General features: G+C 70.7%; 94 protein-coding genes and 4 tRNA genes (2 of these 98 running past the window's edge). 37 read left to right on the forward strand and 61 right to left on the reverse strand.

The genetic code is table 11. From position 1 onward, the window contains the following. Window positions 1–486: the 3' portion of a DUF3097 domain-containing protein gene (locus ABZX85_RS10740; RefSeq protein ID WP_355864803.1), read on the forward strand. The gene continues 333 nt to the left of window position 1, outside the view; the window shows 486 of its 819 coding nt (coding positions 334–819); the start codon falls outside the window, past its left edge; its stop codon occupies window positions 484–486. 6 nt (window positions 487–492) lie between these two features. Here the strand turns inward: ABZX85_RS10740 and hemW are convergent, their stop codons facing one another. The 4 genes from hemW to lepA form a co-directional block, all read right to left on the reverse strand. Then, window positions 493–1,725, reverse strand: a complete 1,233-nt coding sequence (hemW, locus tag ABZX85_RS10745; RefSeq protein WP_355864806.1) for a radical SAM family heme chaperone HemW — start codon at window positions 1,723–1,725, stop codon at window positions 493–495. A gap of 89 nt (window positions 1,726–1,814) precedes the next feature. Further along, window positions 1,815–3,713 carry a SpoIIE family protein phosphatase gene (locus ABZX85_RS10750; RefSeq protein WP_355864809.1) on the reverse strand — a complete coding sequence of 633 codons (1,899 nt, stop codon included), beginning with the start codon at window positions 3,711–3,713 and terminating at the stop codon, window positions 1,815–1,817. A 270-nt stretch (window positions 3,714–3,983) separates the two neighbouring features. Next, the gene (locus tag ABZX85_RS10755; protein WP_355864812.1) at window positions 3,984–5,861 is read right to left on the reverse strand and encodes an AMP-binding protein; all 1,878 of its coding nucleotides are present in this window, start codon (window positions 5,859–5,861) and stop codon (window positions 3,984–3,986) included. A 221-nt stretch (window positions 5,862–6,082) separates the two neighbouring features. Then, a complete protein-coding gene (lepA, locus tag ABZX85_RS10760) occupies window positions 6,083–7,951 on the reverse strand; it encodes a translation elongation factor 4 (protein WP_355864815.1) in 1,869 nt (622 codons plus the stop codon). 222 nt (window positions 7,952–8,173) lie between these two features. On the opposite strand from lepA, the gene rpsT reads away from it, so the two are divergent. Continuing rightward, entirely contained in the window at window positions 8,174–8,440 is a 267-nt protein-coding gene (gene rpsT / locus ABZX85_RS10765) for a 30S ribosomal protein S20 (RefSeq protein ID WP_010355388.1), read from the forward strand. A 240-nt stretch (window positions 8,441–8,680) separates the two neighbouring features. On the opposite strand, the gene ABZX85_RS10770 is transcribed toward rpsT, so the two are convergent. From ABZX85_RS10770 to ABZX85_RS10785, 4 genes are all read right to left on the reverse strand, one after another. Next, window positions 8,681–9,079 carry a nuclear transport factor 2 family protein gene (locus ABZX85_RS10770; RefSeq protein ID WP_355864819.1) on the reverse strand — a complete coding sequence of 133 codons (399 nt, stop codon included), beginning with the start codon at window positions 9,077–9,079 and terminating at the stop codon, window positions 8,681–8,683. 73 nt (window positions 9,080–9,152) lie between these two features. After that, complete coding sequence (locus ABZX85_RS10775; protein WP_355864822.1) at window positions 9,153–9,767, reverse strand: maleylpyruvate isomerase N-terminal domain-containing protein; 615 nt, start codon at window positions 9,765–9,767, stop codon at window positions 9,153–9,155. Between the two features lie 195 nt (window positions 9,768–9,962). After that, a complete protein-coding gene (gene holA, locus ABZX85_RS10780) occupies window positions 9,963–10,949 on the reverse strand; it encodes a DNA polymerase III subunit delta (RefSeq protein WP_355864825.1) in 987 nt (328 codons plus the stop codon). Window positions 10,950–11,031: 82 nt separating this feature from the next. Next, window positions 11,032–11,277 (reverse strand): hypothetical protein, encoded by a 246-nt coding sequence (locus ABZX85_RS10785; protein ID WP_355864828.1) that lies wholly within the window; start codon window positions 11,275–11,277, stop codon window positions 11,032–11,034. A 70-nt stretch (window positions 11,278–11,347) separates the two neighbouring features. Between ABZX85_RS10785 and ABZX85_RS10790 the strand changes: the two genes are divergently transcribed. After that, window positions 11,348–12,025: a hypothetical protein gene (locus ABZX85_RS10790; protein WP_355864831.1), complete on the forward strand. Its 678-nt coding sequence runs from the start codon at window positions 11,348–11,350 to the stop codon at window positions 12,023–12,025. On the opposite strand, the gene ABZX85_RS10795 is transcribed toward ABZX85_RS10790, so the two are convergent. The 5 genes from ABZX85_RS10795 to leuS form a co-directional block, all read right to left on the reverse strand. After that, the gene (locus ABZX85_RS10795; RefSeq protein WP_355864834.1) at window positions 11,956–14,352 is read right to left on the reverse strand and encodes a ComEC/Rec2 family competence protein; all 2,397 of its coding nucleotides are present in this window, start codon (window positions 14,350–14,352) and stop codon (window positions 11,956–11,958) included. The two genes, ABZX85_RS10790 and ABZX85_RS10795, sit on opposite strands and share 70 nt — an antisense overlap. Continuing rightward, window positions 14,349–15,347, reverse strand: a complete 999-nt coding sequence (locus ABZX85_RS10800) for a ComEA family DNA-binding protein (RefSeq protein WP_355864837.1) — start codon at window positions 15,345–15,347, stop codon at window positions 14,349–14,351. Before ABZX85_RS10800 ends, ABZX85_RS10795 begins: the two co-directional genes overlap by 4 nt. 134 nt (window positions 15,348–15,481) lie before the next feature. After that, window positions 15,482–16,327: a DegV family protein gene (locus tag ABZX85_RS10805; protein WP_355864840.1), complete on the reverse strand. Its 846-nt coding sequence runs from the start codon at window positions 16,325–16,327 to the stop codon at window positions 15,482–15,484. A 131-nt stretch (window positions 16,328–16,458) separates the two neighbouring features. Further along, complete coding sequence (locus ABZX85_RS10810) at window positions 16,459–17,235, reverse strand: hypothetical protein (protein WP_355864843.1); 777 nt, start codon at window positions 17,233–17,235, stop codon at window positions 16,459–16,461. Between the two features lie 239 nt (window positions 17,236–17,474). Beyond that, entirely contained in the window at window positions 17,475–20,426 is a 2,952-nt protein-coding gene (leuS, locus tag ABZX85_RS10815) for a leucine--tRNA ligase (protein WP_355864846.1), read from the reverse strand. Window positions 20,427–20,834: 408 nt separating this feature from the next. Between leuS and ABZX85_RS10820 the strand changes: the two genes are divergently transcribed. From ABZX85_RS10820 to ABZX85_RS10830, 3 genes are all read left to right on the forward strand, one after another. Continuing rightward, the gene (locus tag ABZX85_RS10820; protein WP_355864849.1) at window positions 20,835–21,995 is read left to right on the forward strand and encodes a cytochrome b/b6 domain-containing protein; all 1,161 of its coding nucleotides are present in this window, start codon (window positions 20,835–20,837) and stop codon (window positions 21,993–21,995) included. Beyond that, window positions 21,992–23,620, forward strand: a complete 1,629-nt coding sequence (locus ABZX85_RS10825) for an NADH-ubiquinone oxidoreductase-F iron-sulfur binding region domain-containing protein (RefSeq protein ID WP_355864851.1) — start codon at window positions 21,992–21,994, stop codon at window positions 23,618–23,620. Before ABZX85_RS10820 ends, ABZX85_RS10825 begins: the two co-directional genes overlap by 4 nt. 101 nt (window positions 23,621–23,721) lie before the next feature. Further along, on the forward strand, window positions 23,722–24,525 hold the full coding sequence (locus tag ABZX85_RS10830) for an alpha/beta hydrolase (RefSeq protein WP_355864854.1): 804 nt from the start codon (window positions 23,722–23,724) through the stop codon (window positions 24,523–24,525). Window positions 24,526–24,585: 60 nt separating this feature from the next. Here ABZX85_RS10830 and ABZX85_RS10835 read toward each other — a convergent pair. The 4 genes from ABZX85_RS10835 to ABZX85_RS10850 form a co-directional block, all read right to left on the reverse strand. Then, a tRNA-Ala gene (locus ABZX85_RS10835) sits at window positions 24,586–24,658 on the reverse strand. 72 nt (window positions 24,659–24,730) lie between these two features. Beyond that, window positions 24,731–24,964 carry a hypothetical protein gene (locus ABZX85_RS10840; protein ID WP_007492859.1) on the reverse strand — a complete coding sequence of 78 codons (234 nt, stop codon included), beginning with the start codon at window positions 24,962–24,964 and terminating at the stop codon, window positions 24,731–24,733. Between the two features lie 3 nt (window positions 24,965–24,967). Further along, complete coding sequence (locus tag ABZX85_RS10845) at window positions 24,968–25,141, reverse strand: hypothetical protein (RefSeq protein WP_355864857.1); 174 nt, start codon at window positions 25,139–25,141, stop codon at window positions 24,968–24,970. Between the two features lie 69 nt (window positions 25,142–25,210). Then, the gene (locus tag ABZX85_RS10850; RefSeq protein WP_355865436.1) at window positions 25,211–26,569 is read right to left on the reverse strand and encodes an MFS transporter; all 1,359 of its coding nucleotides are present in this window, start codon (window positions 26,567–26,569) and stop codon (window positions 25,211–25,213) included. A gap of 228 nt (window positions 26,570–26,797) precedes the next feature. On the opposite strand from ABZX85_RS10850, the gene ABZX85_RS10855 reads away from it, so the two are divergent. Beyond that, window positions 26,798–27,625 (forward strand): helix-turn-helix transcriptional regulator, encoded by an 828-nt coding sequence (locus tag ABZX85_RS10855; RefSeq protein WP_355865439.1) that lies wholly within the window; start codon window positions 26,798–26,800, stop codon window positions 27,623–27,625. Window positions 27,626–27,697: 72 nt separating this feature from the next. Here the strand turns inward: ABZX85_RS10855 and ABZX85_RS10860 are convergent, their stop codons facing one another. Continuing rightward, window positions 27,698–28,801, reverse strand: a complete 1,104-nt coding sequence (locus ABZX85_RS10860) for a M48 family metallopeptidase (protein ID WP_355864860.1) — start codon at window positions 28,799–28,801, stop codon at window positions 27,698–27,700. A gap of 153 nt (window positions 28,802–28,954) precedes the next feature. On the opposite strand from ABZX85_RS10860, the gene ABZX85_RS10865 reads away from it, so the two are divergent. The 7 genes from ABZX85_RS10865 to ABZX85_RS10895 all read left to right on the forward strand — a co-directional run bounded on the left by ABZX85_RS10865 (window position 28,955) and on the right by ABZX85_RS10895 (window position 33,182). Next, complete coding sequence (locus ABZX85_RS10865) at window positions 28,955–29,107, forward strand: hypothetical protein (RefSeq protein ID WP_355864863.1); 153 nt, start codon at window positions 28,955–28,957, stop codon at window positions 29,105–29,107. A 164-nt stretch (window positions 29,108–29,271) separates the two neighbouring features. Beyond that, window positions 29,272–29,436, forward strand: a complete 165-nt coding sequence (locus ABZX85_RS10870; RefSeq protein WP_355864866.1) for a hypothetical protein — start codon at window positions 29,272–29,274, stop codon at window positions 29,434–29,436. 46 nt (window positions 29,437–29,482) lie between these two features. Continuing rightward, a complete protein-coding gene (gene nadD, locus ABZX85_RS10875) occupies window positions 29,483–30,109 on the forward strand; it encodes a nicotinate-nucleotide adenylyltransferase (protein ID WP_355864869.1) in 627 nt (208 codons plus the stop codon). A gap of 25 nt (window positions 30,110–30,134) precedes the next feature. Next, window positions 30,135–31,850, forward strand: a complete 1,716-nt coding sequence (locus tag ABZX85_RS10880) for an LCP family protein (protein WP_355864872.1) — start codon at window positions 30,135–30,137, stop codon at window positions 31,848–31,850. A gap of 55 nt (window positions 31,851–31,905) precedes the next feature. Next, window positions 31,906–32,340 carry a ribosome silencing factor gene (gene rsfS, locus ABZX85_RS10885; protein WP_355864875.1) on the forward strand — a complete coding sequence of 145 codons (435 nt, stop codon included), beginning with the start codon at window positions 31,906–31,908 and terminating at the stop codon, window positions 32,338–32,340. Beyond that, complete coding sequence (locus ABZX85_RS10890; RefSeq protein ID WP_355864878.1) at window positions 32,337–33,008, forward strand: histidine phosphatase family protein; 672 nt, start codon at window positions 32,337–32,339, stop codon at window positions 33,006–33,008. The genes rsfS and ABZX85_RS10890 overlap by 4 nt, the downstream gene beginning before the upstream one ends. Before the next feature lie 101 nt (window positions 33,009–33,109). After that, window positions 33,110–33,182, forward strand: a tRNA-Ala gene (locus ABZX85_RS10895). 50 nt (window positions 33,183–33,232) lie between these two features. On the opposite strand, the gene ABZX85_RS10900 is transcribed toward ABZX85_RS10895, so the two are convergent. The 7 genes from ABZX85_RS10900 to rfbA all read right to left on the reverse strand — a co-directional run bounded on the left by ABZX85_RS10900 (window position 33,233) and on the right by rfbA (window position 39,670). Then, a complete protein-coding gene (locus tag ABZX85_RS10900; protein WP_355864881.1) occupies window positions 33,233–34,306 on the reverse strand; it encodes a hypothetical protein in 1,074 nt (357 codons plus the stop codon). Window positions 34,307–34,383: 77 nt separating this feature from the next. After that, entirely contained in the window at window positions 34,384–34,959 is a 576-nt protein-coding gene (locus tag ABZX85_RS10905) for a hypothetical protein (protein ID WP_355864884.1), read from the reverse strand. 86 nt (window positions 34,960–35,045) lie between these two features. Further along, the gene (locus tag ABZX85_RS10910; protein WP_355864887.1) at window positions 35,046–36,332 is read right to left on the reverse strand and encodes a glutamate-5-semialdehyde dehydrogenase; all 1,287 of its coding nucleotides are present in this window, start codon (window positions 36,330–36,332) and stop codon (window positions 35,046–35,048) included. 63 nt (window positions 36,333–36,395) lie between these two features. Then, a complete protein-coding gene (locus tag ABZX85_RS10915) occupies window positions 36,396–36,821 on the reverse strand; it encodes a hypothetical protein (protein WP_355864890.1) in 426 nt (141 codons plus the stop codon). 163 nt (window positions 36,822–36,984) lie between these two features. Then, window positions 36,985–38,115 (reverse strand): glutamate 5-kinase, encoded by a 1,131-nt coding sequence (gene proB / locus ABZX85_RS10920; protein ID WP_355864893.1) that lies wholly within the window; start codon window positions 38,113–38,115, stop codon window positions 36,985–36,987. Between the two features lie 67 nt (window positions 38,116–38,182). Beyond that, a complete protein-coding gene (gene rfbC, locus ABZX85_RS10925) occupies window positions 38,183–38,788 on the reverse strand; it encodes a dTDP-4-dehydrorhamnose 3,5-epimerase (RefSeq protein ID WP_355864896.1) in 606 nt (201 codons plus the stop codon). 12 nt (window positions 38,789–38,800) lie between these two features. Beyond that, complete coding sequence (gene rfbA / locus ABZX85_RS10930; protein WP_355864899.1) at window positions 38,801–39,670, reverse strand: glucose-1-phosphate thymidylyltransferase RfbA; 870 nt, start codon at window positions 39,668–39,670, stop codon at window positions 38,801–38,803. A gap of 135 nt (window positions 39,671–39,805) precedes the next feature. On the opposite strand from rfbA, the gene rfbB reads away from it, so the two are divergent. The 9 genes from rfbB to ABZX85_RS10975 all read left to right on the forward strand — a co-directional run bounded on the left by rfbB (window position 39,806) and on the right by ABZX85_RS10975 (window position 52,564). Continuing rightward, window positions 39,806–40,795: a dTDP-glucose 4,6-dehydratase gene (rfbB, locus tag ABZX85_RS10935; protein ID WP_355864902.1), complete on the forward strand. Its 990-nt coding sequence runs from the start codon at window positions 39,806–39,808 to the stop codon at window positions 40,793–40,795. Next, window positions 40,792–41,643, forward strand: a complete 852-nt coding sequence (rfbD, locus tag ABZX85_RS10940; protein ID WP_355864905.1) for a dTDP-4-dehydrorhamnose reductase — start codon at window positions 40,792–40,794, stop codon at window positions 41,641–41,643. The genes rfbB and rfbD overlap by 4 nt, the downstream gene beginning before the upstream one ends. After that, window positions 41,640–42,905, forward strand: a complete 1,266-nt coding sequence (locus ABZX85_RS10945) for a hypothetical protein (RefSeq protein WP_355864908.1) — start codon at window positions 41,640–41,642, stop codon at window positions 42,903–42,905. Before rfbD ends, ABZX85_RS10945 begins: the two co-directional genes overlap by 4 nt. Before the next feature lie 118 nt (window positions 42,906–43,023). Beyond that, entirely contained in the window at window positions 43,024–43,419 is a 396-nt protein-coding gene (locus ABZX85_RS10950; protein WP_355864911.1) for a DUF2304 domain-containing protein, read from the forward strand. After that, window positions 43,416–44,189, forward strand: coding sequence for a glycosyltransferase family 2 protein (locus ABZX85_RS10955; RefSeq protein ID WP_355864914.1), 774 nt, complete (start codon window positions 43,416–43,418; stop codon window positions 44,187–44,189). The genes ABZX85_RS10950 and ABZX85_RS10955 overlap by 4 nt, the downstream gene beginning before the upstream one ends. Then, window positions 44,186–45,112 (forward strand): glycosyltransferase, encoded by a 927-nt coding sequence (locus ABZX85_RS10960; RefSeq protein WP_355864917.1) that lies wholly within the window; start codon window positions 44,186–44,188, stop codon window positions 45,110–45,112. The genes ABZX85_RS10955 and ABZX85_RS10960 overlap by 4 nt, the downstream gene beginning before the upstream one ends. 116 nt (window positions 45,113–45,228) lie before the next feature. Beyond that, window positions 45,229–47,403: a bifunctional glycosyltransferase family 2 protein/CDP-glycerol:glycerophosphate glycerophosphotransferase gene (locus ABZX85_RS10965; RefSeq protein WP_355864920.1), complete on the forward strand. Its 2,175-nt coding sequence runs from the start codon at window positions 45,229–45,231 to the stop codon at window positions 47,401–47,403. A gap of 74 nt (window positions 47,404–47,477) precedes the next feature. Further along, window positions 47,478–51,020 (forward strand): CDP-glycerol glycerophosphotransferase family protein, encoded by a 3,543-nt coding sequence (locus tag ABZX85_RS10970; protein WP_355864923.1) that lies wholly within the window; start codon window positions 47,478–47,480, stop codon window positions 51,018–51,020. 2 nt (window positions 51,021–51,022) lie between these two features. Then, a complete protein-coding gene (locus tag ABZX85_RS10975; protein ID WP_355864926.1) occupies window positions 51,023–52,564 on the forward strand; it encodes a hypothetical protein in 1,542 nt (513 codons plus the stop codon). Between the two features lie 66 nt (window positions 52,565–52,630). Here the strand turns inward: ABZX85_RS10975 and ABZX85_RS10980 are convergent, their stop codons facing one another. The 18 genes from ABZX85_RS10980 to ABZX85_RS11065 all read right to left on the reverse strand — a co-directional run bounded on the left by ABZX85_RS10980 (window position 52,631) and on the right by ABZX85_RS11065 (window position 76,971). Then, on the reverse strand, window positions 52,631–52,984 hold the full coding sequence (locus tag ABZX85_RS10980) for a hypothetical protein (RefSeq protein WP_355864928.1): 354 nt from the start codon (window positions 52,982–52,984) through the stop codon (window positions 52,631–52,633). A 100-nt stretch (window positions 52,985–53,084) separates the two neighbouring features. Continuing rightward, a complete protein-coding gene (gene obgE, locus ABZX85_RS10985) occupies window positions 53,085–54,521 on the reverse strand; it encodes a GTPase ObgE (protein WP_355864931.1) in 1,437 nt (478 codons plus the stop codon). Between the two features lie 117 nt (window positions 54,522–54,638). Beyond that, window positions 54,639–54,893, reverse strand: coding sequence for a 50S ribosomal protein L27 (gene rpmA / locus ABZX85_RS10990; protein ID WP_040253648.1), 255 nt, complete (start codon window positions 54,891–54,893; stop codon window positions 54,639–54,641). A gap of 14 nt (window positions 54,894–54,907) precedes the next feature. Then, complete coding sequence (rplU, locus tag ABZX85_RS10995) at window positions 54,908–55,228, reverse strand: 50S ribosomal protein L21 (RefSeq protein ID WP_055721489.1); 321 nt, start codon at window positions 55,226–55,228, stop codon at window positions 54,908–54,910. A gap of 296 nt (window positions 55,229–55,524) precedes the next feature. After that, window positions 55,525–59,463, reverse strand: a complete 3,939-nt coding sequence (locus ABZX85_RS11000; protein ID WP_355864934.1) for an Rne/Rng family ribonuclease — start codon at window positions 59,461–59,463, stop codon at window positions 55,525–55,527. A 276-nt stretch (window positions 59,464–59,739) separates the two neighbouring features. Next, entirely contained in the window at window positions 59,740–60,507 is a 768-nt protein-coding gene (locus ABZX85_RS11005) for a TIGR03936 family radical SAM-associated protein (RefSeq protein ID WP_355864937.1), read from the reverse strand. Between the two features lie 136 nt (window positions 60,508–60,643). Further along, window positions 60,644–61,690: a hypothetical protein gene (locus tag ABZX85_RS11010; RefSeq protein WP_355864940.1), complete on the reverse strand. Its 1,047-nt coding sequence runs from the start codon at window positions 61,688–61,690 to the stop codon at window positions 60,644–60,646. A gap of 99 nt (window positions 61,691–61,789) precedes the next feature. Then, window positions 61,790–63,718, reverse strand: a complete 1,929-nt coding sequence (locus ABZX85_RS11015) for a TIGR03960 family B12-binding radical SAM protein (protein ID WP_355864943.1) — start codon at window positions 63,716–63,718, stop codon at window positions 61,790–61,792. Window positions 63,719–63,774: 56 nt separating this feature from the next. Further along, window positions 63,775–65,685, reverse strand: coding sequence for a zinc ribbon domain-containing protein (locus ABZX85_RS11020; protein ID WP_355864946.1), 1,911 nt, complete (start codon window positions 65,683–65,685; stop codon window positions 63,775–63,777). Window positions 65,686–66,138: 453 nt separating this feature from the next. Further along, the gene (locus tag ABZX85_RS11025; protein ID WP_355864949.1) at window positions 66,139–67,734 is read right to left on the reverse strand and encodes a CYTH and CHAD domain-containing protein; all 1,596 of its coding nucleotides are present in this window, start codon (window positions 67,732–67,734) and stop codon (window positions 66,139–66,141) included. A 100-nt stretch (window positions 67,735–67,834) separates the two neighbouring features. Further along, window positions 67,835–69,031, reverse strand: coding sequence for a rod shape-determining protein RodA (rodA, locus tag ABZX85_RS11030; protein WP_355864951.1), 1,197 nt, complete (start codon window positions 69,029–69,031; stop codon window positions 67,835–67,837). Continuing rightward, the gene (gene mrdA / locus ABZX85_RS11035; protein WP_355864954.1) at window positions 69,028–71,394 is read right to left on the reverse strand and encodes a penicillin-binding protein 2; all 2,367 of its coding nucleotides are present in this window, start codon (window positions 71,392–71,394) and stop codon (window positions 69,028–69,030) included. Before mrdA ends, rodA begins: the two co-directional genes overlap by 4 nt. Before the next feature lie 127 nt (window positions 71,395–71,521). Then, window positions 71,522–72,196, reverse strand: coding sequence for a rod shape-determining protein MreD (gene mreD, locus ABZX85_RS11040; RefSeq protein ID WP_355864957.1), 675 nt, complete (start codon window positions 72,194–72,196; stop codon window positions 71,522–71,524). Window positions 72,197–72,211: 15 nt separating this feature from the next. Then, a complete protein-coding gene (gene mreC, locus ABZX85_RS11045; RefSeq protein WP_355864960.1) occupies window positions 72,212–73,168 on the reverse strand; it encodes a rod shape-determining protein MreC in 957 nt (318 codons plus the stop codon). A 127-nt stretch (window positions 73,169–73,295) separates the two neighbouring features. Continuing rightward, window positions 73,296–74,315 carry a rod shape-determining protein gene (locus ABZX85_RS11050; protein ID WP_010355320.1) on the reverse strand — a complete coding sequence of 340 codons (1,020 nt, stop codon included), beginning with the start codon at window positions 74,313–74,315 and terminating at the stop codon, window positions 73,296–73,298. A gap of 332 nt (window positions 74,316–74,647) precedes the next feature. Continuing rightward, entirely contained in the window at window positions 74,648–75,061 is a 414-nt protein-coding gene (gene ndk / locus ABZX85_RS11055; protein WP_355864963.1) for a nucleoside-diphosphate kinase, read from the reverse strand. Window positions 75,062–75,124: 63 nt separating this feature from the next. Continuing rightward, window positions 75,125–75,481: a DUF4233 domain-containing protein gene (locus tag ABZX85_RS11060; RefSeq protein WP_355864966.1), complete on the reverse strand. Its 357-nt coding sequence runs from the start codon at window positions 75,479–75,481 to the stop codon at window positions 75,125–75,127. Window positions 75,482–75,483: 2 nt separating this feature from the next. After that, a complete protein-coding gene (locus ABZX85_RS11065; RefSeq protein ID WP_355864969.1) occupies window positions 75,484–76,971 on the reverse strand; it encodes a folylpolyglutamate synthase/dihydrofolate synthase family protein in 1,488 nt (495 codons plus the stop codon). 155 nt (window positions 76,972–77,126) lie between these two features. Here ABZX85_RS11065 and ABZX85_RS11070 point away from each other — a divergent pair, with 155 nt between their 5' ends. Further along, complete coding sequence (locus ABZX85_RS11070; protein ID WP_355864971.1) at window positions 77,127–77,375, forward strand: hypothetical protein; 249 nt, start codon at window positions 77,127–77,129, stop codon at window positions 77,373–77,375. A 63-nt stretch (window positions 77,376–77,438) separates the two neighbouring features. On the opposite strand, the gene ABZX85_RS11075 is transcribed toward ABZX85_RS11070, so the two are convergent. Beyond that, the gene (locus ABZX85_RS11075; protein WP_355864974.1) at window positions 77,439–80,060 is read right to left on the reverse strand and encodes a valine--tRNA ligase; all 2,622 of its coding nucleotides are present in this window, start codon (window positions 80,058–80,060) and stop codon (window positions 77,439–77,441) included. 135 nt (window positions 80,061–80,195) lie between these two features. On the opposite strand from ABZX85_RS11075, the gene ABZX85_RS11080 reads away from it, so the two are divergent. Further along, on the forward strand, window positions 80,196–81,236 hold the full coding sequence (locus tag ABZX85_RS11080; RefSeq protein ID WP_355864977.1) for a hypothetical protein: 1,041 nt from the start codon (window positions 80,196–80,198) through the stop codon (window positions 81,234–81,236). 71 nt (window positions 81,237–81,307) lie between these two features. On the opposite strand, the gene clpX is transcribed toward ABZX85_RS11080, so the two are convergent. The 5 genes from clpX to ABZX85_RS11105 form a co-directional block, all read right to left on the reverse strand. After that, entirely contained in the window at window positions 81,308–82,597 is a 1,290-nt protein-coding gene (gene clpX / locus ABZX85_RS11085) for an ATP-dependent Clp protease ATP-binding subunit ClpX (protein WP_187749676.1), read from the reverse strand. A 181-nt stretch (window positions 82,598–82,778) separates the two neighbouring features. Then, window positions 82,779–83,474 carry an ATP-dependent Clp protease proteolytic subunit gene (locus ABZX85_RS11090; RefSeq protein WP_355864980.1) on the reverse strand — a complete coding sequence of 232 codons (696 nt, stop codon included), beginning with the start codon at window positions 83,472–83,474 and terminating at the stop codon, window positions 82,779–82,781. Between the two features lie 467 nt (window positions 83,475–83,941). Further along, window positions 83,942–84,562 (reverse strand): ATP-dependent Clp protease proteolytic subunit, encoded by a 621-nt coding sequence (locus ABZX85_RS11095; RefSeq protein WP_355864983.1) that lies wholly within the window; start codon window positions 84,560–84,562, stop codon window positions 83,942–83,944. Between the two features lie 243 nt (window positions 84,563–84,805). After that, window positions 84,806–86,197: a trigger factor gene (gene tig, locus ABZX85_RS11100; RefSeq protein ID WP_355864986.1), complete on the reverse strand. Its 1,392-nt coding sequence runs from the start codon at window positions 86,195–86,197 to the stop codon at window positions 84,806–84,808. A gap of 170 nt (window positions 86,198–86,367) precedes the next feature. Then, window positions 86,368–86,444: transfer RNA gene (locus ABZX85_RS11105), tRNA-Pro, on the reverse strand. A gap of 156 nt (window positions 86,445–86,600) precedes the next feature. On the opposite strand from ABZX85_RS11105, the gene ABZX85_RS11110 reads away from it, so the two are divergent. Next, window positions 86,601–86,671, forward strand: a tRNA-Gly gene (locus ABZX85_RS11110). Between the two features lie 74 nt (window positions 86,672–86,745). On the opposite strand, the gene ABZX85_RS11115 is transcribed toward ABZX85_RS11110, so the two are convergent. Beyond that, window positions 86,746–86,940, reverse strand: a complete 195-nt coding sequence (locus ABZX85_RS11115; protein ID WP_355864989.1) for a hypothetical protein — start codon at window positions 86,938–86,940, stop codon at window positions 86,746–86,748. Between the two features lie 165 nt (window positions 86,941–87,105). Then, the gene (locus ABZX85_RS11120; protein WP_355864991.1) at window positions 87,106–88,287 is read right to left on the reverse strand and encodes a PP2C family protein-serine/threonine phosphatase; all 1,182 of its coding nucleotides are present in this window, start codon (window positions 88,285–88,287) and stop codon (window positions 87,106–87,108) included. A gap of 163 nt (window positions 88,288–88,450) precedes the next feature. Between ABZX85_RS11120 and ABZX85_RS11125 the strand changes: the two genes are divergently transcribed. Continuing rightward, window positions 88,451–89,620, forward strand: a complete 1,170-nt coding sequence (locus tag ABZX85_RS11125; protein ID WP_355864994.1) for a GNAT family N-acetyltransferase — start codon at window positions 88,451–88,453, stop codon at window positions 89,618–89,620. Window positions 89,621–90,014: 394 nt separating this feature from the next. Here the strand turns inward: ABZX85_RS11125 and ABZX85_RS11130 are convergent, their stop codons facing one another. Both ABZX85_RS11130 and ABZX85_RS11135 read right to left on the reverse strand, forming a co-directional pair. Then, complete coding sequence (locus tag ABZX85_RS11130) at window positions 90,015–90,827, reverse strand: DNA-formamidopyrimidine glycosylase family protein (RefSeq protein WP_355864997.1); 813 nt, start codon at window positions 90,825–90,827, stop codon at window positions 90,015–90,017. Window positions 90,828–91,070: 243 nt separating this feature from the next. Beyond that, on the reverse strand, window positions 91,071–91,556 hold the full coding sequence (locus tag ABZX85_RS11135; RefSeq protein ID WP_355865000.1) for a ribose-5-phosphate isomerase: 486 nt from the start codon (window positions 91,554–91,556) through the stop codon (window positions 91,071–91,073). A 192-nt stretch (window positions 91,557–91,748) separates the two neighbouring features. Here ABZX85_RS11135 and ABZX85_RS11140 point away from each other — a divergent pair, with 192 nt between their 5' ends. Then, a complete protein-coding gene (locus ABZX85_RS11140) occupies window positions 91,749–93,194 on the forward strand; it encodes an amino acid permease (protein ID WP_355865003.1) in 1,446 nt (481 codons plus the stop codon). Here the strand turns inward: ABZX85_RS11140 and ABZX85_RS11145 are convergent. Next, window positions 93,181–94,803, reverse strand: coding sequence for a serine/threonine-protein kinase (locus ABZX85_RS11145; RefSeq protein ID WP_355865006.1), 1,623 nt, complete (start codon window positions 94,801–94,803; stop codon window positions 93,181–93,183). The two genes, ABZX85_RS11140 and ABZX85_RS11145, sit on opposite strands and share 14 nt — an antisense overlap. Window positions 94,804–95,013: 210 nt before the next feature. Between ABZX85_RS11145 and ABZX85_RS11150 the strand changes: the two genes are divergently transcribed. After that, window positions 95,014–95,733 carry an LPXTG cell wall anchor domain-containing protein gene (locus tag ABZX85_RS11150; protein ID WP_355865007.1) on the forward strand — a complete coding sequence of 240 codons (720 nt, stop codon included), beginning with the start codon at window positions 95,014–95,016 and terminating at the stop codon, window positions 95,731–95,733. Between the two features lie 120 nt (window positions 95,734–95,853). On the opposite strand, the gene ABZX85_RS11155 is transcribed toward ABZX85_RS11150, so the two are convergent. After that, window positions 95,854–96,435, reverse strand: a complete 582-nt coding sequence (locus ABZX85_RS11155) for a biotin transporter BioY (RefSeq protein ID WP_355865009.1) — start codon at window positions 96,433–96,435, stop codon at window positions 95,854–95,856. 226 nt (window positions 96,436–96,661) lie between these two features. Between ABZX85_RS11155 and ABZX85_RS11160 the strand changes: the two genes are divergently transcribed. Continuing rightward, on the forward strand, window positions 96,662–98,032 hold the full coding sequence (locus ABZX85_RS11160; protein WP_355865012.1) for an amino acid permease: 1,371 nt from the start codon (window positions 96,662–96,664) through the stop codon (window positions 98,030–98,032). A gap of 82 nt (window positions 98,033–98,114) precedes the next feature. Then, entirely contained in the window at window positions 98,115–98,762 is a 648-nt protein-coding gene (locus ABZX85_RS11165; RefSeq protein WP_355865015.1) for a superoxide dismutase, read from the forward strand. Between the two features lie 136 nt (window positions 98,763–98,898). Here ABZX85_RS11165 and ABZX85_RS11170 read toward each other — a convergent pair whose 3' ends face one another. After that, entirely contained in the window at window positions 98,899–99,675 is a 777-nt protein-coding gene (locus ABZX85_RS11170; protein ID WP_355865018.1) for an SAM-dependent methyltransferase, read from the reverse strand. A gap of 378 nt (window positions 99,676–100,053) precedes the next feature. Next, window positions 100,054–100,704, reverse strand: coding sequence for a DsbA family protein (locus ABZX85_RS11175; RefSeq protein ID WP_355865021.1), 651 nt, complete (start codon window positions 100,702–100,704; stop codon window positions 100,054–100,056). A gap of 278 nt (window positions 100,705–100,982) precedes the next feature. Between ABZX85_RS11175 and pepN the strand changes: the two genes are divergently transcribed. Further along, the gene (pepN, locus tag ABZX85_RS11180) at window positions 100,983–103,541 is read left to right on the forward strand and encodes an aminopeptidase N (RefSeq protein WP_355865024.1); all 2,559 of its coding nucleotides are present in this window, start codon (window positions 100,983–100,985) and stop codon (window positions 103,539–103,541) included. A 256-nt stretch (window positions 103,542–103,797) separates the two neighbouring features. Beyond that, a complete protein-coding gene (locus ABZX85_RS11185) occupies window positions 103,798–104,841 on the forward strand; it encodes a hypothetical protein (RefSeq protein ID WP_355865027.1) in 1,044 nt (347 codons plus the stop codon). Between the two features lie 763 nt (window positions 104,842–105,604). Here ABZX85_RS11185 and ABZX85_RS11190 read toward each other — a convergent pair. Then, window positions 105,605–106,030: an ATP-binding protein gene (locus ABZX85_RS11190; RefSeq protein WP_355865029.1), complete on the reverse strand. Its 426-nt coding sequence runs from the start codon at window positions 106,028–106,030 to the stop codon at window positions 105,605–105,607. A gap of 206 nt (window positions 106,031–106,236) precedes the next feature. On the opposite strand from ABZX85_RS11190, the gene ABZX85_RS11195 reads away from it, so the two are divergent. Together ABZX85_RS11195 and ABZX85_RS11200 are read left to right on the forward strand one after the other, a co-directional pair. Continuing rightward, on the forward strand, window positions 106,237–107,118 hold the full coding sequence (locus ABZX85_RS11195; protein ID WP_355865032.1) for a helix-turn-helix transcriptional regulator: 882 nt from the start codon (window positions 106,237–106,239) through the stop codon (window positions 107,116–107,118). Window positions 107,119–107,121: 3 nt separating this feature from the next. Next, window positions 107,122–107,334, forward strand: coding sequence for a DUF397 domain-containing protein (locus tag ABZX85_RS11200; RefSeq protein ID WP_355865035.1), 213 nt, complete (start codon window positions 107,122–107,124; stop codon window positions 107,332–107,334). On the opposite strand, the gene ABZX85_RS11205 is transcribed toward ABZX85_RS11200, so the two are convergent. The 3 genes from ABZX85_RS11205 to ABZX85_RS11215 all read right to left on the reverse strand — a co-directional run bounded on the left by ABZX85_RS11205 (window position 107,306) and on the right by ABZX85_RS11215 (window position 110,566). Then, window positions 107,306–108,463, reverse strand: coding sequence for a glycosyltransferase (locus tag ABZX85_RS11205; RefSeq protein WP_355865442.1), 1,158 nt, complete (start codon window positions 108,461–108,463; stop codon window positions 107,306–107,308). The genes ABZX85_RS11200 and ABZX85_RS11205 overlap by 29 nt on opposite strands. Window positions 108,464–108,574: 111 nt before the next feature. After that, window positions 108,575–109,771 (reverse strand): serine hydrolase domain-containing protein, encoded by a 1,197-nt coding sequence (locus ABZX85_RS11210; protein WP_355865038.1) that lies wholly within the window; start codon window positions 109,769–109,771, stop codon window positions 108,575–108,577. Window positions 109,772–109,864: 93 nt separating this feature from the next. Then, entirely contained in the window at window positions 109,865–110,566 is a 702-nt protein-coding gene (locus tag ABZX85_RS11215) for an NUDIX hydrolase (protein ID WP_355865041.1), read from the reverse strand. A 186-nt stretch (window positions 110,567–110,752) separates the two neighbouring features. On the opposite strand from ABZX85_RS11215, the gene ABZX85_RS11220 reads away from it, so the two are divergent. Together ABZX85_RS11220 and ABZX85_RS11225 are read left to right on the forward strand one after the other, a co-directional pair. Next, the gene (locus ABZX85_RS11220) at window positions 110,753–114,043 is read left to right on the forward strand and encodes a S8 family serine peptidase (RefSeq protein WP_355865044.1); all 3,291 of its coding nucleotides are present in this window, start codon (window positions 110,753–110,755) and stop codon (window positions 114,041–114,043) included. Window positions 114,044–114,397: 354 nt separating this feature from the next. Further along, on the forward strand, window positions 114,398–115,343 hold the 5' portion of the coding sequence (locus ABZX85_RS11225; RefSeq protein WP_355865047.1) for a helix-turn-helix domain-containing protein. 35 nt of this gene lie beyond the right edge of the window; only the first 946 of its 981 coding nucleotides appear in the window; its start codon is at window positions 114,398–114,400; the stop codon falls past the right edge of the window.

The raw sequence follows: 115,343 nt of genomic DNA on the forward strand, positions 1-115,343 counted from the left end.
TACGTCGAGGGCCGGCACGACGCCGAGCTGGTCGAGAAGGTCTGGGGCGACGACCTCCGCATCGAGGGCGTCGTCGTCGAGTACCTGGAGGGCGTGGACGACCTCCCCGCGATCGTCGACGCCTTCGCCCCCGGCCCCGACGCCCGCCTCGGCATCCTCGTCGACCACCTCGTCCCCGGCACGAAGGAGTGGCGGATCGCCCAGTCGGTCACCGGCGACCACGCCCTGGTCGTCGGCCACCCGTACATCGACATCTGGGAGGCGGTGAAGCCGTCGTCCCTCGGTATTACGGGTTGGCCCAGGGTCCCGCACGGCCAGGACTGGAAGACCGGGGTGTGCCGGGCCCTCGGCTGGCCCTCGGAGAACACCGGCGCGGTGTGGCAGGCGATCCTGAAGCGGGTGACGTCCTACAAGGACCTGGAGCCGGAGCTGCTGCGCTGTGTCGAGCACCTCATCGACCATGTGACCGCGCCCCCGGAGGGGTGAGGGCGGTCAGTCGACCAGGTCCCTGACGACCGCGTCCGCGAGCAGCCGCCCGCGCAGCGTCAGCACGGCCCGCCCCTCGTCGTACGGGCCCGCCTCCAGCAGCCCGTCCCCCAGCGCGCGGTGTGCGGCGGCGGCGCCCTCCTCGCGCAGGAGGCTCAGCGGGACCCCTTCCCGGAGCCGGAGTTCGAGCAGGATGCGCTCGACCCGGCGGTCCTCGTCGGAGAGCAGCTCACGCCCCGCGCCCGGTGATCCGCCGCCCGCCAGGGCTCCCGCGTACGCGCCGGGGTGTTTCACGTTCCACCAGCGCACGCCGCCGACGTGGGAGTGGGCGCCGGGACCCGCGCCCCACCAGTCGGCGCCGCGCCAGTACAGCTCGTTGTGGAGGCAGCGGGCCGCGTCGGAGGTGGCCCAGTTGGAGACCTCGTACCAGGAGAACCCGGCGGCGGAGAGGGTCTCCTCGGTGATGAGGTAGCGGTCGGCGTGGACGTCGTCGTCGGTCATGGGCACCTCACCGCGCCGGATGCGGCGGGCGAGCTGGGTGCCCTCCTCGACGATCAGGGCGTACGCGCTGACGTGGTCGGGACCGGCGCCGAGCGCGGCGTCGAGGGAGGCCCGCCAGTCGTCGTCGGACTCGCCGGGCGTGCCGTAGATGAGGTCGAGGTTGACGTGCTCGAACCCGGCGGCGCGGGCCTCGGCGACGCACGCCTCGGGGCGGCCGGGGGTGTGCGTGCGGTCGAGGATCTTCAGGACGTGCGGCCGGGCGCTCTGCATCCCGAAGGAGACCCGGTTGAACCCGCCCGCCCGCAGCGCGGCGAGGTAGGCGGGGTCGACGGTCTCCGGGTTCGCCTCGGTGGTGACCTCCGCGCCGTCCGCCAGCCCGAACTCCTCCCGGATCGCCGCGAGCATGCGTACGAGGTCGTCGGCGGCCAGCAGCGTCGGCGTGCCCCCGCCGACGAACACGGTCCGCACCTCGCGGGGATCGTCTCCGAGGACCTTCCGGGCGAGGCGGATCTCGTCGATCAGGGTGTCGGCGTAGTTGTCCCGGGACGCGAGGACGCCTCCCGTACCCCGCAGCTCGGTCGCGGTGTACGTGTTGAAGTCGCAGTACCCGCAGCGCGTGGCGCAGTACGGGACGTGCAGGTAGAAGCCGAGCGGCCGGTCCCCGGCCCCGGCGAGCGCGGCGGCGGGCAGCGCGCCGTCGGCGGGGACGGGTTCACCGTCGGGAAGTACGGAAGGCATGCCCCCATTGTCCCGCACCCCGTAGTACCCGAGAGCTACCCCGGCCGCCCGCCCTCGGCCGCGCCCCTCACCCCCGTAGTACTCCTGAGCTACTCGGCCTGGAGCACCAGCAGCGCCAGGTCGTCCTCCGGCGGCCGTGACCCGAACCCGTGGACGAGGTCCCGGATCTGCTCGGCGATCTCCTTCGCGCCGTACCCCGCGCACCCCGCCAGCGCGATCGCGAGTCCGTCGTCGTCGTCGAACTGCCGCCCGCCGTCCCGGCGTTCGGTGACGCCGTCGGTGACGCACAGGAGGCTGTCGCCGGGCAGCAGGTGGAGGACCTCGCTGGTGTAGGTGGCGTCCTCGACGACCCCGATGAGCGTCTGGGGCTGCGCGACCGGGCACACGCTGCCGTCGGGCCGCAGGAGCAGCGGCAGCGGGTGCCCGGCGGAGGCGAGGGTGACCCGTACCCCTCCGTCGTAGGGGACCAGTTCGCCGTAGAGGAGGGAGAGGAAGCGGGTCTGGGGGCCCTCGCCGGGGCCCGCGGGGCCGACGTACGCGCGGGCGGCGGCGTCGGCGGCCTCGGTCGCGTCGTCCAGGAGGAGCTGGTTGAGGCGGTCGAGGACGTCCGCCACCCGGTACCCCTCGCGGGCCAGCAGCCGCAGCCACGGCCGGGCGAGGCCGATGACGACGGCGGCTTCCGGCCCCTTGCCCTGGACGTCGCCGACGGCGAAGCACCAGCGGCCGTCCCCGGCGGGGAAGAGGTCGTAGAAGTCGCCGCTGGGCCCGCCCTTCTCCCGGGGTTCGTAGACGAGCGCGCTGTGCACGCCGGGGATCTCGGCGACGGCGCCGGGCAGCAGCCCGCTCTGGAGGACGGCGCTGATGGTGACCTGCCGCGCGTACTGCCGGGCCGCCCCGATCGCGAGGGCGACGCGCCGGCTGAGGTCCTCGACGAGGCCGGTGACCTCGTCGGGGAACCGCTGGAGTCCGCAGCGGCCGATGACGAGCGTGCCGAGATGGCGTCCGCCGGCGACGAGCCGGTAGGCGAGGGCGGTGCCGGGCGAGCCGAGGGCCTGGACGGGCCAGGGGTGGGCGTAGGGCTGGGTGCCGACGGGCCGGCCGGTATCGGGGGGCCGCGGCGGCAACTGCTCCAGCTCCCGCCTGAGCGCCTCCAGGCACCCTTCGCTGCCGTGCCAGACCCGGGCGAGCCGGGTGCCGGCCCCGATCGTCTCGTCCTCCAGCCAGACCGCGCACCAGTCGGCGACCCTCGGCACGAGGAGCTGGCCGGTGAGGGAGGCCACGAGGTCCTCGTCGAGCTGCCCGGCGAGCAGGTCGGACGCCTCGGCGAGGAAGGAGAGCGCGCCGCGCCCCAGCCAGTCCCGCTCGTCGGGCCCGCCCTGCGGTTCGGGGGCGAGCGCGACGGCGAGCCCGAGCGAGGGCAGCGGCGCGAGCACGGAGACGGGCCGCCGGACGCCCTCCTCGGCCCCGCACGCCTCGCAGCGCTCCACCCCGCCGCACTCCCCGCACCCCTCGCCCTCCCCGAGCCGCGCCCACACCGTCTTCCCGTCCCTGCGGTACGTCACCCCCCACTCCATGGCGAGCGCGGTGACGAGCCTCAAGCCCCGCCCGTACTCGGCGGGTTCGTACGACGGCTCCGGGTCGCCGTCCCGCAGGGTCCGCGAGGGGTGCCGGTCGGAGACCTCGACGACGATGTCGTACGGCCCTCCCGGGCCCTCCCTCGGCTCCTCCAGCCGGCAGCTGACCTCGACGTCGGTGCCGGCGTGGACGACGGCGTTGGTGACGAGTTCGCTGAGGACGAGCACCGCCTCGTCCCCAGCGCGGGCGGTGGCCCGGCGGCCCGCAGCGGCCCACTCCTCGATGGCCCGCCCGAGCAACTCCCGTGCCGTGCACGGCGCGAGGGCACTGCCGGGCAGGGTCGCGGCGACCCTCGTCGCCCGGCGCGCGCGAGCGATCGGGGTCGACTCCCGTTGCGTCGGAATGGTCCCCATGAGCGGCTCCCCTCCCCGAGCAGTTGGTTCGCGTACACCTCGGCCGACCCAGACAGGGTGACAGACCGACCACACCCATAAGCGCCGAGTTACCGAACTGGGTCGTCATGAGTGAGAACAGTGCTGTGCGCGTGCTCGAAGAGGGCCCAATTGAGGACGGGATTCGAGCATCTGCCCCATCTCCCCCGCGCACGGCGCACAGAGGAGCCCCCTGCCGGGCGACCGGCAGGGGGCTGCTCAACGCGTGCCGGGAACCCGGCGGGGGGCCGTCTACGCCTCGCGCGTCCCCGCGTACATCTCGTCCAGCAGCTCCTTGTACGACCGCTCCACCACGGGCCGCTTGAGCTTGAGGCTGGGGGTGATCTCGCCGTGCTCGACGTCGAGATCGCGGGGCAGCAGGCGGAACTTCTTGATGGTCTGCCAGCGCTGGAGCCCGGCGTTCAGCTCGTCGACGTACCCCTGGACCAGCGCGACCGTGGCCGGCGCGGCGACGACCTCGGCGTACGACTTGCCGCCGAGCCCGTTCTCCCCGGCCCAGCCGAGGAGGGACGGCTCGTCGAGGGCGATCAGCGCGGTGCAGAAGTTCCGGTCGGCGCCGTGCACGAGGATGTTGGAGACGTACGGGCAGACGGCCTTGAACTGCCCCTCGACCTCGGCGGGCGCGATGTACTTGCCGCCGGACGTCTTGATCAGGTCCTTCTTGCGGTCGGTGATCTTCAGGAAGCCGTCCGGCGAGAGCTCCCCGATGTCCCCGGTGTGGAACCAGCCGTCGGACTCCAGCACCTCGGCGGTCTTGTCGGGCAGCTTGTGGTAGCCCTCCATGATCCCGGGGCTGCGCAGCAGGATCTCCCCGTCGTCCGCGATCCTGACCTCGGTGCCGGGCAGCGGCTTGCCGACCGTCCCGGTCCGGTACGCCTCGCCGGGGTTGACGAAGGACGCGGCGGACGACTCGGTCAGCCCGTACCCCTCAAGGATGTGGATACCGGCGCCGGAGAAGAAGTAGCCGATCTCCGGGGAGAGCGCGGCGGAGCCGGAGACGGCGGCCCGCAGCCGTCCGCCGAACGCCTCGCGGATCTTGGCGAAGACGAGGGTGTCGGCGGCCTTGTGCTTCGCGGTCAGCGCGAAGGGCGCGGTCCGGTTGCCGGTCCGCATGAAGTTGTCCTGCGTGACCTTGGCGTACTCCCGCCCGACGGCGGAGGCCCACTGGAAGATCTTGTACTTGGCCCCGCCGCCCGCACGGGCCTTCGCGGCAACCCCGTTGTAGACCTTCTCGAAGATCCGGGGCACGGCCGCCATGTACGTCGGCTGCACCACGGGGAGGTTCTCGATGATCTTGTCGACGCGGCCGTCGACGGCGGTGACGTGCCCGACCTCGATCTGCCCCGAGGTGAGGACCTTGCCGAAGACGTGGGCCAGCGGCAGCCAGAGATACTGCACGTCCTCCCCGCTGATCAGCCCGGTCGCGGCGATCGCCTTCGCCATGTAGGACCAGTTGTCGTGCGGGAGGCGTACCCCCTTGGGACGACCCGTGGTACCCGAGGTGTAGATCAGGGTGGCCAGCTGGTCCTTGGTGATCGCGGCGACCTTCTCCTCGACCAGACCGGGCTCCTTCGCCAGCCGGTCCGCCCCGCGCTTCTCCAGCTCGTCGAGGGTGAGAATCCAGTCCTCGCCGGTGTCGGCGCCGGCCGGGTCGATGACGACGACGTACGCCAGCTCGGGCAGCTCGGTGCGTTTGGCGACGACCTTGGCGAGCTGCGCGGCGTCCTCCGCGACGAGGACGCGGCTCTCGGAGTCGGCGAGGATGTACGCCGCCTCGTCGTCGTTGGTCTGCGGGTAGACCGTCGTCGTCGCGGCGCCCGCGCACATGATGCCGAGGTCGACGAGAATCCACTCGATCCGGGTGGACGAGGCGAGCGCGACGCGCTGTTCCGGCTCGATGCCGAGCCCGATCAGGCCGGCCGCGATCGCGTGCACCCGCTCGGCGGCCTGCGCCCAGCTCAGCGACTTCCAGTCGTCGGGCCCCTGACCGGACGGCGCCGGTACCGGGTACCGGTACGCCTCCGCGTCGGGCGTGGCCGACACCCGTTCCAGGAAGAGGCCCGCGACGGACGGCGGACGGTTCTCGATCAGGGTCTGTGTGTCGCTCACGACATCCTCCGGGGCCCGCGACGGTGCGGCGGTTGTGCTGCGCGGCTTTTTAACTCACGAGTAACTACCAGGCAGAGATCAGAGTAAAGGGCGTCCGGCCCGGGCGTAAGGGGTGACGGACGGTGACTTCCCCCCGATACGACACCGGTACTACCGCCGGTACGACAACGGGGCCCACCGCGCTCCCACGCGACGGGCCCCGCGCCCCGGGCCGTCCGGCCCTACTTCTTGCCCTTGCCCGACCCCGCGCTGTCGTCGCTGCTCAGGACGGCGATGAAGGCTTCCTGCGGAACCTCCACGGAACCCACCATCTTCATCCGCTTCTTGCCTTCCTTCTGCTTCTCCAGCAGCTTCCGCTTCCGGGAGATGTCACCGCCGTAGCACTTGGCGAGGACGTCCTTGCGGATGGCGCGGATCGTCTCGCGGGCGATGACCCGGGAGCCGATGGCCGCCTGGATCGGCACCTCGAACGCCTGCCGCGGGATCAGCTCGCGCAGCTTCGCGACCAGCCGGACGCCGTACGCGTACGCCGCGTCCTTGTGCGTGATCGCCGAGAACGCGTCGACCTTGTCGCCGTGCAGCAGGATGTCGACCTTGACCAGCGACGACGTCTGCTCGCCGGTGGGCTCGTAGTCCAGCGACGCGTAGCCGCGCGTCTTCGACTTCAGCTGGTCGAAGAAGTCGAACACGATCTCCGCGAGCGGCAGCGTGTAGCGGATCTCGACCCGGTCCTCGGAGAGGTAGTCCATCCCGAGGAGGGTGCCGCGCCGGGTCTGGCACAGCTCCATGATCGCCCCGATGAACTCGGTGGGCGCGAGGATCGTGGCGCGTACGACGGGCTCGTACACCTCCATGATCTTGCCCTCGGGGAACTCGCTCGGGTTGGTGACGACGACCTCGGTGCGGTCCTCCAGGACGACGCGGTACACCACGTTCGGCGCGGTCGCGATCAGGTCGAGGCCGAACTCGCGCTCCAGCCGCTCACGGATCACGTCGAGGTGGAGCAGGCCGAGGAAGCCGACGCGGAAGCCGAAGCCGAGGGCGGCGGAGGTCTCCGGCTCGTAGACGAGGGCGGCGTCGTTCAGCTGGAGCTTGTCGAGGGCCTCGCGCAGCTCCGGGTAGTCCGAGCCGTCGAGGGGGTAGAGGCCGGAGAAGACCATCGGCTTCGGGTCCTTGTACCCGCCGAGCGCCTCCGTGGCCCCCTTCACCTGGCTGGTGACGGTGTCGCCGACCTTCGACTGGCGGACGTCCTTCACACCGGTGATCAGATAGCCGACCTCGCCGACGCCGAGGCCGTCCGCGCTCAGCATCTCCGGGGAGTTGGTGCCGATCTCCAGCAGTTCGTGCGTCGCACCGGTCGACATCATCCGGATGCGCTCACGCTTGTTGAGCTGGCCGTCGATGACCCGGACGTACGTCACGACGCCGCGGTACGAGTCGTACACCGAGTCGAAGATCATCGCGCGGGCGGGCGCGTCCTTGACGCCGACGGGCGCCGGGACGTCGCGGACGACCCGGTCGAGCAGGGCGTCGACGCCGAGACCGGTCTTCGCGGAGACCTTGAGGACGTCGGAGGGGTCGCAGCCGACGAGGTTCGCCAGCTCCTCGGCGAACTTCTCCGGCTGGGCCGCCGGGAGGTCGATCTTGTTCAGCACCGGGATGATCGCGAGGTCGTTCTCCATCGCGAGGTACAGGTTCGCGAGGGTCTGCGCCTCGATGCCCTGCGCCGCGTCGACGAGCAGGACGGTGCCCTCGCAGGCGGCGAGCGAGCGCGAGACCTCGTACGTGAAGTCCACGTGACCCGGGGTGTCGATCATGTTCAGGATGTGCGTGCTGCCCGGGTCCTCGGTCGGGGCCCACGGCAACCGCACCGCCTGGGACTTGATCGTGATGCCGCGCTCGCGCTCGATGTCCATCCGGTCGAGGTACTGGGCGCGCATCTGGCGCTGGTCCACCACCCCGGTCAGCTGGAGCATCCGGTCGGCGAGCGTGGACTTGCCGTGGTCGATGTGCGCGATGATGCAGAAATTGCGGATCAGCGCCGGGTCGGTACGGCTCGGCTCGGGCACATTCTTAGGGGTCGCGGGCACGCAGGGTCCTGTCTCTTGAGGCGCCTTGTGCCTCGGGTCTGGATCGATACGTAGGTTCCATCGTCCCATGCGCGGGGACCTGGGACCGGTTTGGGCCGACCGTGTGGCCGCTGGTAGTGTGGGCGGTTGTGTCTCTTGCCCTCTCAGCGCGAGGCACACCCCAAGAAATCACCTGGTCCGGGGCTTCGCGGTCCCGTGCCTGAACCTGAAAAGGCTCAATCAGTGGCGAACATCAAGTCCCAGATCAAGCGGATCAAGACCAACGAGAAGGCGCGGCTGCGCAACAAGGCCGTCAAGTCCTCCCTGAAGACCGCGATCCGCAAGGCCCGTGAGGCCGCCGCCGCGGGTGACACCGAGAAGGCCACCGAGTACCAGCGCGCTGCCGCGCGTCAGCTCGACAAGGCCGTCTCCAAGGGTGTCATCCACAAGAACCAGGCCGCCAACAAGAAGTCGGCGCTTGCTTCCAAGGTCGAGGCGCTCAAGGGCTGAAACCCCCTGATCTGACGGAACCCGACGCGGGTTCCTCTTCGCCGGAGGGAATCGAGCGGGCCCTCTCTCATCCGCTCCCGTCCGGCACCCCGAGCCAGTACGCGGCCTGCGTTCGCCACGCGGGTACCGGCTCATTGTCGTGAACCGAGGGCCCCGGCCCCCAGCCCTTCCCCAGGGCGGGGGTCCGGGGCTTTCGGCGTACTGGGGCCTTCGGCGCACCGGGGCTTTCGGCGTCGGGGCTCAGGCCCAGAACGCGTTGCCGGCCTCGATGTCCTCGACGCACTCGTCGAGGTCCGTGATCCGGTCCCCGACGATCCGGAACACGATCCCCCCGGTCTCGTCGATCCGCCGGCCGTCCGGCCGCTCACCCGTGAACCGGTGCACGGACACCGCGTGCCCGCGCCCGTCCACCAGCACGTCCCGCACCTCGACCCGCAGGGTCCCGGCGGTCTCCGTGAACAGCCGCCCGTACATCTCGAAGATCGAGTCCAGCCCCTTGAAGTCCCCCGACAGCGGGTGGCTGCCCGGCACATGGTGCGTGCAGTCCGCCGTCATCATCCCCCTCAGCGCGTCCAGGTCCCCCCGCGAGAACGCGTCGTACCCCGCCCGAACCAGCCGAGCATGCGGATGCTCACCCATCGTGATCGCCACCTCTCGTCCACGGCGACACCGACCGACACCCCGAATTCTCCTCCTTTCCCCCTTCCTCCGCTCACTCGGGCCGTGCCGCCTGCCAGCTCCACGAGGTCTGCCGGGGAAGGCCGTCGAGCTCCCCGCGACCGGTGCACCAGAGAAGCACCCGCACGGGGTCCCCGGAGGGGGCTGCGGTGGGCAGGGCGGCGGCGGGCGGGGCGGGGCTGAGCGGGGCGGCGGGAAAAAGCCGGTCCAGCACCGCCGCGCTCAGCGACACCGGCGGCAGCCAGTCCACGGACAGGCCCCGCGTGATGTCGTGGGTGTGCAGCAGAATCTCGGCGACTCCCATCGCGGCGAACCCGCTGGGGTCGCACGGCCCCCAGTGCCAGGCCCTCACCGTCGGGTCGGCCGTGACCAGCGCACTACTGAGCAGCCCGCCGCACGCGGCGACAGCCTGGAGGACTTCGGCGGGCGGGGCGGTGGGGCGGACGTGCAGGTCGATGGGGAGGTACGCGTCGGCGGGCTGTGCCGCGAGCTGTCCCGCGTAGGCCAGGAGGTCGTGGGCGATGTGGGCGGCGGTCTGCCGGCAGGTCCAGTCGAGCGGGCCGGCCGGGACGGTCCAGTCGTCTCCGGTGCGGGGGCCGAGGACCCGCTGCATCTCGGCCAGGGCGGCGTCGAGGTCGTGATGATCCATACGGCTCCTCGCGGTCCGTGCGCCGGGGGTGGCGGGAGGGGGCTGCGCTGGAGGGGGCTGTGCCGAGAGTGGGCTGTGCCGGTCGTCGGTCCTGTGCGCCGCCGGGCAGTCGGTACGTCCGTCCGCGGCCACGCGGTACGTCCGTCCCGGTCGCGCAGTGGTCGGTGGTGGCCGGCGTCCTCGCCCCGGGCGGCCCTACCGCCCCCGGGACCTAGCGGCCTGGGCGATCACGACGACCGCTTTCTCCAGCGCGTACTCGGGGTCGTCCCCGCCGCCCTTGACGCCGGCGTCGGCCTCGGCGACGGCTCTCAGTGCGAGCGCCACCCCGTCCGGCGTCCAGCCCCGCATCTGCTGGCGGACCCGGTCGATCTTCCACGGCGGCATGCCCAGCTCGCGGGCGAGATCGGCGGGCCGGCCCCCGCGCGCGGACGACAACTTGCCGATGGCCCGCACCCCTTGGGCCAGCGCGCTGGTGATCAGGACGGGCGCGACCCCGGTGGACAAGGACCAGCGCAGCGCCTCCAGCGCCTCCGCCGCCCGCCCCTCGACGGCCCGGTCGGCGACGGTGAAGCTGGACGCCTCGGCCCGCCCGGTGTAGTACCGCCCGACGACGGCCTCGTCGATCGTCCCCTCGACGTCCGCGGCCAACTGCGAGACCGCCGAGGCCAGCTCCCGCAGATCGCTCCCGATCGCGTCCACCAGCGCCGAGCACGCCTCGGGCGTGGCCGACCGCCCGGTGGCCCGGAACTCCTGCCGGACGAACGCCAGCCGGTCCGCCGGTTTGGTCATCTTCGGACAGGCGACCTCCCGGGCCCCCGCCTTCCGCGCCGCCTCCAGCAGCGCCTTCCCCTTGACCCCGCCGGCGTGCAGCAGCACCAGCGCGATGTCCTCGACCGGCGCCGCCAGATACGCCTTCACGTCCTTGACGGAGTCCGCCGAGACGTCCTGCGCGTTCCGTACGACCAGCACCTTGCGCTCGGAGAACAGCGAGGGGCTCGTCAACTCGGCCAGCGTCCCCGGCTGCAACTGCTCCGCCGCCAGGTCCCGTACGTCCGTGTCCGCGTCGGCCTCGCGAGCCGCCCGCACGATCTCCTGCACCACCCGGTCGAGCAACAGCTCCTCCTGCCCCACGGCGAGCGTCACCGGGGCGAGGAGATCATCATCAGCACGTTTCTTGGCCATCCCCCCAAGCATGTCACGCACGACCGACACCGCCCCGCCCGCGAAGTCCTCACCGCGAGGCCGACGCCGCGAATCCCCGCGCCTACGGCTCCTCCCGCCACCCCTCCCACTCCCTCACGAACGCGTCCAGCTCCTCGGCGCCCAGCCGCTCCCCCTCGTCCCGCAGCACCACCAGCCACTGCGCGTCCTCAGCGTCGTCCTCCCCCGCCAGCGCGTCCCGCACCACCACGGGCTCCTCCCGCACCCCGAACCGCTCCCGCAGCTCCTCGACCACCTCCTCCGCGGCATCCCGATCCGGCAGCACCAGCACATGTCTCACATCGCTCACCCCCGCATTCTCCGCCACCGTCCGCCGGCAGTCCCACAGCTCCTCCCTCGCCCTCTGCGACCCTGTGTCCATGGCTCTTCCCGGCTCCCGCACGAAGACGACCACCGTGTGGTCGCTGCCCGAGGACGAGCGGCTCATCGGGCAGCGCATCGACGAAGCCCTGCCCAGATCCGGCTGGCTGTGCAGTCACCCCGGCCCCAGGGGGCTTCACCAGGTGCACCTGCATCACTCGCTCGGGGAGGCCCTGAGCTGCGGCGGCCGGCAAGCGTTTCTGCTCCTGCCGGAAGGGGCTCACCCGCCTGAGGACGTGCTGGTGGACAGCGCCGTCGCCCCCAGATCCGACATCGGGCATTCGGCGATCGTGCAGTTCCTCTGCTCACGCCGTGTCCAGGACGGCGAGGACGAACTCTTCGAGGCCGGTCGCCTCGCGGTGCGCTGGTTCGAGCAGCAGGTCGGTCCTGAGCGGCATCAGCTCCTGACCGAGGAGACGCGCCTCGTGTGGAAGGCGCTGCGGGCGGCGACCCGGCCGGCCGACGTCGAGAACACGCAGGGCCGACGGATCTCCGGCACGCGGATCGGCCCGGCCGCCCACGCCCTCGTGACCGCCGCCGGAATGCCGCTGACCCGGGGCGGTGTCCAGCGTCTGCGCCTGGCGACCCCACCCGCGGCCCCACGCCCTCACCCACCCCCCACCACCCGCACCCCCTTCCCCTCGTCCACCCCGCCGACAGCCAACCCTCCGTCCTGATCGGTCCGCATCACCACCGCGCCCGTCCCTCGCAACGCGGCAACCGTGCCAGGTGCCGGATGGCCATAGGAATTCGAGGCGCCGCAGGAGATGAGCGCCACCCGAGCCCCCACCGCCCGCAGCAACGCGAAGTCCTGGTGGGCCGACCCGTGGTGGGCGACCTTGAGTACGTCCACCCCGCCCCGCAGCGCGCCGCCGGCGGACTCCCACATGGCCCGTTGGCCGGCCGGCTCCAGGTCTCCGAGCATCAGCACCTTCAGCCCGCCGACCCGAACGAGCATCGTCACGCTGGAGTCGTTGGCCCCCTCCACCGGCACACTCCCGCCCGGCGGCCACAGCACCTCCCACTCCAGCTCCCCCACCCGCCGCCGCTCCCCGGCAACGGCCCGCACGACCGGCACGCCCTCCTCGCGGGCCACACGCCGGACGAACCCCGCCTGATCGACGGGCTCCTCGAACCCGGTCACCTCGATCGCCCCGACGGCCCGCCCGCGCAGCACCCCGGCCAACCCGGCGACATGGTCGGCGTGGAAGTGGGTGAGGACGACCAACGGCACCCGAGTCACCCCCAGCCTGCGCAGACACCGGTCGACGGCCCGGGGATCGGGCCCGGCGTCGACGACGACCCCGGCCCCGTCCCCCGCGTACAGGACGGACGCGTCCCCCTGCCCCACATCGCAGACGGCGAACCGCCACCCCGGCGGCGGCCACCCGGTGACGACCCGGGCGACGGGCGGCGGCTGGAACACGACCAGCACCAGCAGCACCCCGACCGCCCCGCACCACAACGGCCGCCCCACGACCCGCCGCCCGAGCAGCACCCCCACGACGGTCACGAGGGCGAGGACGACGGCCCCGCCCCACCCCCCGGGCCAGTCCACCCCCGCCCCGGGCAACGCGGCCCCGGTCCGGGCGACGTCCGCGATCCACCCGGCGGGCCAACTCGCGCACCACGCGAGCCCCTTGGCCACCGGCATCGCCACCGGCGCGACCGCGAGCGCGGCGAACCCCAGCACGGTCGCCGGGGCGACGGCGAACTCCACGAGCAGATTGCACGGCACCGCCACCAGACTCACCCGCGCCGACAGCACGGCGACGACGGGCGCGCACAACGCCTGCGCCGCCCCCGCCGCGGCCAACGCCTCCGCCAGCCGCCCCGGCACCCCGCGCCGCCGCAGCCCCTCGCTCCAGCGCGGCGCCAACGTCAGCAGCGCCCCGGTCGCCAGCACCGACAGCAGGAACCCGTAACTCCGGGCGAGCCAGGGGTCGTACAGCACGAGCGCGAGGACGGCCGTCGCCAGCGCCGGGATCATCGTCCGGCGCCGCCCCGTCGCGAGCGCGACCAGCACCACCGCCCCGCACGCCGCCGCCCGCAGCACGCTCGGATCGGGCCGGCACACCACGACGAACGCCAGCGTGAGCCCGCCCCCGAGCAGCGCCGTCCCTCGCAGGGACACCCCGAGGCGGGGCGCGAGCCCCCGGCGTTCCGCCTGCTGGGCCATGCCGGGTGGGCCGAGGAGGAGGACGAGGATGATCGTCAGGTTGCTCCCGGAGACGGCCAGGGTGTGCGCGAGGTCAGTCTCCTTGAACGCCTCGTCCAGTTCGGCGGAGATCCGCGAGGTGTCCCCGACGACGAGCCCCGGCAGCAACGCCCGCGCGTCACCCGGCAGTTCAGCGGTCGCCTCCCTCAGCCCGGCCCGCAGCCGCCCCGCGACCCGCTGCACCCCGGACGCCTCCCCCACCACCTCGGGCCCCGCCTCCGCCCGCACCCGCAGCACCCCCGCCACCTCACCCCCCATCGGCGGCACCAGCTGCCCCGCCACCCGCACCCGCGTCGACGGCAGCAGCCCCAGCCACCCGGCCCCGCCCTTCCCCGACACCACCACCAGCACCGGCGCCCGCGTCACCGCCTCCCGCCCACCGGGCCCCGTCACCCGGCGCACCTCCGCGTCCACCACCACCGCGTCCCGCGACATCCGGTCCCCGGTGACCCTCGGCCGGGTCCGCCGGGCGTCCGACGTGATCCGCACCTCCACCTCCACCTGCGCGAACTCCGCCGCCAGCCCCGGCACCGGCCCCCGCCGCACGTCGGCCCCGTGCACCCCGCCGACCAGCGCGGCGGCAGCCGCGCACAGCAGCACCCCGGCCCCGGTCACCCCCCGCCACCCGGACCGCCGTCCCACGAGCAGCCCCACCGCCACCACCGCGCACCCGGCCGCGACCGCCAGCACCACCCCGGGCGACCGGTCCAGCGCCCACGCCGCCGTCCCCCAGGCCACCAGCGCCGGCGGCACCAGCCGCAGATCCGCCTCCCCCTCGCGCTTCATGGCCGCACGAGCTCCCGCAGCTCCGAGAACCGGCGCTCCCCGATCCCGTTCACCTGCCGCAGCTCCTCCACCGACCGGAACCCGCCGTGCCGCGTCCGGTAGTCCAGGATGTGCTGCGCCAGCACCGGCCCCACCCCCGGCAACCCGTCGAGCTGTTCCAGCGTCGCGGTCCCGAGCGACACCGGCGCCCCCGGCACACCCCCGCCACCACCCGAGCCGACCACACCTCCACCTGGTCCCGCCGCACCCCCGCTCCCGGTGACGACGGCCCCCGGCACCCCCACCGCCACCTGCTCCCCGTCCACAAGAAACCGCGCCTGATTCAACCCGCTGACATCAGCCCCCGGCCGCACCCCACCGGCCGCCCGCAACGCGTCCACCACCCGCGCCCCCGCCCGCAGCCGATGCACCCCGGGATTCCGCACCTTCCCACTGACGTCCACGACGATCTCCGCCGCCGCGGAAGGAACCCCAGCCCCAGCCCCCACACCCACACTCCCACTCGCCCCCGCACCAACAGCCCCCTCAACCCCCTTGCCCACAGCACCACTTCCCCCCGCCTCCTCGACGGCCCCCGACTCCACCACCCCCGCCCGCACCACCTCCGGCGCCCGCACCCCCTGCGTCCGCCCCGCCCAGAAATGCTGCCCGGCGAACACGGCCGCCACCACCAACACCACCGTCAGCGCGACAACACTCCGCCGCTCCATCCCACACCGCGCCTGCACCCACACCGGCATCCGCTCCCACACAGCGGCCCCCACCCGCCCCCGCCGCCCAGCACCCGCACCCGCACCCGCACCGGGCTCCACAACCTCCCCACTCGCCGGTTCCCCGAACAACACCTCCACCCTGCGCCGCGTCTCCGCCGAAGCCTCACGCCGCCGCGCGCCCCCTCGCCGCCGAACCCGGCTGTCGGAGCCGGCAGCCCGCCCAGGGCCAGCCGTCGCGGTCGTCGTGCGGATACGGGTGTCTGTACGTGATCGAGCTTCCATGCCCCGAGCATCGAACAACCCACGCCCCCACGGAGATCCCACCCCAAATCAGTGGACAACCACCCACCTGTGGATAACTCCGCCCCCCACACGAGTGACGCCCCCGCACCCCACCCCGTCCCACCCCACCCCACCTACCGAGGCGAAACCACAACCCCCAACAACCCAGGCCCCGTATGCGCCCCGATCACCGCCCCCACCTCACTCACATGCAACTCCGCCAGCCCCCCCACCCGCTCCCGCAACCGCTCCGCCAACGCCTCCGCCCGCTCAGGCGCCGCCAGGTGATGCACGGCCAGATCCACCGGCGCCGCCCCCGCCCGCTCCACCGCCAGCTCCTCCAGCCGGGCGATCGCCTTCGACGCCGTCCGCACCTTCTCCAGCAGATCGATCCGCCCCTCGTCGAGCTGGAGCAGCGGCTTCACGGCGAGCGCGGAGCCGAGCAGCGCCTGCGCGGCCCCGATCCGGCCGCCCCGGCGGAGATAGTCGAGGGTGTCGACGTAGAAGTAGGCGGAGGTGCCGGACGCCCGTTTCTCCGCCGCCGCGACCGCCTCGTCGACCGTGCCGCCCGCCTGGGCCGTCTCGGCGGCGGCGAGCGCGCAGAAGCCGAGGGCCATCGCGACCATACCGGTGTCCACGACCCGCACCGGGACCGGTGCCTGGCGCGCGGCGACGACCGCCGCGTCGTACGTGCCGGAGAGTTCGGCGGAGAGGTGGAGGGAGACGATGCCGGTGGCGCCCGACTCGACGACCCTGCGGTAGGTCTCGGCGAAGACCTCGGTGCCGGGGCGCGAGGTCGTCACCGGGCGGCGCTTCTGGAGGGCCTGCGCCAGGGATCTCGTCGAGATCTCTGTGCCCTCCTCCAGGGCCTGGTCCCCGAGTACGACCGTCAGGGGCACGGCCGTGATGCCGTGACGTTCCATCGCCGGCTGCGGCAGGTAGGCCGTTGAATCCGTGACGATCGCGACATGGCGGGACATGAGCTGGAGGTTACCTGGCGTATCGGGCGGTCGTCAGCCCGGCCCCTCGCCCCGAGGAGCTCCTTGACCGAATCAAGGCGTACGCCGTCCGGCAGCGCCGCACACCGCTTCCCACACCGACCGCCCCCCGTTCAGGTCGTGCTCTCCGGACGCGTCTTCTTCTCCCACGGGAACGTGGGCCGCGCCTGCTGAGGGCTGATCGCCGGCCGCTCCTCGGCGCCGCGCGACCCCGTCGGCCCGGACTGCCACGCCTGCCCTGCCTGCCCCGCCCGGTCCGCGTCGTCACCGGCGGCCGAGGGCCACTGCTGAGTGGGCGGGGTGGCGGAGGCGGACGGCGTGGACCGGTCGGCTCTGGGGATGTCGTCCGTCGTCCAGTGCCGCAGCGCCCCCGTCTCCACGTCGATCTGGGCGCTGAGGGACTCCAGGTCGTCCTCCGCGAAGCGGGTCGCGCGGTCGCGGGCGGCCCAGCGCAGGGAGTCCGCCGAGGCCGTGATCCGTTCGGTGCGCTCGCGGAGTTCGGGGAGCCGCTGGGCGAGGGTCGTCCGGTCGGGGTCGGACTCCAGCCGCTTCAGCTCGTCGTCCAACTGGTGGCCGTGTTCGCTGAGCCGCGCGAAGAGGCCGAGGGACTCCTTCAGCGACTCGTCCTCCGCGACGCCCGCGTGCAGCGCGTCCTGCGTGGCCCTCATGGACGTACGCAGTTTCAGGCGAAGCTGTGCGATCTCGCCCGCCGGTCCGATCCGGCCGAGGGACTTGGCGCGCAGCGTGTGGTCCTCGACGGTGCGCCGGGCCTGGCCGATCGTCCGGTCCACGCTCCTCTTGGCCGCGCCGACCGCTTTCACCGTCCCGTACACGCCCAGCACGAACAGCGCCAAGAAAACCAGCGCAACCACGGCGATCACGGCTTCCACAGCGCTCCTCCGTCCCCGACCCGACGCACCCCGCGCCGCCTTTCCACGATAAACGCACCCCACCACCCCGAAGTTCCACCCCGACCCTGACCTTCCCCTCACCCACCCCGTAGGGGACGCCCCCAGAACACCCGGAACCATCCAGAACCAGCCGAAGCCCGCCGGAGCCCGCCGGAAAACGCGAAGCGCGCCCCACCCCGGCCCCCGCCGGAACAGAGCGCGCCCGCGCACCACAACCCTCAGACGACGATGTTCACCAGCTTCGGCGCCCGAACGATCACCTTCCGCACGACAGCCCCGTCCAGCGCCTTGACGACCGCCTCGTCCCCCAGCGCCACCTTCTCCAGCTCCCCCTCGGAGATGTCCGGCGACACCTCCAGCCGCGCCTTGACCTTCCCCTTGATCTGGACGACACAGGTGACGGACTCGTCGACGACGTACGCGGGATCGGCGACCGGCAGCTCCTCGTGGACCACGGACGACGTGTGCCCCAGCTTGCGCCACAGCTCCTCGGCGACGTGCGGGGCCAGCGGGGCGACCAGCAGGACCAGCGCCTCGGCGACGGACCGCGAGACGGGCCCGCCCACCTTGGTCAGATGGTTGTTCAGCTCGGTGATCTTCGCGATCGCGGTGTTGAACCGCAGCCCCTCCAGATCGCCGCGCACCCCGTCGATCGCCTTGTGCAGCGCCCGCAGGGTCGCCTCGTCGGGCGCCTCCTCGGAGACGGTGACCGCCCCGGTCGTCTCGTCGACGACGTTGCGCCACAGGCGTTGCAGCAGCCGGAACTGGCCGACGACGGCCCGGGTGTCCCAGGGCCGGGAGACGTCCAGCGGCCCCATCGCCATCTCGTACAGCCGCAGGGTGTCCGCGCCGTACTCCGCGCAGATCTCGTCCGGAGTGACCGCGTTCTTCAGGGACTTGCCCATCTTGCCCAGCAGCCGGGAGACCTTCTCGCCCTGGTACCAGTAGCCGCCGTCCCGCTCCTCGACCTCGGCGGCGGGCACCGGGAAGCCGCGCTCGTCCCGGTAGACGTACGCCTGGATCATGCCCTGGTTGAACAGCTTGTGGAACGGCTCCACGGACGAGACGTGGCCCAGGTCGAACAGCACCTTGGACCAGAAGCGCGCGTACAGCAGGTGCAGCACGGCGTGCTCGGCGCCGCCGACGTACAGGTCGACACCGCCGTGCGGCTGCCCCGCGCGCGGGCCCATCCAGTACTTCTCGATCTCGGGGTCGACCAGCTCCGCGGAGTTGTGCGGGTCCAGGTAGCGCAGCTCGTACCAGCAGGAACCGGCCCAGTTGGGCATGGTGTTGGTCTCGCGCCGGTACCGCTGCGGCCCGTCGCCCAGGTCCAGCGTGACGTCGACCCACTCCTGCTTGCGCGACAGCGGCGGCTCGGGACGGGTGTCGGCGTCCTCCGGGTCGAAGGTGCGCGGCGAGTAGTCGTCGATCTCGGGCAGCTCCAGCGGCAGCATCGACTCGGGCAGCGCGTGCGCGACGCCGTCCTCGTCGTACACGATCGGGAAGGGCTCGCCCCAGTACCGCTGGCGGCTGAACAGCCAGTCGCGCAGCCGGAAGTTGACGGTCCCGCGCCCGATCCCCTTGCGCTCCAGCCACTCGGTGACGCGCGCCTTGGCCTCGGCGACGGGCAGGCCGTCCAGGGAGATCTCGTCGTTCGCGGAGTTGATGATCTTCGCGTCGTACGAGCCGAAGGCGTCCTCCCAGGCGGCGGTGTCGGTGCCGCGCCCGTCGGTCGGCTCGACGATGCAGGTGACCGGCAGCTCGAAGGCGCGCGCGAACTCGAAGTCGCGCTGGTCACCGGCGGGTACGGCCATGATGGCGCCGGTGCCGTAGCCCATCAGGACGTAGTCGGCGATGAAGACGGGGATCTGCTCGCCGTTGACCGGGTTGACCGCGTACGTGCCGGTGAAGACACCGGTCTTGTCCTTGGCCTCGGCCTGCCGCTCGACGTCCGACTTGGCACCGGCCTGCGCGCGGTAGGCGGCGACGGCGTCGACGGGGGTGGCGTGCCCGCCGGTCCACACGCCGTGCGTGCCCTCCGGCCAGGAGGCCGCGGTGATCTTCTCGACCAGGGGGTGTTCGGGGGCCAGCACCATGTAGGTGGCGCCGAACAGGGTGTCGGGGCGGGTGGTGAATACGGTAATACGATCTTCAGCCCCCACTCCTCCCGCAGCCTCTCCGACCACAGCCCCGCCGACCGCAGACCCGCCGGCCTCAGCCCCGACGCCCCCCACCGGAAAGTCGACGCGAGCCCCCTCGCTCCGCCCGATCCAGTTCCGCTGCTGGAGCTTGATCGCCTCCGGCCAGTCCAGCTCCTCCAGATCGTCCAGCAGCCGGTCCGCGTACGCCGTGATCCGCATGTTCCACTGCCGCAGCTTGGTCTTGAACACGGGGAAGTTCCCGCGCTCGGACCGCCCGTCGGCGGTGACCTCCTCGTTGGCCAGCACGGTCCCCAGCCCGGGACACCAGTTGACCGGCGCCTCGGAGGAGTACGCCAGCCGGTACTCGCCCAGCAGCTCGGCCCGCCCGGCGGCGCTCAGCGCATCCCAGGAACCCCCACCGGGAACCGCGCGCTCCCCGCTCTCGAACTGGGCGACCAGCTCCGAGATCGGCCGGGCCCTGCGCGCCTCCTCGTCGTACCAGGACTCGAAGATCTGGACGAAGATCCACTGGGTCCACTTGTAGTACTCGGGGTCGATGGTCGCGAACGACCGGCGCCTGTCGTGGCCCAGACCCAGCCTGCGCAGCTGGGCCTTCATGTTCTCCATGTTGGCCTCGGTCGACACGCGCGGGTGCGTGCCGGTCTGCACGGCGTACTGCTCGGCCGGCAGCCCGAACGCGTCGAATCCCAGGGTGTGCAGGACGTTGTGGCCGGTCATCCGCTGGAAGCGGGCGTAGACGTCGGTGGCGATGTACCCCAGGGGGTGGCCGACGTGCAGCCCCGCGCCGGAGGGGTAGGGGAACATGTCCATGATGAACTTCTTGGGGCGGGCGACGACCTCGGGGTCACCGGCCAGATCACCCTTGGGGTTGGGCGCGGAGTAGGTGCCCTCGGCGTCCCAGAAGTCCTGCCAGCGTGCTTCGATGTCGGCCGCCATGGCGGCCGTGTAGCGGTGCGGCGCGGCGTTGGCAGACAGGTCTGCGGCGGCAGCGGGGTTCGTCTCGCTCATGATCCTCAAAGCTCCATCGATCGTCATCTGCCCAGCGGGGCCCGGAAACGAAAAATCCCCTCGCGCAGGAGGGGAAGCCACGCCGACTCCGGCCACACTCACCGGTGGTCGGGACTGGTCAGCGCGGCCCGCTAAGCAGAAGGCGTACAGCACGCATGTCGTCAGGGTACCGCAGCGTTTGAGCAAGCTGCGACGGAGTTGCGTATAGCTGTACGAGACCGCGAGCACGGGAGCGAAAACTGACTACCGTTCAAAAATTATGCGACACAACGACCCCTATAGGGACATCGCTTCGGCCGCCCCTCCCTTAGGTAACAGCCCAATAACTCAAACTCGTACCCATCGGTATGGCGCCCACTTAGAGTTCGGCAGCGGGACCGCTTTCCCGGACTGCTCGGAGTTGCCCCCATGAACCCTCGTCGTAGTAACACCTCACTCGCTCAGCCGGGCATGTCCGCCTACGGGATCGTGACGGCTGTCGTCCTCGTCCTCATACCCGTGGTGGTGGTCCTCGGAGGCACCTGGCTCCAGGACTTCGTGAACTTCGGGGCGGGCGTCCTCGCCCTGGTGAGCCTCACCTGCTCGGTCATCTGGGGGCTCGTCGCCCAGGACCGGCTCATCCTCAACACGCGCCAGCGGATCATGGCGCAGGGCATCCACCGGGTGACCGCCGTCGCCTCGATCGCCTTCCTGCTCGTCCACATCAGCATCAAGGTCGCCCTGGGGCACACCGCCCTGATCGGCGCCCTGATCCCGTTCAGCCTCGGCTTCACCGGCATCGGCGGGCTGATCGGCCTCGGCTCGCTGGCCGCGCTGCTCATGATCTTCGTCGGGGTGACCGGGGCGCTGCGCAACCAGTTCGCCTCCCCGGCGGCGACCGCCGCGCGCTGGCGGATGATGCACATGATGGCCTACCCGGCGCTGTGCGCGGCCCTGATCCACGGGCTGTTCGCGGGCCGCGCGGCCAAGCCGTTCTTCATGATGAGCTACCAGCTCTGCCTGGTCGGCGTGATCGCGGCCCTCGCGCTGCGCGCCGCGCCCCGCTCGTTCAAGCGCAGTGTCGCCGACCGGATCGGCGCCGTGATCGGCTCCGAGCCCGGCATGCGCGACGACCTGGAGCAGAGCCGCTCACGTGTCTCGGAGTCCGGCCCGGCGGAGCGCGCCCCGCGCGGCGAGCGTTCCGACGCCCCGAGGACGTCGTCCCTGTTCGGTACGCCCGCCCCGGAGGCCGGCGGTTTCGCGGCGGCGTACCGCAACGCGCCCCAGACCCCGCAGCCGCCGTACGGCGCGAACATGCCGTACGACACGCAGGCCACGGCGGCGATGCCGCGGATGGACGGCCCCGGCAGCACGTCCGGCAGCTGGCCCGTGCCGTCCCCGCCGCCGGTCGGCGAGGCCCCGCCGTCGGCGTACGACCCGATGCAGGACACCGGGTTCAACATCCCGGTGTACGGCGCCCAGCAGCCCGGCCAGAACCCCCCCAACCCGAACGACCCGTACAACGGCTCCCAGGGCCCCACGCCCGGCTCGGGCGAAGCCTGGAACACGCCTTCCGGAGGCTATAGGTGAACGAGGCCCTGCCCGACGTCCCAGAGGTCCGCGTGGTCGGCCTTCCGCAGCTCACGTCGGGTTTCGACCTTGTAGAGCGGCTCGACCTGCCCATGCATCTCAAGGTGCACGGGCCGCTGGAGCCGATCGGCGGCGAGAAGCTCGCGCAGCTCGCCGAGCGGATCAACCTCAAGGGGCGCGGCGGGGCGGGCTTCCCGTTCCACAAGAAGCTCCGCTCGGTCGCGGACGCGGCGATCAAGAAGGGCATCCGGCCCGTCGTCGTCATCAACGGCAGTGAGGACGAACCGGCCTGCCGCAAGGACACGGTGATGATCAACCGTGCCCCGCACCTCATCCTGGACGGCGCGCTGCTGTGCGCCGAGGCGCTCGGTGCCCGCACGCTCGTGGTGGGGGTCACCCGGGAGTCGACGCAGCGCTCGATGGAGGCGGCGCTCGCCGAGCGCGGCCTCAGCGACAGCCGCCGCTCGGCGCTGCGCGCGTTCGTGCAGCGCAACCCGATCCGGATGGTGACGGGCGCCGCCGCGTCCCTGATCCGCTCGATCGACGGCGGCCCGGCGGTCCCGCCCGGCCGCAAGACCAGCGCCTCCCAGAACGGCGTCGGCGGCGCCCCGACCCTCCTGTCGAACGCCGAGACGTTCGCCCAGCTCGCGATCGCGGCCCGCATCGGCCCGGAGCGCTACGGCAACACGGGTCTGTACGACGAGCCGGGCACCGTCATGCTGACCGTCTCCGGCGCGGTCGCCCGCCCGATGGTCATCGAGGTCCCGACGGGCGTGCCGCTGCGCTACGTCCTCCAGCTCGCCGGTGCCCCGCCGGTCCCGCAGGGTGTGCTGACGGGCGGCTACCACGGCAAGTGGATCGACGCGGCGACGGTGAACGAGGCCGTCGTCTCCCGCAACTCCCTGGACGCCGTGGGCGGCGCGCTGGGCGCGGGGGCGATCCTGCCGATCAGTCAGGAGACGTGTCCGCTGGGCGAGTCGCTGCGGGTGGCGCAGTGGCTGGCCGAGGAGAGCGCGGGGCAGTGCGGCCCCTGCTACCTCGGGCTGCCGGCCGCCGCGCGCGGTATGGAGGACATCCTCAACGGCGGCGGTCCGGCCGCCCTGGAGGCGCTCAAGCAGGTCGCGCGGAACGTGAAGCGGCGTGGGGCGTGCTCGCACCCCGACGGCTCCGCGATGTTCCTGGAGTCGACGATCAAGGCGTTCACGGACGACCTCGCGGCGCACGTCCTGGGGAACGGCTGCGGACGGCCCGTGGAGGGCGTGCTGCCGCTCTTCGAGGACGGCCAGATGCCGGCCGGCATCTCCAGCGGAGCCCCCGTCGAGGACTCCTCCGGGAGCCGCCAGAAGATCTTCGTCGACTGGACGCTCTGCCGGGGCCACGGCCTGTGCGCCGACATCCTCCCCGAGGTCTTCCAGCTCGGCGCCGACGGCTTCCCCACCGTCGCCCAGGCGAAGGTCCCCCGGTACGCCGAGGCCAAGGCTCTACGCGCGGTGCGCCGCTGCCCCGCGCTCGCCCTGCGCATCGAGGAGGACACCCGGGGCCAGGCCCCCGCCAAGAACCTCCCGGTCCTCTCCAACCGCGACAACAACGGCGGCGGCCGGGGCCGCCGGGCCCTGGGCCGCTGACCGGACACCGAGAAGGGGCCGTCCTCCCGAGGGCGGCCCCTCACGCATACCCCTCCCGGGTAAGGTAAGGGCACCCTTACCCACCCCCAGGGAGTCACCGCGTGGAGAACGTCACCTACCGGAGCGACGACAGCCACCCCCTGTACGCGACCGCCCTCGGCACCGGCACCCCCCTGCTCCTCCTGCACGGCGGCGGCCCCGACCACCGCAGCCTCCTGCCCCTGGCCCGCCTCCTCGCCGACGGCCACCGCCTGCTCCTGCCCGACATCCGCGGCTACGGCCGCTCCCGCTGCCCCGACCCGGCCCTGCACACCTGGGCGCGGTACGGCCACGACGTCGTCGCCCTCCTCGACCACCTCGGCCTGGAGCGAGCCGCCCTCCTGGGCACCGGCCTCGGCGGCACGATCGCCCTGCGGACGGCGGCCGACCACCCCACGCGCGTGCGCGCGGTGATCGTGGCCGGACTGGAGGACATCGAGGACGACGCCGGGAAAGCCGCCGAGACACGGATGCTGGAGCACTTCGCCGCGCGCGTACGCGCCGACGGCCTGGCGGCGGCCTGGTCGGACGTCCTGCCCCACCTCTCCCCGCTGATCGGCGCCCTGGTCCACGAGGCGATCCCGAGGGCGGACCCGCAGAGCGTCGCCGCCGCCTGCGCCCTGGGGTACGACCGTGCCTTCGGGCACGTGACGGACCTCGCGGCGGTCACCGCCCCCGCCCTGATCGTCCCCGGCGCCGACTTCCGCCACCCGGAAGCGCTCGCCGGGGCGGCCGTGGCCGTCCTGCCGCGCGGGGTGCTCGGTCCGCCGGTGATGACCGAAGAGGTGCGGACGGCCGAGGAGTTGGGGACGGCGCTCGCACCGGCCGTACGGGAGTTCCTCGGGAGCCTTCCGGAGCGTCCCTGAACACGAGGCCCCGGACATGAAGAATCCCGCCGGACCTTCGCGGTCCGGCGGGATCTGCTGTGGAGCTAAGGAGAATTGAACTCCTGACCTCCTGCATGCCATGCAGGCGCTCTACCAACTGAGCTATAGCCCCTTGCGGTGTCCGCCCGGTTCCCCCGGCGGCGACGCCAACATTAACGGGTACCGGGGTGCTCCACCAAATCGATTACGCGGTGACGAAGGAGTAGAAGCGCTTGAGGGTGCAGTGCTCCTCCAGGAGGCGTCCGTAGATCGGCTCACCCTCAAGCTCGCGGTACGTCTCGATGGGGTCGCCTTTTATGATCAGCGCCCGCGCACACTCCTCGCACCAGTACTGGTACTCGGAGTTCACCGGTTCCATGTCACGCACGATCGGGGTGCCGCTCCCGCACCAGTCGCACTTCCGCCTGTGTGCACCCATCGATCAGCTCCAGCTGTGGCCGCAGGCCGTGCACACGTAGGAGATCCCGCCGTTGTCGCCGAGGACCTGGGCGACGAACGCGGAACCGCAGGAAGGGCAGCTGAGCCGGGTGGCCGTGTCCCGTGTGGACGCCGCATCGGAGAGGTGGCCGCCCTCTCCGAGGATGCTCGCAGGCATCACTGCTCCCTCCCGTCGGGCCGCGCTCCCATCCGGCCGTTTGATTCTGCCACGGTCGGGCCGACACGGTCAGCGACGCCTCAGTACCAGTCCGGACACGGCCCCCACGACGGCGGTCGCGGCGAGCACGTACGCGCAGGCAAGAAGTGCTTCCGAAGAGGTATACGCCCGTGGGCCCCCAAGTGACTCAAGGCGGTTCAGGAACAGTGTGCCGAAGCCCGCGACCCCGACGAGCTGCCCGAGCTGGGTGACGGTCGCGAGCAGCCCGCTGGCGTCCGCCGCGTCCTCGGCCCGCACCCCGGCCAGCGCCCGCGTCAGCGTCGGCCCGTAGGCCATCGCGAGCCCGGCCCCGACGCCCACGTACGCGGCGTACACCGCCGCCCCGCCCTCGCCGCCGTGCCGCAGCGCGAGCCCCACCCCGGCCACCGAGACCGCGACGAGCGCGAACCCGCCGGGAACCAGGGCCCGTTGGAGCACCGCGGGCCACGACCGCCAGGTCAGCCCGACCACCCCGAACACCACCGCGGTCGGCGCGAACGTCAGCCCCGCCCGCAGCGCCCCGTACCCGAGCCCCGTCTGGAGATGCAGCGTCAGCAGGAACAGAAAGCCCCCGTTGACCGCCATGACGACCGCGATGCGTACGACGGCCAGGGCCGTACCGGGATGCCGCAGCACCCGGGGCGCGATCAGCGGGGCGCCGCCGCGCCGGGCGAGCCTCGACTCGTGGGCGCAGAACAGCGCGAAGACGACGCCTCCGGCCGCCAGGGAGAGCCAGGACCACAGCGGCCAGCCCTCCTCCTGCCCGAGCACCAGCGGCACGGTGACGAGCGACACGGCGGCCCCCAGCAGGAGTTGACCGGTCCTGTCGAGCCCGCGCGCGGACTCGGCGCCGCCCCCGCGCGGCAGCACGCGCCGGCCCACGACGAGCAGGAACAGCCCGACCGGCACGTTCACGAGGAACACCGGCCGCCAGCCGGTCCCGAACAGGTCCGCGCTCACCAGCACCCCGCCGAGCACCTGCCCGGCCGCCGCCCCGACCGCGAGGACCGCCGCGTACACGCCGAGCGCCCGCATCCGGGCCTCCCCGGTGAACGCCCGCTGGATGAGGCTCAGCACCTGCGGGATCATCACCGCCGACCCGGCGCCCTGGAGCAGCCGGAAGGCGATCAGCCAGCCGACGCCGGGGGCGAGCCCGCAGGCCAGCGAGGCGCCGGTGAACAGGGCGAGCCCGGCGAGGTGGACCCTGCCGTGCCCGAGCCGGTCGCCGAGGCGGGCGCCGGTGATCAGCAGGACCGAGTACGTGATGGCGTACCCGGCGACGACCAGCTGGAGCTGGGCGCCGGAGGCTCCGAAGTCGGAACCGATCGTGGGGGCCGCGACGTTGACGATGAAGACGTCGAGGAGCGCCATGAACAGGGCGGCGAGCACGACGGCGAGCAGCCGGCCCGACCCACTGTCAGTGCCGTGTTCTTTACTGTCTGCAACGGAGGAGACGGGTGCTGAACCCGGGTCCGTCCGGGGTGTGGTGGTCATGCCGTCGAGCGTGGCGCCGGCCCGGTACGGGTGCCGAGAGCCCGCCGATGCTGGTACTGACACCACCTGGCAAGGAACGCCGGGGAGTTCGAGGATGGGGACGTGACGATGGGGGACGTGACGATGAGGACGACGGCACAGCGGCGCCGGCCGGAGCTGGCCTCCTTCCTGCGCACCAGACGGGCCAGACTCACCCCGGCGGACGTCGGCATGGCCCCGGGTCTGCGCCGCCGCACCCCGGGCCTGCGCCGCGAGGAGGTCGCCCAGCTCTCGGGCGTCGGCGTCACCTGGTACACGTGGCTGGAGCAGGGCCGCCCGATCAACGCCTCGGCGCAGGTGCTGGACGCGGTGGCGCGCACGCTGAAGCTGGACCCGCCCGAGCGGGAGCACCTCTACCACCTGGCCGACGTCCCGTTCACCGCCCACCCCGAGAGCTCCGCCCTCAGCGTCGGCCCCGAGGTCCAGGGCATCCTCGACGCCCTCGCCCCGCGCCCGGCGGTCGTCTACAACGCCCGCTACGACATCCTCGCCACCAACTCCCCCTACCGCACCCTGTTCTTCCCCGTCCCGGCCCCCGAGGGAGCCGCGCCCAACGCCCTGTGGCGCCTGTTCACCGCCCGCGAGGAGGAGTGCCCCCTCGCCTTCCGCGACGAGGAACTCCCGGTGATGGTCGCCACCATGCGCTCCTCCTACGGCCTGCACGCCGGAGAGCCCGCCTGGGAGGACTTCGTACGGCGCCTCTCCGCGGTCAGCCCGATGTTCGCCCGCCTCTGGACCTCCGGAGACGTCGTGGAACCCGGCCGCCGGGTGAAGGTCTTCCGGCTGTGCACGGGCAGCGAGCTGCGGATGACGTCGATGTCCCTGTCGATCGACGGGATGCCGGAGTGCCGGATCGTCGTCTACACCCCGAGCGACCCGCAGACACGGGAGCGGGCGGCCCTGCTGGTGTGAGGGGCGCCGGGAAACGGACCGTCCCCGTACGAACTGTCCGGGGGCAGCTCGTACGGGGACGGTGGTGAGGTCCTACTGCTCGTCCGTGTCCGGCTCCGTGTCCTCCCGGGGGCGGTCCTTCGTCGGGGTCGAGGTGCGGTTCCCGCCGCCGAAGCCGCGGCGGACCCGGCCGCCGATGTCGCCGGCGCCGCCCGCGATGTCGGTGACCAGCTTCATCAGCGGGTCCTTGGAGTTCTTGACGTTGGAGGCGTAGCTCGCGGCGGACTCGCGGAAGGAGTCGGTCACCGAGGTGTCCTTGTCCTCCGAGCGGCGCGGGTAGTGGCCGTCCATGATCCGCTGGTAGTCCCGGGACTCGGCCCACTTCTTCAGCTCGGCCGCGCGGACCGTCGTGAAGGGGTGGGAGCGGGGCAGGACGTTCAGGATCTTCAGGACGGAGTCGCGGAGGTCGCCGCCCTGCTCGTACTCCTCGGCCTGCTTGAGGAACGCGTCGACGTTCATCTCGTGGAGGTGGTTGCCGCCCGCGATCTTCATCAGGCCGCGCATGGAGGCCGTGAGGTCCTGGCCGACCAGCAGACCGGCGCGGTCCGCGGAGAGCTCGGACTTGCGGAACCACTCCCGCAGCGCCGTCACGATCGCCATGATCGCGATGTTGCCGAGGGGAATCCAGGCGACCTTGAGGGCGAGGTTCGTCAGGAACAGCAGGATCGTGCGGTACACGGAGTGGCCGGAGAGGGCGTGGCCCACCTCGTGCCCGACGACCGCGCGCATCTCCTCCTCGTCGAGGAGTTCGACGAGGCCGGTGGTGACGACGATGATCGGCTCGTCGAGACCGATGCACATCGCGTTGGGCTGCGGGTCCTGGTTGACGTACATCGGCGGGACCTTCTCCAGGTCCAGGATGTAGCAGGCGTCCCGCAGCATGTCGTTGAGGTGGGCGAACTGCTGGTCCGAGACGCGGACCGAGTCGGAGAGGAACAGCAGGCGCAGGCTGCGCTCCGGGAGGAGGCCGCTGAGCGCCTTGAACACCGTGTCGAAGCCGCTCAGCTTGCGCAGGGCGACCAGGGCGGAACGGTCGGCGGGGTGTTCGTAGGCACGTGAGGAGATCTCCGGGAATCGCCTGCGCTGCCTGCTGGGCACGTTCTCGTGTCCACCCTGCTCTTGGCCGTCGTCGGACATGTCATCCCCCATGTGCGATGTGGAGTGAGCTCTGTACGGAGCCGCTTGCGGCCCCTTTGCAGACCCTTGTGCGGTCCTTTGTGCCCCCGAGGCTGTCGCCAGCCTAGGCGGAGTTACGGTGGACGGGCACTACAGCCGAAGGAGTCCCGCACCATGGAGCACAACCCCGCCGCCTGGCTCGCCGCAGCCGCCGCCGACCAGCAGGGGCCGGGGAACCTGCTCCGGATCGTGCTGCTCGTGATGGTCGTGGGCTGTGTGCTGACGGGGTGGTTCCTGCTGCGGGGCTACAGACGGAAAGACGACTGACGCGCGGCGAAAGTTCCCCGGACCCGCAACCGGCCCGCATCCGGCCCGGAGCCGGCACCCGGACCGTCCCTGAACGGTGGAGTCGGGGTGATCGCCGAGGACCCCTCCCCGTACGATTGGGCCGACGTCTTTATGCCGCCCACACCGGATAGGTCCTGACGAAGATGAGCTTCCACAGCACCGCAGTTCAGTTGGTCACCCTCGCCGCCGAGGGCGAGGAGCACGGGGGCAACCACCAGAGCCTGGACCCGCTGGTCACCGGCGGCGGGGCCTTCATCATCCTGATGCTCCTGCTGTGGATCACCACCCGCTTCAACCGCGACCGCTGAGCCACCCCGCCGGACCCTTCACCCGGGGCCGGTAGGGTCTGCACGCATGGGAGAGCAGGACATGCCTACCGGCCCGTCGAACCCGGGAAGGCGCCGACTCGGCGTCATGGGCGGGACGTTCGATCCGATCCACCACGGACACCTCGTGGCGGCCAGCGAGGTCGCCGCGGCGTTCCATCTGGACGAGGTCGTGTTCGTCCCGACCGGCCAGCCCTGGCAGAAGAGCCACCGCGCGGTCTCCCCGGCGGAGGACCGGTACCTGATGACGGTCATCGCGACCGCCGAGAACCCCCAGTTCTCGGTGAGCCGTATCGACATGGACCGCGGCGGCCCGACGTACACCGTCGACACCCTGCGTGACCTGCGCGCCCTCAACCCGGACACCGACCTGTTCTTCATCACCGGCGCCGACGCCCTCGCCCAGATCGTCACCTGGCGCGACACGGACGAGCTGTTCGCCCTCGCCCACTTCATCGGCGTCACCCGGGTGGGATACCACCTCGCCGACCCCGGCCTGCCCGACGGCATCGTCTCCCTCGTCGAGGTCCCGGCGCTCGCCATCTCCTCCACCGACTGCCGCGCGCGCGTCGCCAAGGGCGACCCCGTCTGGTATCTGGTGCCGGACGGCGTCGTGCGCTACATCGACAAGCGCGAGCTGTACCGCGGCGAGTGAGGCGAGCGAGCCGAGAGGGGCACCGGTGAACAACCGATACGACGCGGACCAGTCCGACGACGAGGAGACCCCGTACGTCGTCGTGGGCTACGACGACTACGGCCGGCCCGTCTACGGCCGCCCCCAGCAGCAACAGGTCCCCCAGCAGCAGCCCTACGACCCGTACGCCGGCCAGCAGCAGGGTCAGGGCTACGACTACTACGGCCAGCAGCCCGGCTACCCCCAGCAGCAGTACCCCCAGCAGGGCTACGGGTACGACCCCTACGGGACCGGCGGCCAGGCGGCGCCCTCGTACGACGCGTACTACGGGCAGCAGGCGGCGCAGGAACCGGAGCAGGTGACCGCGACCGCCTACATCCCGCAGCAGACCGCGCCCCCCGACACCACCCCCGAACCCGAACCCGCCGCCCCTGCGGAGGAGGCCGCACCGGTCTCCCGCGACGGCGCGGAACCAGAACCGGAGCAACGGGAGTACCACACCGAGCAGTTCGCGTTCGTGGAGCAGCCCGACGGGGACTCCGAGGACGTCATCGACTGGCTGAACTTCACCGAGAACCGCACCGAGCGGCGTGAGGAGGCCAAGCGGCGGGCCAAGAGCCGGCTGGTCGCGCTGGTCGTCGTCATGGCGCTGGTCGCCGTCGGCGGGGTCGGCTACCTCTGGTTCGCGGGCAAGCTCCCGGGGTCCTCCTCGGACTCCGAGGCCACCGCGACGACCGCCGGCAAGGCCCAGAAACGGGACGTCGTCGTCGTCCACCTGCACGACACCGCGAAGGGCGGCACCTCCACGCTGCTCCTCGTCGACAACACCACAGCGAAGCGCGGGACGACCGTCCTGCTGCCGAACTCCCTGGTCGTGACCACGGACGACGGCAACAGCACGACCCTCGCGAAGTCCGTGGACGACGACGGCTCGGCGGGCACCCGCGACGCCATCGACACCGTCCTCGGCACCAGCATCGAGGGGACCTGGCGGCTGGACACCCCCTACCTCCAGAACCTCGTCGACCTCGTCGGCGGCATCGAGGTGGACACCGACACGACCGTCCCCGACCCGGCCGCCAAGAAGGGCGAGGCACCGCTCGTCAGCAAGGGCGAGGACCAGTCGCTCAGCGGGAAGTCGGCCGTCGCCTACGCCACCTACCGGGGCGAGGAGGAGCCGCAGGACGCGCAGCTCGCCCGGTTCGGGCAGGTCATGCAGGGGGTGCTGCGGAAGGTCTCCACGGACGCGCAGGCCGCGACCGTCACCGTCCAGACCCTCGCGCAGATCCTCGACCCCTCCCTCACGGACAAGGACCTCGGCGCGTTCCTCGCGGGGCTCGCCTCGCTCGCCAAGGGCGGCGACTACAAGACGGACACCCTGCCCGTGCAGAAGGACGGCACGCTCAGCGCCGAGGCCGGCGCCGAGATCGTCAAGAACGTCCTCGGCGGCACCGCGAAGAGCCCGGACCCGGATGCCGCAGTCCGCGTCTCCGTGCAGAACGCGAGCGGCAAAAAGGCCGACTCCGAGGACGCCCGCATCGTCCTGCTGAACGGCGGTTTCACCGTCCTCGACGGCGGCACCGTCGCCTCCACCGCCTCCACCACGGCCGTCACCTACGCCGACGACGCCGACAAGAACAACGCCGTCGAGGTCGCCAAGACGATGGGCCTCGCGGAGTCGGTGGTGAAGAAGTCGGCGGACGCGTCCAGCGGGGACGTGACGGTCGTCCTGGGGAAGGACTACAAGCGGTCGACACCGTGATCTCCGGGCCGTGAGACCCTTGGGGGGTACACGACCGCCTAGGGAAAGCCGTGCAGTGACCGCCACCGACCGTTCTCTTCAGCTCATCTCGGCCGCCGCGCAGGCGGCGGCCGACAAGCTCGCGCACGACATCATCGCCTACGACGTGAGCGATGTGCTGTCGATCACGGACGCGTTCCTGCTCGCGTCCGCGCCCAACGACCGGCAGGTCAAGTCGATCGTCGACGAGATCGAGGAGCGGCTCGCCAAGGAGCTCGGCGCGAAGCCGGTGCGCCGCGAGGGCGACCGCGAGGCGCGCTGGGTGCTGCTCGACTACGTCGACATCGTCGTCCACGTCCAGCACAGCGAGGAGCGGGTCTTCTACGCGCTGGAGCGGCTGTGGAAGGACTGCCCCGAGCTGGAGCTGCCCGCGGACGCGAAGGCGACGCGCGGCAAGGCAGAGGAGCACGCCAAGCTCCAGGCCGCCGAGGACACGGGCAGCGAGTGGTGAGCGCCACCGGTGAGGTCAGCGACGGCAGGAGCGGCCGGGGGCGCCGGGTCATCCTGTGGCGGCACGGCCAGACCGCGTGGAACGTGGAGCGCCGCTTCCAGGGCACGACGGACGTCGCGCTGACGGAGACCGGTGCCGCCCAGGCCCGCCGGGCCGCCCGGCTGCTGGCCTCGCTGAAGCCGGACGCGATCGTCGCCTCCGACCTCTCCCGGGCCGCCGCCACGGCCGCCGAGCTGGCCGAGCTGACGGACCTCGACGTCACCCACGACGAGGCGCTGCGCGAGACGTACGCGGGGGTCTGGCAGGGGCTGACCCACGAGGAGATCGTCGCCCGGTACGGCGAGGAGTACGCCGCGTGGAAGCGCGGTGAGCCGGTCCGCCGGGGTGGCGGCGAGCTGGAGACGGAGGTCGCCGACCGCGCCGCCCCCGTCGTCCTGCGCCACGCCGACAAGCTGCCCGACGGCGGGACGCTCGTCGTCGTCAGCCACGGCGGGACGATCCGCACCACCATCGGCCGGCTCCTCGGTCTGGAGTCCGGGAACTGGGAGAGCCTCGGCGGGCTCTCCAACTGCTGCTGGTCGGTCCTCGGCGAGGGTGCCCGGGGCTGGCGGCTCCTGGAGCACAACGCCGGGACGCTGCCCGAGCCGGTCCTCGGCGACGACACCTGACGCGGCCTCTGACCACGGCAAACCCCGGATTTCACTTTCCGGCAGGTCGCAGGCTAGAGTTCTTCTTGTTCGCCCGGCCAGCCGGAACGGGAAGAACGCGAGGGGCTATAGCTCAGTTGGTAGAGCGCCTGCATGGCATGCAGGAGGTCAGGAGTTCAATTCTCCTTAGCTCCACTTGATCAAGATCCCGTCCCGCAAGGGGCGGGATCTTCGCGTTTGCCCTCTCATACCTTCGGCAACGCGCTCCCCGCCAGCGTTCCGCACAGTGCCGCTGTCGTGCCCGTCGCGTAGGGGTCGGTGCCGGCCGGGCCGGCCGTTCCCGCGGTCTGGCCGGCCAGGAGGGGGCGGAGGTGGTCGACGGCGTCGGAGGAGCAGGCGAGGGGGCCCGCCTGGACCGAGGAGACGAGGAGCTGGGTCTGGCGCAGCCGCAGGTCGTCGCGGTCGAAGCGGAAGTGCAGTTCACGGCGGACGGTGAACAGGGAGATCCGGGCGGTGGCGGACGCGGCGGCGGGGCGCAGCGCGTAGACGAACGTGTGGTCCGCCGTCACCTCCAGCGTCTCCGCGTCCGTCTCGGCGATGCCGAGATTGCCGCTGACCCGGATACCGGGGTCGGCGAGGCTGACCTGCTTGGCGTCGAAGCGGACGAGCCAGCCGGTCGGCGCGTGCAGCCCGTCGGCGGAGGGATGGGTGAAGCTCGCGTCGAACTGGTCGAGCTGGTCGGAGTCGAGCAGCACCCGGGGCGCGCGGATCTGCTCCCCGAGGACGACCTCGGGGTAGAGCGCGGAGCGGACGATGTACTCCTTGGCCGTGGTCAGCGCGGTGACGATCTGGCTGTCGGAGAAGTGGGCGGTGCGCCGGGCGGCGGGCAGCGTGATCCCCTCGGCGCCGATGCGGAAGTCGGCGGCGGGGCTGTGCGCGTAGAGGAACGCGGCGTCGGCGGCGCCTGGCACCGGGGACTGCGGGGCGAGCGGGACGACGGTCATCCGCAGCGGCTCGACCGCGCGCCGGGCGGCCGGTGACTGGTAGGGGTTGCGGACGCTCATGTAGATCGCCGTACCGAAGGCGATCATGATCAGCATGACGAGGGCGAGCGCCTGCCGGCTCAACCCCCGGCGCAGCGGCGGGGGGCGGCGGCGGACGGCGGGCGCGTGGTCGCCGATCCGCTCCTGCGCGGAGTACTCCTGGAGGCGGGCAGCGCGGACGAACGACTCGTCGAAGACGACGGATCGGTACTCGTCCTCTCCACCGGCAGGAGCGCCCTCGGGTGTCCCCTCCGGTGGGTCTCCAGGCCCGCCCATACCTTCAGAGTAGGTCTCAGGAGCCTCGGGTAAACGCCCAGTCGCAGGACAACTTCTGACAGGTTCTCAGCAACCGTTCACGGGGTGCGCGGAACCACCGAGACGACTGGCGGGATCTGTTCGGCGGACGCGGACGGGGTGGTGTCCACGCCGGTCGAGGCGGGCGGCGCCTGCTGCCGGCCGCCGCCCGAGGACGAGCCCCGGTAGACGGCGGTGAAGGCGAGCGCGACCATGCCGATGCCCATGAGGAGCGCGAGCATCCAGGCGACGGGGCGGTGCCAGCGGACCTGTTTGCCGTACGTCCCGTAGAAGCCGTACGAGGCGGGGGCGCCGTAGCGGGCGTCGAGGACCTCGGGGTCGTCCAGGTCGTCGAGGTCGTCCGCGGGGCGGTGGCCGCCCGGCTCACGGCCGTCGCCGTCGTCGTACCGGTCGGGGCGGGGTCTGGTGCGGCGGGATTCGGCCTCGGCCTCGGCTCTCGCCTCGGCGGCGGCCAGGAGGCGTTCGACGGCGGTGGGTTCGTGGAACGCCGCCGCCTTCACGAACGCCTCGTCGAAGACCACGGAGGCGAACTCTTCGTCCGACACCCCGCGGTCGTGGTCGTCGTCGGGCTGTCCGCCGTCAGGGAACGGCGTGCCCCCCACGTCCTCCGGCACCGTTCCAGAGTAGACCTGGGGGGTCCGTTTGGGCAGACGGTATGGATATTCGGCCACCTGATGAGACGCCTCTCACGCGGAGGCGCTCACTTACGGATGTGGCCGTCCCCGGTGACGATGTACTTCGTGCTGGTCAGCTCCGGCAGGCCCATCGGGCCCCGGGCGTGCAGCTTCTGGGTGGAGATGCCGATCTCCGCGCCGAACCCGAACTGTCCGCCGTCCGTGAACCGGGTGGAGGCGTTCACGGCGACCGTCGTCGAGTCGACCAGCTGGGTGAAGCGGCGGGCGGCCTGCTGGGAGGTGGTGACGATCGCCTCGGTGTGGCCGGAGGTCCACAGCCGGATGTGCTCGACGGCCTTGTCCAGCGAGTCGACGACGGCCGCGGCGATGTCGTACGACAGGTACTCCGTCTCCCAGTCCTCGGCGGTGGCCTCCACGACCGTCGCGGACGAGTCCTTCGCGTACGCCATGACCCGCTCGTCGGCGTGGACGGTGACCCCGGCCTCCGCGAGGGCGTCGAGGGCGCGGGGCAGGAACTCGGGGGCGATGTCCTGGTGGACGAGGAGGGTCTCGGCGGCGTTGCAGACGCTGACGCGCTGGGCCTTGGAGTTGACGAGGATGTCGATCGCCATGTCGAGGTCGGCCTGCGCGTCGACGTAGACGTGGCAGTTGCCGGTGCCCGTCTCGATGACCGGGACGATCGACTCGGAGACGACGGTCCGGATCAGGGAGGCGCCGCCGCGCGGGATGAGGACGTCGACGAGTCCGCGTGCCCGCATCAACTCCCGTACGGATTCCCGGCTTTCGCCCGGGACGAGCTGGACGGCGTCGGCGGGCAGCCCCGAGCCGCCGACCGCGTCCCGCAGGACCCGCACGAGCGCCGAGTTCGAGGAGTAGGCGGAGGCGGAGCCGCGCAGCAGGACGGCGTTGCCGGACTTGAGGCAGAGGGCGGCGGCGTCCACGGTCACGTTGGGCCGGGCCTCGTAGATGATCCCGACGACCCCGAGCGGCACCCGCACCTGGCGCAGGTCGATGCCGTTGGGCAGGGTCGAGCCGCGGACGACCTCGCCGACCGGGTCGGGCAGCGCGACGACGTCCCGGACGTCGGAGGCGATGGCCCGAATCCGCTCCGGGGTGAGGGTCAGCCGGTCGATGACCGACTCGCTCGTCCCGGCCTCCCGGGCCCGCGCCACGTCCTCCGCGTTCGCCTCGACGATCTCCGCGGTGCGGACCTCCAGCGCGTCCGCGATCGCCAGCAGCGCGTCGTCCTTGGCGGCCCTCGGCAGCGGGGCGAGGTCGGCGGCGGCGGCTTTGGCCCGGTAGGCGGCCTCGATGACCGGGGACATGGCGTCGTACGGAGAGAGCGTGGTCATGGGGGAAAGCGTAGTGCGCCGGGAGGGGGCGTCCAGATCGTGGTCCACACCGCGAGACGCGGTTCAGAAGGGGTGGACGCCGACCGGTGTCGCCGGCGCGGGGCCGTAGCCCTCGGCGACGCGCTGGTGGTAGGTCTCGCGGCCGATGACCTCCAGGCCGACGATCTCCCAGGAGGGCAGCCCGGCCGTCTGGCGGTGCTCGCCCCACAGGCGCAGGGCGACGGCGGCGGCGTCGTGGAGGTCGCGGGCCTCCTCCCAGTAGCGGATCTCGGCGTGGTCGGAGGCATAGCGGCTGGTGAGGAGGAAGGGGTGGTCGTGGGCGAGCTGTTCCAGACCGCGCCGGAGGTCCTTCACGGGGACGGCGGCGCCGGAGACGCTGAGGGTGACGTGCCAGAGGCGGGGCAGCTCCCTCGGCTCCTGGAAGCTGTCGCCCGCCGCGACGCTGGTCAGTCCCCCGCGGGCGGTGGGCCCGGGGCGCGCTCGACTCACGGCGGCCTCCTCGACAGGTTGTACCTGGAACACAGTTGAGCAGGCCGCGGCGTGCCGCGCGGCACTTTCACGGAACGTCCCCCGGCGGTACGGGAGCCGTTCGATTCCCCTGCCCCTTTTCCCGTCCCGCACACCCCTCGGGGCCGCCTCGCAGGGCCGCCCCTCAGGGCTGGGCCAGCACCACCAGGTCGTCCCGGTGCACGACCTCCCGCTCGTACGCCGCCCCCAGCTCCTTCGCCAGTTCCCGCGTGGACCTCCCGAGCAGTTGCGGGATCTCCTTCGCGTCGAAGTTGACGAGCCCCCGCGCCACGGCCCGCCCCCGCGCGTCCCGCAGTTCGACGGGGTCCCCGGCGCTGAAGTCGCCCTCGACCGCCGCGATGCCCGCCGGGAGGAGCGACGTGCGGCGCTCGACGACCGCCTTGACCGCGCCGTCGTCCAGGGTCAGCGAGCCCTGCGGGGTGGAGGCGTGCTGGAGCCAGAGCAGGCGGTCGGCGGAGCGTTTGCCGGCGGGGTGGAAGTAGGTGCCGGTGTCGCCGCCGATGAGGGCCTCGGCGGCGAAGACGGCGCTGGTCAGGACGACGGGGATACCGGCGGCAGCCGCGATGCGGGCGGCCTCGACCTTGGTGACCATGCCGCCCGTGCCGACGCCCGCCTTGCCGGTGCTGCCGATCTCGACGTGCGCGAGGTCGGCGGGGCCGTGGACCTCGGCGATCCTCGCTGTCCCGGGCTTGCTCGGGTCGCCGTCGTAGACGCCGTCCACGTCCGAGAGGAGGACGAGGAGGTCGGCGTGGACGAGGTGGGCGACGAGGGCGGCGAGGCGGTCGTTGTCGCCGAAGCGGATCTCGTCCGTGGCGACGGTGTCGTTCTCGTTGACGACCGGGAACGCGCCCATCGCCAGGAGCTTGTCCAGGGTGCGGGAGGCGTTGCGGTGGTGGGCGCGGCGGCTCATGTCGTCGCTGGTCAGGAGGACCTGGCCGACGCGGACGCCGTGGCGGGCGAAGCTGGCGGTGTAGCGGGCGACGAGGAGGCCCTGGCCGACGCTGGCGGCGGCCTGCTGGCGGGCCAGGTCCTTGGGGCGGCGGCGCAGGCCCAGCGGGGCGAGGCCGGCCGCGATCGCCCCGGACGAGACGAGGACGATCTCCTTCTCGCCGCCGCTGCGGGTCTTGGCCAGGACGTCGACCAGCGCGTCGACTCTGTCGGCGTCGAGGCCGCCGGAGGCGGTGGTGAGAGAGGAAGATCCGACCTTGACGACGATGCGCCGTGCGTCCGCTACCCGCTGCCTTGCCGCTGTCACCTGCGTGTCCTCACTGCGTCTGGGATTCGCAATGTACGTGAGGGGGTCGGGGTGATGCGCGCTCGTTTCAGAGTGCGGAAGCCAGCGAACGCCTGTACGCCACGCAGTCCTCGTACTTCGGCAGAATCCCCAGCTCCAGCGCCTGGGCGAGGGTCGGTGCCGCCGTGTCCTTCGCCGAGAGTTCCGGCTCGCCGGACACCGGCCACTGCACGCCGATCTCCGCGTCAAGGGGATGCAGCCCCCGTTCCCGCTGGGGGGCGTAGCCCTCGGAGCACAGGTAGGTGACCGTGGCGCCGTCGGTGAGGGCGCAGAAGCCGTGGCCGAGGCCCTCCGAGAGGTAGACGGCGTTACGGGACTCGTCGTCGAGGCGGACGGCCTCCCACTTGCCGAAGGTCGGGGAGCCGACGCGGATGTCGACGATGACGTCGAGGACGGCGCCCTTCACGCAGGTGACGTACTTGGCCTGGCTGGGGGGGACGTCCGCGAAGTGGATGCCGCGGACGACTCCCGCCGCCGAGACGGAGAGGTTGGCCTGCCGGAGGTTCAGCGCGTGGCCGACCGCCTCCTCCAGCCGCTCGGCCTTGTACAGCTCCATGAACATGCCCCGGGCGTCGCCGAACTGCTGCGGCACGAACTCCCAGGCGCCCTCGATGGAAAGGGGGCTGACCTTCATGTCGAGGTCCTCTCAGGCGTCGTACGTGAGCAGGTCGAGCAGGTACGTGCCGTACCCGCTCTTGAGCAGCGGCTCGGCGAGCGCGCGCAGTCGCGCGTCGTCGATGAACCCGGCCCGCCAGGCGGCCTCTTCGAGGCAGCCGATCTTCATGCCCTGGCGTTCCTCGACGACGCGGACGAACTCGGACGCCTGGACGAGGGACTGGAAGGTGCCGGTGTCGAGCCAGACGGTGCCCCGGTCGAGGACGGAGACCTGGAGTTCGCCGCGGTCGAGGTAGTACTTGTTGACGTCGGTGATCTCCAGCTCGCCGCGCGCGCTCGGCTTGAGCCCCTTGGCGATCTCGACGACGCGGCTGTCGTAGAAGTACAGCCCGGGGACGGCGTACCGGGACTTCGGCCGCTCGGGCTTCTCCTCGATGGAGCGGGCGCGGCCGTCCTCGTCGAAGTCGACGACGCCGTACTCGGTCGGGTTGGAGACGGCGTGCGCGAAGACGACGCCGCCGGCCGGCTCGGCGTAGTGCGCGAGCTGCCGGCCGAGGCCGACGCCGTGGAAGATGTTGTCGCCGAGGATCAGGGCGACGGGCTCGTCCCCGATGAACTCCTCGGCGATGAGGAACGCCTCGGCGATACCGTTCGGCTCGTCCTGGGTGGCGAACTCGATGTTCAGGCCCCAGTCGGAGCCGTCGCCGAGGAGCCGCTCGAACTGGGGGCGTTCGTCGGGTCCGGTGATGATCAGGATGTCCCGCAGGCCGGCCATCACGAGGGTGGTCAGCGGGTAGTAGATCATCGGCTTGTCGAAGACCGGCATCAGCTGCTTCGACACCGCACGGGTGATCGGCCACAGTCGGGAACCGGTACCACCGGCGAGCAGAATTCCACGCATGGAGTAGCACCCTACGGCAGGCGGGGACCCCCGATTGTCGCGGCGCCGAGCTCGTCGGGCACAGTTCCCACAACAAACACCTCGACAACAGGCGCGGAACAGTACCCATCCCGACGGCCTAGAATGCGGGTTCTTATGAGGATTCTTGTCACCGGCGGCGCCGGCTTCATCGGGTCACAGTTCGTACGGGCCCTGCTTCTGAACGAGCTGCCCTCGGGCGAGGGCGCACAGGTCACGGTGCTGGACAACCTGACCTACTCCGGCAACCAGGAGAACCTGGCCCCGGTGGCGGACAAGGCGGGCTACACGTTCGTCCAGGGCGACATCCGCGACTTCGGCACGGTGGACGACGTGATGCGCGGCCAGGACGCGGTCGTGCACTTCGCGGCCGAGTCGCACGTCGACCGCTCGATCGCGGACTCCTCCCCCTTCGTCACGACGAACGTGCTGGGTACGCAGGTCCTGCTGGACGCCGCCAAGCGGCACGGCGTGAACCGCTTCGTGCACGTCTCGACGGACGAGGTGTACGGCTCGATCAGCGAGGGCTCCTGGACCGAGGACTGGCCGCTGGCCCCGAACTCCCCGTACTCGGCGTCGAAGGCGGGCTCCGACCTGCTGGCCCTCTCCTACCACCGCACGCACGGCATGGACGTCGTCGTCACCCGGTGCTCGAACAACTACGGGCAGTACCACTTCCCGGAGAAGATGATCCCGCTGTTCACGACGAACCTGCTGGACGGCAAGAAGGTCCCGCTGTACGGCGAGGGCCTCAACATCCGGGACTGGCTGCACGTCTCCGACCACTGCCGGGGCATCGAGCTGGTGCTGCGCGGCGGGCGGGCCGGTGAGGTCTACCACATCGGCGGCGGCACCGAGGTGACCAACAAGGAGCTGACGGGTCTGCTCCTTGACGCCTGCGGGGCGGGCTGGGACAGCGTCGAGCACGTCACGGACCGGCTCGGGCACGACCTGCGCTACTCCCTGTCGATCGAGAAGATCCGCGCCGAGCTGGGCTACGAGCCGCAGGTGACGTTCGCACAGGGCCTCGCCGACACCGTCCAGTGGTACCGCGACAACCGCGCCTGGTGGGAGCCGCTCAAGGCGAAGGCGGCGCTCCCGGCATGACGCGCTGGCTGATCACCGGCGCGGGCGGGATGCTCGGCCGGGACCTCGTGGAGACGGTGACCGGTGACGTCACCGCGCTGACCAGGGCCGACCTGGACATCACCGACCCGGCCGCCGTCCGGGACGCCGTCGCGGGCCACGACGTCGTTGTGAACGCCGCCGCGTGGACCGACGTGGACGGCGCCGAGACGGACGAGGCCGCCGCGACCCGCGTGAACGGCGAGGCCGTCCGCGTGCTGGCCGAGGCGTGCGCGGCCTCCGGCGCCCGGCTGGTGCAGGTCTCCACGGACTACGTCTTCCCGGGCGACGCCACGGAGCCCTACCGGCACGACTCCCCCACCGCTCCCCTGAACGCCTACGGGCGCGGGAAGCTGGTCGGTGAGGATGCCGTGAAGATTCTGCTGCCGGACACCGGCTATGTCGTCCGCACGGCCTGGCTGTACGGCGCGCACGGCCGCAACTTCGTCTCGACGATGCTGGGGCTGGCCGAGACCCGGGACACCGTCGAGGTCGTGGACGACCAGCGCGGCCAGCCGACGTGGACGGTGGCGCTGGCCGGGCAGATCGCGGATCTGGGCGAGGCGGCGATGAACCGGAAGGCTCCGGCGGGCGTCTATCACGGTACGGCGTCCGGTACGGCCACCTGGTTCGATCTAGCGCGCGCGGCCTTCGAGCTGTCGGGACTGGACCCGGAGCGGGTGCGGCCGACGACGTCCGAGAAGTTCGTCCGCCCGGCCCGCCGCCCCTCGTACAGCGTCCTGGCGCACGACCGCTGGGCCGCCGCCGGGATCGCCGAACAGCCTTACTGGAAGGACCAGTTGGCACAGGCGCTGAAGGTGCTCGCGTGAGTCTTCTGGACCGGATCACGACCGCCCTGCCGACCGGGACGGCGTTCGTCGGCGCCGGGACGGCGCTGCTCGGCGTCGCGAGCTACGTCCATCTCGCGGCGGCCGGGCACACGCTCGACGTCGACGACATGGCGAGCTTCTCGGTGCTGTGGACGGTCGTCTCGTCGATCGGGCTCGGCCTGTTCTTCCCGGTCGAGCAGGAGATCACCCGCCTCGTCGCGGCCCGGACGGTGCACGGCGACGGGGTGGCACCGGTGCTGCGCCGGGGCGCGGCCCTGTCGCTCGGGCTCCTCGCGGCCGTGCTGGTGCCGCTCGCGGTCTTCTCGGGGAAGATCGCGGACGTCTTCTTCCACGGCGACGAGTCCCTCGTCCTCGCCCTGGGCGGCGCCTTCGCGGCCCTCGCGATCGCGTACGTGACCCGTGGCGTCCTGGCCGGCCTCGGCCGCTTCCAGGCGTACGGCACCCAGCTCGGCCTGGACGGCGCGCTCAGGATCATCCTGCCGGGCGTCCTCGCGGTGGCCGGGGTGAAGTCGGTGTTCGCGTTCGCGGCCGTCCTCACGGTCGCCCCGCTGATCGCCGTCCTCCTCACGATCAAGCCGGTGCTCAGCGGCAGCCGTCACGGCTCCCCGGCGCACTGGCGGGACCTGATCGAGCACCTCGGCCTGCTGGTCGGCTCGACGCTGCTCGCGCAGGTGCTGGTGAACATCGCGGTGATCAGTACGAAGCTGATCTCCACGAACGACGACGCGCTGGTCGCGGCGCTGCTGTCGGCGCTGGTCCTGGCCCGCGTCCCGCTGTTCGTGTTCGGGGCGTTCCAGGTGTCCCTGCTGGCCGGGCTCTCCTCGGCGGCGGCGGAGGGCGACTGGACGGGCTACCGGCGGCTGCTGGTGCGGGCGGCGACGATCACCGGCAGTCTGGGAGTGGCGGGCGGGATCGGCGCGACCGCGCTGGGTCCGCTGCTGCTGCCCGCGCTGTTCGGGGCGCCGGCCGTGCTGACGGCGGTCGACTTCGCGTGGCTGTCGCTCGGGACGACCCTCTACATGCTCGCGATGGTCCTCGGGCAGGCCCTGCTGACCAGCGGCGGAGCACGTAAACAGCTCATGGCGTGGGTGTTCGGGACGGCCGTGCTGCTGGCGGTCACGTTCAGCTCGCTGGAGCTGCGGACGAGGGTCGAGGTGGCCTACAGCGCGGGGTCTTTCGCTGTGGTCGCCTTCATGACACTCGTTGTTCGTGCTCGTGTAGGCTACCGTTCGCCGCACTGACGAGAGTGACCATCTTCCCCTCACTCTGGGTAGTCAATGTGACGGGCAGTGGATCACAGTCCGACGGCCCCCTTCTGTGGCCGTCCACCTTCCGGAAGAGTAGACAGGCCCTCTAGCCATGCAACTGTGGATGCTGACCTCGGTCACCGGCGTCTTCCTGGTGCTCTGCATCGTGGAACTCCTGCGCCGCCGCAAGCTCAAGGAGAAGTACGCGTTCCTGTGGGTGTTCACCGGCATGGTGATCATCCCGCTGGGTTTCTTCCCCTCCGGCCTCGACTGGGTCGCGCGCAATGTCGGGGTCCGCTCGGGTGTGAGCCTGATCCTCTTCCTCAGCGTGGCCTTCCTGTTCATCGTCTGCCTCCAGCTCAGCTGGGAGGTCGGGCACCTGGAGGAGGAGGGACGGACGCTCTCCGAGGAGGTCGCGCTGCTGCGCGTCGACGTCCAGGAGCTGCGTCAACAACTGTCCGAGGGTGAGACGACCGTCACCTCGGGGGACTCGGGGAGGCTCAAGTGATCGACGGCAAGCGCGTCTTGATCATCATGCCCGCGTGGAACGAATCCGAGGGCGTCGCCGACGTCATCAAGGAGGTCTACGCGACACTGCCGGGCGTCGACGTCGTGGTGGTGGACGACGGCTCGGCGGACGAGACCGCGAAGGTGGCCGCCGCCGCCGGCGCGACCGTGATGAAGCTGCCGTACAACCTCGGGGTGGGCGGCGCGATGCGCGCCGGCTACAAGTTCGCGCACGACCGCGGCTACGACATCGCGATCCAGGTCGACGCGGACGGCCAGCACGACCCGCGCAACGTACCGGAGTTGATAGAGCGCCTCGCCGCCGGCGCCGACCTCGTGATGGGGGCCCGGTTCGCCGGCACCGGCGAGTACGAGGCGCGCGGTCCGCGCCGCTGGGCGATGCTCGTGCTGGCGTTCTGGCTGTCGCGGATGGCCCGCACCAAGCTGACCGACGTGACCTCGGGCTTCCGGGCCTGCGGTCCGGATCTGATCGACGCGTTCGCGCGCTGGTACCCGGTGGAGTACCTGGGCGACACCGTCGAGTCGACGATCGCCGTCGTGCGCGCCGGGTACAAGGTCGAGCAGGTGCCGGTCGCGATGCGGGCGCGGACGACCGGGACGCCGAGCCAGTCGCCGTGGAAGGCGACGCTGTACCTGGGCCGGATCGGAATGATCCTGCTGCTGGCCTTCAGCCGCCGCTCCGCGCTGGGCCCGGCGCGCAAGAAGTCCGCGCAGAAGGCGCCGAAGGCACTGGAGAAGCAGGTCTCGTGACCATCGACATCATGCTGCCGCACTACGGCGACACCGCTCTGATGCAGGCGGCCGTGCGGAGCGTCCTGGAGCAGACCGACCCGGACTGGCGGCTGACCGTCGTCGACGACGGCCGCGAGCCGGGTGTGCCGGAGTGGTTCGCGTCGCTCGGCGACGAGCGGGTGCGCTACGAGCGCAACGAGGTGAACCTCGGCATCACCCGCAACTTCCAGAAGTGCGTGGACCTCGTCGAGGCCACGCATTTCACGATGCTCGGCAGCGACGACCTGATGATGCCGGAGTACGTCGCGACGCTGCGGGCGGCGATCGAGGCGGAGCCGGGGGCGGCGATCTACCAGCCGGGCGTCGAGGTGATCGACGAGCACGGCAAGCCGGCGACGACCCTGGGCGACGAGGTGAAGCGGCGCCTGTACGCGCCGAAGACCAGTGACGGCGAGCGTCTCGTGCTGTCGGGGGAGCCCCTCGCCGCGAACCTGCTGGGCGGGAACTGGCTGTACTTCCCGTCGATCTGCTGGCGCACGGACGCGGTGAAGGCGATCGGGTTCCGCGAGGAGCTGTCCGTCATCCAGGACCTGGCGCTGATCATCGAGCTGATCCGGCGCGGTGAGAAGCTCGTCGTGGACCCGGCGCCCGCGTTCCGCTACCGCAGGCACTCCGCGTCGCTGTCCTCCGCGGAGGCGGCGACCGGGTCGCGGTTCGGGGAGGCCGTGCGGTTCTTCAACGAGGTCGCCGACGAACTCGACAAGGACGGCTGGCACAAGGCCGCCAAGTCGGCCCGCCGTCACCTCTCGATGCGGCTGCACGCGCTGACGATGCTGCCGGGCGCCCTGCGCCACCGCCGCTCCGACGCGGTGCGCAGACTGCTGGGGTACGCCCTGACGCCACCCTCCCGCGGGGTGAACGAATCCCCCATGAACCGCTAAAGACTTCTGCTGCTCCGGGCCCCGGCGGAACCCGCGTCCACCGGGGCCCCTCCTCAAGTCCGAGGCCGGAAAGCCCCGGCAGCCGCCTCCTCCGTCGCGAAAGCCACATACCCCACATGACTGCCACAGGCTCCGAAGACCGGAACCCGCGTTTCAGCATCGTCGTCCCCGCGTACGGGGTGGAGGCGTACCTGCGTGACTGCCTCGACTCCGTGCTGGAGCAGGCGTACGGGGATTTCGAGGTCATCGCGGTCAACGACGCGTCGCCGGACTCGTGCGGCGCGATCATGTCCGAATACGCGGAGGCCGACCCGCGTGTGGTGGCCGTGCAGCTCACGGAGAACGTGGGGCTCGGGCGGGCGCGCAACGCCGGGATGGAGCGGGCCCGGGGCGAGTACCTGATCTTCCTGGACAGCGACGACGTCATGCTGCCGGGCTCCCTCCAGGCGATCGCGGGCCGCCTGGAGGACGCGGGCGACCCGGAGCTCCTGGTCTACGACTACGACCGTACGTACTGGGACGGCCGGGTCACGCCGAACGCCAAGCGCAAGGCGCTCACGGACGCGCCGTCGGGGGCGTTCCGGCTCGACGAGCACCCGGTGATCCTCGAACTCCTCCAGGTCGCCTGGAACAAGGCGTACCGCCGGGACTTCATCGAGCGCTGGGGGTTCGTCTACCCGACGGGCTACTACGAGGACACCCCGTGGACGTACCCGGTGCTGGTGGCGGCCGAGACGATCGCCGTCCTGGACCGGGTGTGCGTGCACTACCGGCAGCGCCGGCAGGGCTCGATCCTCTCCTCCGCGAGCCGTAAGCACTTCGAGGTCTTCGACCAGTACGACCTGGTCTTCGGGTTCCTCGCCGCGCACCCCGAGTTCGACCGCTGGCGGGGCCCGCTGTTCGAGCGGATGGCGTTCCACCTCGGGGTCATCGAGCGCATGCCGGGCCGCCTCCCGGCGGGCGCCCGCGCCGAGTTCCGCGCCCGCCGGCTGGAGGCCGAGCGCACGCACCGCCCGGCGGACTACCGGGACCCCGCGAAGAAGCCCGCCAAGTCGGGCGTACGACGCGTCGCGAACCGGCTCCCGAACCGGCTGCGCAGGCCCGCGCGGACCGCGTACCGGGCGGCGCGCAAGCTGAAGAAGCCGGTGCGGACGGCCGTCCTCATGGCGTACTACCGGGCGCAGCGGATGCTGCCGGTGAAGAAGGACACCGCGGTGTTCGCGGCGTACTGGAACGCCGACTACGCCTGCAACCCGGCGGCGATCGACCAGAAGCTGCGTGAGCTGGCGCCGGCCGTGAAGCCGACGTGGGTGCTGAAGCCGGGCCCCCGTAACCGGCCGCCGGCCGGGACGCCGACCGTGCACCCCGGTTCCTTCGGGTTCTGGCGGGCGATGGCGCGCTCGCAGTACTTCGTCAACAACGTCAACTTCCCCACCAAGGTGGTGAAGCGGCGCGGTCAGGTCTTCGTGCAGACCCACCACGGCACGCCGCTCAAGCGGATGGGTGTCGACCAGGTCGAATACCCGCTGGGCGCAGCCCTGTTGGACATGCGGCTGCTGATGGACCGGGTGGACCGCTGGGACTACAGCGTCTCCTCCAACAGCTTCACGACCGCGATCTGGGACCGCGCCTACCCCTCCCCCGCGTACACCTCCCTCGACTACGGCTACCCGCGCAACGACGTCCTCGCGAACGCGACCGCCGAGGACCGGGCCGCGGCCCGCGCCAAGCTCGGGCTCGACGCCGACGAGAAGGTCGTCCTGTACGCGCCGACCCACCGCGACTACCAGTCGACGCCCCAGCCCCTCCTGGACGTCGAGCACTTCGCGCACAGCATCGGCGCCGAGTTCACGGTCCTGGTGCGCGCCCACTACTTCAACCTCGACACCTCGCACGGCGGCAGCGAGGGCGTCATCGACGTCAGCGGCCACCCGAACGTCGAGGAGCTGTACCTCGCCGCGGACTGCCTCCTCACGGACTACTCGTCCCTGATGTTCGACTACGCGATCCTGGACCGCCCGATCGTCCTGTTCGCCAACGACTGGGACGTCTACCGCGCCACCCGCGGCACCTACTTCGACATCCACCACGTGTCCCCCGGCCCGGTCGCGGCAACCAAGGAGGACCTCATCGACGTCTTCCGTACCGGCCGCTGGTCCGACGACACCTCCGCGAAGTCCCGCGCCGAGTTCCGACGCCGCTTCTGCGAGTACGACGACGGCCGCGCCGCGGAACGCGTCGTACGCCGCGTTTTCCTGGGGCAGGAACCGGAGCCACCCGTGCGAGGCTAGTGCCAACGGTGTCCGGCGAGTCCGGTCATGTCCGTCATCGCCAGCCGCAGTTCCGAGAAAGGCGCAGTACCCCGATGCCTCCCCGTCTGTCAGTTGTCGTTCCCGTCTACAACGTCGAACTGTTCCTCGACGAGTGCCTCCAGTCGATCACGGACCAGACGTTCACCGACTGGGAGGCCGTCGTCGTGGACGACGGCTCGACGGACGGCAGCCTCGCGATCGCCGAACGGTGGGCCGCGAAGGACGACCGGATCAGAGTGGTCCCGCAGCAGAACCAGGGGCTCGGCCCGGCCCGCAACACCGGCGCGGCCCACCTCTCCGAGGGCACGGAGTACCTGGCGTTCGTCGACAGCGACGACATCGTGCTGCCCGACGCGTACGAGCGGTTCATCACGACCCTCGACCGGACGGGCTCCGATTTCGCCAGCGGGAACGTCAGCCTCCTGAAGGCGGGCGAGATCCTCCCCTCCCCGCTGCACCAGAAGCGGCTGCGCACCGACCGCGAGCGCACGCACATCAGCCGTGACAAGGACCTCGTCTACGACCGCACGGCGTGGAACAAGGTCTTCCGCCGCTCCTTCTGGGACAAGCACGCCTTCGAGTTCCCCGGCATCCTCTACGAGGACGCCCCGGTCACCCTGCCCGCGCACTTCCTCGCCAAGTCGGTGGACGTGCTGGGCGAGCCGGTCTACCTGTGGCGTCAGCGCACCGGTGGCGCCCCCTCCATCACCCAGCGGCGCACCGAGCCCGTCAACGTCCGCGACCGTATCCGCTCCTGCGACTCGGTGAGCCGCTTCCTCGGCTCCCAGCCCGGCGAGAAGTACGCGGCGCACAAGCGCTGGTACGACGAGATCTTCGTCACCGACGAACTCCCCCTGTTCATGGGCGTCCTGGACGAGGCGGGGGACGAGTTCCGCGACCTGTTCATGGCCGGCGCCGCCGACTTCCTCGGCCGCGTCGACCCGGCGGTCTTCCCCCGGCTGCCCGTCTCGCTGCGGCTGAAGTGCCACCTCATCCAGGAGAAGCGCCTCGACGAGCTGATGGAGCTGCTCGCCTACGAGCGCGAGACCGGCCGGGCCGTGCCCGTCGTCCGCCAGGGGCTGCGGCACTTCGCCGACTACCCGGTGCTCTCCGGGAAGGACTCGGTGCCCCGCGAAGTCCTGCGCGTCGACGCCGACTTCGCGGCCCGGGCCCGCGCCGAGGAGATCGTCTGGCAGAACGGCAAGCTGCGCATCGAGGGCCACGCCTACATCCGCAACCTCGCCGCCGAGCGCCCCCAGCCGACCGCGCTGCGGGTGCTGATGCTGCGCGAGACCGGCAGCCGCCGTACCGTCCTGGTCCGCCCGAACCGGGTCCAGGCCGCCCGCGCCACCCAGACCTCCGGCCAGTCCCTGCACAACTACGACTGGTCCGGCTTCTCCCTCGACCTCGACCCCCGCAAGTTCAAGGCGCGCGGCGGCTGGCGGGACGGCACCTGGCGGCTGACCGTCGCCACCGTCCAGCAGGGCATCGTGCGCCGCACTCGGCTCAAGGCCGGCGAGAGCGGCAGCGCCGAGAGCCCCGTGCCGCACTGGGTCGAGAAGGACGTCCGCGTCGTCCCGTTCGTCGCCGACGACCACCTCTACCTGCGCGTCGAGCGGGTCCGGGGCAAGCTGACCGGGCACCGCGTCACCGACGGCGTCCTGGAGCTGACCGGCACCCTGGCCCACGAGGCGGTGGCCGGGAAACTGGGCCTGCGCCTCACGCACGGCTCGACGCAGGCCACCCTGGCGTACGACGTCCGGCGCGACGGCACGGCGTTCACCGCGCGCGTCCCCCTCGCCGACCTCGCCGTCGACGGCCGGGACATCGGCAACCGGGACCTCACCGACAAGTGGTCCGCTGAGCTGTCCGTGGACGGCCGCTTCCACCCGGTCGCCGTCGCCCCCGAGGAGGGCGGCCTCACCGGCCAGTACCCGCTCGACGGCACCCCCGTCTGGGGCGGGCGCACCGTCGCGGTCGCCGACGACGGCGTGGGCCGCCTCGCGCTGCGCACCCAGGCCGCACAGCCCGCGGTGACCGAGCTGTCCGTGTCGCCCGAGGGGCGGATCACGCTCTCCGGGGCGCTGCCGGTGACGCTGGACGAGCCGGTCGAGATCGTCATGCGGCACAGCCGCCACTCCGAGGAGCACTCCAGCCCGGCGACGCTCGCCGACGGCGTCTTCCGCGCGGACTTCCTGCCCGTGCCGGACAGCCTCAGCGAGGTCCCGCTGCGACAGGGCCGCTGGTACCTGACGGCCCGCGCCGCCGAGAGCCGTACGGAGGTGCCGCTGCGCGTCGCGCCGGCCGCGCTCGGCACGCTCCCGCTGCGGTTCGCCGTCCGGGGCCGCGAGTACGCGCTCACGCACCGCTTCTTCGACCGGCTCCTCATCGAGGCCGCCCCCGACCTCCTGCCGGACGAGTTCGGCTGGTTCCGCCAGCGCGAGCTGCGCACCGGCGTGTACGCCGCCGCACGCACCGCCCCGCTGCGCGACACCGTGCTGTACGCGTCGTTCTCCGGCCGCCAGTACTCCGACTCGCCGCGCGCGGTGTACGAGGAACTCCTGCGCCGGGGTGACGAGTTGGAGCACATCTGGGTCGTCGAGGACAAGCGGGCGCAGATCCCCGAGGGCGTCAGGGTGATCCGCCGCTGGAGCCGCGACTGGTACGAGGCGCTCGGCCGCTCCCGGTACATCGTCACCAACACCCACCTCCCGCACTGGATTCGGCGCCGGGAGGGCCAGGTCATCGTCCAGACCTGGCACGGCACCCCGCTCAAGCGCATCGGCCACGACATCGACAGCGTCCAGTTCGCCGACCGCAAGTACCTGGCGAAGGTCGCCGAGGAGACCCCGAGCTGGAGCTTCCTCGTCTCCCCCAACAGCTTCTCGACGCCGATCATGAAGCGGGCGTTCCAGTTCGACGGGGAGATCCTGGAGTCGGGCTACCCGCGCAACGACCTCCTGCTCGCCAAGGGGACCGAGGAGAAGGCCGCCGAGGTGCGCGAGCGGATCGGGCTGCCGGCGGGCAAGAAGGTCGTGCTGTACGCGCCGACCTGGCGCGACGACCAGTTCTACCGGGCCGGCAACTACAAGTTCGACCTGCGGGTCGACGTGAAGCGGGCCCGCGCGAAGCTCGGCGACGACCATGTCCTGCTGGTGCGCAAGCACTCCAACATCGTCGACGCGGTGCCCGGCGCCGGGGACGGCTTCGTCTTCGACGTCTCCAGCTACCCGGACATCGCCGAGCTGTACCTCATCACCGACATCCTGGTCACGGACTACTCCTCGCTCATGTTCGACTTCGCGAACACGGGTCGTCCGATGCTGTTCTTCACGTACGACCTCGAGTACTACCGCGACCAACTGCGGGGCTTCTACTTCGACTTCGAGCGGCAGGCCCCCGGCCCGCTGCTTCAGACATCCGACGACCTCATCGACGCGCTCGGCGACATCGAGCGCATCCACGCCTCCTACGCGGACGCGTACACCGAGTTCAGGAAGATGTTCTGCGACCTCGACGACGGTCACGCCGCCGAGCGGGTCATCACCCGGATGCTGGAGCTCGCGCACCCCGACCGACCTGCCACGGAGCGTTGAGAGTGCCCACTGTCTCGTCGATGCGGACCAGCCTGAGAGAGGGCTGGGAGCGCATCCCGCCGAAACGCCGTATGCCCCTGACGGTGTACGCCGTCACCCAGGTGATCTTCCTGCTGTGGTGGGCCGCGTTCTATCCGGGCGGGATGAGCTACGACTCCATCTCCTACGTCTGGCACGTCACGACCGGGCACTGGATGTCCAACCACTCCGTGGCGTACGACGGGCTGGTCTGGCTCTCCATCAAGCTCACCGGTGACCTGGCGCTGCTGACGTTCGGCCAGTCCGTCGGGATGGCCGCCGCGCTCGCCTATGTCGCCGTCACGCTGCGGCACTTCGGGGTGCCTGGCAAGTTCGGCGCGGCTGCGGCCATCGCCTGCGCGGTCCTGCCGTCGATCGGTACGTTCACCATCTTCGTCTGGAAGGACGTCCCGTTCGTCATCGGCGCGCTCCTCGCGTTCGGTGCGGCGGGGCGGCTCACCGTACGGCGGATGCGGGAGCGGCAGGCGGTGCACGACACGGTGTTCCGCAACCAGGTCATCGTGCTGTTCGCCGGGTTCCTCATGATGGGGCTGTTCCGCAACAACGGGCTCCTCGTCGCCGTCATCGCCTGCCCGGTGCTGCTGCTGGTGCTGCCGAAGATGCGCCGCGCGATACTCGTCGCCACCGTCATCCCCGCCGTCATCTCGGCGGGGCTCCAGCTCGTCGTCTACCCCGCGCTCGGCGTCAAGACGCCGACCAAGGACCAGGTGTACGCCCTCAACTACGCGGACATCGCCGTCGTGTACGGCAAGGCGCCGTGGACGTTCACCGCCGCCGACAAGCAGCTGATGGCCGAGGTCGCGCCGCTCTCGCACTGGAGCGGGCGGGCGGCGAACTGCTGGAACGCGGACTGGGCGATGAAGAAGCCGATGAACCGCGAGAAGGCCGCCGAGCTGAACGACCAGTTGCTCGAGCTGTGGGGCCGGGTCGCCAAGCGGACCCCGGACCAGCTGATCGGGGCGCGGCTGTGCCGTTCGCAGATCGCCTGGGGCATCTTCCCCGGTCCCGCCGATCTGGACGGCGAGACGCTGATCTCCGTCCCGTCCGTGCCGAAGAACCTCTACGGGTGGGCGGACTGGAACCCGGAGATGCGGAACAGCCCCTACCGGGACGAGCTGCGTATCCGCCCCCTCAGCGACACCCTCCACGACGCCGCGTTCTTCACGTGGAAGGCCAGCAAGGCGCCGCAGCTCCAGTGGATTCTCTTCCGGGGCGCGTTCTGGTGCTACGCCGCCTACGCCGTCTTCTACGTCTTCTCCCGCCGCCAGCGCTCCTGGGCGCCGGTGGGGATACTGGCCATCCCGCTGGCCCTCCAGCTGACGGTCGTCGCCGCCAACCCCGCACCCCTGGCCCGCTACATGTTCGCCCCGATGTTCCTGGGCATCATGACGATCCCCCTGCTGGCGGCCCGCCCGAAGTGGGGACGGGCACCGGAGGCGGTGGCCGTGGAGCCGTCGGTGACGGAGGAGACGACGGAACAGAGGAAGCCCGAGCCGGTCGCCTGAGGCACCCGGGACGACGAAGGCCCGCCCACTGTCCCCTACGGGACGGTGGGCGGGCCTTTTTTCCGCTCAGAGCGGGAGCAGCATGGCCACGGGAACGACGAGTATCTGCATACCCCAGAAGACGGCCACGGCGCGCCGGGGCAGGGAGTTCGACTCCGCCGGAACGCCTCGGTGCCATGCCGCGTAGAGGTCGGCGAGCGCGCGACGGGTGAGGAACATCGACAGCGCCAGCCCCGTCATGCTGAGGGAGAAGATGAGCGCCATCTCGATGCCCTCACGGTAGATCATGAAGAAGTAGCAGGTGAGAGAGCCGCCCACCATAGTCGCCACCCCTTTCGCCTTGAGCTCCATCCACCGCCACATGGCGAGTGCGAGCAGCAACGTCGCGGCGACGGGCACGATCAGCAGGTACGGGTTCACACGCTCCCCCTCAAGTTCGGCTCTCCCTCACCAAGACGTCAGCCCGCCCCTCCCCGGTTCGGGGAAGTGGGCGGGCTGTGTCAGTGAGCCGCGTGGCTCATCAGAACGGCTCGAAGCCCTCGAACTCCTCCGCCGCCTCGTCGCGCTCCGCCTGCTTGTCGCGGCGGCGCTGCGTGGCCGGGCGGGGTGCGTCGAAGCGGTGGTCCTCGCCTCGGCGGCCGAGCATCTCCGCGCCGGCCATGACGGTCGGCTCCCAGTCGAAGACGACCGCGTTGTCCTCGGGCCCGATCGCGACGCCGTCGCCGGAGCGGGCGCCCGCCTTGAGCAACTCGTCCTCGACGCCGAGGCGGTTGAGCCGGTCGGCGAGGTAGCCGACGGCCTCGTCGTTGTTGAAGTCGGTCTGCCTGATCCAGCGTTCGGGCTTCTCGCCCCGGACGCGGAAGAGCCCGTCCTCCTCGCGCACGACCGTGAAGCCGGCGTCGTCCACCGCCTTGGGCCGGATGACGATCCGCGTCGCCTCCTCCTTCGGCTTGGCGGCGCGGGCCTTGCCCACCATCTCCGCGAGGGCGAAGGAGAGTTCACGCAGACCGAGGTGCGCGACGGCGGACACCTCGAAGACCTGGTAGCCGCGTGCCTCCAGGTCGGGGCGGACCATCTCCGCGAGGTCCTTGCCGTCGGGGATGTCCGTCTTGTTGAGGACGACGATCCGCGGCCGGTTCCCCAGCCCGCCGTACTGCCGCAGCTCCTCCTCGATGACGTCGAGGTCGGAGAGCGGGTCCCGCTCGGACTCCAGCGTCGCGGTGTCGAGGACGTGCACGAGGACGCTGCACCGCTCGACGTGGCGCAGGAACTCCAGGCCGAGCCCCTTGCCCTGGCTGGCACCGGGGATGAGACCGGGCACGTCCGCGATCGTGTAGACCGTCGAACCGGCCGTCACCACACCGAGGTTGGGGACGAGGGTCGTGAACGGGTAGTCGGCGATCTTCGGCTTCGCGGCCGAGAGGACCGAGATCAGCGAGGACTTGCCCGCACTCGGGTACCCGACCAGCGCGACGTCCGCGACGGTCTTCAGCTCCAGGACGATCTCGCCGAGATCCCCCGGCACCCCGAGCAGCGCGAACCCGGGCGCCTTGCGGCGGGCCGACGACAGCGCCGCGTTCCCGAGCCCGCCCCGGCCGCCCTGCGCGGCGACGTACGAGGTGCCGTGGCCGACGAGGTCCGCGAGGACGTTGCCGTTCCGATCGAGGACGACCGTGCCGTCCGGGACCGGCAGGACCAGGTCCTGGCCGTCCTTGCCGGAGCGATTGCCGCCCTCGCCCGGCTTGCCGTTCGTGGCCTTGCGGTGCGGGGAGTGGTGGTACTCGAGGAGCGTCGTCACGGACTGGTCGACCGTGAGGATCACGTCGCCGCCGCGTCCGCCGTTGCCGCCGTCGGGCCCGCCGAGCGGCTTGAACTTCTCACGGTGGACGGAGGCACAGCCGTGACCTCCGTTACCCGCGGCGACATGCAGTTCGACGCGGTCCACGAAGGTGGTCATGGTCAGTGCCTCCAAAAAGCTGAACAGGGTGTTACCTATACCAACACGCGAAAGGCGGACCCGCCTTCCCGATCGGGAAGTGAGGTCCGCCTCGCGAAAGCTTCCGAATCAGCCTGTTCAGGCGACCGGAACGATGTTCACGACCTTGCGGCCACGGAACGTACCGAACTCCACCGCACCGGGCTGGAGCGCGAACAGCGTGTCGTCGCCGCCACGACCCACACCCGAACCCGGGTGGAAGTGCGTGCCGCGCTGACGGACCAGGATCTCACCCGCGTTGACGACCTGACCGCCGAAGCGCTTCACGCCGAGCCGCTGGGCATTGGAGTCGCGACCGTTCCGGGTGGACGATGCGCCCTTCTTGTGTGCCATTGCTCAGTCCCTCTTTACTTCGCGGCCGTCGGGATGGACGTGACCTTGATCGCCGTGTACTGCTGACGGTGACCCTGGCGACGGCGGTAGCCGGTCTTGTTCTTGTAACGCAGGATGTCGATCTTGACACCCTTGTGGTGGTCCACGACCTCGGCCTGGACCTTGATGCCGGCCAGCACCCACGGGTCGCTGGTGACAGCCTCGCCGTCGACAACGAGCAGGGTCGAGAGCTCGACCGTGTCGCCAACCTTGGCAGTGGAAATCTTGTCAACCTCAACGATGTCGCCGACAGCAACCTTGTGCTGGCGACCACCGCTGCGCACGATGGCGTACACGCGGATCTCACTCTCTCGCTCGGAGTCGGCACCCCCGCAGTCCAGCCGACCGGGCGCAAACACAGCCAGCCTCTCCCGGCCACGAGTAGCACCCGGAGGGAAGAAAGGTTTACGGGGATGTGGCGCACGTATTAGCACGCCGACGCCCCAGGCTACGAGAAACGCTCCGCTGTGGTCAAACTGGGCCGAGAGGGCTACTCAGCCACATCGGCCCTGCACCCACCCCACAACACGAAGCGGCACCCCCTGCGAAGCACCACGCTCCGCAAGAAGTGCCGCTCAGCTCAACCCTCGGCTCAGCCCTCGTCAGCCGCGGCCGACACCGACGGAGAAGCGACCTGCTCAGCGGCGGCGGTCTTCTTCGCCGCGGCCTTCGTGGTCGTCTTCTTCGCCGTCGTCTTCTTGGCGGCGGTCTTCTTGGCAGCCGTGGTCGTCTTCTTGGCAGCCGTCTTCTTCGCGGTGGCCGCCTTCTTCGCGGTCGCCTTCTTCGCCGTCTTCCGCGCAGCGGTCTTCTTGGCGGGAGCCTCGGCCTCCGCCTCGTCGGCCGACGGCACGACCAGGACGGCCGCCTCTTCGGAGGAGGTCGGCGCAGCGACCTCCCGCACAGCCCGCCGACGCGGACGAGCGGGAGCGGCAGCCGTCTCTTCGACGACCGGCACAGACGCCGGCGCCTCGGCGACGACCTCTTCGGCCACCGGCGCGGCAACCGTCTCGACGACGGTCACGACCGCGGCCTCGGCCCCGGACGGCGACCCGGCGGGCGCGGACGCCTTCCGCGTGGCCCGCCGACGCGGACGCCCGGCCGGCTCGGCCACGGTCTCGACGACAACCGTCTCGGCGACGGCCTCCTCGATCACGACCGGAGCCACGACCTCCTCGACCACCGGCGCGACCGGGTCCTCGACAGCGACCGGATCGACGACGACGTCAGCGACGGAAGCGGCCGGCGCCACCGGAGCGGCCGGAGCCGCCTCGCTCACCGTCTCCTCCCGCCGACGCCCCGCGGCCCCGGCCGGCGAGGAGACCCGACGGCTGGCCCGCCGACGCCCCCGCCCACGGGAAGCGGCGGCCTCGGCCTCGGCCACGCTGCTGAACAGCTCCTCGTCGGGCTCGAACTCCGGCGCGGGCAGCGCGACCGGCGCGGCCACCTCGGCGACGACCTCGGCAGCGCTCTCCTCGACGCTCTCCTCAGCGAACGGCACCGGCGCCGGAACGGCCTCGGCCACGTGCTCATGCTCGTGCTCGTCCCCGCCCCTCCCCCGCCGCTTCCGCTTCCCGCCCCCACCGGACGCCGACGGCTGGTCGAGGTGCACGATCACACCCCGCCCGTTGCAGTGCACGCACGTCTCGGAGAACGACTCCAGCAGCCCCTGCCCGACCCGCTTGCGCGTCATCTGCACGAGCCCCAGCGACGTCACCTCGGCGACCTGGTGCTTCGTCCGGTCCCGGCCGAGGCACTCAAGCAGGCGCCGCAGCACGAGATCCCGGTTCGACTCCAGGACCATGTCAATGAAGTCGATGACGATGATCCCGCCGAGGTCCCGCAGCCGCAGCTGCCGGACGATCTCCTCGGCCGCCTCCAGGTTGTTGCGGGTGACGGTCTCTTCGAGGTTCCCGCCCTGCCCGGTGAACTTCCCGGTGTTGACGTCGACGACGACCATCGCCTCGGTCCGGTCGATGACCAGCGAACCGCCGCTCGGCAGCCACACCTTGCGGTCCAGCGCCTTCGCGAGCTGCTCGTCGATCCGGTACGTCGCGAAGACGTCCACCTCGGACGTCCACCGCGACAGCCGCCCGGCGAGGTCCGGCGCGACGTGCGAGACGTACCCGTGGATCGTCTGCCACGCCTCGTCACCGCTGACGACGACCTTGGAGAAGTCCTCGTTGAAGATGTCGCGGACGACACGGACGGTCATGTCCGGCTCGCCGTACAGCAGCGCGGGGGCGTTGCCGGTCTTGGCCTTCTTCTTGATCTCTTCCCACTGCGCCTGGAGCCGCTCGACGTCACGGCGCAGCTCGTCCTCGCTGGCGCCCTCGGCGGCGGTGCGCACGATGACGCCCGCGTCCTCGGGGACGATCTTCTTGAGGATCGTCTTCAGACGCGCCCGCTCGGTGTCGGGGAGCTTGCGGCTGATGCCGGTCATCGAGCCCTCGGGGACGTACACGAGGTAGCGCCCCGGCAGCGAGACCTGGCTGGTCAGACGCGCGCCCTTGTGCCCGATCGGGTCCTTCGTGACCTGCACGAGCACGGACTGGCCCGACTTCAGCGCGGACTCGATCCGGCGCGGCCCATTGGCCATGCCGAGCGCCTCGAAGTTGACCTCACCGGCGTACAGGACGGCGTTGCGCCCCTTGCCGATGTCGATGAACGCGGCCTCCATGGACGGCAGCACGTTCTGGACCTTGCCCAGGTAGACGTTGCCGACGTACGAGGTCGACTGCTCCTTGTTGACGTAGTGCTCGACGAGCACCCCGTCCTCCAGGACGCCGATCTGGGTCCGCTCGTGGCTCTGCCGGACGACCATGACGCGCTCGACGGCCTCACGGCGCGCGAGGAACTCGGCCTCCGTGATGATCGGAACCCGGCGCCGCCCCTGCTCGCGCCCTTCACGCCGGCGCTGCTTCTTCGCCTCGAGACGCGTCGACCCCTTGATCGACTGCACCTCGTCCGACGGCTCGCTCGGCTTGCGCGGCTCCCGGACCTTCACGACGGTCCGCTCGGGGTCCCCCTCACCCTGCTCGCCCTCGGCCCCGGAATCCCCGGCCCGACGACGCCTACGACGCCGGCGACGGCTCCCGGCGGTGGAGCCGGCGGCCTCCTCGTCGGCGTCCGCGTCGTCCTCGTTCTCCTGCTCGGCGGTGTCCTCGGCGTCCTGGTCCGCCTGCTCGGCGGCCGGCTCGTCCGACTCCTCCTCGAACGCCTCACCCCGGCGACGGCGGCGGCCACCGCGGCGGCGACGGCGGCGCGACCCGGTCTCCTCGGCCTCGTCGTCGACGGCGTCCTCGGCGTCGTCCGCCTCCTCGGGCTCCTCCTCGACGACGGCGGGGGCGGTCTCGACGACCTCCTCGACCGGCGCGGCGGCACCCCGGCGACGACGGCGGCGGCGCGAGCCGGCGCTCTCCTCGGCGGCGGGCTCCTCGACGGCCGGCGTCTCGACGACGGCCTCGACGACCTCTTCCTCGATCTCTTCCTCGGCCTCGACCTCGGGCTCCGCCTCGACGACGGCGGCAGCGGCCTCGGCCGCCGCCCGCTCGGGCGTCTGGAACTGGAACTTCGGCTCGGTGAACACGGGCGCCTGGAACACGGCCACGGCGGGCCGCGCGGTCCGCTTCGGCGACTCGTCGACGGCGGCGGCGGGCTCCGAGAAGCCGCCGGCGGCCTTGCTGACGGTCCGGCGGCGGGAGCGGCGCGGGGAGGCGTCGTCGGCGGGGGCCTCCGCGGCGGGCGCGGGGGCGGTGGCCTTGCGGGCCCTGGCGACGGGCGCCTCGGTCTTCGCCGCGGCCTTCACCGGGGCGGCGGGCTTCTCGGCCTCCACCTCGGCGGCGGCCTCGGTCTCCTCGGCCTCGGGCGCTCCGGCGGGCGCGGTCGCGCGGCGGGTGACCCGGCGGCGACGGCGCGAGCCGCTCTCCTCGGCGTCGTCGACGGCGGGCGCCTCGACGGGCTCGGGGGCGGCGGGGGTCTCGACGACGGCCTCGACGGCCTCGGCGGCCGGGACGTCCTCGGTGGCCTTGGGCGCGCCGGCGGGCGCGGACGCCTTACGGGTCGCGCGGCGGCGGGCACGCGGAGCGGGCGCCTCTTCGGCGGCCGGCTCGGCGGAGGGCTCGACAGCGGCGGGCGCGGCGGCGACGGGCTCGGTGCTCGCGGTGGCCGTCACGGCCTCCGCGGACTCCTCGGCACCCTGCGGAGCCGGAGCCCCGGCCGGTGCGGACGCCTTGCGGGTCGCCCGGCGGCGCGTGCGGGGAGCAGCCTCAACCGGCGCGTCGGCCGCCTGCTCCTCGGTCTTCGACGCTGTGGTCTTCGTTGCTGCGGTCTTCGATGCTGCGGTCTTCGGCGCTTCCTCGGCGGAGCCGGCGGTGTCGGCCTGTATGGCCGAGGCGTTCTCGGCGGAGACCTCCGTACCGGCGGGCGGACCCGCCGGTCGGGACGCGGCACGGCGCCGACGACGCGGCGGCAGGGTGTCGCTGGGGGTGTTGTTCGGTTCAGAACCCTCGATGGGGTCGGTCGGTTCGAGCATGCGGGCGTTTCTCCCGTCGGGCTCCCGGGCGCCGCGCCTGGTCCGGCGTCGGCCATGAGGGCCGATCACCGCTGACGTCCGCGGGTACGCGATTCGCGTTCACCGCCGCCGGGGCGCGGGCGCCGCACGGGAGCTTTCCGTGTCCTGTCTCGCCGGTTCCGCACGCCATGTTGCGTACGGCCTGGCGAAAGTCTTTGTGGTCAGTGCGCTGCCCGACCCAGGTGGCTCCCGAGTCCGAGGGCGGCGCTACGACGTCCGTCCTTCGCGGGACCTTCCCTACGCCGGCGCCTTCGCGGCGGCAGCCGGTTCGGCCGTTGAGGGGGCCGGTGCTGCCTCGCGGTCGGGCGCGAGCGGGTCGGTCACCGTGCCGGTCTCTTCATCGAGCAGCCCCTGCGCCAGCCTGGTCACCGCTGCGGGGACCGGCGGCGCCAGGTCGGCCACGGCGCGGAGACCGGACAGGACGTCGTCGGGTCGAACGGCAGGCGTCACGTGCCGAACAACCAGCCGCAGTATCGCACAGGGCTGGTCGGTCGGCCTATCAGCTGCTTCACTCTGTGTGGTTTCGAGGTGTACGACAGCGGCGCGGGCGTCGAAATTCCTGATGCCGTTCTTCGTGGCCCGCTGGACCTCGACGACCTCGGCGGCGTTGAACGCCACCACGGCCTTCGCCGCCTCCACCGGGTCGACCCCGGTGAGCCGCAGCTCCCACACGGAGGCCGTCAGCCGGTCGGCGAGCCCCGACGTACGGGCCTCCACCGCGTCGGTGATGTCGAGGCCGTCCGGCAGGGACTCGTCGAGCAGGGCCCTCAGCCGCTGGGGGTCCCGCGCGGCCGTGAGCGCGATCTCCAGGTACTCCGCCTCGCTGCCCGTGCCGGTGGGTGCGGCGTTGGCGTACGACACCTTCGGGTGCGGCGTGAACCCCGCCGAGTACGCCATCGGCACCTCGGCGCGGCGCAGCGCCCGCTCGAAGGCGCGCTGGAAGTCACGGTGGCTGGTGAACCGAAGGCGACCGCGCTTGGTGTAACGCAGTCGGATGCGCTGCACCGCGGGAGCGGGCGGCGGTCCTTCGGGCTGTCGCTTACCCAGGGGTACCTCTCCTTGTGTCGTGCGGTCGGTGCCGCGAACCCGCCGGCGCGGGGAACGCTTGGGCCGACGCCTACCCGGCGTCGTCCGGTCCGGATCATCCCCGCGTCGGCGGGGACACTTCTGCGGCGCCAGACCTCTTCTCCAGAGTACGCGCCGCGCGCCCCCCAGGTTCCCGGCCGGCGACCGCTTCCCTCTCACGGGGTGCCCCGAACAGCGCCCGCCGCAGATCGGCCCGCGTCTGCCGCACCGTCTCGCGCGCCGACGCGAGCACCTGCCGGGTGACCCGCCCCACACTCCGTACGGCCTCGGCGGCGGGCCGCAGCAGGGCGTCCCGCACGACGTGTCCGACGGGGGTCAGCACCGTCCGGTACACCCAGGCCACCGGCGCCACGACCAGCGTCCGGAACACCCCCGCCAGGAACCGCCACACGGCGAGCGAGACCCACCCGGCGATCCGCCACGCGTGCCCGAGCGCGTCCCACACCTCGCGCGCCACGACCCCGAGGACCCGCCCCACGGGCACGAGCACCCACCGCCACAGGGCGACCACCGGCAGCACGACCAACACCCGCCCGGCCCAGTACAGACCCAGCCACCCCCATTCGGCGAGCGCCACGATCCCCCGCCCCACGGGAACCAGCACCCACGCGTACAACCACACCGCGGGCACGACGACCAGACACCGCGTCAGCCACCCGGCTCCGGCCCCGATCCCCCGCAGCACCCACATCACCCCGCGCCCGACGGGAACCACCCCCTTCTCCCACACCCAGGCGACCCCCCGCCCGACGGGCACCACGACCCAACGCCACAACGCGACGACCGGCCACACCACGACCACCCGCCCCAACCACCCGAGCCCCTTCCCCACCGGCACGAGCACCCACCGCCACAAGGCGACGACCGGCCACACGACCATCACCTTCCCCAGCCACCCCAGCCCCCTCCCCACCGGCCTCAACACCACGTCCCGCACCACCCGCCCCACCACGACGAGCCCGTCCCACACCACCCTCACCGGCACGACCAGCAGCACCACCACGATCCGCACCGGAATCCGGATCGCGACGACAAGACACCCCTCAGCCTCCCCCCGCCCCACGGACGCCCCCTCGCCAGATACCGGTTTCTCCAACTCCATAACGAGACAGACGCCTGGCCGGTCCCCATGGATGCGCCCGAATCACCGAACGAACAAAAGGGCCCTCTCCCCAGCGGGAGAAGGCCCTTCGCGAGACGCCTACTTGTTCACCACACTCAGCGGCAGCAACTTCTTGCCCGTGGGGCCGACTTGGATGTGCGTGTCCATCGCCGGGCACACCCCGCAGTCGAAGCACGGCGTCCAGCGGCAGTCCTCGACCTCTGTCTCGTCGAGGGAGTCCTGCCAGTCCTCCCAGAGCCAGTCCTTGTCGAGGCCGGAGTCGAGGTGGTCCCAGGGGAGGACTTCCTCGTAGGTGCGTTCGCGGGTGGTGTACCAGTCGACGTCGAGGTCGAAGGCGGCCAGGGACTTGTCCGCGCAGGACATCCAGCGGTCGTAGGAGAAGTGCTCGCGCCAGCCGTCGAACCGGCCGCCGTCCTCGTAGACCGCGCGGATGACGGCGCCGACGCGGCGGTCGCCGCGGGACAGGAGGCCCTCGACGATGCCGGGCTTGCCGTCGTGGTAGCGGAAGCCGATGGAGCGGCCGTACTTCTTGTCGCCGCGGATCTTGTCGCGGAGCTTGCCGAGGCGGGCGTCGGTCTCCTCGGCGGAGAGCTGCGGGGCCCACTGGAAGGGGGTGTGCGGCTTGGGGACGAACCCGCCGATGGAGACGGTGCAGCGGATGTCGCCCGCGCCGGAGACCTCACGGCCCTTGGCGATGACGTTCGCGGCCATGTCGGCGATCTGGAGGACGTCGTCGTCGGTCTCGGTGGGCAGGCCACACATGAAGTACAGCTTCACCTGGCGCCAGCCGTTGCCGTACGCGGTGGCGACCGTACGGATCAGGTCCTCCTCGGAGACCATCTTGTTGATGACCTTCCGCATCCGCTCGGAGCCGCCCTCGGGGGCGAAGGTGAGGCCGGAGCGGCGGCCGTTGCGGGTCAGCTCGTTCGCGAGGTCGACGTTGAAGGCGTCCACACGGGTCGAGGGCAGGGAGAGGCCGATCTTGTCCTCGGTGTAGCGGTCGGCGAGGCCCTTGGCGATCTCGCCGATCTCGCTGTGGTCGGCGCTCGACAGGGAGAGCAGGCCGACCTCCTCGAAGCCGGTCGCCTTGAGGCCCTTGTCGACCATCTCGCCGATGCCGGTGATCGACCGCTCCCGCACGGGCCGCGTGATCATCCCGGCCTGGCAGAACCGGCAGCCGCGCGTGCAGCCCCGGAAGATCTCGACGGACATCCGCTCGTGCACGGTCTCCGCGAGCGGCACCAGCGGCTGCTTCGGGTACGGCCATTCGTCGAGGTCCATGACGGTGTGCTTCGACACCCGCCACGGGACACCGCTCTTGTTCGGGACGACGCGGGCGATCCGGCCGTCCGCGAGGTACTCGACGTCGTAGAACCGGGGGATGTACACGTTGCCGGTCCTCGAGAGCCGGAACAGCACCTCCTCACGGCCGCCGGGGCGCCCCTCCGCCTTCCACCGCCGGACGATGTCCGTGATGTCGAGGACCGCCTGCTCGCCGTCCCCGATGACCGCCGCGTCGATGAAGTCGGCGATCGGCTCGGGGTTGAACGCGGCGTGCCCGCCCGCGAGGACGATCGGGTCGTCGAGACCGCGGTCCCTCGCCTCCAGCGGGATGCCCGCGAGGTCGAGGGCCGTGAGCATGTTCGTGTAGCCGAGTTCCGTCGAGAAGGAGAGCCCGAACACGTCGAACGCCTTCACCGGGCGGTGCGAGTCGACCGTGAACTGCGGGACGCCGTGCTCCCGCATCAGCGCCTCCAGGTCCGGCCACACGCTGTACGTGCGCTCGGCGAGGACGCCCTCCCGTTCGTTCAGCACCTCGTACAGGATCATGACGCCCTGGTTGGGCAGCCCGACCTCGTAGGCGTCCGGGTACATGAGAGCCCAGCGGACGTCCGTGTCGTCCCAGGGCTTGACGGTGGAGTTCAGCTCGCCGCCCACGTACTGGATCGGCTTCTGCACGTGCGGGAGCAGGGCTTCGAGCTGCGGGAACACCGACTCGACAGACATCGCGCGAACTTTCGTGAGCGGGGGTGATGACGGGGGTGACCATCTAACGTCTCTGGTCAGCTTAGCGATCGTGTGCGATCCGTGAGGTACGGGACCGGTTGGATCGTTTCCCACCGGGGTGGAGAGGCGTGGGCGTGGAGGTGGAATCCCGCGCCCAGTGCGGCTCCTCGTGGCCGGTGCCGGCCGGTGGTGGGTGTGCTGACTGTCGTCACGCCCTGGTTCCGGTGGGCTGCACGTGGCAGTCGGTGCCGGTCCGTTGGTGCGTGCCCCTCCGGACGCTTGCCCGCCGGTCCCGTGGGTTTGGTGGGGGAGGGTGCCCTGCGTCGCCTGGGCGCGGGGCGTGTGGTGCGGTGCCGGGTGAGTCCGGTCTTCGACCGGTCCTTCCGGCTGGTTTCAGGGGGCGTGGGGGTGACCACGGCCAGGGTTTCGAGCTTGTCGACCACCGTACGGATGACCATCGCGACGCTGGTGCGGTCAGTGACGGTTCCGGTCTGGTGGGTGAGGCCCCGTGCGGCGATGCGCCGCCAGGCTCCGTGATCACGGTCACCCTGCCAGCCGCAGTCAGAGTGAGGGCAGATGGCCCATTTCCACCCCGGATCGGTGGGCCGGTCGGGGGCTTTGCGGTGCCGCAGCGGTGCCAGGCAGCGCGGGCAGTGCTTGGAGGTGTTGCGGGCGGGGACGGTGACGACGGCGATCCCCGTCTCGGCGGCCAGATGCCGCATGCGGTCGGTGATCCGGCCGCGTATCTGCTGGGAGAGGCGGGTGTTCATGGTCCGGCCCATCCCCCGGGCTTCCATCGACCGCAGGTCCTCGACGTAGATGACGCTCGCCCCAGCAGCGATCGCCTGGTCGACCGTCCAGCGGGCCGCCGCCCACGCCAGGGCGTCATTGAGATGGGTGCGGCGTGCGCAGACATGCCGGATCTCGTCGGTCAGGACAGTGTGCCGGACGGCCAGCGCATGCTGTTTGTCACCGCAGGTGAGGCGCTGGTACTGATCAGCCTTGGCGTGCAGGTGCTCGGACAGGCGCCGCAGCCGGTGCTGTTTGGCGAGGACTCCGGCGGCCCGGAACTGCGCCCCCGTGCCGAGTTCGGTGATCCGCCCGTCGTCGTGCAGGCGCACCGCCCCGGCGGACAGAAGTGTGTTCAAGCCCCAGTCGACGCCGAGGGCGATGGTGTGTCCGGTGCGGGTGGTCTTCGGCACGGCGTGGGTGTAGGCGAGGTCAGTGCGTACCCGGCCCTGGTGGACGCGGAGGGTGGGCAGGTGCAGGACTGCACCGGCCGGGACCGTCGGCGGCAGGCTGATCGGGCAGGCGACCCACGTCCAGTCCCGGTACGAGACGGGGTCGGGGCGGGTGGGGAGTTGCAGGCGCAGCAGGGCGCGGCCAGGGTGGTGGGCGCGTTCGACGGTGGCCTGCTGTCCGTCGCACGCCGACAGCAGCAACATCCGCGCCGCCCGGGGCGGGGGTTCCAGTGCGAACACGTCGGCAGGGAGCCGCCCGTTCTTTGCCGTGAACGCGGTGATCTGGCGGGTGCGGGAGGTGATCACGCTGGAGGGCAAGGACCGGCCGCCGGGTATCGCCTCCCGCACCGCGTCCCACTCGTTGGCGGTGCGCCGGGCGGGGTCGTCGGGCCAGGTGGTGAGGATTCCGGTGGTCAGCTCGGTACGCCATGCCGCCGACCTCAGCGCACGTCCGGCCTGCTCCTGCGCCATCCGCACGATCCGGTCATTGACCCGCACGCCCTCAGGCATGGAGGTGATCCAGCCCAGGCGGCGCAAGGCCATCCACGCGTTCGACGGCAGCCTCCGGCCCCCGGCATCCTCCCCGGACGCCAAGGCCCCCACATCGACTGTGTTCCAGTGCTCCGCCAGCAGACCGGCAGCCATCCCGGACACCAGACCGGCACACCACTCCACCCGCTGAGCCACCACAGACGCCGCCAGAAGCTCACCCGTCTCCTCGTCCACCCCACCACGCAACACCCCACGCGCACACGCGGTCCGAGCGGTCCGGCCTTCACCGACCGGCAGCTTCCGGCTCACCCCGCGCCCCCCTTCCCACATGGCCCTGTCATCCGATCAACGACACACTCACGACAAGGTCACGCATTCGATCCAGGAACCTCTGTGCGACGACACAGATGACGAGCGTCGACCACAGACACAGCACCCCCGGTCAAGACATCACCACGGCCCCTTGAGGAAACAGACGAATCCGACGCGGCCGGGTGATGCCCCTGTCCGCTCGGCGGCGAGACGGAGCGCAGGAAGCTCCCCTGCCTGGTCGGCTGCCAGATGAGGACTCCTTCGTGCACTGGGCCGCCGAGCGAGGAGGCTCCCCCCTGTCCCGTATAGCTGCCGGTCGAGAGGCTCCCCCCATCTGCTCGGCCACCCGTGTCCGCTCGGCCCGCCTCCGGCCACTCAGATCCCCGCCCCGCCCTTCACCTCCGCCCACAGCGCCGGCAGCTCCGCCTCGTCGTCGGCCGACCTGCGCTCCTCACGGCCGTACAGCAGCCCGTACGTGAAGCCGCTCTCGCCCGCCGCGTGGGCCTGGACGGCGATCTCGCGGAGGGCCTCGCGGGCCATGACGCTGTCCTGGTGGTCGCCGAGGAGGTTCTGGAGGGACTTGGCGGCCTTGACCAGGGCGGTGGCCGGTTCGCCGAGGGCGGGTTCGGCGGCCTCAGCGGAGTACCGGGTGCGCTTGGCCTTCTTGCGCGCCTCGTGCAGCGCGAAGTCCCGCTCGGGCCCGGACGACGGCTGCGCGAGCGCCTCCTCGATCAGCTCCGCGACCTTCGCGAAGTCCTTGCGGACGGCCTTCGCGATCACCTTCTCCGGTGCCCCGGCCGCCGCCTCCAGCAGGGGCGGCTGCGCGACCAGCGCGTCGAGCGTGTCCAGCAGCGCGAGGTAGCGCTTCCCGTCGAGCACGGCGACGAGCCGCCTTCTCGATCCGCCCCGGCGGGCGTGCGTCCAGGTGCGGACGCGGGTGCGGACGGGGCCGACGAGCAGCTGCCTCGGGAGCTTGTCCAGGGCCGCCGTGATCCGCTCGGTGAGGACCTCCTGGTCGCGGTCCACGCCGAGTTCGCCCGCGAGCCACTTCAGCTCCTCGCCGACCGGGTCGGTGACGGTGCGGTCGAGGACCTTGCCGAAGGAGCGGAACGCGCTGCGCGTGCGGCGGGTGGCGACGCGCATCCGGTGCACCGAGTCGAACTCGTCCTGCCGGACCGCGGGATCGAGCGCGACGATCGCGTCACGCTGGGCACGGAGGTAGGCGAGGACGTGGTGGGCGGCGGTGCCGGGGGGTACCGGGGTGGTGGGCGGTACGGGGGCGGCGAGGTCGGGGGTGTCGGCGGCAGGCTTCTTGGACTTGCCCTGCTTCCCCTGCTTGCCGGGCTTCCCCGAGGTCTTGGCCTTCCCCTTCTTCGGGGCCGTCTCCGCCAGCGCACGCGCCAGTTTCGACTCCGACGCCGACCGGCGCACGCCCGCCTTGAGGAGGCGTTTCTCGACCTTGTCGAGGAGTACGGGGTCACCCCCGTCGGCGAGTTCCACCTCGATCTCGGACCACTGGACGGAGCCGGCGCCCCCGCTGAGCCGCTCGGCCCGCACCTCGTCCACACTGACCTCGGCGAGCAGCCGCCCCTCGCCGTCGACCAGCTCCCGGACGTCCCGCGCGGAGCGCAACCGCACCACGGGGACGAGTTCGGCGTCCCGCACCCGGGATCTGACCAGCCCGGCGAGGCTGCGTGGCAGGGTCGGCGAGAGGGGTGCCCGGACCTCGTCCCGCACCCCCGGTCCCACCGGGAACTTGAGGTGCCACCCCGCGTCCGACCCGCCGGTCCGGCGCCGCAGGGTGATCGAGGCGGACGCCAGCCGCCCGTCCGAGGTGTCGTAGTACGTGGCGTCCAGCTCCGCCACGCCCTTGTCGAGCACCGTCTCGATCCCGGCCACGCCCGTCAGGTCCGGCAGCCCGCTCTCATCGGATTCGTACTTGCGTTCGATCTCCCGTTTCGTCTCCGCCATGAATTGAATCTAGTGGCAGTCGGGGCAAAGCGGCAGAGGGAAACGAAGGGTGAATTCACGACGAATGCCCGGATAAACCGCCCGCCGGACCGCCGGAGGCTCACGCGGACATGGGTCTCTGCACCTTGATGGACTGCAACAGCCCCACCGCCACCCACACCGCGAACATCGACGACCCTCCGTACGACACGAACGGCAGCGGCAGACCGGTGACCGGCATGATGCCGAGGGTCATCCCGATGTTCTCGAACGCCTGGAAGGCGAACCAGGCGACGATCCCGGCGGCCACGATCGTCCCGTACAGCTCGGTCGTCTCGCGGGCGATCTTGCAGGCGCGCCAGAGCACCACCCCGAGCAGCAGGATGATCAGGCCAGCGCCCACGAAGCCCAGCTCCTCGCCGGCCACGGTGAAGACGAAGTCCGTCTGCTGCTCCGGGACGAACTGGCCCGTCGTCTGCGAGCCGTGGAAGAGGCCCGAGCCGGTGAGGCCGCCCGAGCCGATCGCGATCCGCGCCTGGTTGGTGTTGTAGCCGACGCCCGCCGGGTCCAGGTCGGGGTTGGCGAACGCCGCGAACCGCGCGATCTGGTACTCGTCGAGAATGCCCAGCTGCCAGACGGCGAGCGCGCCGGCGCCGCCCGCGCCGAGAAGGCCGAAGACCCAGCGGTTGGAGGCGCCGGAGGCGAGGAGGACGCCGAGCACGATCATCACCATCACCATGACCGAGCCGAGGTCCGGCATCAGCATGACGACCAGCATCGGGACGGAGGCGAGGCCGAGGGCCTGGAGGACCGTGCGCTGGTCGGGGTACGGCTTGTCGCCGGCGTCCACGCGGGCCGCGAGCAGCATCGCCATGCCGAGGATGATCGTGATCTTCACGAACTCCGAGGGCTGGAGGGAGAAGCCGCCGCCCAGGACGATCCAGGAGTGGGCGCCGTTGACCGTGGAGCCGAGGGGGGTGAGGACGAGGAGGATGCCGAAGACCGAGAGGCCGTAGAGGATCGGGACGGCGTTGCGCAGGGTGCGGTGGCCGAGCCAGACCGTGCCGAGCATCAGGGCGAAGCCGATGCCGGTGTTCATGAGGTGGCGGAGGAGGAAGTAGTACTGGTCGCCCTGGTTGATCTCCGTGCGGTTTCGCGTCGCGGAGAAGACGAGGAGGGAGCCGATGAAGGAGAGGGCGAGGGCGGAGAGCAGTATCGGCCAGTCGAGGCGCCTTGCGAGCGAGTCCCTCGCGAAGAGGCGGGTCCAGCCTGCGCGTTCTGGGCCGTAGCCCGAGACCGAGAAGGTGTTGCCGGTCATTTGGCTTCCCTTCGGGGGCGGCGGAGGAGGGATCGCAGGCCGTGAGTGCCTCGTGTTGTGGATTGGCGGGTGCGGGTTCGATGTGGCTGGTCGCGCAGTTCCCCGCGCCCCTGAGGTCCGCTGTCCTTACGCCCGTTCTTCCGGCGACGGCGTGTGTCCTGGTTGCCGCCCGTGTTCGTCGGGGCCGTTCCCGGCGGCAGGGTGCCGTCCTCCTGCTTCGGCTTCTCCGTCTGGTTCGCCCGCTGGTCCTTCGCCGGGTCCTTCGCGATCTTCGGGGACGTGATCGTGCCGTCCGTCTGGACCTTGGGGAGGGTTTTCTGGGGGGTGGGGAGGAGGGCGTTCTTGGGGGTGATGGTGCCGTCGTCCGCGACGCCGTAGAGGGCGTCGTAGATGTTGCGGACGGCGGGGCCGGAGGCGCCGGAGCCGGTGCCGCCCTGGGCGATCGTCATGACGATCGCGTAGTCCTTGGTGTAGGTCGCGAACCAGGACGTCGTCTGCTTGCCGTAGACCTCGGCGGTACCCGTCTTCGCGTGCATCGGGATCTTCGCCTGGGGCCAGCCGACCTGGGCGAAACGCCAGGCGGCGGTGCCTTCGGTGGCGACGCCGGCGAGGGCCTCGTCCATCTGGGAGAGCGTGGTCTTGCTTATGGGGAGCTTGCCGTGGGACTCGGGCTTGATCTCCGTGGTCGTCTTGCCGTCGGGGCTGATGACGGCCTTGCCGACGGTCGGGTTCCACAGCGTGCCGCCGTTGGAGATCGCCGCGTAGATCGTCGCCATCTGGATCGGGGTGACGAGGGTGTCGCCCTGGCCAATGGAGTAGTTGATCTCGTCACCGGCGCGCATCTGGTTGCCTTCGAGGCAGTTCTCGTACGCGATCTGCTCGACGTACGTGCCGCCCTTCTTGCCCTGCTTGCACCAGGCGTCCTTATTGGCCTTCCAGTAGCTCTGCTTCCACTGGCGGTCGGGGACGCGGCCGGTGACCTCGTTCGGCAGGTCGATGCCGGTCTCCTTGCCGAGGCCGAACTGGTGGGCGGCCTTGAAGAAGTAGTCGCCGGGGTTCTTCTTCGGCTTGATGCCGCCGTCCTTCTGCCATTCGCTGTGCGCGAGGCCGTAGAAGACGGTGTCGCAGGAGACTTCGAGGGCGCGGCCGAGGCTGATCGGGCCGAAGTTCTCCGACTCGAAGTTCTTGAAGACCTGCCCGCCGACCGAGTACGAACTCGTGCACGGATAGCGGCCGTTGAAGTCGTAGCCCGCCTCCACCGCCGCCGCCGTGGAGATCACCTTGAAGGTGGAGCCCGGTGCCGACTGACCCTGTATGGCCCGGTTGAGCAGCGGGTAGTTGGAGTCCTTGCCGGTGAGCGCCTTGTAGTCCTTGGCGGAGATCCCGCCGACCCACGCGTTCGGGTCGTACGTCGGGTTAGAGGCCATCGCGACGATGCGGCCGGTCTTGGCCTCCATCACGACGACGGCGCCGGAGTCCGCCTTGTACTTCTCATTGGTGTTGCGGTCCCACTGCTTGCGGGCTTCCTTCATCGCGTCGTTCAGCTCGTACTCCGCGACGCGCTGCACCCGGGCGTCGATGCTGGTGACGAGGTTGGCGCCGGGCTGGGCCGGGGTCGCCTCGGCCTGGCCGATGACGCGGCCGAGGTTGTCGACCTCGTAGCGCGTGACGCCCGCCTTGCCGCGCAGCTCCTTGTCGTACTCGCGCTCAAGTCCCGAGCGGCCGACCTGGTCGGAGCGCAGGTAGGGCGAGTCGCTGCCCTTGGCCTGCTGGATCTCGTCGTCCGTGACCGGGGAGAGGTAGCCGAGGACCTGCGCGGTGTTGGACTTGCCGGGGCCGGGGTAGCGGCGGACCGCCTCGGGCTCGGCGGTGATCCCGGGGAAGTCCTCGGCGCGCTCGCGGATCTGGAGGGCCTGCTTGGGCGTGGCCTCGTCGGTGATCGGGATGGGCTGGTACGGCGAGCCGTTCCAGCAGGGCTGGGGGGTCTGGGCGTCGCAGAGGCGGACCTTCTGCTGGACCTCCTCGGGGGTCATGCCGAGCACGCCCGCGAGTTTGGCGAGGACCGCCTTGCCGTCGTCCTTCTGCTTCAGCAGTTCCGTGCGCGACGCGGAGACCACCAGGCGGGTCTCGTTGTCCGCGAGGGGGACGCCCCGGGCGTCCAGGATCGAGCCGCGCACCGCCGGTTCGACGACCTGCTGGACGTGGTTGCCGGACGCTTCCTTCGCGTACTCGTCGCCCTCCCGGATCTGGAGGTACCACAGGCGTCCGCCGAGCGTCGCGAGCAGCGAGAGGACCAGGATCTGGATGACCACGAGCCGTGTCTGGACCCTCGGTGTCCGCCCGGTCTCCGGGATGTTCGTCACTGCCTCCCCCTCCCCATGCGCTGAACCGCCGCTCCGTGAATCGAATGCCTGTACGTCTCATGAACGGCCGGGCCACCCGCCCGCGTTCCGCCGCCGTTCACCCCCACGGGTGAAAACTCCCCCGACGTCACAGCCGCTTCACCCCTTTGATCCGCCCCGTCCGGGCGGCCGACCGCTTCGCGGCCTTCATCTTCAGCCCGCTCCCCCGCTGCCCGCCGATCCGCAGCCCCGTCCCCGAGGACAGCCACCCGGCCGACACGTCCCGCGCCTTGGCGGCCGAACCGGCCTCCGCGAGCGGGTCGTTGTCGGCGCGCCGGGCGAGGAACATCACGGCGGGGACGACGAAGGGGGCGAGGAGCAGGTCGTACAGGGCGGCGCTGAACAGGAGCCCGCCGAGGCCGACGTGCCGGGCGGCCGTGTCGCCGACGAGGGCGCCGACCATCGCGTACAGCAGGGTCGAGCCGATCGCCGAGGCGACGACCACCAGCATCGGGGCGGTCGCGGACTTGAGGCGGCCGGTCTCGGGTTTGATCAGCCCGGCGGCGTACCCGATGACGCTGAGGACGAGGGCGTACCGGCCCGCCGCGTGGTCGGCCGGCGGGGCGAGGTCCGCGAGGAGGCCCGCGCCGAAGCCGATGAGGGCGCCGCTGGTGTGGCCGTAGACCATGGCGAGGCCGAGGACCGTCAGGAGCAGCAGGTCGGGGACCGCGCCGGGGAGGTGGAGCCGGGCCAGCACGCTGACCTGGACGACCAGGGCCACGACGACGAGGGTCGTGGAGAGCAGAATGCGGTTGACGCGCATGGGGGGTTTCAGCTCCTACTGCTCTTGCTGCTGGTCGTTCTGGCGGCCCTGGTCCGGTGCCGTGGCGCCCGGCGTGACCGTCACCGTGACGGTCGGGGTGGGGACGGGCTTCGGCTTCTGCGGGAGGACCGTGTCGCGCGGGTCCTTCTTGGGGGCCTCGACGACGACCCCGACGATGTCGAGCTTCGTGAAGCTGACGTACGGCGTGACGTACAGGGTCCGGGTCAGATCGCCGCCGGAGGGGTCCACACGGGACACGATGCCCACCGGCACGCCCGGTACGAACGGCTTGTCGGCCTGGGAGCCGAAGGTCACCAGGCGGTCGCCCTTCTTCACCTCGGCCTTGCCGTTGAGGAGTTCGACGCGCAGCGGGCGGTCGCCCTGTCCCGACGCGAAGCCGAGTTCGTCGCTGGCCTCCATGCGGGTGCCGACGGTGAAGTCGGGGTCGCTGGCGAGCAGCACGGTCGAGGAGTTGGGGCCGACCGTGGTGACCCTGCCGACGAGGCCGTCGCCGTTGAGGACCGTCATGTCGCGCTGGATGCCGTCGCTCGCGCCGACGTCGATGGTGATCGTCCAGGAGAAGCCCTGGGCCGCTCCTATGGCGATGACCTGGGCGCCCTTGATGCCGTACTGGCCCTCGCCGGCGATCTTCAGCATCCGGTCGAGCTGGGTGAGGCGGCTGCGGTTGCGGTCGTCGCTGCCGAGTTTCGCCTTGAGGGCCGCGTTCTCTTTTTCGAGGGCCGCGAGCCGGTCGTGGCGCTTGCCGGAGTCGCGTACGGCGGAGACCGCGTTGCCGACGGGGTCGACGGCCGAGGCGACGCCGTTCTCGATGGGTCCGAAGACCGTCGCGGCGGCCTGCCGGGCGCCGTCGACCGGAGAGTCCTCACCTCCCCTGATGTCGACCGTGATCAGCGCGAACGAGACGGCGACCAGCAGTACCAGGAGCAGCCGGCTCTCTCGTGTGTCCCTCACGTGCGGCGGCCGTGCCTTCCTCATAGGAATTGCGGGAGTTGCGGGAATTGGGGAAGCTTATGCCTCTATATCAACGATCCGCCGCACGAGAGGAGATCGTCTCGTACGGCGGAATCGAAGTGTTACGTCATCTGCGCGGCGCGGCGTCCAGGACCTGCTGGAGGGCCTCGAACTCCTCGACGCACTTGCCGGAGCCGAGCGCGACGCTGTCCAGCGGGTCCTCGGCGATGTGGATCGGCATGCCGGTCTCCCGGCGCAGCCGCTCGTCGAGGCCGCGCAGCAGGGCGCCGCCGCCGGTGAGGACGATGCCGCGGTCCATGATGTCGCCGGACAGCTCGGGCGGGCACTTGTCGAGCGTGGTCTTCACGGCGTCGACGATCGCGTTGACCGGCTCCTCGATCGCCTTGCGGACCTCGGCGGCCGAGATGACGACCGTCTTGGGCAGTCCGGAGACGAGGTCCCGGCCGCGGATCTCGGTGTGCTCGTCGTCGTCGAGGTCGTACGCGGAACCGATCGTGATCTTGATCTGTTCGGCGGTGCGCTCACCGAGGAGGAGGGAGTACTCCTTCTTGATGTGCTGGATGATCGCGTTGTCCAGCTCGTCGCCGGCGACGCGGATGGACTGGGCGGTGACGATGCCGCCGAGGGAGATGACCGCGACCTCGGTGGTGCCGCCGCCGATGTCGACGACCATGTTGCCGGTCGCCTCGTGGACCGGGAGGCCGGAGCCGATGGCGGCGGCCATGGGCTCCTCGATGATGTGCACCTGGCGGGCGCCCGCCTGGGTCGACGCCTCGATGACGGCGCGGCGCTCGACTCCGGTGATACCGCTGGGCACGCACACGACGACGCGGGGCCGGGCGAGATAGCGGCGCTTGTGGATCTTCAGGATGAAGTAGCGCAGCATCCGCTCGGTGATCTCGAAGTCGGCGATGACGCCGTCCTTGAGCGGGCGCACGGCGACGATGTTGCCGGGCGTGCGGCCGATCATCTTCTTCGCCTCGGAGCCGACCGCGAGGATGCCACCGGTGTTGGTGTTGATCGCGACCACGGACGGCTCGTTGAGGACGATCCCGCGACCCCTGACGTACACCAGCGTGTTGGCGGTCCCGAGGTCGACAGCCATGTCACGGCCGATGAACGACATTGAGTTCCCCATCAGGATTCGACTGGCCTTCCCACAAGCGTTTGACGGCTTTTCAGGACGGCGAAGTGGGTGCGGTGAGGTGAAGGCTTACATCGTAGACGCGCCATCACGGACACCGCGCGAGGGTCTTCGCCATTGTCAGCACGTGCCGACCCGCCTCGCTTGTGGAGACGGTCCATCGGGGGCACGCGTTCCCCCGATCGGCACCGCATATGCCGAAGGACGGCCGAAAATGTACGGCCGTCCCCGGACTGACAAACAGACGATCTGACGATCAGTCAGAAAAGTCCACGAAAACTCCCTAAGAGTTCATGGACGGCCCTGGACGACGGTCAGTCGCGGCCCGGGAAGAACAGCTTGACCTCGCGCTCCGCCGACTCCTCCGAGTCCGAGGCGTGGATCAGGTTCTCCCGGACGATGACCCCGAAGTCGCCCCGGATCGACCCCGGCGCGGCGGCGATCGGGTCCGTCGGCCCGGCGAGCTGCCGCACACCCTCGATGACCCGCTCGCCCTCGACGATCAGCGCGACGACGGGACCGGACGCCATGAACGCGACCAGCGGCTCGTAGAAAGCCTTGCCCTTGTGCTCGCCGTAGTGCTGCTCCAGCGTGTCGCCGTCCAGCGTGCGCAGCTCCAGCGCGGTGATCCGCCAGTCGGCCTTGCGCTCGATACGGCTGATGATCTCGCCGGTCAGGCCACGACGGACGGCGTCGGGCTTGAGGAGGACGAGGGTGCGCTGGCTCACTGAGGGGCTCCTTCGCTGCTGATGTGCGGTGTCACGAGGTTACAGGGCGTGTCGCTACCGCCGTCACGCAGCGTCAGGTGTAGTGGAGGCCGTCTGCGCGGCGAACCTCGCGCGCGCCTCCTCGACCTTGCGGCCGTAGTGGACCGACGCCCACCACAGCGCCGCGAAGACCGCGCCCATGAAGAACATCAGCGGGACGAAGAAGCCGGAGAGGACCAGGGCGATCTGGAGGGCCCAGCCGAGGGCGATCCCGCCGGGGCGGGTGACGACGCCGCACAGCAGGACGCTGAGGAACATCAGCGTCCCGCAGACCGTCCAGACCGTGCCCATCGACAGGTCCGGGTCCTTCATCGCGACCAGACCCGCGAAACCGATCAGGAAGAACTCGCCGATCAGCGTCGACGAACAGAGCGTGCGCATCCTCAGCGCCCTCCCAGGAGCACGCGGGCCTCGCCCACGGTGATGACGGAACCGGTGACGAGGACGCCGGCGCCGGAGAACTCGCCGTCCTCCTCGGCCAGCGTGATCGCGGCCTCCAGGGCGTCGGGGAGACGGGGTTCGACCTGGACGCGGTCCTCGCCGAACACCTCGACGGCGATCGCCGCGAGTTCGTCCGCGTCCATCGCGCGCGGCGTCGAGTTCTGCGTGACGACGATCTCCGCGAAGATCGGCTCGAACGCCTCCAGCAGACCCCGGACGTCCTTGTCGCCGCTCGCGCCGACGACCCCGATCAGCCGGCTGAAGTCGAACACCTCGCTGATCGCGTCGGCGGTGACGCGCGCGCCCGCCGGGTTGTGCGCGGCGTCCAGGACGACCGTCGGGGAGCGGCGGACGATCTCCAGCCGGCCCGGGGAGGTGACCTTGGCGAACGCCTTGCGGACGACGTCGAGGTCGAGGGGTTCCGCGCGGGCGGCGCCGACGCCGAAGAACGCCTCCACGGCGGCCAGGGCCACCGCGGCGTTGTGCGCCTGGTGGGCGCCGTGCAGCGGGAGGAAGACCTCGGGGTACTCGCCGCCGAGCCCGCGCAGCGTCATGAGCTGGCCGCCGACCGCGACCTGCCGTTCGACGACGCCGAACTCCAGGCCCTCGCGCGCGACCGTCGCGTCGACCTCGACCGCGCGCTTCAGCAGGACCTGTGCGGCGTCGACCGGCTGCTGGGAGAGGATGACCGTCGCGTCCTGCTTGACGACTCCGCCCTTCTCCACCGCGATCTCCGCGGGGGTCGAGCCGAGGCGGTCCGTGTGGTCCAGGGAGATGGGGGTGATCACCGCTACGTCCGCGGTGATCACGTTCGTCGCGTCCCAGGTGCCGCCCATGCCGACCTCGACGACCGCGACGTCCACCGGGGCGTCCGCGAACGCGGCGTACGCCATGCCCGTGAGCACCTCGAAGAAGGAGAGGCGGAACTCCTCCTTCGCGTCGACCATCTCGACGTACGGCTTGATGTCCTCGTACGTCTCGACGAAGCGCTCCGCCGACATGGGGGCGCCGTCCAGGCTGATGCGTTCGGTGATCGACTGGACGTGCGGGGAGGTGTACCGGCCCGTCCGCAGTTCGAAGGCGCCGAGCAGCGTCTCGATCATGCGGGCCGTGGACGTCTTGCCGTTGGTGCCGGTGATGTGGATCGACGGGTACGCGTTCTGGGGTTCGCCCAGGACGTCCATCAGCGCCGCGATCCGCTTGACCGAGGGTTCCAGCTTCGTCTCGCCCCAGCGGGTCGCCAGCTCCGACTCGACGGTGCGCAGCGCGGCGTCCACCTCGGGGTCGGCGGGACGGCTCGGTACGTCATCACCCTCCGGCTGCCCGCCCTGGGTACGCAGCGTCCGGCTGCCCGCCTCGATGACCGCGAGGTCGGGGTCACGGTCGGTCTCGGCGGCGATGATCTCGTCGAACGGGTCGCTTTCTGTCACGCGGGCCAGTCTACGGAGCGCCGCCGACATCGGGTGGCTCCGGGGCGTATCGCCCAGTGCGGTGAACGCCGGGCGCGTCCCCGGGCGTGGCGGGGGCGGGGTCCGCCATCCTCACCGGAGTCCGGTTCGTTCTTCTTTTCGAGAAAGGAACAGTCATGCGTAGATTCGTCCCCGCACTGCTGGCCGCGTCCTTCGTCGCCACGGCCCTCACCGTGGCGATCGCTCCGCTGGCCTCCGCCTCCGCCGCCGCGGGCTGCCGCTACTACTACACGTCGTACTACCGCGGCCCGAACGGCGAGACGAAGGGGTCCGGCGAGTACCGCGAGGGCGACCACGACCCCGAGGGGCGTATCTGCCGCAACGGCTGGTGGGTGTCCCCGTACGAGCTGGACGGCGGGATCTGAGCGTCCGCACGCGAGAGGCCCCCGGAACCCTCATCGGTTCCGGGGGCCTCTCGGTCGTCCGTCTCACGCCTGCGGCAGGTTCTCCAGCTGGGCCGTGATCCTCGCGATGTCCGCCTCCGCCTTCGTCAGGCGGCCCTTGATCTTGGCGACGACGTTCTCGGGGGCCTTGCCCACGAACGCCTCGTTGCCGAGCTTCTTCTCGGCCTCGGACTTCTCCTTCTCGGCGGCGACGAGGTCCTTCGTGAGGCGCTTGCGCTCGGCTTCGACGTCGATCGTGCCGGAGAGGTCGAGGGCGACGGTCGCGCCGGCCACCGGGAGGGTCGCCGTGGCCGCGAAGTCGTCCGTCTCGGGCTGGAGGCGCAGGAGCTGGCGGATGGACGCCTCGTGGGCGGAGAGGGCCGTGCCGGTCAGGTCCAGGCGGGCCGGGACCTTCTGGCCGTCCTTGAGGCCCTGGTCCTTGCGGAAGCGGCGGACTTCGGTGACGACCTGCTGGACGAGGGCGATCTCCTCCTCGGCGGCGTCGTCGCGGAAGCCCGAGTCGGCGGGCCAGGAAGCCGTCACCAGGGTTTCCCCGCCGGTCAGCGTCGTCCAGAGGGTGTCCGTGACGAACGGGATCACCGGGTGCAGGATGCGCAGCATGACGTCGAGGACCTCGCCCAGGACGCGCGCCGAGACCTTGGCCTGGTCGCCGCCCGCGAAGAACGTCGGCTTGGACAGCTCGACGTACCAGTCGAAGACCTCGTCCCACGCGAAGTGGTAGAGGGCCTCGCTGAGCTTGGCGAACTGGAAGTCGTCGTAGAGCGCGTCGACTTCGGCGACCGTCTTGTTGAGGCGGGAGAGAATCCAGCGGTCCGTCGCGGAGAGCCGGTCGGCCGGCGGGAGGTCGCCCTCGACGGTCGCGCCGTTCATGAGGGCGAACCGCGTCGCGTTCCACACCTTGTTGGTGAAGTTGCGGGACGCCTGGACCCAGTCCTCGCCGATCGGCACGTCCGCGCCGGGGTTGGCGCCCTTGGCGAGGGTGAAACGGACGGCGTCGGAGCCGTACTTGTCCATCCAGACCAAGGGGTCGACGGCGTTGGGGTTCGACTTGGACATCTTCTTGCCGAACTCGTCCCGGACGAGGCCGGTCAGCGCGATGGTCCGGAAGGGGGCCTCGCCGTCCATCGCGTACAGGCCGAACATCATCATCCGGGCGACCCAGAAGAAGATGATGTCGTGGCCGGTGAGGAGGACGTCCGTGGCGTAGAACTTCTCCAGGTCCGGGGTCTTCTCCGGCCAGCCGAGGGTGGAGAAGGGCCACAGGCCCGAGGAGAACCAGGTGTCGAGGACGTCCGCGTCCTGCGTCCAGCCCTCGCCGGCCGGCGGCTCCTCGTCGGGGCCGACGCAGACGACCTCGCCGTCGGGGCCGTACCAGATCGGGATGCGGTGGCCCCACCAGAGCTGGCGCGAGATGCACCAGTCGTGCATGTTGTCGACCCAGTCGAAGTACCGCTTCGACATGTCCTCGGGGTGGATCGCGACCCGCCCGTCCCGGACGGCGTCCCCGGCGGCCTTCGCGAGGGGGGCGACCTTGACCCACCACTGCATCGACAGGCGCGGCTCGACGGTCGTCTTGCAGCGCGAGCAGTGGCCCACGGAGTGCATGTACGGGCGCTTCTCGGCGACGATCCGGCCCTGCTCCTTGAGCGCGCCGACGACGGCCGAGCGCGCCTCGAAGCGGTCGAGGCCGAGGAACGGGCCGTGGACGGTGATGATCCCGCGCTCGTCCATGATCGTCAGGTTCGGCAGGTCGTGCCGGCGGCCGATCTCGAAGTCGTTCGGGTCGTGCGCCGGGGTCACCTTGACGGCGCCGGTGCCGAACTCGGGGTCGACGTGGGTGTCGGCGACGACGGGGATCGTGCGGTCGGTCAGCGGGAGCTTGATGTGCTTGCCGACGAGGTGCTTGTACCGCTCGTCGTCGGGGTGGACGGCGACGGCCGTGTCCCCGAGCATCGTCTCCGCGCGGGTCGTCGCGACGACGAGGCTGTCCTCGCCCTCGCCGTACCGGATGGAGACCAGCTCGCCGGCGTCCTCCTGGTACTCGACCTCGATGTCGGAGATGGCCGTCAGACAGCGCGGGCACCAGTTGATGATGCGCTCGGCGCGGTAGATCAGCTCGTCGTCGTAGAGGCGCTTGAAGATGGTCTGGACGGCGCGGGAGAGGCCCTCGTCCATCGTGAAGCGCTCGCGGGACCAGTCGACGCCGTCGCCGAGGCGGCGCATCTGGCCGAGGATCTTGCCGCCGTACTCGTCCTTCCACTGCCAGACGCGCGCGGTGAACTCCTCGCGGCCCAGGTCGTGGCGGGACTTGCCCTCCTCGGCGAGCTGCTGCTCGACCTTGTTCTGGGTCGCGATGCCGGCGTGGTCCATGCCGGGCAGCCACAGGGACTCGAAGCCCTGCATGCGCTTGCGGCGGGTCAGCGCGTCCATCAGCGTGTGCTGGAAGGCGTGGCCCAGGTGCAGCGAACCGGTGACGTTCGGCGGGGGGATGACGATCGTGTACGGCGGCTTGTCGCTGTCCGCGTGCGCCTCGAAGTAACCCCGCTCCACCCAGCGCTCGTACAGCGGCCCCTCTACCTCGGCCGGCGCGTACTGGGTCGGCAGGTCGGTGGTGGGCGCTGGGTGCTGCTGAGCGTTCTCGGTCACGCGCCCAGTTTAGGGGTGTCACAGGGCCGTCCAGAAACGCGATTGTTCTGTAACGGCCCGCACCCCGATGCAGTGGGTTCCCTGTGGCTGGGCCAGGATGTCAGGAGCACATAAAACATCGGAGGGGAACCCAGGATGAGCAACAACCAGCCGGGTCCGTACGGCGGTCCGCCGCAGCAGTCCGGTCCGTACGGTCAGCCGGGCCCCTACGGTCAGCCGGGTCCGTACGGCCAGCCGCAGGCGCCGCAGCCCGGCTACGGGTATCCCCAGCAGTCCCCCCAGGGCGCGCCTCAGGGTCCGCCGCCGCAGGCCAACCCCTACAACCAGCCGACGCAGCCGATGGGCCAGGTCCCGCCGGCCCCGCAGGCCCCCTACGGGCAACCCCCTTACGGGCAGCCGCCGCAGGGTCCGTACGCGCAGGCCCCCTACGGGGCGCCGCCGCAGCCGCCGGCCGGGAAGAAGAAGCGGGCGGGGCTGATCGTCGGGATCGCGGCGGTCGTCGTCGCCGTCGCGGTGGGCGCGTTCGTCATGACCAGCGGCAGCGGCAGTGGCGGCGGGATCGAGAACGACGGCGCGCACCGGCTGGACACCCCCTCGACGGTCGTCACCGACTACAAGCGGGTCGGCAAGGGCGGCGAGACGTCCGACGCGGACACCGTCAAGTACCTCCAGACCAGCGGGGTGAAGGGCGGCAAGGCGGTCGTGGGGCAGTGGTCGACGGCCGACTTCGGCGACTACGACCCGCAGAACCCCGACCCGGCGGACCTGCCCAGCCAGGCCGAGCTGCTGACCGCCAAGGGCGTGACGCTGCTGGGCGGTTACGGCGAGATAGCCGACCCCGAGGCGACCCTCGACAAGTACTTCGTCGCGATCTCCGCGCAGATCGAGGCGAACAACAAGAAGATCGAGTCCGGCGGTTCGGCCTCGGGCGCCTCGAAGACGACCCTCGAAGGGCAGCCGGAGAAGGTCGACATCGACGGCGCCGCCGCCAAGTGCCAGGCCGCGTCCAGCGTCAACTCCCTCACGAAGAAGGTCTCCTCGGACTGGTTCTGCGTCTGGGCCGACTACAGCACCGTCGCGATGGTCTCCCCCGGCGACAACACGAAGAGCGTCGACAAGGCGACGGCCGTCGACATCACGGCCAAGCTGCGCAAGGAAGTCCGCGTCAAGGTGTGAGGCCGCGCGGGACGACGACGAGGGCCCCGGTCGATGCGACCGGGGCCCTCGTCGTTGTAACTGTCAGCGCCTCACGCGGACTTCTGCTCGCCCGGACCGCGTCCGCCGCGTGAATCCCTGGGGATCAGCGTCGGGTTGACGTTGGAGAGGACCACGTCGGCGGTGATGACGACACGGGCGACGTCCTTGCGGGACGGGACCTCGTACATCACGCCCTGGAGGACCTCCTCCATGATGGCGCGCAGGCCGCGGGCGCCGGTCTGGCGCAGGATCGCCTGGTCGGCGATGGCTTCGAGGGCCTCGCGCTCGAAGTCCAGCTCCACGCCGTCGAGTTCGAAGAGGCGCTGGTACTGCTTGACCAGCGCGTTGCGCGGCTCGATGAGGATCTGGAGGAGCGCCTCGCGGTCGAGGTTGTGCACGGAGGTGATGACGGGGAGGCGGCCGATGAACTCGGGGATCATGCCGAACTTGACGAGGTCCTCCGGCATGACCTCCTCGAACTGGTCCTTCGACTGGAGTTCGCGCTTGGAGCGGATCGTCGCGCCGAAGCCGATGCCCTTGGCGCCGGCCCGGGACTCGATGATCTTCTCCAGGCCCGCGAAGGCGCCGCCCACGATGAACAGGACGTTCGTCGTGTCGATCTGGATGAACTCCTGGTGCGGGTGTTTGCGGCCGCCCTGCGGGGGCACCGAGGCGGTCGTCCCCTCCAGGATCTTCAGCAGGGCCTGCTGGACGCCCTCACCGCTCACGTCGCGCGTGATCGACGGGTTCTCGCTCTTGCGGGCGACCTTGTCGATCTCGTCGATGTAGATGATCCCGGTCTCGGCCTTCTTGACGTCGTAGTCCGCCGCCTGGATCAGCTTCAGCAGGATGTTCTCGACGTCCTCGCCGACGTACCCGGCCTCGGTCAGCGCCGTCGCGTCGGCGATCGCGAACGGGACGTTCAGCATGCGCGCGAGGGTCTGGGCGAGGAGGGTCTTGCCCGAGCCGGTGGGGCCGAGCAGGAGGATGTTGGACTTCGCGAGCTCGATGGCGTCCTCGCGGCCCTGGCCGCCGCCGTTCTCACCGGCCTGGACGCGCTTGTAGTGGTTGTACACCGCTACGGAGAGGGCCTTCTTCGCGGCCTCCTGGCCGACGACGTACCCCTCCAGGAACTCGTAGATCTCGCGGGGCTTCGGGAGTTCCTCCCAGCGCACCTCGCTCGTCTCGGCGAGCTCCTCCTCGATGATCTCGTTGCAGAGATCGATGCACTCGTCGCAGATGTACACACCAGGCCCTGCGATGAGCTTCTTGACCTGCTTCTGGCTCTTGCCGCAGAACGAGCACTTGAGCAGATCGCCGCCGTCACCGATGCGTGCCACGGTGTGCTTCCCCTTCGCCATGGGAGTCGCCTGGACGCTTACGAGTCCAGCGGCTCCTGGTGCTGCCTTATGTCGACGGTACCTTGCCTGACCCCCCGTTCGGGTCCCCCTTGGCACGGTTCACTTTGACGTGGACCGTGTCAAACCGTGCCAAGGGGCGGCAGACGGATTCGCCCGCCCGTCAACGAATGGACGCGTTGTTCATCTTGCGGGTGGAGATGATCTGGTCGACGAGGCCGTACGCGAGGGCGTCCTCGGCGGTCAGGATCTTGTCGCGCTCGATGTCCTCGCGGATCTTCTCGATCGGCGTGGTCGAGTGCTTGGCCAGCATGTCCTCCAGCTGCGCGCGCATCCGGAGGATCTCGTTGGCCGCGATCTCCAGGTCGGAGACCTGGCCCCGGCCGGTCTCGCTGTAGGGCTGGTGGATCAGGACGCGGGCGTTCGGCAGGGCCATGCGCTTGCCGGGGGTGCCGGCGGCGAGCAGGATCGCGGCGGCGGAGGCCGCCTGGCCCATGCAGACCGTCTGGATGTCCGGCTTCACGAACTGCATCGTGTCGTAGATCGCGGTCAGCGCGGTGAAGGAGCCGCCGGGGCTGTTGATGTAGACCGAGATGTCCCGGTCGGGGTCCATCGACTCCAGGCACAGGAGCTGCGCCATGACGTCGTTGGCGGAGGCGTCGTCGATCTGCACGCCGAGGAAGATGACCCGCTCCTCGAAGAGCTTCGCGTACGGGTCGTACTCGCGGATGCCCTGGGAGGTGCGCTCGACGAAGCGGGGGATCACGTAGCGGGACTCGGCCTTCGGGCCGGTGTACTCGGCCTGGGCGTACTCCGCCTGGGTCCGGTCGTACAGTCCGCTGCCGGGAAAGCTGTTCACGGTGTCTCCTGAGAAGGCTGTGCTGGGCGGTGGCTGATGGGGCGAGGAGGAGCGTCGGAGCGTCGTCGGGGGCCGGGCCGGGGCGTACGGGTCTCGTACGGGTCCGGCGGGCTCGCGGGCCCTCGCGGGGTCCTGCGGCCCTCCAGGGCCCCTGGGGGCTCTGTGGGGGCTTTCGGACTCCCGCGGGGCTCGCGAGGGCTCTCGCGGGGCTCCGGGCCGCTGGGGGCGTTCCCCCAGGGGGTCCCGGACCGTCCGGGCCGGTCCCCTCCGGGTCGCGAGCCCCTCGGCTGCGGCCCTTCGGGTTCCGGTCCCGGCCACGGGGTACGGCCCGCACGGACCGGCCCTCGGGCTCAAGTCCCTTTCGGGACCCGGTCCTTGGGGCCGCCCCGCAGCGGCCCGGGGTGTTCGGGCCGGCCCTCCTGCTCGGCCGGCCCCGGCGCCCCGAACCCCGCGAGACCCCCGGCGGGCTACACTCCGGTGCCGCCGCCGCCCGGCATGCCGGCGGCCGTGGCGATGACGTCGTCGATGAGGCCGTAGTCCTTGGCCTCGTGGGCGTCGAACCAGCGGTCGCGGTCCGAGTCACGGGTGATCTGCTCGACCGACTGGCCGGTGTGCAGCGAGGTCAGCTCCGCCATGCGCTTCTTGGTGTGCAGGAGGCGCTCGGCGTGGATCTTGATGTCCGAGGCCGAACCGGCGAGGCCGGCGGACGGCTGGTGGATCAGGATCTCGGCGTTGGGGAGCGCGAAGCGCTTGCCGGGGGTGCCCGCGCTGAGCAGGAACTGGCCCATGGACGCGGCGAGGCCCATCGCGATCGTCACCACGTCGTTCTTGATGAACTGCATCGTGTCGTAGATCGCCATGCCCGCGGTGATCGAGCCGCCGGGGCTGTTGATGTAGAGGTTGATGTCCTTGGAGGGGTCCGCCGCGGCCAGCAGCAGCAGCTGCGCGGTGATCCGGTTCGCGATGTCGTCGTCCACGGGCTGGCCGAGGAAGATGATCCGCTCGTTGAGCAGTCGGTTGTAGACATGGTCGCCGAGGCCACCGCCGATGGAGGGCTCGCCGGCGGCGGAGGGCATCAGATTCGTCACGTATCCACCTGCTCGTCTTACGACGGCGCCGGGCCGTCTCACGTTTCCCTGCGAGGGCCTCCGGCGGTTCAGCCGATAACGCAGGCTCTCTGTCCATGGACCCTAACGCGCGGGTCCGTTCGGAGAATCCCGCAAAGGTAAGTGTTCGCCGGGGGCGTAGCCCTTGGCACAAAAGGACAGGTCCTGGGGCGTCGGGCACCCAGGACCTGTCCTCAGTCGATCACTTCAGCGTCGTACGACGGCTCAGGCGTCGGCCTTCTCCTCGGAGGCGGCCTCGGCGGCGGCCTCCTCGGTGCCCTCGGTGCCTTCCTCGTCCTCTTCCTCGTCGTCCAGGTCGATGACCTCGCCGTTGGTGTCCTTCACCGTGGCGGACTCGACGACCAGGGCCAGGGCCTTGCCGCGGGCGACCTCGCCGACGAGCAGCTGGACCTGGTTGCCCTCGACGACGGCCTGCGCGAACTGGTCGGGGGACATGCCGGAGGAAGCCGCGCGGCGCATGAGGTGCTCGGTCAGCTCCTCCTGGTTCACGGAGAGCTTCTCGCGCTTGGTCAGCTCGTCGAGGACGAACTGGGTCTTGATGCCCTTGACCGCGGCGTCACGGGTCTCGGTGTCGAACTCCTCGGCGGTCTTGCCCTGGAGCTCCAGGTACTTGTCGAGGTCGAGGCCCATCTGCGGGAGCTGGTGGTGCTCCAGGTTGTGCTTGCGGGTGTTGATCTCCTCTTCGAGGAGCTTCTCGGGCACCGGCACCTCGACGATGTCGAGGAGCTTCTCCAGGACGCGCTCCTGGGCCTGCGTGGCCTGGTCGTACTGCTTCATGTTCTCGAGGCGCTTGCGGCTGTCCGCCTTCAGCTCCTCCAGCGTGTCGAACTCGGAGGCGAGCTGCGCGAACTCGTCGTCCAGCTCGGGGAGCTCGCGGGCGGCGACCTGGGTGACCTTGACGGTGACCTCGGCCTCCTTGCCCGCGCCGGTGCCGCCCTTCAGCTCGGAGGTGAAGGTGGCCTCGCCACCGGCCTCCAGGCCCTTGACGGCGTCGTCGATGCCTTCGAGGAGCTCGCCGGAGCCGATGGTGTAGGAGACGCCGGACGCGATGCCGTCCTCCAGCACCTCGCCGTCGACCTTGGCCTCCAGGTCGACGGTGACGACGTCGCCGTCCTCGGCGGCGCGCTCGACCGGGGAGGTCGAGGCGAAGCGCTCACGGAGCTGCTCGACGGACTTCTCGATGTCCTCGTCGGTGACCTCGACGGCGTCGACCTCGACCTCGATGGAGGAGAAGTCCTCGGGGAGTTCGAGGGCGGGACGGACGTCGACCTCGGCGGTGAAGTTCAGCGTCTCGCCGTCCTTCAGCTCCGTGATGTCGACCTCGGGCTGGCCCAGGACGCTCAGCTCGGCCTCGTTGACCGCGTCGGTGTAGAACTTCGGGAGGGCGTCGTTGACGGCCTCCTCCAGCACCGCACCGCGGCCGAAGCGCTGGTCGATGACCCGGGCCGGGATCTTGCCCTTGCGGAAGCCCTTGACCGTGACCTGCTGGTTGATCTTCTTGTACGCCGCGTCGAGGCTGTCCTTGAGCTCCTCGAAGGGCACCTCGATGCTGAGCCGAACCCGAGTCGGGTTCAGGGTCTCCACGGCGCTCTTCACGGTTCGGTCTCCTTGGGGGCTGACTTCTTGGGTTCCGCCGGGACCTTGATCGGACCCGACCGGTCGCCGCCCGGAGACTTCCAGAGAGTGAGAGACACGGGCGTGCAGCCTGCATAGTAACCGCAGCCGACGAGGCGCCCCAAAGCCGATCACGGCGGTGATCGTCTGGCTGGTCGGGGTGGCGGGATTTGAACCCACGGCCTTCCGCTCCCAAAGCGGACGCGCTACCAAGCTGCGCCACACCCCGTGCTGGTGCGACACGTAGGGTACATGCCCGGACGCGGTCCGGATGCCGCATTCCACGGGTGCGTGGAGGCGCGGAAGCGGGTGTGCGCCGGAGGGGGTCCAGCGGCTACTATGCAACTCGTGCCGTGGGACTCTTTTGACCTGCGGCGTCGGTTGTGCGGGCGTAGCTCAATGGTAGAGCCCCAGTCTTCCAAACTGGCTACGCGGGTTCGATTCCCGTCGCCCGCTCTGTGAACGGCCCGAGGGGGCCCGGAAGTTCGGCTTCCGGGCCCCCTCGGGCCGTTCGTGCGTCTGCGCGCGCTTCAGAAGCTGATCTGCTGGATCGTCTCCGCCAGGGAGTTCATGAAGCGGTTGATGGACGGGGCCATGCCCGTCGAGGCGAGGAAGAAGCCGAAGAGGACGGCCACGATGGCGGGGCCTGCCTTGATGCTGCCGCCCCGGACCATGACCACCAGGACGATCGCCAACAGCAGCACCACTGACAGTGAAATGGCCACGACTGATCACACATCCTCGTTCGGTTCACTCTCCCGAGACCATCGTGCCACCAACAGGGGTGACTCATGCGGGGCGTTGTGTATCAACCGCTTATGAACAGGTGAACTTACTCCAGTCAAATCCGGCCAATCACTCAGGAATTGGCCCGCCCGGTCCGCCGTGGGTCAGAAGCGGATCGACGCCGCCGTGGGGCCCTCGCGGCAGACCAGGAGGAGGGCCCGGTCGTCGTTGACGTCCTTGGCGACGGCTTCGATGAGGTGCCAGGCGGCGCCCTGGAAGCCGCCGGCGACGTAGCGGTCGGCTTCGCCGGTGAGGCGGTCGATGCCCTCGACGATGTCCCGGTCGGAGGTCTCGACGAGGCCGTCGGTGAACAGCATCAGGACGTCGCCCGGCCGCAGGGAGCCCTTGACCGGGTCGAACTGGGCCCCCTCGTAGACGCCGAGGAGGGGGCCTTCCGCGGCCTTCTCCTCCCAGCGGCCACTGCCGGCGCTGAGCTGGAGGCCCGGGGGGTGGCCCGCCGAGTAGAGCTCGTAGTCGCCGGAGTCCAGGTCCAGGACGAGGTGGATCGAGGTGGCGAAGCCCTCGTCCCAGTCCTGGCGCAGGAGGTAGCCGTTGGCGGCGGGCAGGAAGGCGTGGGGCGGAAGGGAGCCGAGGAGGCCGCCGAAGGCGCCGGAGAGGAGGAGGGCGCGGGAGCCGGCGTCCATGCCCTTGCCGGAGACGTCCGTGAGGACGACCTCCATCGTGCGGCCCCCGTTCGTGCGGGCCGCGACGACGAAGTCACCGGAGAAGGACTGGCCGCCCGCCGGGCGCAGCGCCATCTCGCGGTGCCAGCCGGGAGGGAGCTTGGGCAGCTTGCTCTGGACGCGGATGCGTTCGCGGAGGTCGAAGAGCATCGTCCCGCCCCGCCGCCACGGCACCCCGACCCGGCTGCGGAACTGGGCGATCAGCAGCCCGAAGAAACCGCAGGCGGCCACCACCAGGACGACGCCGGGCGTGACCCGCGACGGGCCCTCCGTGTACGGGCCCAGCTGGACCGACTCGACGATCAGCGCGGTCGCCGCCGCCGCGTACAGCGCGAGCAGGCTGGAGGGCCGCAGCAGCAGCCCGCCGGCGACGATCGGCAGGACCAGCGCGGCCGGTGAGAACCAGACCGAGTTGGCGAGGGTCGCGGCCGTGATGACGGGGACGGTGAGCAGGAGACCGGCCAGCGCGATCCAGTCGGAGCCGTCGCCCCGGAAGTAGTCCACGGCACTTCTGCGCACGCCGGTGCGGACCCGGTGCATCAGATGCCTCAACCGGGCCGTGAACGTCTCGGCTTCCGCACGCCGTTGTCGTCCTGCTGTCATTAGTTCGGGACCCTATCCATCCAACCCGCCGCTTGGCACGGGAGGTCCCACTTGTCCCCCGTCCGAGGCTCGACTTCACAGTGAACTTCATGGAAAGCCATCTCCGGGCAGGGAGGAAGAAATTCGCTCGCTCGTCCGACAATGCCCCGAAAAGGATGAGTACATGACGGACGAGGCACCCACGAAGGCACCCGAGGAGCGCGAACTCTGGCGCGCGCTCACTCCGTACGACCGGTGTGTGGGCGTCTGGGACGGCGGGGAGTGCGTCGGGACGGCGGGGGCGTTCGACTTCCGGCTGACCGTGCCCGGCGGGGCGTCCGTACCGGCCGCCGGGATCACCATGGCCGGGGTCGCCCCCACGCACCGGCGGCGCGGGCTGCTCACGGCCATGATGCGGCGCCAACTGGACGGTTTCCGGGCGGACGGCGAGGCGCTCGCCGTGCTCACCGCGTCCGAGCCGGAGATCTACGGGCGGTTCGGGTACGCCGCCGCGACCTTCGGGGTGAGCGCGGAGATCGACACGGCGCGGGTGCGGGTGGCGGTGCCGGACGGCGCCGATTCCGTGCGGCTGAGATATGTCACACCCGGGGATGGTTTGAACGCCTGCGAGGCCGTGTACGCGCGGGCCGTGCCCCGGCGGGCCGGGATGCTGGCGCGGCGGCCCGGGTGGGAGCGACTCGGGGTGCTCGACCCGGAGAGCGGGCGGGACGGGGCGTCGCGGCTCCAGTGCGTGCTGGCCGAGAACGCGGCCGGGGAGACCGTGGGGTACGCCCGGTACCGGGTGCGTCCGCGCTGGTCCGACGCCGGGCACGACGGCGTCGTACTCCTCCAGGATCTGTACGCGCTCGATCCGGCGGCCTGCGGGGCGCTGTGGCGGTATCTCTTCTCGATCGACCTCACGTCCACGCTGGTGGTGCGGTCGCGGCCGGTGGACGATCCGCTGCTGCACCTCGTCTCCGACCTGCGGCGCTGTCTCCTGCGGACGCGGGACGCGCTGTACGTGCGGCTCGTGGACGTGGGGGTCGCGCTGGCGGCCCGTACGTACGCCGCTCCCGTGGACGTCGTCCTCGATGTGGACGATCCGTTCTGCCCGTGGAACTCGGGGCGGTGGCGGTTGAGCGGGGACGGGGCGGGGGCGCGGTGTGAGCGGACCGGCGACGCGGCCGATCTCGCGCTGTCCGTGCGGGAGTTGGGAGCCGTGTATCTGGGCGGCGTGTCACTGGGGGCGCTCGCGGGGGCGGGGCGCGTGCGGGAGTTGCGGGGCGGGGCGTTGGGGACGGCGGCTGTGGGGTTCGGGGGTGGGGTGGCGCCTTGGTTGCCGCATGGGTTCTGAGGGGGTGGGGGACTGGCCGGCCCATGGGTTCTCTGCGGGGTGGGGGGGCCGGCCGGCGCGCGCGGGGCGCTGTGCGGGGTGGTGGCTCGGCGGCCGGGCGGGGTGGCGCCGGGGCGTGGCTGCCGTGCAGGGGCTGAGCAGGATGGCAGCGTGTCCGGCGCGCGGGGCCCCGGTCGGGGTGGTGGGCTGGGTGCCGGGAGGCGGCTGAGCGGGGTGGGGGGCCGGCCGGTGTGTGGGGTCCGGGCAGGGTGGTGGCTCGGCGGTCGTACGGAGTCCGGGCGGGGTGGTGCCGTGGCTTGCCGTGCGGGGGCTGGGCGGGGTGGCTGCCTGGACTCCGCGCGGGTCCTGGCGGGGTAGAGGGGCCGGCCTGTGTGTGGCGGCTGAGTGGGGTGGGCTAGGCCGGTTGGCAGGTGGGGCACCAGAAGAGGTTGCGGGAGGAGAGGTCTGCCGTGCGGATGGGGGTGGTGCAGAGGTGGCAGGGCTGGGAGGTGCGGCGGTAGACGTAGACCTCGCCGCCGTGGTCGTCCACGCGGGGTGGGCGGTTCATCGCCTCGGGGGTGTGTTCGGGGCGGACCGTGTCGATGCGGTTGTTGCGGACGCCCTCGCGCATCAGGGCCACCAGGTCGGTCCAGATCGCGTCCCATTCCGCCGGGGTGATGTCCTTGCCGGGGCGGTAGGGGTCGATGTGGTGGCGGAAGAGGACTTCCGCGCGGTAGACGTTGCCGACGCCGGCGATGATCTTCTGGTCGAGGAGGAGGGCGGCGATGGTGGTGCGGCTGCGGTGGACGCGGGCGTAGGCGGCTGTGGGGTCGGCGTCGTCGCGGAGGGGGTCGGGGCCGAGGCGGGCGTGTATCGCCTGCTTCTCCTGCGGGGTGATGAGGGCGCAGGTGGTGGGGCCCTTGAGGTCGACGTAGGCCGTGGGGTTGGTGAGGCGGAGGCGGGTGGTGTCGGTGGGTGGGGGGACGGGTGGGGTGCCGAAGGTGACCTTGCCGAAGAGGCCGAGGTGGATGTGGACCCAGTCGGTGTCGCGGAAGCCGAGGAAGAGGTGTTTGCCGTGGGCCTCGGTGGTGGTGAGTTCCGTGTGCGTGAGGAGGGCCGCGGAGTCCGAGAACTTGCCCTGGGGGCTGGTCACCTCGGGGGGTGTGCCGCCCTGGAAGCGGGACGCGTAGTCCTGGGCCAGGCGGTGGATCGTGTGCCCCTCCGGCACGGTGCTCCTCTCGTCGGGGCGGGGGTTTTCTCGCCCCCGCCGCCCCTACCCTTCCCATCCTGAAGGGGCTCCGCCCCTTCGACCCCAGCCGGGGCTGCGCCCCTGGACCCCCATCGGCCCGAAGGGCCTCGTCCTCAAACGCCGGACGGGCTGGAGTTGACGGACCCTGAATTCAGAAAGTGGCCCCCAGCCGAAGGCGCCCCTGGCCGCAGGCACTGCCTCAGGCGGCGCCAGGAAGTTTTGCTACTGCTTCGGGTGGTGGGCCGGGATTTCCGGGAGGTCGCCTGTCGTCTCGTAGGCGCTCAGCATGTCGATGCGGCGGATGTGGCGTTCGTCACCGGAGAAAGGGGTCGCGAGGAAGGTTTCGACGAACTTGGTCGCCTCGTCCTGGGTGTGCATGCGGGCGCCGACGGCGACGACGTTGGCGTTGTTGTGCTGGCGGCCGAGGGACGCGGTCTCCTCGCTCCAGGCGAGGGCCGCTCGGACGCCCTTCACCTTGTTCGCGGCGATCTGCTCGCCGTTGCCGGAGCCGCCAATGACGATGCCGAGGGCGTCGGGGTCGGCGGCGGTGCGCTCGGCGGCGCGGAGGCAGAAGGGCGGGTAGTCGTCCTGGGCGTCGTAGATGTGGGGGCCGCAGTCGACGGGGTCGTGGCCGGCCGCCTTCAGCCAGTCGACGAGGTGGTTCTTGAGTTCGAAGCCGGCATGGTCCGAGCCGAGATACACGCGCATGGGACGAGTGTGTCACGCGGGTCGGGGGCAGACGGCCTGGGGTGTGAAGCCAGTACCTCGACGAAATGTCGAGAAAACCTACGTCACCGATCCTTAATGGCTGGTACACGAATCTCTTGGCCTCCGTTTCACTAACCGCCAGCACTCGCACCCCCACCTCCCCTCCCCCACACCGCGCAAAGGACGTCCCCCATGACCTCGCCCCCGACCCTCTCCAAAGCCGAACCGGACAACCCCCAGGAACCCGGCCCCGGCCTCCAGGCCGGACTGAAGAACCGGCACCTGTCCATGATCGCGATCGGCGGCGTGATCGGCGCCGGTCTGTTCGTCGGCTCCAGCTCGGGCATCGCGACCGCCGGCCCCGGCATCCTCCTCTCGTACTTCCTCGTCGGCACGCTCGTGGTGCTGGTGATGCGGATGCTGGGCGAGATGTCGGCGGCCAACCCCACCTCGGGTTCGTTCTCGGCGCACGCCGACCGCGCGCTCGGCCCGTGGGCCGGGTTCACGATCGGCTGGCTGTACTGGTTCTTCTGGGTCGTGGTGCTCGCGGTGGAGGCGACGGCCGGGGCGAAGATCCTGGAGTCGTGGATTCCGGCCGTCCCGCAGTGGGGGTGGGCGCTGATCGTGATGGTGGTGCTGACGGCCACCAACCTGGTCTCCGTCGGCTCCTACGGCGAGTTCGAGTTCTGGTTCGCGGGGATCAAGGTCGTCGCGATCGGCGCGTTCATCGTGATCGGCGGGCTCGCGGTGTTCGGGGTGCTGCCGGGTGCGGACACCGACAAGGCCGGGCTCGGGAACCTCACGGACCACGGCGGCTTCCTGCCGAACGGCGCCGGCGCGATCCTCACCGGCGTACTCCTCGTCGTCTTCTCCTTCATGGGCAGTGAGATCGCCACCCTCGCGGCGGGTGAGTCGGAGAACCCTCAGCGGGCCGTGACGAAGTCGACGAACAGTGTGATCTGGCGGATCGCGGTGTTCTACCTGGGCTCGATCTTCGTGGTCGTCACCCTGCTGCCGTGGAACGACCCGTCGATCAAGGAGGAGGGCTCGTACGTCGCGGCCCTGGACTCGCTCGGCATCGCGCACGCCGGGCAGATCATGAACTTCATCGTGCTGACGTCGGTGCTGTCCTGTCTCAACTCCGGTCTGTACACGGCCTCCCGGATGGCGTTCTCGCTCGGGCAGCGCGGGGACGCGCCGAAGTCGTTCGCGCGGACCACCTCGCGGGGTGTGCCGCTGGCGGCGATCCTGTCGTCCGTGGTCTTCGGGTTCGTCGCGGTGTTCTTCAACTACGCCTATCCGGACTCGGTGTTCCTCTTCCTGGTCAACTCCTCCGGCGCGGTCGCCCTGTTCGTGTGGCTGGTGATCTGTTTCTCGCAGCTGCGGATGCGGAAGATCATCCAGGCGGAGTCCCCGGAGAAGCTCGTCGTGAAGATGTGGCTGTACCCGTACCTGACCTGGGCGACGGCCGGCCTGATCGTCTTCGTCCTCGGTTACATGCTGACCGACACGGAAGGGGAGAGCAGCGGCCGTACGACGGTGCTGCTGTCGTTGGCGGTCGCGGGTGCCGTGCTGGCCGTGTCGCTGCTCAAGGACAAGGTCCGCAAGGGCCGTTCGGCGGACGTCACAGCACCGTGAAGCTGTCCTTGACCTCCTCGTAGACCTTGAGGGCGCTCTCCGCCACGTCCGGCTGGTACCACGTGTTCACCTGGAACGACTTCCCGTCCTGGTCGAACCCGAGCAGCCGGGCGTGCCAGGAGGTGCCCTTGAGGGTGAACGTGTACTCCCAGACGACCGCCGGCCGTCCCCTGAACTCCGTCTCCTCCAGGCGGAGTTTGCGGTAGTCCTGGCCACGGTGCGCGTCCAGCTCGGACTTGCGCCACGAGTCGATCAACGTGCCTCGGGCGAGGGAGGACTTGGCGAGGAGTTCCTGGGTGCCGTCGGGTGAGGTGTAGTGCACCTCGGCGCCGGTCTTCACGTCCCGCCGCCAGCCTGCGGGGGTCTTCCAGGCGTAGCCGCCGGCCTCCTCGTGGGTGCCGGGGGGTGGGGTGCGGGGGCGGGCGGTGCCCTCGACCGTGGCCGAGGGGGCGGGAGTTGTCGTGCCGCCCGCTTCGGGGTCGGGTTTTCCGCCGCCGGAGGTGAGGAGGATCGCGGTGACCACGATCGCGGCCACGGCGGCGACTCCGGCCGCTGCGAAGGCTGTTGTGCGGCGGTGGCGTGGCGGGTCTTGGGGGGTGCGGGGTGGTGTGGGGTAGGGGGACGGGGGTGTCGTGGGCGGGCGGGTGAGGTGGGCGGTGGTGGGGTCGGGTGGGGGTGTTTCCGGGGCGGAGGGCGGGGCGGGGGTGGGGGTCGGGGTGGGGGCCAACTCGCGCCGGGGGCTGCCGACTTCGGCTCGCGTCGCCTCGTACGTCTGCGGCGTCTCGTGGGTCTGCGGCGTCTCCCCCGCCCCCACCCTGACCGTCGGTGTCGGTTCCGGGAACGCCACCCGGCGCAGCTCCGTCTCCAACTCGGCGAGGTCGGGCCGGACTTCGGGCTCCTTGGCCAGCAGTCGCGCCAGCACCCCGCCCAACTCCCCGGCGCCGCCCGGCAGCTGCGGCTCCTCGTACAGGACGGCGTGCAGGGTCGCGAGGGTCGTCTCGCGGGCGAAGGGTGAGTGGCCGGCGAGGGCGGCGCACAGCGTCGCCCCCACCGACCAGATGTCGGACGGCGGGCCTTGCGGGCGGCCGGAGATCCGCTCGGGCGCCATGTAATCGGGGGAGCCGACGAGCATGCCGACCATCGTGAGCGCCTTGGCGTCCTGGATCGCGGCGATCCCGAAGTCCGTGAGGACGATCCGCTCGGCGCCCTCCACCAGGACGTTCCCGGGTTTGATGTCCCGGTGCAGGACCCCGCGCGCGTGCACCTGCTGGAGCGCGGCGACGAGTCCGAGGCCGATCCGCGCGGCGTGCGCGGGGCCGAGGGGGCCGTCCTCGGCGGTGAGCCGCTCCAGGGACCGGCCGCGCACCAACTCCATGATGATCCACAGGAGTTCGCCCTCGTCGACGACGTCGTACACGCGGACCACGTTGGGGTGGTCGATGCGGGCGGTCGCGCGGGCCTCGCGGAGGGTGCGTTCGCGGCGGGTCCTGGCGTCCTCGGCGTCCGTGCCGTCGATGCGGATCTCCTTCACCGCGACGAGACGGTCGAGTATTTCGTCGGCGGCCCGCCACACCCGCCCCATTCCCCCCTGTCCGATGCTGGCGTCCAACCGATAACGCCCGGCCACCAAAAGCCCGGGAACACCGCCGCTGCTGCTGTTCCTCGGCAATCCACCGCTCCCTTTCACCGGCCGTACCACCGAAAACACAATGGTCACACTTCAGGCCGTACCAGCATAGTGGCGAGAAATCTTGTGGTACCTCTTCAAGTACCGCGAATTCACGCGCGGTATCAGGGGGAGCGAAAGAGGGGGACGGACATGAGTTCTCGACACGGCACGGCCATCACCGGTGCGCTGGTCGCGGTCGGCTGGGCGACGTTGCTGGTCATGGCGCCGCAGGCGGGCGCGGACGAGGGGCCCGGCAGCGGAAAGGGCGGCAAGGCCGTCGACCCCGCGCCGGCCGGCGTCAAACTGACCACGACACTTCCCGAACGCATCTCGGTCGACAACAGCACCAGGAAAACCTCGCTCACCGCCACCGTGAAAAACGAGGGCACGAAGGACAGCGGAAAGATCAGGCTCTGGGTCGTCGGATTCGACGGCCTTTCGATCAACAACGTCGAAGGCTGCACGCAGATCCCGAAGGAAAACCTCCCCGAGGGCTCGAACAGCGGTTTCAATTGCCCGATCGACAATTTGGCGGCGGGCGCGACGAAGTCGTACGCGGTATCCGCGACCTACGACCTCAAAAAACAGGGCAAGATCTGCCTCCCCGTCCAGACCCCGGACGGCAAGAAGACGTACTGGCAACAGGGCCCCGTCCCCTTCGGCTCCTCCAACCCCTCCCCCAACGCCCCCGCCACCCCCCTCCTCCTCGGCACCGACAACAAACCGGTGACCCCGGGCACGGACCAACTCCCCAACACGGGCCCGACGGACGCGTTGCTGCCGCTGGGAGCGGCGGGGGCGGCGCTCTTGGCGGCGGGAGCAACGGGCTTGTGGTGGTCGCAACGCCGCCGCGAGACGCAACTCCGGTAGGAGAACGCCGGAGAGGCTCGCGAGCACGAGCTCGCGAGCCTCTCAACGCCGGGCAACCGAAGGTCTTTTAGGGGCGCGGGGAACTGCGCGACCAGCCACAACGCACCCGCACCCGACCAACTACCGCCGTTCGAGCAGCTTCCACACCCCCGGCACCAACCCCATCGCCAGCGCCGCCTTCAGCGCATCGCCGAGCAGGTACGGCGTAAGGCCCGCGGCAACCGCCTGGGACGCGGACATGTCGGCGGCGTACGCGAGGTACGGCACGCCGATCGCGTAGATCAACGCCTCGCCCAACACCACCGCCCCCGCCATCCGCCACACGTTCCGGTCAGCCCCCCGCCGAGCCAGCGCGCCGACAACCGTGGAGGCCAGCAGCAGCCCGAGGATGTAGCCGAACGACACCATGCCGGCCCCGGACGCCCCCTCCGCGAACCACGGCACGCCCGCGACCCCGGCGACGGCGTACAGCGCGAGCGCGAGGAACCCGCGCCCGGCCCCCAGCGATGTCCCGACGAGCAGCGCGGCGAAGGTCTGGCCGGTGACCGGCACGGGCGAACCGGGGACCGGGACGGCGATCTGCGCGGCGAGGCCGGTGAGGGCCGCGCCCCCGACGACGAGCGCGATGTCACGGACGCGGCCGGCGGGGATGAGATCGGCGAGGACGCGCCCGGGGGCGGACGGTGCGGCGAGGGTGCTCATACGGAACTCCGCGGGGACGAGAACGGCGAATAAGGGGGACCTAAGGACGCTATCCCAGGGCACCCCCGCCGCGAACCGTCAGGCGTCGACAAACGGCAGGTCAGCGCATTGGTGGGCTCTACACAAACCGTCCCCCCACACCGTGATTCCGGTCACGGAGCGAACGTGACCCGCGTCGGTACGCTGGACCCTTTGCCCACCTCACCGCATTGGACGAGCCGCGCCCATGCCCCTCCGTACCACCGAGACCCCCGCGTCCCCCACGGCCGCGCCCGGTCTCACACACGCCCTCAAACAGCGCCACCTGTCGATGATCGCCCTCGGCGGGGTCATCGGCGCCGGCCTCTTCGTCGGTTCCGGTTCCGGCATCGCCGCCGCCGGCCCCTCCATCGTCCTCGCCTACGCCCTCTCCGGTCTGCTGGTCATGCTGGTGATGCGGATGCTGGGCGAGATGTCGGCGGCGTACCCGTCGTCGGGCTCGTTCTCGGCGCACGCCGAGCGGGCGATCGGTCCGTGGGCCGGGTTCACGGTCGGCTGGGCGTTCTGGATTCTGCTCTGCACGGTCGTGGGCCTGGAGGGCATCGGCGCCGCGAAGATCGTGACGGGGTGGCTGCCGGGGACGCCGGAGTGGGCGTGGGTCGCGCTGTTCATGGTCGTGTTCTGCGTCATGAACCTGACGGCCGTGAAGAACTTCGGCGAGTTCGAGTTCTGGTTCGCCGCGCTGAAGGTCGGGGCGATCTCCCTGTTCCTGGTCCTCGGCGTGCTCGCGATCGCGGGCCTCCTGCCCGGCACGGACGCGCCGGGCACGTCCAACCTGACGGATCTCCTCCCGAACGGCGGCGAGGGCTTCGTCATCGGCCTGCTGGCGACCGTGTTCGCGTACGGCGGTCTGGAGACGGTGACGATCGCGGCGGCCGAGTCGGAGGACCCGGTGCGGGGCGTGGCGAGCGCGGTCCGTACGGCGATGTGGCGCATCGCGCTGTTCTACGTCGGCTCGATGGCCGTCATCGTGACGCTGGTCCCCTGGGACTCGAAGGAGGTCACCGCGAAGGGCCCGTACGTCGCCGCCCTCGACCACCTCGGCATCCCGGGCGCGGGCCAGCTGATGAACGTGATCGTGCTGGTGGCGCTGCTCTCGGCGATGAACGCGAACATCTACGGCGCCTCGCGCATGGCGTACTCGCTGGTGGACCGGGGCCAGGCGCCGCGCGCGCTGGGCGCCGTGTCGGGCGGGGTGCCCCGGGTCGCCGTCCTCGTCTCGTCGGTCGTCGGGTTCGGGTGCGTGCTGCTGAGCTACTGGCGGCCGGACGACGTCTTCATGTGGCTGCTGAACATGATCGGCGCGGTCATCCTCGTCGTCTGGATCTTCATCGCGGTCTCGCAGCTGCTGCTGCGGCGGCGTACGGACCCGGCGCGGCTGACCGTGCGGATGTGGGCGTTCCCGTGGCTGACGTGGGTGGCGCTGGCGGGGATGGTCGCGGTGTTCGTGCTGATGGCGCGGGAGGGGGACACGCGGACGCAGTTGCTGTGGACCGGGGCGATGACCGCGGTGCTGGCCGGGGTCGGGTACGGGTGGCAGCGGGCGCGCCGGGACTGACGGGCTTTTTGTTGCTAGGGTCTACCTGCAAGCCATTCGCAATAAGAAGTAGTGCGCAGGAAAGGCCCTGAGAGGACCCCCCATGCCTGTCTACACGCTGCCTGAACTCCCGTACGACTACTCCGCGCTCGCGCCCGTGATCAGCCCGGAGATCATCGAGCTGCACCACGACAAGCACCACGCGGCGTACGTGAAGGGCGCGAACGACACGCTGGAGCAGCTCGCGGAGGCGCGGGACAAGGAAGCGTGGGGGTCGATCAACGGGCTGGAGAAGAACCTCGCGTTCCATCTCTCCGGGCACATCCTGCACTCCGTCTACTGGCAGAACATGACCGGCCCGAAGGACGGCGGCGGCGAGCCGCTGGCCGCCGACGGGGTCGGTGAACTGGCCGACGCCATCGCCGAGTCGTTCGGGTCGTTCGCCGGGTTCAAGGGGCAGCTCACGAAGGCCGCCGCGACCACGCAGGGGTCCGGGTGGGGGGTGCTCGCGTACGAGCCGCTCAGCGGGCGGCTGGTCGTCGAGCAGGTCTACGACCACCAGGGGAACGTGGGGCAGGGGGCGGTGCCGGTCCTCGTCTTCGACGCGTGGGAGCACGCCTTCTACCTCCAGTACCGGAACCAGAAGGTCGACTTCATCGACGCGATGTGGGCCGTCGTCAACTGGCAGGACGTGGCGCGGCGTTACGCGGCGGCGAAGTCGCGGGCGGATGTGCTGCTGCTCGGTTCCTGAGGTTCCTGGGGTTTCTGAGGTTTCTGGGCGTCCTGCCTCGTGATCGTCTTCTCAACTTTCACCTGGGGCGGGCGGATTGAGGGAAGGCCCTGAGAGGACGTGACTCTCAGGGCCTTCCTGTATGCGCCCGGGGCGTCTACGGCTTGCGGCCCACGCCGCCGTGCTGGCCGATCGGGGTGGTGGCCGCGCCGGGTTCGGGGCGCCACAGGGGGACCGATACGACGCCGGGCTCGACCAGCTCCAGGCCGTCGAAGTAGCCCTCGATCTCGGGGATCGGGCGCAGGAAGTAGGGGACGGCGCCGGTCTCGTTGTAGCCGTCCTGGGCGTGCTCGTACGCCGGGTCGGTGCCGCGCGAGCCCTCGTTGAGGCAGAGGTAGCTGCCCGAGGGGAGCCGCGCGAGGAAGGCGCGGACCAGGTCGCGGGCGCGGTCGTAGCCGTCGACGTGGCCGAGGATGCCGCTGAGGATCAGGGCGACCGGCTGGTCGAGGTCGAGGGTCTTGCCCGCCGCCTCGACGATGCGCTCCGGGTCGTACAGGTCGAGGTGCTCGTACGCCGTCTTGCCCTCCGGGGAGGAGTAGAGCAGCGTGCGGGCGTGGGCGAGGATCAGCGGGTCGTTGTCGACGTACACGATCTTCGACTCGGGGGCGAGGCGCTGGGCGACCTCGTGGGTGTTGTCGGCGGTGGGGAGGCCGGTGCCGACGTCCAGGAACTGGCGGACGCCCGCTTCCTCGACGAGGTAGCGGATGGAGCGGCCGAGGAAGGCGCGGCTGCTGCGGGCGATGGTGACGATGCCGGGGAAGACGGCCGTGTAGGCGTCGCCGGCCTCCTCGTCCACCGGGTAGTTGTCCTTGCCGCCGAGCCAGTAGTTCCAGATCCGGGCCGAGTGCGGCACCGTGCTGTCGATCTTCGTCATGCGGTCCATGGTGCCCTCTGGGTGAACTGGTGCGCGAGCGCTTCGCGTTGGCGGCCGGAGAGTCCGGTTCCGGGGCTCCCGCGCGGGCGCCGGGCGCTTTATGCTCCTTCTCCCGGTGCGAGGAGGTATGCGTGTCCGACGTCCGATGCCCGAATCCGACCTGTAAGGCGGGGCCGCTGCGGCGGTTCCGGGACCTGGTGGGTGCCGAGATCGCCGCGGCGGCCGAGGTGATGAGCCGGCTCGCGAGCGAGCGGGGAGAGCGTTTCCGGCCGTCTGCCTACCACCGGTGCACCGGCGTGGGATGCCGGCGCATCCAGCGGAAGGACAACTGGCAGGTGGGCGGGAATCTGCCGGAGGAGATGGAGATCCCGCGCGGGGTCACTCGAAGCTCGGGCCCTGGGTCCGGGTCCGCTTGATCTCGTAGAAGCCGGGGACGGAGGCGACCGCGATCGTGCCGTCCCAGAGGCGCAGGGCGGCGTCGCCCTTGGGGGCCGGGGTGACGACCGGGCCGAAGAAGGCGACTTCCTTACCCTCGGGGCCGGGGACCGCGATGATCGGCGTCCCGACGTCCTGGCCGACCTTGTCGATGCCCTCCTTGTGGGAGGCGCGCAGCTCGGCGTCGAACTCGAAGTCCTCCTGGTCGGCGTAGTCGATGAGGTCGGCGGGGAGGCCGACCTCGGCGAGGGCGCCGGCGATGGCTTCGAGGGTCGGGCCCTCGCCGTTGTTGTGGAAGCGGGTGCCGAGCGCGGTGTAGAGGGGGCCGACGACCTCGTCGCCGTGCTTCTGCCAGGCGGCGGCGACGACGCGGATCGGCTTCCACGCCTTCGTCGCGAGCAGTTCGCGGTACTCCTCCGGCAGCTCGTCGAGCTTGTCCTCGTTGAGCACGGCGAGGCTGAAGGGGTGCCAGCGGATGTCGATGTCGCGCTGCTTCTGGACCTCCAGGACCCAGCGGGAGGTCATCCAGGCCCAGGGGCACAGGGGGTCGAACCAGAAGTCGACAGGGGTTTTCTCGGTGCTGGTCTCCGACACGGCTTCTCCTCGAAAACGGGACGCGGGAATATTCGGGTATCGCCGGGGCAACGTCCGGGCCGGGCCCCACCATTCCCGGTTCCGGAAGGATCAGGGTCGGGATGGGGGACGTCTCGGGGTTCGCTCACCCGTTCGGCCGCAGGGGCGCGTCCGGGGTCTTCCCCGATGTGCCCGGTCAGGGGCGCATGGCAGGATCGGTGCTGTCCAGGCGCACCGCGATGGCCAGGGGGTTTCTCGGGGCGCGCCGAGTTCCACGATGCCATGAGGGAGTGCCGCCCGTGCCCGGTGAGAATCTGTCCCGCGACGAGGCCAGGGAGAGGGCCGCGCTGCTGTCGGTCGACGCGTACGAGGTCGCGCTCGACCTGCGCTCGGCGGTGGGCGACCCGGTCGGCGACCGGACGTTCCGCTCGGTGACGACGATCAGGTTCCGGTGCAGCGAGCCGGGCGCCGCGAGCTTCGCGGACCTGATCGCCCCGAGTGTCACGGCGGTCTCCCTGAACGGGCGGGACCTCGACCCGGGCGAGGTGTTCGACGGCGCGCGGATCGCCCTGGAGGACCTGGCCGCGGAGAACGAGCTGATCGTGGACGCGCGGTGCGCCTACTCCCGTACGGGTGAGGGCCTGCACCGCTTCGTGGACCCGGAGGACGGCGAGGTCTACCTCTACACGCAGTACGAACCGGCCGACTCCCGCCGCGTCTTCGCCAACTTCGAGCAGCCCGACCTCAAAGCGCCCTTCCGCTTCGAGGTCCGCGCGCCCGAGGGGTGGACGGTGTGGAGCAACGGCGTGGGGACGCAGACGGACGGGGTGTGGCGGTTCGCGGAGACGAAGCCGATCTCGACGTACATCACGTGCGTGGTGGCGGGGCCGTACCACTACGTGACGGATTCATATGAGCGGGTCCTGGAGGACGGCAGCCGGCTGGAGATCCCCCTCGGCGCGATGTGCCGCAAGGGTCTGGCGCCGCACTTCGACGCGGACGACGTCTTCCTGATCACCAAGCAGGGCCTGGACTTCTTCCACGACCACTTCGACTACCCGTACCCCTTCGGGAAGTACGACCAGGCGTTCGTCCCCGAGTACAACCTCGGCGCGATGGAGAACCCGGGGCTCGTGACGTTCCGGGAGGAGTACATCTTCCGGGGGAAGGTGACGCGCGCGTCGTACGAGGCGCGGGCGAACGTCATCCTGCACGAGATGGCGCACATGTGGTTCGGCGACCTCGTCACCATGGAGTGGTGGGACGACCTGTGGCTGAAGGAGTCCTTCGCGGACTTCATGGGCGCGTTCTCCCTCGTCGGCGCGACGCGTTTCACCGACGGGTGGATCACGTTCGCCAACCGCCGCAAGTCCTGGGCGTACCGCGCGGACCAGCTCCCCTCGACGCATCCGGTGACCGCCGACATCCGCGACCTCCAGGACGCGAAGCTCAACTTCGACGGGATCACGTACGCGAAGGGGGCTTCGGTGCTGAAGCAGCTCGTCGCGTACGTCGGCCAGGACGCGTTCCTGGAGGGGGCGCGGCGGTACTTCAAGCGGCACGCGTACGGGAACACGCGGCTCGGGGATCTGCTGTCCGTGCTGGAGGAGACGAGTGGGCGGGACATGGGGGCGTGGACGCGGTCCTGGCTCCAGACCGCCGGGCTGAACTCGTTGACGCCCGAGGTGGGGGTGGTGGAGGGTCGGGTCTCCGAGTTGGCGGTGGTGCAGGAGGGTTCGCCGGCTCGGCCGCACCGGGTGGCGGTGGGGTTGTACCGCCGGACGTCCGAGGGGGTGGTGCGGTACGCGCGGGCCGAGGTGGACGTCACCGGGGAGCGGACGGTCGTCCCGGAGCTGGCGGGGGCCGAGGTGCCGGATCTGGTGCTGGTCAACGACGACGACCTGACGTACTGCAAGATCCGGTTCGACGAGCGGTCGTTGGGGACGTTGCGGGAGTCGCTGGGGGACATCTCCGATCCCCTCGCGCGGGCGCTGTGCTGGTCGGCGCTGTGGAATCTGACGCGGGACGCGTTGCTGCCGGCGGCGGACTTCGTGGAGCTGGTGACGCGGTTCGCGCATCGGGAGTCCGATATCGGGGTGCTTCAGATGGTGCTGGCGTGGGCCGGGTCCGCGCTGGTCAACTATGTGCCGGCGGAGCGGCGTGCGGCCGGGGAGGCGTTGCTCGCGGAGGTGGCGCAGCGGGATCTGCGGGCCGCCGAGCCCGGGAGCGAGCCTCAGCTCGCGTGGGCGCGGTTCTTCGCGTCGACGGCGTCCTCGGCGGAGGATCTGGGGCTGCTGCGGGGGCTGCTGGACGGGACGGAGAAGGTCGCCGGGCTGGAGATCGACCAGGAGCTGCGGTGGGTGCTGCTGGACGCGCTCGCCTCTCATGGTGCCGTCGGGGAGGCCGAGTTGGCCGCGGAGCTCGTCCGTGACGACACGGCGTCCGGCAAGCGGCACCACGTCCGCTGTCTCGCCGCCCGCCCCTCCGCCGCCGTCAAGGCGCAGGCGTGGGCTCAGGTGGTCGAGGGGGACGCCCTGTCCAACGCGCTCGTCGGGGCGACGATCGCCGGGTTCGCGCGGTCGTCCCAGCGGGAGTTGACGGCGCCGTACGTGTCTCGGTACTTCGCCGCGATCGAGGGGGTGTGGGCCTCTCGGTCGATCCAGATCGGGGTGGATGTGGTGTCGGGGCTGTTCCCGGCGTACCCGGTCGCCGGGGGCGAGCTGTCTGTGCTGGAGGCTGCCGACGCGTGGTTGGCGGGGCATGAGGGGGCGGCTCCGGCGTTGCGGAGGCTGGTGTTGGAGGGGCGGGACGATCTGGCTCGGGCGTTGCGGGCGCAGGGGGTGATTTCGGGGGGCTAGGGCTTTTGTTTTTGGAGCGGATTGGAGCCGTTCTGAAGGTTTAGCTTTGGCCCTTTGGCCAAGGATTCGGCGTTCGGTGAGCGTTACGAAATCCGGTCAATCGGCCCCGTAACCCCTGGCCCCTTCCCCTGGGACCAGGGGTTTTCGGCGCTTATCGGCAACCGAACACCCGTCCTTTAGTGCGACGTTGTCCGCATTTGTCGACAGGCGTGTAACACCGGTTAAAGGGTGGTCGGGGTGCGGGAATTCCGATCGCATGAACCCGGACACACCCCTCACCCAGTGCCCCCTCTCCCCTCTCCCCGCCGAGCGGGGCCGCGTTCTGACGGCGGCTCAGCTCCGTGCCCTCGGGGTCTCCCGGGCCGAGACGAACATGCGATGCCGGCCCGGTGGTCCTTGGCAGCAACTGCTGCCCGGGGTCTACGCGTTGCACTCGTCGCGGCTGACGGGGGAGGAGCGGGTGAAAGGGGCGTTGCTGTACGCGGCGCGGGACGGGAAGGGGGGCGGCGGGCGGGGTTCGGCGGTGCCGTCGCAGGGGGTGGCCGGGGTCGCCGGGGCGGAGGCGATGGTCACCGGGCTCGCCGCCCTGTGGCTGCATGGCTTCCACTCCGCGCCCTCCCTCGCCGAGCAGGAGTACGTCGACGTCCTCGTCCCCCGCCTGCGGCGGCTGCGCTCCACCGGGTACGCCCGCATCGTCCGCGCGGCGGCGCCGCCGACTCCCGTCCTCCTCATGGGCGTTCCCGTCGCCCCCGTCGCCCGCGCCCTCGCCGACGCGGTCGCGGAGATCGACGACGCCGGCGTCGTACGGCTTCTCATGGCGGAGGCCGTTCGGGACGGGCACTGTGAACCGGGCGTCGCCGTGCGGGAGTTGAACCGGGCGAAGCTGTTGGGGCGGCCGTACGTCGTGGACGCCGTCGATACGTTGCTCGCGGAGGGGCGGGCGCTGGCCGAGAGCCGGCTCTACCGGCTCGTCCGCGACCACGCTCTCCCCGACCCCCTCTGGAACGTCGACCTCCGTCTTCCCGGCGGGCCTCATCTCGGCGGGCTCGACGCGTACTGGCCCGACCACGCGGTGGCGTTGGAGCTGGACGTCCGGTCGCCTCGGCAGGAGGACGACGTGCTGTGGGCGGAGTACGCGCGTAAGCGGGAGACGTTGGAGCGGCTCGGGATCACGGTCGTCCACATCACGCCGCGCAAGTTGCGGGAGTCGATGGAGCAGCAGGCGGTGGTCGTTCGCACAGCCCTGCTCGCGTCCGCGGATCGGCCGCCGTCCGCCTATGTCGTGGTGCTGCCCCGGTAGTTGCAGGAGGGGAATCGGGGTGGCATCCGGGGGGAGGGGAGGGGCTGCCTGGCCGTTGGGTCGGGTGGTCCCTCCTCCGTGTGGGGGCGGTGTCGGGGTGGTTCGTCACTTCCGTGTCGTCACACGTGGCCGTTCTGTGCGAAGAGCAGGATCTCGCCGGGGTGTTCGGCGGGTTCGGTGAGGAGTTGTGCGGTGTTCTTGGATGCCGGGGCGTCCTTGTTCAGGGCTGCTGTGAGGGTGTCGGTGAGGTCGGGGGCTGTGGGGAGGGCGTGGTGTATTCGGTGAACGTGGGTCGGGTCGTCGGCGAGTGAGTACGAGGCTTTCCGCGCTCCGCGGCTCCCTCGGCGGCCGGTTCCTTCTGTCCAAGTGAACCTGTGTTGGGTCGGGTTGGTCAGCTCTAGGAGGGGTGAGGCGGGCGTGGTTCGGGGGTGGGTGGGGCTTGATTCAGACGTCGCTCACGATGGGGGTACGGGGAATCCGCCAGCGAAATATGAGGGTTCGCTTCATGGAGGGGCCCTCCTTATTCCAATCCAGGTGAGGGCGGGAGTGGAACCAAGGTGGGGGGAGTTTTCCACGCGGGGAGTATCTTTTTCGGTCCTCCCGCACGCGGGGGTGTTCCCGGTACTCGCGTCCGCCCCCGACTCCATCCGGAGTGGTCCCCGCGCACGCGGGGGTGTTCCCGCTCAGCTCCTCGCGGACCTCGCGATCGGCCCGTGGTCCCCGCGCACGCGGGGATGCTCGCTCAACGACCCCGAAGCATCCCCTAGTTACAGGGCAGATGCGCAGTCACCGTCTTGCCGATCTCCCTCCGGAGGTGCCAGTCGAGGTGGGTGGTGAGGGAGTTGATCACCTGGAGGCCGCGGCCGGCTTCGGGGGTGGGGGTGGGGTGGAGGGTGGGGAAGTCGGGGGTGGGGTCGGAGACTTCGATGAGGAGGGTGGGGGGTTCGTCCGACAGCAGGGCCAGGTGGAGCCAGAGTTCGTGGCCGGGGCGGCGGGCGTGGCGGATGGCGTTGGCTACCAGTTCGGAGACGACGAGGGTGGCGTCGTAGGTGTTGCCCGGCCAGGACCAGAGGGTGAGGCGGCGGAGGGTTTGGTGGCGGGCCAGGGGGACGCTCCTCATCGTCATTGGGTAGCTCATGTTCCAGTCCGGGGCGAGGGGGGTGGTGGGGAGGGAGGTGGGGGTGTTCATGTGGGGGCGGCCCCTTTCCGTTGTGGTTGTGGGATCACGGTGGCGGGGCGGGCCGTTCGACTGCAATCGAAAGTCCGCTGAATCATCAGTGAAGGGGAAAGTGGACTATGCCCGAATCTGCGCATTCGCCTGCGGAGGTCGCACACGGGGTGCCACACTCCGCACACGGTGACTAGCCGTACGCACAACCGCACAGAGAGGTGCACATGGCAGCCAAGCGCGGGCGCACCGCCCAACGACTCGAACTCGGCCTTCAGATGCGTCATTTGCGGGAGAACTGCGGGCTCGGTGACCGGGGTGGGGTGCTCTCCCGGAAGGCCGCCGTCGTGGGACTGAAGATCTCCGAGGCGTCCTTGCAGCGGATCGAATCCGGCTCCCTCAACTTCCGCAACGTCGGCGACCTGCGCAAGCTGCTGGACAAGTACGGGGTCACCGATCCCGACATCATCGACGGGCTCATCAGCCTCAACAAAGAGTCCAACCAGCAGGATTGGCTCACGCAGTACCGGGGCCTGATGCCCACCGGGATGCCCGGCTTCGTGGGACTGGAGCCCGAGGCCCACTCCATGAGGGCCTATCACCCCTCGCTGATCTATGGGCTGTTGCAGACCGAGCGGTACGCGACCGCCGTGCACGAGGTGCAGAAGCCGGTCGAGGAGTACACCTCTGAGTTCATCAGCCAGAGCGTGGAGTTGCGGATGCGACGCCAAGAGGTGCTGACCCGTGAGAACCCTGTCGAACTTCACGTCATCCTCGGGGAGGCCGCCCTCCGGTACCCGATCGGGGGCGCCGACGTCATGCGTGAGCAGTACGGGCAGGTCGGGGAGATGGCCGCATGGGACCACGTCACGATCCAGGTGCTGCCGTTCCGGCCGAGCTACCGATCGACCAACGACTTCTCGATCCTCGACTTCGGCAACAACTTCCCGCCGCGCGTCCAGGTGGACACCGCGTGGGGTGCCATCTCCACGTCCGACAAGCCTCGTGAAGTCAACCGGTTCGCAAGGAGGTTCAGCGCCATGACAGCATCGGCACTGCCTCCTGAGGACACCCCCGCCTTCCTGCACCGACTAGAACGAGAGCTGTAGTCCATGCACAAGCGATACACCGCGCCAGAACTCGCCGCCGACCAAGCCTGGTTCAAGTCGTCTTACAGCGATGCCGGTCAGAACTGCCTTGAAGTCGCCAACCTCGCCCCCAACATCGGCATCCGCGACTCCAAGCACCCCCACGGCCCCGCCCTCCTCCTCCCCCCCTCCTCCTGGACCCCCTTCCTCACGCACCTGCGCGAGACCTCCGCGTAGCGCGACCACTCACCCGGTCCAACAGCGCAGCGTAAGACGCGATCATCCGCGTCCGGCTGAACCGTTCACGGCTCGCGGCGAGGGCGGAGCCCAGCTCTGTCCTCGCCGACACCGCCTCCGACCACGCCGAGGCAATCGCCCCCGCGTCGAAGGGGGTGACCAGGCCGTGGCCCGCGACGATCGACGCGCTGTCGCCGACGTCCGTCGTCACCGGAATCGCGCCGCACATCATGCCTTCGATCAAGCACAACGGGGCCGCTTCGCCCCAGGCAGACGTCAACGCCACCACGTCCGACGCCGCGTACAGCATCTCCATGTCCCGGCGCACGCCAAGCAGATGGACTCCGGCGTCACCCAGGCCCGCCTCCGCCATCTCCGCCAGCAGCGCCCCGTTCTCCCCGCTCATCCCCGCCCCGCACATCAGCACATGCCCCTCGGGCTCCCGCGACAGCCACTCCGCCGCCGCCCGCAGGAACAGCGGGACGTTCTTCATGCCGTCGTAACGAGCCGCGAAGATGACGACGGGAGCGGCGTCGGAGATGCCCAGCTCCGTGCGGACCGCCAGGCGGCGGGCCGCGTCGGGGCGGAAGCGGATCAGGTCGACGCCGTTGGGGATGACGGCGAGCAGCTCGCCCGGTACGCCCGCCGCCTCGTACGCCGAGCGTGTCGACTCCGCGCAGCAGACCGCCGCCGCGACCTTCCCGTCAGCGATGCCGGTCAGCAGCTCGTCCAGGGACTGGTTCTCGGGGTCGGAGCGGTGGAGGCCGACGACGACGGGGCGGCGCGGGAGGCCGGCCTGGTTGAGGAGCGCCAGCGGTTGCTCCTTCAGGGACAGGATGACGTCCGCTTCGGCCATCGCCCGCGCCGTATCGGCCAGCTCGTCGCCCGTGAAGGTGGCCGGATCGGTCCCCCCGTACGCGCGGCCCAGCGCCGTCACCGGGACCCCCGCCGCCGTCAGCCGGCGATAGCACGTGTCGTTCTCCATGCGCTGCCGCGTCGCCTCGCGATGGACCTCCGCGTGCATGCTGAGCACGCGATGGTGCTGGCCCCCCTCGCGGAGACCCAGCACCACGTCGCTGTGGACGATCCGGGCGCCTCCGGAGAAGAAGCCCTCGTAGACAGACAGCACACGGAGCATTCGCGCTCACCCGCCTTGCACATGTATCAAGCCATCCCCGTGTAAGTGCGGGTTAGCCGATATCAGGCGGTACGGATATTTCCGGCGGATGAACTGGATGTTTTATTTCGCCAGATCCTGGATGACGGCGAGGTCGGATTCACTCGAACGGCTTGCGCTCGGGGCGGGGTTTCCACAGAATTCCGCTTCGATGACCGGCACAACGTCACCCGTCCAGTCCGCGTTCAGGTTGAAGGCGACCGAGTGCTTGCCGTCGGCGGTCGTGAGGGCGACGGAACTGGAGCCGTGGATGCCGCCGTCGTGGCCCCAGACGGTGACGCCGCAGGAGAGGGTGCCTTCGGCGATGCCGAGGCCGTACCCGGAGGTGGAGTCGACCGTCTTCATCTCCTTGAGCTGGGCGGCCGGGAGCAGCTTGCCTTGCAGAAGCGCGCTGTAGAAGCGGGTCAGGTCGGCGGAGGTGGAGATCATCTCGCCCGCCGAACCCGCGAGTGAGGGGTTCAGTTCCGTGACGTCGTAGGTCGGTCCGTCGGCCGTCTCCGCGAGCTTGCCGTAGGCGCGGGAGGCGGGGCGCGGGAGGGTGACGGAGTTGCCGGGGACGGAGGTGTCCTTGAGGTGGAGGGGGTTGAGGATGCGGGTGCGGACTTCCTGGCCGTAGGGGTGGCCGGTCGCCTTTTCGATGACCATTCCCGCCAGGATGTAATTCGTGTTGGAGTACTTCCAGTCGGTGCCCGGTTCGAACTCCGGTGCGTGGGACATGGCGATGCCCACCGCGTAGGACGGGGGGTGAGTCGTGAATCGGTTCTTGAAGAAGCCGTCCTTCAGGAAGTAGTCGCGGCCGAACTGTTCGTCCGCCGTGTAGTTGTAGATCCCGCTGGTGTGGTTGAGGAGTTGGCGGAGAGTGATGCGACTGCCGTCGTGGCCGTTCCCGTGCACCACCCCCGGCAGCCACTTCTCCACCGTGTCGTCCAGCGACAGCTTCCGCTCCGCCTCCAGTTGCAGCAGCACGGTCGCCACGAACGTCTTGGTGATCGAGCCGACCCGGTAGTGGTCCCCGGCCGAACGCGGCTTTCCGGTACGGAGGTTGCCGACGCCGGCCGTCGTCGACCACGCCTTGCCGTCCGTGCGGGCCGTCAGCGTGACGCCGGGGACGCCTTCCTTGACGACGCCCTCGACCGCCCGCCGAGTCGCCTCGTGCCCCGGCGGGGCGGCCAGCGCGGGGGCCGCGAGGGCCGCCGTCGCCGTGAGGGCCGTCGCCGCCAGGACCGTCGTACGCAGTGTCGTCGTGCGGAGTGTCTTCATGTGTTCCCCCTGCTCGTGATCACACGGTCGGGGGGAGGGACGCCCCCGGGTCGGGGGGAGTTGATCCTTCGGGATCGGTTGAGCGAAAAGTGGTCAACCTGAGGTCAGACGCCGGACCAGCTCGGGGAGTTCGGGTACGCGGACCCCGTCGTGGGTGACGTCGTCGTGGAGGACGCGCAGGGTGTCCGGCGTGAGCGTCGAGCCCATCGCGTACCAGAGCGGGCCCTCGCGTTCGGCGGTCCAGGCGCCCGGTACGGCGGGGTCCCAGCGGACCGTGAACTCGGCGTCCGGGACGCCGCAGGAGGTGAGGGCGGCCTCAAGTGCCAGGAGCGCGGCGGGTTTCGGCGGGGCTAGATGGCCGGTGACGGGGCGGTCGCGCCACAGGGCGAGGGCCTTCTCGACCATGCTGCCCGTCTCCACCGACGACAGGTCCGCGAGGTCGTGCCAGGCCGCAAGGTCCGTGGAGCCGTTCTCCTCGGGGCGCAGGTCGCCGCCGACCACCTTCGCCTCGTAGACGACCGCCATGCCGTGGTGGTCGGCGGGGCCGCGCAGGCCGTCGCGGGGGACGGAGATACGGCGGGAGTGGACGCCGAGGAGGGCGGTGACCTCCACCTCGTACCCCGTCTCCTCCCGCAGTTCGCGGATCACCGCGTCGTACGGGTCCTCGCCGTGCTCCACTCCCCCGCCGGGCATGACCCAGACGCCCGTGCCGTCGGGGTTGCGGAAGCGGGCGAGGAGGATGCGGTCGTTCTCGACGACCACGGCGTAGGCCGCCGTCCTTCGGGTTTTCCTCACAGGCTGTTCACAGCTCCTTGTCTTGTTGGGCTATTTGTCCGGAAGTAGCGGTCAACTCCCTAAAGTCCATCGCGGGTTTTCCCCATACATCCACCACCTCCCGGTCAACCCTCCCCAAACAATCGTCTCGTGAGTAAAGCTGGGCGATCACTTGGGATCACTTCTGTTCCAAAACATCACCTAGGGATGCCCATGACCCACACCCCCCACAGACGTACGGCCCGAATAGCCGTGGCGGCGGGGCTCGTCGCCGCGCTGTCGGCCGCCGGCCCCGTACCGCTGGCGTTCGCCGCCGACCAGCACTCCACCGTCGCCCCCAAGACCGCTCCCGAGAAGGACGACAAGGGCGACAAGCTCGGCGCGGACGACGCGGCGGCCCTCGTGGACGCCAAGGCCGAGGGGGACAAGACCGTCACCATGATGGTCGCCACCACCCCGGGCGAGACCTCCCAGGTCGCGAAGCAGCTCGACGGTCTGGACGGCGGGTTCGTCGGCCGCAAGGACGACGCCCTCGGGTACGTCCGCGCCACGGTCCCCACCGGCAAGGCCGACGCCGCGATCGCCGCCGCGTCCAAGCTCACGTCCGTGCAGGCGATCGACCTCCGCCAGGAGATCGCGCTGGACGACCCGACGCCGGGCGCCTCCAAGGACAAGTCCCCGTCCCAGACGGGCAGTTACGCCGCGCCGGGCAAGAAGACCCCGGCGACGAACCCGTACAACCCCTCCTTCGAGACCGGCGCCGTCTCCTTCGTCGAGGACCACCCGACGTACGACGGCCGCGGCGTCACCATCGGCGTCCTCGACTCCGGCGTCGACCTCGGCCACCCGGCGCTCCAGAAGACGACGACCGGTGAGCGGAAGATCGTCGACTGGGTCACCGCGACCGACCCGGTGGTCGACCGCGACGGCACCTGGCTGCGGATGAACTCCCCTGTCGCCGGGCCCACGTTCACCGCCGCAGGCCGCTCCTGGAAGGCGCCCGCCGGGAACTTCCGGTTCCAGACCTTCGCCGAGTCCGTCACCACTGGCGGCGACATGGCAGGGGACTTGAACCGCGACGGCGACAAGACCGATGTGTGGGGCGTCCTTTACGACGCCGCCGCCGGCACGGTCCGCGTCGACCTCGACAACGACGGCGACTTCACCGACGAGACCGCGCTGAAGCCGTACAAGGACGGTTTCCAGATCGGGTACTTCGGCACCGACGACCCGAAGACGGAGATCGCCGAGCGCATCCCGTTCGTCGTCGAGGTCCGCAAGGACGTCGTCTTCAACGGCGCAGGCAGCAAGTCCGACTACGTCAACATCGGCGTCGTCGAGTCCCGTCACGGCACGCACGTCGCCGGGATCACCGCCGCCAACTCCCTGTTCGGCGGCAAGATGAACGGCGCCGCGCCGGGCGCGAAGATCGTGTCGTCCCGCGCCTGCACCTGGACCGGCGGCTGCACGAACGTCGCGCTCACCGAGGGCATGATCGACCTCGTCACCAAGCGCGGCGTCGACATCGTCAACATGTCCATCGGCGGCCTGCCCCCGCTGAACGACGGCAACAACGCCCGCGCGCAGCTCTACACGCGCCTCATCGACCAGTACGGCGTGCAGCTCGTCATCGCCGCCGGCAACGAGGGCCCCGGCACCAACACGATCGGTGACCCCGGCCTCGCCGACAAGGTCATCAGCGTCGGCGCGTCCATCTCCAAGGAGACCTGGGCGGCCAACTACGGCTCCCAGGTGAGCAAGAAGTACGCCATGCTGCCGTTCTCCTCGGCCGGTCCGCGCGAGGACGGCGGCTTCGTGCCGACGCTCGTCGCGCCGGGCGCCGCCGTGAACACGATGCAGACCTGGTCTCCGGGCTCGCCGGTCGCCGAGGCGGGCTACCAACTGCCGCCCGGCTACGCGATGTTGCAGGGTACGTCGATGGCGTCGCCGCAGGCCGCGGGCGCGAGCGCGCTGCTGCTGTCCGCCGCCAAGCAGCGGAAGATCGCGCTGTCGCCGCTGACACTGCGAACCGCCCTCACCAGCACCGCTCGTGAGATCAAGGACGTCCCCGCGCACGTGCAGGGCGCGGGGCTGATCCGGATCGTGCAGGCGTGGGACGCCATCAAGAAGGGCGCCACCGCGCACGACTACACCGTCAAGGCGCCGGTCAGCACGGCCCTCTCGGGCTCGCTGAAGGAGCCCGGTTTCGGTACCGGCATCTACGACCGCGAGGGCGGCCTGAAGACCGGCGAGAAGCGGACGTACGACGTCGTCGTCACCCGGACCTCCGGTCCCGCCAAGGCCGTTGAGCACAGCGTCTCCCTCGTCACGAACGACGGGACGTTCAAGCTGCTCAGTGGCAAGCGGGTCAAGCTGCCGCTGAACACGCCGGTCACCCTCAAGGTGCAGGCGCAGGCCAAGTCGGCCGGGATTCACAGCGCGATCGTCGAACTGGACGACAGGGCGACCGTCGGCGTGGACCGGCAGATCCTCTCCACCGTCGTCGTGTCGAAGGCGCTCGCGTCGCCGTCGTACACGTTCTCCAAGGCGACGAGCGTGCAGCGCAACAGCAGCCACTCGTACTTCGTGACGGTGCCGCAGGGGGCGAAGACGCTTGAGGTCGCGCTCGGCGGGCTGAAGGACAAGAGCCAGACGCGGTTCATCTCGCTGCACCCGTTCGGGGTGCCGGTCGAGGACTCGTCGACCGTGTACTGCTACAGCGACTACTCCAACCCCGATGTGCCCAACAACTGCCGCCCGGACCTTCGGACCTACCCGAACCCGACGCCGGGGGTGTGGGAGATCGAGGTCGAGTCGCGGCGTACGTCTCCGTACCTGGACAACCCGTACACGCTCGATGTGGCCGTGCTCGGGACCGAGTTCGCGCCGGCCGTGCGGACGCTGCCCGAGGCGAAGGTCGGTACGCCGGTCGTCGCGGACTGGAAGGTGACGAACGGGTTCGCGCCGCTCTCGGCGAAGCTGGAGGGTGGGTCGTTGGGGTCGGTGAAGATGGGGACGCCGACGATCGCGCACGGTGCGTCTCAGACGTCGACCGTTGTGGTGCCGGCCGGAGTTGAGCGGTTCGACGTGTCCATCGGGTCTGTTTCCGATGCCGCCGCCGACCTCGATCTGACCGTGTACCGGGACGGGGTGCAGGTCGCCCAGTCCGCCGACGGTGACTCCGAGGAGTCGGTGAGCATCGTGTCGCCGGCCGCCGGGACGTACACGATCGTGGTGGACGGGTACAGCGTGCCTGCCGGGACCACGACGTTCCAGTACAAGGACGTGTACTTCTCGTCCGCGCTGGGGACGGTCTCCGTGGACACGGGGGCCACCGTCTCCATCGCGAGCGGCGCGTCGGCGACCATCTCGGGGAACGTGCTCGTCAAGGCCGCCGGGCCTGAGGGGCGGGAGTTCTTCGGGGAGGTTCGGCTGGTGAATGCGCGGGGGACGGCCGCGGGGGTTGGGACCGTCGTCATCGAGAAGGTCGTGGGTTAGTCAGCAACGACCTGAGTTGAAGAGGCGGGCGTTCCCCCAAGAACGCCCGCCTCTTGCCTTCCCCCCGTCGTTTCCGGCCGACGCCCACCCCCGTGAGGCGCCGGCCGGAGTCTGAGTGTCGGGCGGTGCCCTCCCCCGAGGGAGCACCGCCCGGCGATCAATGACATTAGGCGGGGCGGAGTACCGAATGGGGATTCTGGTTGTGGCACCCCGTGGCCATGGCCGGGAGATGCCAAGAGGTCACGCCGGGTGACTCGAACGCAGGTACGGCGAAATCGAGGATCGGATACCGTCAGCGGCAGTTCCACGCCACCGACAGATCTCGGCCGCAGACCGGCCCGCGCAGGGGGAGCCATGCTGGAGACCATCGGCATCGACCAGTCGACCCACGACGTCTACCGGTCTTTGCTGCTGCACCCCTCCTGGACCCTGGAGGACCTCGCCCGCGAGACGGGCCTCACGGAGGCGGACGTACGCGGCGCGCTCGACCGTCTGACGCAACTCTCCCTGCTGCATGAGGCCGCGGGCCACCAGTTCGTTCCCGTGAGTCCGGAAATCGTCCTCTCGCCGCTGCTCCAGCGCAGGGAGGCGGAACTGGACGAACAGCGCGCGCGGCTGTCCCGGGAGCGGGCCACCCTCGCCGCGCTGACCTCGGACTACGCCAACATGGCGGCGCACCGGGTGGACAGCGGGGTGGAGCGGCTCGAAGGGGTCGACGCGGTGCGCGTGCGGCTGATGGAGTTGGCTCATCAGGCACGCATCGATGTCCGGACATTCGTACCCGGCGGTGCGCTGAGCGCCGCCGCGCTGGAGGCCGGCCGGCCTCTCGACGAGCAGCATCTCTCGCGCGGGGTGCGGATGCGGACGGTGTATCTCGACAGCGTCCGCAACGACCAGCCGACCGTCGAGTACGCGAACTGGCTGGCGTCGCGCGGGGGCGAGACGCGTACGGTGCCGGCGCTGCCGATGCGGATGATCCTCTCCGACCACACGACCGCCGTGATCCCGATCGACATCGACGACAGCCGCAAGGGGGCACTGCTCATCCGCTATCCCGGGATGGTGCGGGCCCTGGAGGAGCTGTTCGACATGGTCTGGGAGAACGCCGTCCCGCTCGGCTCGGCGCCGGCGGACCTTCCCGAGGAGGCGCCGACGGACCGGGAGGCGGCGCTGCTGAAGATGCTCGCGGCGGGGCTGACGGACGAGGGGATCGCCCGGAAGATGGGCGTCTCGCTGCGGACGGTCCGGCGCAACACCGCTGAGCTGCAACGTCGGTTGGGGGTGCAGAGCCGGTTCCAGG

Origin of the sequence: Streptomyces sp. NPDC004539 (genome assembly GCF_040610055.1) — a bacterium.
Taxonomy (GTDB): Bacteria; Actinomycetota; Actinomycetes; order Streptomycetales; family Streptomycetaceae; genus Streptomyces.

Bases quoted from the DNA above. Each gene is read 5' to 3' on its own strand.
- hemW (WP_355864806.1), bottom strand. From the start codon at position 1,725: ATGCCTTCCGTACTTCCCGACGGTGAACCCGTCCCCGCCGACGGCGCG.
- ABZX85_RS10750 (WP_355864809.1), bottom strand. From the start codon at position 3,713: ATGGGGACCATTCCGACGCAACGGGAGTCGACCCCGATCGCTCGCGCG.
- ABZX85_RS10770 (WP_355864819.1), bottom strand. From the start codon at position 9,079: ATGGGTGAGCATCCGCATGCTCGGCTGGTTCGGGCGGGGTACGACGCG.
- ABZX85_RS10775 (WP_355864822.1), bottom strand. From the start codon at position 9,767: ATGGATCATCACGACCTCGACGCCGCCCTGGCCGAGATGCAGCGGGTC.
- holA (WP_355864825.1), bottom strand. From the start codon at position 10,949: ATGGCCAAGAAACGTGCTGATGATGATCTCCTCGCCCCGGTGACGCTC.
- ABZX85_RS10790 (WP_355864831.1), top strand. From the start codon at position 11,348: ATGGCTCTTCCCGGCTCCCGCACGAAGACGACCACCGTGTGGTCGCTG.
- ABZX85_RS10795 (WP_355864834.1), bottom strand. From the start codon at position 14,352: ATGAAGCGCGAGGGGGAGGCGGATCTGCGGCTGGTGCCGCCGGCGCTG.
- ABZX85_RS10800 (WP_355864837.1), bottom strand. From the start codon at position 15,347: ATGGAAGCTCGATCACGTACAGACACCCGTATCCGCACGACGACCGCG.
- ABZX85_RS10805 (WP_355864840.1), bottom strand. From the start codon at position 16,327: ATGTCCCGCCATGTCGCGATCGTCACGGATTCAACGGCCTACCTGCCG.
- leuS (WP_355864846.1), bottom strand. From the start codon at position 20,426: ATGAGCGAGACGAACCCCGCTGCCGCCGCAGACCTGTCTGCCAACGCC.
- ABZX85_RS10820 (WP_355864849.1), top strand. From the start codon at position 20,835: ATGAACCCTCGTCGTAGTAACACCTCACTCGCTCAGCCGGGCATGTCC.
- ABZX85_RS10840 (WP_007492859.1), bottom strand. From the start codon at position 24,964: ATGGGTGCACACAGGCGGAAGTGCGACTGGTGCGGGAGCGGCACCCCG.
- ABZX85_RS10845 (WP_355864857.1), bottom strand. From the start codon at position 25,141: ATGCCTGCGAGCATCCTCGGAGAGGGCGGCCACCTCTCCGATGCGGCG.
- ABZX85_RS10855 (WP_355865439.1), top strand. From the start codon at position 26,798: ATGAGGACGACGGCACAGCGGCGCCGGCCGGAGCTGGCCTCCTTCCTG.
- ABZX85_RS10860 (WP_355864860.1), bottom strand. From the start codon at position 28,801: ATGTCCGACGACGGCCAAGAGCAGGGTGGACACGAGAACGTGCCCAGC.
- ABZX85_RS10865 (WP_355864863.1), top strand. From the start codon at position 28,955: ATGGAGCACAACCCCGCCGCCTGGCTCGCCGCAGCCGCCGCCGACCAG.
- ABZX85_RS10870 (WP_355864866.1), top strand. From the start codon at position 29,272: ATGAGCTTCCACAGCACCGCAGTTCAGTTGGTCACCCTCGCCGCCGAG.
- nadD (WP_355864869.1), top strand. From the start codon at position 29,483: ATGGGAGAGCAGGACATGCCTACCGGCCCGTCGAACCCGGGAAGGCGC.
- ABZX85_RS10900 (WP_355864881.1), bottom strand. From the start codon at position 34,306: ATGGGCGGGCCTGGAGACCCACCGGAGGGGACACCCGAGGGCGCTCCT.
- ABZX85_RS10910 (WP_355864887.1), bottom strand. From the start codon at position 36,332: ATGACCACGCTCTCTCCGTACGACGCCATGTCCCCGGTCATCGAGGCC.
- rfbC (WP_355864896.1), bottom strand. From the start codon at position 38,788: ATGAAGGTCAGCCCCCTTTCCATCGAGGGCGCCTGGGAGTTCGTGCCG.
- rfbA (WP_355864899.1), bottom strand. From the start codon at position 39,670: ATGCGTGGAATTCTGCTCGCCGGTGGTACCGGTTCCCGACTGTGGCCG.
- rfbB (WP_355864902.1), top strand. From the start codon at position 39,806: ATGAGGATTCTTGTCACCGGCGGCGCCGGCTTCATCGGGTCACAGTTC.
- rfbD (WP_355864905.1), top strand. From the start codon at position 40,792: ATGACGCGCTGGCTGATCACCGGCGCGGGCGGGATGCTCGGCCGGGAC.
- ABZX85_RS10950 (WP_355864911.1), top strand. From the start codon at position 43,024: ATGCAACTGTGGATGCTGACCTCGGTCACCGGCGTCTTCCTGGTGCTC.
- ABZX85_RS10965 (WP_355864920.1), top strand. From the start codon at position 45,229: ATGACTGCCACAGGCTCCGAAGACCGGAACCCGCGTTTCAGCATCGTC.
- ABZX85_RS10970 (WP_355864923.1), top strand. From the start codon at position 47,478: ATGCCTCCCCGTCTGTCAGTTGTCGTTCCCGTCTACAACGTCGAACTG.
- obgE (WP_355864931.1), bottom strand. From the start codon at position 54,521: ATGACCACCTTCGTGGACCGCGTCGAACTGCATGTCGCCGCGGGTAAC.
- rpmA (WP_040253648.1), bottom strand. From the start codon at position 54,893: ATGGCACACAAGAAGGGCGCATCGTCCACCCGGAACGGTCGCGACTCC.
- ABZX85_RS11000 (WP_355864934.1), bottom strand. From the start codon at position 59,463: ATGCTCGAACCGACCGACCCCATCGAGGGTTCTGAACCGAACAACACC.
- ABZX85_RS11010 (WP_355864940.1), bottom strand. From the start codon at position 61,690: ATGGAGTTGGAGAAACCGGTATCTGGCGAGGGGGCGTCCGTGGGGCGG.
- ABZX85_RS11015 (WP_355864943.1), bottom strand. From the start codon at position 63,718: ATGTCTGTCGAGTCGGTGTTCCCGCAGCTCGAAGCCCTGCTCCCGCAC.
- ABZX85_RS11025 (WP_355864949.1), bottom strand. From the start codon at position 67,734: ATGGCGGAGACGAAACGGGAGATCGAACGCAAGTACGAATCCGATGAG.
- rodA (WP_355864951.1), bottom strand. From the start codon at position 69,031: ATGACCGGCAACACCTTCTCGGTCTCGGGCTACGGCCCAGAACGCGCA.
- mreD (WP_355864957.1), bottom strand. From the start codon at position 72,196: ATGCGCGTCAACCGCATTCTGCTCTCCACGACCCTCGTCGTCGTGGCC.
- ABZX85_RS11050 (WP_010355320.1), bottom strand. From the start codon at position 74,315: ATGTCGTTCATCGGCCGTGACATGGCTGTCGACCTCGGGACCGCCAAC.
- ABZX85_RS11060 (WP_355864966.1), bottom strand. From the start codon at position 75,481: ATGCGCACGCTCTGTTCGTCGACGCTGATCGGCGAGTTCTTCCTGATC.
- ABZX85_RS11070 (WP_355864971.1), top strand. From the start codon at position 77,127: ATGCGTAGATTCGTCCCCGCACTGCTGGCCGCGTCCTTCGTCGCCACG.
- ABZX85_RS11080 (WP_355864977.1), top strand. From the start codon at position 80,196: ATGAGCAACAACCAGCCGGGTCCGTACGGCGGTCCGCCGCAGCAGTCC.
- ABZX85_RS11120 (WP_355864991.1), bottom strand. From the start codon at position 88,287: ATGACAGCAGGACGACAACGGCGTGCGGAAGCCGAGACGTTCACGGCC.
- ABZX85_RS11125 (WP_355864994.1), top strand. From the start codon at position 88,451: ATGACGGACGAGGCACCCACGAAGGCACCCGAGGAGCGCGAACTCTGG.
- ABZX85_RS11135 (WP_355865000.1), bottom strand. From the start codon at position 91,556: ATGCGCGTGTATCTCGGCTCGGACCATGCCGGCTTCGAACTCAAGAAC.
- ABZX85_RS11140 (WP_355865003.1), top strand. From the start codon at position 91,749: ATGACCTCGCCCCCGACCCTCTCCAAAGCCGAACCGGACAACCCCCAG.
- ABZX85_RS11150 (WP_355865007.1), top strand. From the start codon at position 95,014: ATGAGTTCTCGACACGGCACGGCCATCACCGGTGCGCTGGTCGCGGTC.
- ABZX85_RS11155 (WP_355865009.1), bottom strand. From the start codon at position 96,435: ATGAGCACCCTCGCCGCACCGTCCGCCCCCGGGCGCGTCCTCGCCGAT.
- ABZX85_RS11160 (WP_355865012.1), top strand. From the start codon at position 96,662: ATGCCCCTCCGTACCACCGAGACCCCCGCGTCCCCCACGGCCGCGCCC.
- ABZX85_RS11165 (WP_355865015.1), top strand. From the start codon at position 98,115: ATGCCTGTCTACACGCTGCCTGAACTCCCGTACGACTACTCCGCGCTC.
- ABZX85_RS11170 (WP_355865018.1), bottom strand. From the start codon at position 99,675: ATGACGAAGATCGACAGCACGGTGCCGCACTCGGCCCGGATCTGGAAC.
- ABZX85_RS11185 (WP_355865027.1), top strand. From the start codon at position 103,798: ATGAACCCGGACACACCCCTCACCCAGTGCCCCCTCTCCCCTCTCCCC.
- ABZX85_RS11190 (WP_355865029.1), bottom strand. From the start codon at position 106,030: ATGAACACCCCCACCTCCCTCCCCACCACCCCCCTCGCCCCGGACTGG.
- ABZX85_RS11195 (WP_355865032.1), top strand. From the start codon at position 106,237: ATGGCAGCCAAGCGCGGGCGCACCGCCCAACGACTCGAACTCGGCCTT.
- ABZX85_RS11200 (WP_355865035.1), top strand. From the start codon at position 107,122: ATGCACAAGCGATACACCGCGCCAGAACTCGCCGCCGACCAAGCCTGG.
- ABZX85_RS11210 (WP_355865038.1), bottom strand. From the start codon at position 109,771: ATGAAGACACTCCGCACGACGACACTGCGTACGACGGTCCTGGCGGCG.
- ABZX85_RS11220 (WP_355865044.1), top strand. From the start codon at position 110,753: ATGCCCATGACCCACACCCCCCACAGACGTACGGCCCGAATAGCCGTG.